This window comes from Variovorax multivorans (assembly GCF_051216835.1).
GTDB lineage: Bacteria > Pseudomonadota > Gammaproteobacteria > Burkholderiales > Burkholderiaceae_C > Variovorax.
Genome location: NZ_JBPJZL010000013.1, coordinates 54,864 through 163,682 on the forward strand (window position 1 = coordinate 54,864; position 108,819 = coordinate 163,682).

At 67.4% G+C, this 108,819-nt stretch carries 111 protein-coding genes and 1 tRNA gene (1 of these 112 cut by a window edge); 55 read left to right on the plus strand and 57 right to left on the minus strand.

The genetic code is table 11. The features are described from left to right. The first annotated feature begins 76 nt into the window (after positions 1–76). The 9 genes from ACSFCA_RS28190 (at position 77) to ACSFCA_RS28230 (ending at position 8,185) form a co-directional block, all read left to right on the plus strand. Positions 77–262 (plus strand): DUF1328 family protein, encoded by a 186-nt coding sequence (locus ACSFCA_RS28190; RefSeq protein WP_013538518.1) that lies wholly within the window; start codon positions 77–79, stop codon positions 260–262. Further along, the gene (locus ACSFCA_RS28195; protein WP_258352038.1) at positions 262–1,149 is read left to right on the plus strand and encodes a transglutaminase-like domain-containing protein; all 888 of its coding nucleotides are present in this window, start codon (positions 262–264) and stop codon (positions 1,147–1,149) included. Before ACSFCA_RS28190 ends, ACSFCA_RS28195 begins: the two co-directional genes overlap by 1 nt. 175 nt (positions 1,150–1,324) lie before the next feature. Then, the gene (mnmG, locus tag ACSFCA_RS28200; RefSeq protein ID WP_435461871.1) at positions 1,325–3,286 is read left to right on the plus strand and encodes a tRNA uridine-5-carboxymethylaminomethyl(34) synthesis enzyme MnmG; all 1,962 of its coding nucleotides are present in this window, start codon (positions 1,325–1,327) and stop codon (positions 3,284–3,286) included. Next, positions 3,283–3,936: a 16S rRNA (guanine(527)-N(7))-methyltransferase RsmG gene (gene rsmG / locus ACSFCA_RS28205; RefSeq protein WP_258352036.1), complete on the plus strand. Its 654-nt coding sequence runs from the start codon at positions 3,283–3,285 to the stop codon at positions 3,934–3,936. The genes mnmG and rsmG overlap by 4 nt, the downstream gene beginning before the upstream one ends. Positions 3,937–4,062: 126 nt before the next feature. Continuing rightward, positions 4,063–4,677, plus strand: coding sequence for a LysE family transporter (locus ACSFCA_RS28210; RefSeq protein WP_435461870.1), 615 nt, complete (start codon positions 4,063–4,065; stop codon positions 4,675–4,677). 19 nt (positions 4,678–4,696) lie between these two features. Then, positions 4,697–5,611: a ParA family protein gene (locus ACSFCA_RS28215; RefSeq protein ID WP_093057108.1), complete on the plus strand. Its 915-nt coding sequence runs from the start codon at positions 4,697–4,699 to the stop codon at positions 5,609–5,611. A 42-nt stretch (positions 5,612–5,653) separates the two neighbouring features. Next, on the plus strand, positions 5,654–6,199 hold the full coding sequence (locus tag ACSFCA_RS28220) for an RBBP9/YdeN family alpha/beta hydrolase (protein ID WP_435461869.1): 546 nt from the start codon (positions 5,654–5,656) through the stop codon (positions 6,197–6,199). Next, entirely contained in the window at positions 6,199–7,164 is a 966-nt protein-coding gene (locus ACSFCA_RS28225) for a ParB/RepB/Spo0J family partition protein (protein WP_258352033.1), read from the plus strand. The genes ACSFCA_RS28220 and ACSFCA_RS28225 overlap by 1 nt, the downstream gene beginning before the upstream one ends. A gap of 115 nt (positions 7,165–7,279) precedes the next feature. Next, the gene (locus tag ACSFCA_RS28230) at positions 7,280–8,185 is read left to right on the plus strand and encodes a CsgG/HfaB family protein (RefSeq protein WP_258352032.1); all 906 of its coding nucleotides are present in this window, start codon (positions 7,280–7,282) and stop codon (positions 8,183–8,185) included. 93 nt (positions 8,186–8,278) lie between these two features. On the opposite strand, the gene ACSFCA_RS28235 is transcribed toward ACSFCA_RS28230, so the two are convergent. Next, complete coding sequence (locus ACSFCA_RS28235; RefSeq protein ID WP_435461868.1) at positions 8,279–9,703, minus strand: FAD-binding oxidoreductase; 1,425 nt, start codon at positions 9,701–9,703, stop codon at positions 8,279–8,281. Between the two features lie 73 nt (positions 9,704–9,776). On the opposite strand from ACSFCA_RS28235, the gene ACSFCA_RS28240 reads away from it, so the two are divergent. The 4 genes from ACSFCA_RS28240 to ACSFCA_RS28255 all read left to right on the plus strand — a co-directional run bounded on the left by ACSFCA_RS28240 (position 9,777) and on the right by ACSFCA_RS28255 (position 12,073). After that, on the plus strand, positions 9,777–10,277 hold the full coding sequence (locus ACSFCA_RS28240; protein ID WP_435461867.1) for a DinB family protein: 501 nt from the start codon (positions 9,777–9,779) through the stop codon (positions 10,275–10,277). Between the two features lie 16 nt (positions 10,278–10,293). Then, positions 10,294–10,899, plus strand: coding sequence for a cob(I)yrinic acid a,c-diamide adenosyltransferase (locus ACSFCA_RS28245; RefSeq protein WP_307614838.1), 606 nt, complete (start codon positions 10,294–10,296; stop codon positions 10,897–10,899). Beyond that, on the plus strand, positions 10,896–11,258 hold the full coding sequence (locus ACSFCA_RS28250; RefSeq protein WP_435461866.1) for a hypothetical protein: 363 nt from the start codon (positions 10,896–10,898) through the stop codon (positions 11,256–11,258). The genes ACSFCA_RS28245 and ACSFCA_RS28250 overlap by 4 nt, the downstream gene beginning before the upstream one ends. 287 nt (positions 11,259–11,545) lie before the next feature. Next, positions 11,546–12,073 (plus strand): class IV adenylate cyclase, encoded by a 528-nt coding sequence (locus ACSFCA_RS28255; RefSeq protein WP_435461865.1) that lies wholly within the window; start codon positions 11,546–11,548, stop codon positions 12,071–12,073. Here the strand turns inward: ACSFCA_RS28255 and ACSFCA_RS28260 are convergent. Further along, positions 12,051–12,689: a GDSL-type esterase/lipase family protein gene (locus ACSFCA_RS28260; RefSeq protein WP_435461864.1), complete on the minus strand. Its 639-nt coding sequence runs from the start codon at positions 12,687–12,689 to the stop codon at positions 12,051–12,053. The genes ACSFCA_RS28255 and ACSFCA_RS28260 overlap by 23 nt on opposite strands. 156 nt (positions 12,690–12,845) lie before the next feature. Here ACSFCA_RS28260 and ACSFCA_RS28265 point away from each other — a divergent pair, with 156 nt between their 5' ends. From ACSFCA_RS28265 to ACSFCA_RS28300, 8 genes are all read left to right on the plus strand, one after another. Continuing rightward, on the plus strand, positions 12,846–14,027 hold the full coding sequence (locus ACSFCA_RS28265; RefSeq protein ID WP_435461863.1) for an ABC transporter substrate-binding protein: 1,182 nt from the start codon (positions 12,846–12,848) through the stop codon (positions 14,025–14,027). Between the two features lie 145 nt (positions 14,028–14,172). Further along, positions 14,173–16,002 carry an ABC transporter permease gene (locus ACSFCA_RS28270; RefSeq protein ID WP_435461862.1) on the plus strand — a complete coding sequence of 610 codons (1,830 nt, stop codon included), beginning with the start codon at positions 14,173–14,175 and terminating at the stop codon, positions 16,000–16,002. Between the two features lie 14 nt (positions 16,003–16,016). Beyond that, a complete protein-coding gene (locus tag ACSFCA_RS28275) occupies positions 16,017–16,586 on the plus strand; it encodes an OsmC family protein (RefSeq protein WP_435461861.1) in 570 nt (189 codons plus the stop codon). Continuing rightward, positions 16,570–17,406 carry an ABC transporter ATP-binding protein gene (locus ACSFCA_RS28280; RefSeq protein WP_435461860.1) on the plus strand — a complete coding sequence of 279 codons (837 nt, stop codon included), beginning with the start codon at positions 16,570–16,572 and terminating at the stop codon, positions 17,404–17,406. Before ACSFCA_RS28275 ends, ACSFCA_RS28280 begins: the two co-directional genes overlap by 17 nt. Further along, on the plus strand, positions 17,403–18,251 hold the full coding sequence (locus ACSFCA_RS28285) for an ABC transporter ATP-binding protein (RefSeq protein ID WP_258352021.1): 849 nt from the start codon (positions 17,403–17,405) through the stop codon (positions 18,249–18,251). The genes ACSFCA_RS28280 and ACSFCA_RS28285 overlap by 4 nt, the downstream gene beginning before the upstream one ends. Positions 18,252–18,276: 25 nt before the next feature. Beyond that, the gene (locus tag ACSFCA_RS28290; protein WP_435461859.1) at positions 18,277–19,179 is read left to right on the plus strand and encodes a VOC family protein; all 903 of its coding nucleotides are present in this window, start codon (positions 18,277–18,279) and stop codon (positions 19,177–19,179) included. 151 nt (positions 19,180–19,330) lie between these two features. Beyond that, complete coding sequence (locus ACSFCA_RS28295) at positions 19,331–19,930, plus strand: dihydrofolate reductase family protein (RefSeq protein ID WP_435461858.1); 600 nt, start codon at positions 19,331–19,333, stop codon at positions 19,928–19,930. 124 nt (positions 19,931–20,054) lie between these two features. Continuing rightward, positions 20,055–20,489 (plus strand): RcnB family protein, encoded by a 435-nt coding sequence (locus ACSFCA_RS28300; RefSeq protein ID WP_435461857.1) that lies wholly within the window; start codon positions 20,055–20,057, stop codon positions 20,487–20,489. Between the two features lie 85 nt (positions 20,490–20,574). Here ACSFCA_RS28300 and ACSFCA_RS28305 read toward each other — a convergent pair whose 3' ends face one another. Further along, positions 20,575–20,838: a hypothetical protein gene (locus tag ACSFCA_RS28305; protein WP_093057093.1), complete on the minus strand. Its 264-nt coding sequence runs from the start codon at positions 20,836–20,838 to the stop codon at positions 20,575–20,577. A 127-nt stretch (positions 20,839–20,965) separates the two neighbouring features. Then, positions 20,966–21,910 carry a CysB family HTH-type transcriptional regulator gene (locus ACSFCA_RS28310; RefSeq protein WP_093076511.1) on the minus strand — a complete coding sequence of 315 codons (945 nt, stop codon included), beginning with the start codon at positions 21,908–21,910 and terminating at the stop codon, positions 20,966–20,968. A 169-nt stretch (positions 21,911–22,079) separates the two neighbouring features. Here ACSFCA_RS28310 and ACSFCA_RS28315 point away from each other — a divergent pair, with 169 nt between their 5' ends. Next, a complete protein-coding gene (locus ACSFCA_RS28315; protein ID WP_093076513.1) occupies positions 22,080–22,682 on the plus strand; it encodes a TetR/AcrR family transcriptional regulator in 603 nt (200 codons plus the stop codon). Between the two features lie 218 nt (positions 22,683–22,900). Next, positions 22,901–23,818 (plus strand): alpha/beta fold hydrolase, encoded by a 918-nt coding sequence (locus tag ACSFCA_RS28320; protein WP_435461856.1) that lies wholly within the window; start codon positions 22,901–22,903, stop codon positions 23,816–23,818. Positions 23,819–23,825: 7 nt separating this feature from the next. Here ACSFCA_RS28320 and ACSFCA_RS28325 read toward each other — a convergent pair whose 3' ends face one another. Beyond that, positions 23,826–24,761 (minus strand): fatty acid desaturase, encoded by a 936-nt coding sequence (locus tag ACSFCA_RS28325; protein WP_435461855.1) that lies wholly within the window; start codon positions 24,759–24,761, stop codon positions 23,826–23,828. A gap of 214 nt (positions 24,762–24,975) precedes the next feature. Between ACSFCA_RS28325 and ACSFCA_RS28330 the strand changes: the two genes are divergently transcribed. After that, a complete protein-coding gene (locus ACSFCA_RS28330) occupies positions 24,976–26,646 on the plus strand; it encodes a rhodanese-like domain-containing protein (protein ID WP_435461854.1) in 1,671 nt (556 codons plus the stop codon). On the opposite strand, the gene minE is transcribed toward ACSFCA_RS28330, so the two are convergent. The 5 genes from minE to ACSFCA_RS28355 all read right to left on the minus strand — a co-directional run bounded on the left by minE (position 26,603) and on the right by ACSFCA_RS28355 (position 30,477). Beyond that, entirely contained in the window at positions 26,603–26,881 is a 279-nt protein-coding gene (gene minE / locus ACSFCA_RS28335; RefSeq protein ID WP_093057088.1) for a cell division topological specificity factor MinE, read from the minus strand. The two genes, ACSFCA_RS28330 and minE, sit on opposite strands and share 44 nt — an antisense overlap. 3 nt (positions 26,882–26,884) lie before the next feature. Then, the gene (gene minD, locus ACSFCA_RS28340; RefSeq protein WP_435461853.1) at positions 26,885–27,700 is read right to left on the minus strand and encodes a septum site-determining protein MinD; all 816 of its coding nucleotides are present in this window, start codon (positions 27,698–27,700) and stop codon (positions 26,885–26,887) included. Between the two features lie 72 nt (positions 27,701–27,772). Continuing rightward, positions 27,773–28,546, minus strand: a complete 774-nt coding sequence (minC, locus tag ACSFCA_RS28345; protein WP_258352014.1) for a septum site-determining protein MinC — start codon at positions 28,544–28,546, stop codon at positions 27,773–27,775. A 129-nt stretch (positions 28,547–28,675) separates the two neighbouring features. Beyond that, positions 28,676–29,959, minus strand: a complete 1,284-nt coding sequence (locus ACSFCA_RS28350; RefSeq protein ID WP_093057086.1) for a solute carrier family 23 protein — start codon at positions 29,957–29,959, stop codon at positions 28,676–28,678. 95 nt (positions 29,960–30,054) lie between these two features. Continuing rightward, a complete protein-coding gene (locus ACSFCA_RS28355; RefSeq protein WP_093057085.1) occupies positions 30,055–30,477 on the minus strand; it encodes a hotdog fold thioesterase in 423 nt (140 codons plus the stop codon). A gap of 93 nt (positions 30,478–30,570) precedes the next feature. Between ACSFCA_RS28355 and ACSFCA_RS28360 the strand changes: the two genes are divergently transcribed. Then, positions 30,571–31,935, plus strand: coding sequence for an AsmA family protein (locus ACSFCA_RS28360; protein ID WP_435461852.1), 1,365 nt, complete (start codon positions 30,571–30,573; stop codon positions 31,933–31,935). Here the strand turns inward: ACSFCA_RS28360 and ACSFCA_RS28365 are convergent. From ACSFCA_RS28365 to ACSFCA_RS28375, 3 genes are all read right to left on the minus strand, one after another. Then, positions 31,919–33,307, minus strand: coding sequence for a tripartite tricarboxylate transporter permease (locus tag ACSFCA_RS28365; RefSeq protein WP_258352011.1), 1,389 nt, complete (start codon positions 33,305–33,307; stop codon positions 31,919–31,921). The two genes, ACSFCA_RS28360 and ACSFCA_RS28365, sit on opposite strands and share 17 nt — an antisense overlap. Continuing rightward, positions 33,304–33,765: a hypothetical protein gene (locus ACSFCA_RS28370; protein WP_435461851.1), complete on the minus strand. Its 462-nt coding sequence runs from the start codon at positions 33,763–33,765 to the stop codon at positions 33,304–33,306. Before ACSFCA_RS28370 ends, ACSFCA_RS28365 begins: the two co-directional genes overlap by 4 nt. Positions 33,766–33,830: 65 nt before the next feature. Next, entirely contained in the window at positions 33,831–35,117 is a 1,287-nt protein-coding gene (locus tag ACSFCA_RS28375) for a hydroxymethylglutaryl-CoA reductase, degradative (protein WP_435461850.1), read from the minus strand. A 137-nt stretch (positions 35,118–35,254) separates the two neighbouring features. Here ACSFCA_RS28375 and ACSFCA_RS28380 point away from each other — a divergent pair, with 137 nt between their 5' ends. Then, entirely contained in the window at positions 35,255–36,640 is a 1,386-nt protein-coding gene (locus ACSFCA_RS28380; RefSeq protein WP_435461849.1) for an aminotransferase-like domain-containing protein, read from the plus strand. Here the strand turns inward: ACSFCA_RS28380 and ACSFCA_RS28385 are convergent. Beyond that, positions 36,630–37,412: a crotonase/enoyl-CoA hydratase family protein gene (locus tag ACSFCA_RS28385; RefSeq protein WP_435461848.1), complete on the minus strand. Its 783-nt coding sequence runs from the start codon at positions 37,410–37,412 to the stop codon at positions 36,630–36,632. The two genes, ACSFCA_RS28380 and ACSFCA_RS28385, sit on opposite strands and share 11 nt — an antisense overlap. Before the next feature lie 95 nt (positions 37,413–37,507). On the opposite strand from ACSFCA_RS28385, the gene ACSFCA_RS28390 reads away from it, so the two are divergent. Continuing rightward, complete coding sequence (locus tag ACSFCA_RS28390; protein ID WP_258352006.1) at positions 37,508–38,296, plus strand: PaaX family transcriptional regulator; 789 nt, start codon at positions 37,508–37,510, stop codon at positions 38,294–38,296. Positions 38,297–38,300: 4 nt separating this feature from the next. Here the strand turns inward: ACSFCA_RS28390 and ACSFCA_RS28395 are convergent, their stop codons facing one another. The 3 genes from ACSFCA_RS28395 to ACSFCA_RS28405 are packed head-to-tail and all read right to left on the minus strand — an operon-like array spanning position 38,301 to position 41,446. Beyond that, the gene (locus ACSFCA_RS28395; protein ID WP_435461847.1) at positions 38,301–39,560 is read right to left on the minus strand and encodes a metal-dependent hydrolase family protein; all 1,260 of its coding nucleotides are present in this window, start codon (positions 39,558–39,560) and stop codon (positions 38,301–38,303) included. Continuing rightward, positions 39,557–40,066, minus strand: coding sequence for a GAF domain-containing protein (locus ACSFCA_RS28400; protein WP_435461846.1), 510 nt, complete (start codon positions 40,064–40,066; stop codon positions 39,557–39,559). The genes ACSFCA_RS28395 and ACSFCA_RS28400 overlap by 4 nt, the downstream gene beginning before the upstream one ends. 12 nt (positions 40,067–40,078) lie before the next feature. Continuing rightward, on the minus strand, positions 40,079–41,446 hold the full coding sequence (locus ACSFCA_RS28405; protein WP_258352003.1) for an MFS transporter: 1,368 nt from the start codon (positions 41,444–41,446) through the stop codon (positions 40,079–40,081). A gap of 118 nt (positions 41,447–41,564) precedes the next feature. On the opposite strand from ACSFCA_RS28405, the gene ACSFCA_RS28410 reads away from it, so the two are divergent. After that, positions 41,565–42,482: a LysR family transcriptional regulator gene (locus ACSFCA_RS28410; protein WP_258352002.1), complete on the plus strand. Its 918-nt coding sequence runs from the start codon at positions 41,565–41,567 to the stop codon at positions 42,480–42,482. A 3-nt stretch (positions 42,483–42,485) separates the two neighbouring features. On the opposite strand, the gene ACSFCA_RS28415 is transcribed toward ACSFCA_RS28410, so the two are convergent. The 4 genes from ACSFCA_RS28415 to ACSFCA_RS28430 form a co-directional block, all read right to left on the minus strand. Continuing rightward, entirely contained in the window at positions 42,486–44,297 is a 1,812-nt protein-coding gene (locus ACSFCA_RS28415) for a feruloyl-CoA synthase (protein WP_435461845.1), read from the minus strand. A 308-nt stretch (positions 44,298–44,605) separates the two neighbouring features. Beyond that, complete coding sequence (locus ACSFCA_RS28420) at positions 44,606–45,556, minus strand: 3-hydroxyacyl-CoA dehydrogenase NAD-binding domain-containing protein (protein ID WP_435461844.1); 951 nt, start codon at positions 45,554–45,556, stop codon at positions 44,606–44,608. A 2-nt stretch (positions 45,557–45,558) separates the two neighbouring features. Continuing rightward, entirely contained in the window at positions 45,559–46,767 is a 1,209-nt protein-coding gene (locus ACSFCA_RS28425) for an ABC transporter substrate-binding protein (protein ID WP_435461843.1), read from the minus strand. Positions 46,768–46,800: 33 nt separating this feature from the next. Further along, entirely contained in the window at positions 46,801–47,721 is a 921-nt protein-coding gene (locus ACSFCA_RS28430) for a beta-keto acid cleavage family enzyme (protein WP_435461842.1), read from the minus strand. 153 nt (positions 47,722–47,874) lie between these two features. Between ACSFCA_RS28430 and ACSFCA_RS28435 the strand changes: the two genes are divergently transcribed. The 3 genes from ACSFCA_RS28435 to ACSFCA_RS28445 are packed head-to-tail and all read left to right on the plus strand — an operon-like array spanning position 47,875 to position 49,456. Beyond that, positions 47,875–48,258, plus strand: a complete 384-nt coding sequence (locus ACSFCA_RS28435; RefSeq protein ID WP_435461841.1) for a DUF1090 domain-containing protein — start codon at positions 47,875–47,877, stop codon at positions 48,256–48,258. A 7-nt stretch (positions 48,259–48,265) separates the two neighbouring features. Then, a complete protein-coding gene (locus tag ACSFCA_RS28440) occupies positions 48,266–48,973 on the plus strand; it encodes a Crp/Fnr family transcriptional regulator (protein WP_258351996.1) in 708 nt (235 codons plus the stop codon). A gap of 24 nt (positions 48,974–48,997) precedes the next feature. Beyond that, positions 48,998–49,456, plus strand: a complete 459-nt coding sequence (locus tag ACSFCA_RS28445; protein ID WP_435461840.1) for a hypothetical protein — start codon at positions 48,998–49,000, stop codon at positions 49,454–49,456. Positions 49,457–49,498: 42 nt separating this feature from the next. Here the strand turns inward: ACSFCA_RS28445 and ACSFCA_RS28450 are convergent, their stop codons facing one another. The 9 genes from ACSFCA_RS28450 to ACSFCA_RS28490 form a co-directional block, all read right to left on the minus strand. Next, on the minus strand, positions 49,499–50,200 hold the full coding sequence (locus ACSFCA_RS28450) for an ABC transporter ATP-binding protein (protein ID WP_258351994.1): 702 nt from the start codon (positions 50,198–50,200) through the stop codon (positions 49,499–49,501). 1 nt (position 50,201) lies between these two features. Continuing rightward, positions 50,202–50,951: an ABC transporter ATP-binding protein gene (locus ACSFCA_RS28455; protein WP_258351993.1), complete on the minus strand. Its 750-nt coding sequence runs from the start codon at positions 50,949–50,951 to the stop codon at positions 50,202–50,204. Further along, positions 50,948–51,907 carry a branched-chain amino acid ABC transporter permease gene (locus tag ACSFCA_RS28460; protein WP_435461839.1) on the minus strand — a complete coding sequence of 320 codons (960 nt, stop codon included), beginning with the start codon at positions 51,905–51,907 and terminating at the stop codon, positions 50,948–50,950. The genes ACSFCA_RS28455 and ACSFCA_RS28460 overlap by 4 nt, the downstream gene beginning before the upstream one ends. Next, positions 51,904–52,776 (minus strand): branched-chain amino acid ABC transporter permease, encoded by an 873-nt coding sequence (locus ACSFCA_RS28465; RefSeq protein ID WP_093057064.1) that lies wholly within the window; start codon positions 52,774–52,776, stop codon positions 51,904–51,906. Before ACSFCA_RS28465 ends, ACSFCA_RS28460 begins: the two co-directional genes overlap by 4 nt. A 105-nt stretch (positions 52,777–52,881) precedes the next feature. Continuing rightward, positions 52,882–54,054, minus strand: coding sequence for an ABC transporter substrate-binding protein (locus ACSFCA_RS28470; protein WP_258351991.1), 1,173 nt, complete (start codon positions 54,052–54,054; stop codon positions 52,882–52,884). Continuing rightward, positions 54,051–54,857, minus strand: coding sequence for an alpha/beta fold hydrolase (locus tag ACSFCA_RS28475; RefSeq protein ID WP_435461838.1), 807 nt, complete (start codon positions 54,855–54,857; stop codon positions 54,051–54,053). The genes ACSFCA_RS28470 and ACSFCA_RS28475 overlap by 4 nt, the downstream gene beginning before the upstream one ends. After that, a complete protein-coding gene (locus tag ACSFCA_RS28480) occupies positions 54,854–56,401 on the minus strand; it encodes a benzoate-CoA ligase family protein (protein ID WP_435461837.1) in 1,548 nt (515 codons plus the stop codon). The genes ACSFCA_RS28475 and ACSFCA_RS28480 overlap by 4 nt, the downstream gene beginning before the upstream one ends. Positions 56,402–56,431: 30 nt before the next feature. Then, positions 56,432–57,982: a 3,4-dehydroadipyl-CoA semialdehyde dehydrogenase gene (locus ACSFCA_RS28485; RefSeq protein WP_435461836.1), complete on the minus strand. Its 1,551-nt coding sequence runs from the start codon at positions 57,980–57,982 to the stop codon at positions 56,432–56,434. Beyond that, positions 57,979–58,470: a DUF4863 family protein gene (locus tag ACSFCA_RS28490; RefSeq protein WP_435461835.1), complete on the minus strand. Its 492-nt coding sequence runs from the start codon at positions 58,468–58,470 to the stop codon at positions 57,979–57,981. The genes ACSFCA_RS28485 and ACSFCA_RS28490 overlap by 4 nt, the downstream gene beginning before the upstream one ends. A gap of 163 nt (positions 58,471–58,633) precedes the next feature. Here ACSFCA_RS28490 and ACSFCA_RS28495 point away from each other — a divergent pair, with 163 nt between their 5' ends. The 5 genes from ACSFCA_RS28495 (at position 58,634) to ACSFCA_RS28515 (ending at position 64,729) form a co-directional block, all read left to right on the plus strand. Continuing rightward, entirely contained in the window at positions 58,634–59,590 is a 957-nt protein-coding gene (locus ACSFCA_RS28495; protein ID WP_258351986.1) for a helix-turn-helix transcriptional regulator, read from the plus strand. A gap of 138 nt (positions 59,591–59,728) precedes the next feature. Continuing rightward, entirely contained in the window at positions 59,729–61,405 is a 1,677-nt protein-coding gene (gene boxC / locus ACSFCA_RS28500) for a 2,3-epoxybenzoyl-CoA dihydrolase (protein ID WP_435461834.1), read from the plus strand. A 31-nt stretch (positions 61,406–61,436) separates the two neighbouring features. After that, a complete protein-coding gene (gene boxB / locus ACSFCA_RS28505) occupies positions 61,437–62,864 on the plus strand; it encodes a benzoyl-CoA 2,3-epoxidase subunit BoxB (RefSeq protein WP_093174765.1) in 1,428 nt (475 codons plus the stop codon). Positions 62,865–62,988: 124 nt separating this feature from the next. Next, positions 62,989–64,275: a benzoyl-CoA 2,3-epoxidase subunit BoxA gene (boxA, locus tag ACSFCA_RS28510; RefSeq protein WP_258351984.1), complete on the plus strand. Its 1,287-nt coding sequence runs from the start codon at positions 62,989–62,991 to the stop codon at positions 64,273–64,275. 10 nt (positions 64,276–64,285) lie between these two features. Next, on the plus strand, positions 64,286–64,729 hold the full coding sequence (locus ACSFCA_RS28515) for a MaoC family dehydratase (protein WP_435461833.1): 444 nt from the start codon (positions 64,286–64,288) through the stop codon (positions 64,727–64,729). A 65-nt stretch (positions 64,730–64,794) separates the two neighbouring features. On the opposite strand, the gene ACSFCA_RS28520 is transcribed toward ACSFCA_RS28515, so the two are convergent. The 3 genes from ACSFCA_RS28520 to ACSFCA_RS28530 all read right to left on the minus strand — a co-directional run bounded on the left by ACSFCA_RS28520 (position 64,795) and on the right by ACSFCA_RS28530 (position 67,682). Next, positions 64,795–65,274 carry an adhesin gene (locus ACSFCA_RS28520; protein ID WP_435461832.1) on the minus strand — a complete coding sequence of 160 codons (480 nt, stop codon included), beginning with the start codon at positions 65,272–65,274 and terminating at the stop codon, positions 64,795–64,797. Between the two features lie 177 nt (positions 65,275–65,451). After that, a complete protein-coding gene (locus ACSFCA_RS28525; protein WP_435461831.1) occupies positions 65,452–66,480 on the minus strand; it encodes an alpha/beta hydrolase family protein in 1,029 nt (342 codons plus the stop codon). Between the two features lie 107 nt (positions 66,481–66,587). Continuing rightward, positions 66,588–67,682 carry an AraC family transcriptional regulator gene (locus tag ACSFCA_RS28530; RefSeq protein ID WP_435461830.1) on the minus strand — a complete coding sequence of 365 codons (1,095 nt, stop codon included), beginning with the start codon at positions 67,680–67,682 and terminating at the stop codon, positions 66,588–66,590. A gap of 118 nt (positions 67,683–67,800) precedes the next feature. Between ACSFCA_RS28530 and ACSFCA_RS28535 the strand changes: the two genes are divergently transcribed. The 3 genes from ACSFCA_RS28535 to ACSFCA_RS28545 all read left to right on the plus strand — a co-directional run bounded on the left by ACSFCA_RS28535 (position 67,801) and on the right by ACSFCA_RS28545 (position 69,293). Beyond that, the gene (locus ACSFCA_RS28535; RefSeq protein WP_258351981.1) at positions 67,801–68,262 is read left to right on the plus strand and encodes an RrF2 family transcriptional regulator; all 462 of its coding nucleotides are present in this window, start codon (positions 67,801–67,803) and stop codon (positions 68,260–68,262) included. Further along, positions 68,252–69,154 (plus strand): NAD(P)/FAD-dependent oxidoreductase, encoded by a 903-nt coding sequence (locus ACSFCA_RS28540; RefSeq protein ID WP_435461829.1) that lies wholly within the window; start codon positions 68,252–68,254, stop codon positions 69,152–69,154. The genes ACSFCA_RS28535 and ACSFCA_RS28540 overlap by 11 nt, the downstream gene beginning before the upstream one ends. 63 nt (positions 69,155–69,217) lie before the next feature. Continuing rightward, positions 69,218–69,293, plus strand: a tRNA-Gly gene (locus ACSFCA_RS28545). Positions 69,294–69,355: 62 nt separating this feature from the next. Here the strand turns inward: ACSFCA_RS28545 and ACSFCA_RS28550 are convergent. From ACSFCA_RS28550 to ACSFCA_RS28590, 9 genes are all read right to left on the minus strand, one after another. Then, a complete protein-coding gene (locus ACSFCA_RS28550) occupies positions 69,356–70,390 on the minus strand; it encodes an RNA ligase (ATP) (RefSeq protein ID WP_435461828.1) in 1,035 nt (344 codons plus the stop codon). Positions 70,391–70,490: 100 nt separating this feature from the next. Then, a complete protein-coding gene (locus tag ACSFCA_RS28555; protein ID WP_176928840.1) occupies positions 70,491–70,631 on the minus strand; it encodes a hypothetical protein in 141 nt (46 codons plus the stop codon). 100 nt (positions 70,632–70,731) lie between these two features. Then, entirely contained in the window at positions 70,732–72,054 is a 1,323-nt protein-coding gene (gene fahA, locus ACSFCA_RS28560; RefSeq protein ID WP_435461827.1) for a fumarylacetoacetase, read from the minus strand. 13 nt (positions 72,055–72,067) lie between these two features. Beyond that, positions 72,068–72,874: a cyclase family protein gene (locus ACSFCA_RS28565; protein WP_258351976.1), complete on the minus strand. Its 807-nt coding sequence runs from the start codon at positions 72,872–72,874 to the stop codon at positions 72,068–72,070. A gap of 42 nt (positions 72,875–72,916) precedes the next feature. Next, complete coding sequence (locus tag ACSFCA_RS28570; RefSeq protein WP_435461826.1) at positions 72,917–73,702, minus strand: ABC transporter permease; 786 nt, start codon at positions 73,700–73,702, stop codon at positions 72,917–72,919. Continuing rightward, on the minus strand, positions 73,699–74,469 hold the full coding sequence (locus ACSFCA_RS28575) for an ABC transporter permease (RefSeq protein WP_435461825.1): 771 nt from the start codon (positions 74,467–74,469) through the stop codon (positions 73,699–73,701). The genes ACSFCA_RS28570 and ACSFCA_RS28575 overlap by 4 nt, the downstream gene beginning before the upstream one ends. Then, positions 74,462–75,319 carry an ABC transporter ATP-binding protein gene (locus tag ACSFCA_RS28580; RefSeq protein ID WP_435461824.1) on the minus strand — a complete coding sequence of 286 codons (858 nt, stop codon included), beginning with the start codon at positions 75,317–75,319 and terminating at the stop codon, positions 74,462–74,464. The genes ACSFCA_RS28575 and ACSFCA_RS28580 overlap by 8 nt, the downstream gene beginning before the upstream one ends. Further along, the gene (locus ACSFCA_RS28585) at positions 75,316–76,260 is read right to left on the minus strand and encodes an ABC transporter substrate-binding protein (protein ID WP_435461823.1); all 945 of its coding nucleotides are present in this window, start codon (positions 76,258–76,260) and stop codon (positions 75,316–75,318) included. Before ACSFCA_RS28585 ends, ACSFCA_RS28580 begins: the two co-directional genes overlap by 4 nt. Next, entirely contained in the window at positions 76,257–76,985 is a 729-nt protein-coding gene (locus ACSFCA_RS28590) for a TetR/AcrR family transcriptional regulator (RefSeq protein ID WP_258351971.1), read from the minus strand. The genes ACSFCA_RS28585 and ACSFCA_RS28590 overlap by 4 nt, the downstream gene beginning before the upstream one ends. 100 nt (positions 76,986–77,085) lie before the next feature. On the opposite strand from ACSFCA_RS28590, the gene ACSFCA_RS28595 reads away from it, so the two are divergent. Then, complete coding sequence (locus ACSFCA_RS28595) at positions 77,086–79,092, plus strand: acetoacetate--CoA ligase (RefSeq protein ID WP_435461822.1); 2,007 nt, start codon at positions 77,086–77,088, stop codon at positions 79,090–79,092. Positions 79,093–79,099: 7 nt separating this feature from the next. Continuing rightward, complete coding sequence (locus tag ACSFCA_RS28600) at positions 79,100–79,543, plus strand: YbaY family lipoprotein (RefSeq protein WP_258351969.1); 444 nt, start codon at positions 79,100–79,102, stop codon at positions 79,541–79,543. Here the strand turns inward: ACSFCA_RS28600 and ACSFCA_RS28605 are convergent. From ACSFCA_RS28605 to ACSFCA_RS28615, 3 genes are all read right to left on the minus strand, one after another. Then, the gene (locus ACSFCA_RS28605) at positions 79,540–81,477 is read right to left on the minus strand and encodes an adenylate/guanylate cyclase domain-containing protein (RefSeq protein WP_258351968.1); all 1,938 of its coding nucleotides are present in this window, start codon (positions 81,475–81,477) and stop codon (positions 79,540–79,542) included. The two genes, ACSFCA_RS28600 and ACSFCA_RS28605, sit on opposite strands and share 4 nt — an antisense overlap. Before the next feature lie 218 nt (positions 81,478–81,695). After that, positions 81,696–82,406: a 2OG-Fe(II) oxygenase gene (locus ACSFCA_RS28610; protein WP_435461821.1), complete on the minus strand. Its 711-nt coding sequence runs from the start codon at positions 82,404–82,406 to the stop codon at positions 81,696–81,698. A gap of 91 nt (positions 82,407–82,497) precedes the next feature. Then, positions 82,498–83,400, minus strand: a complete 903-nt coding sequence (locus ACSFCA_RS28615; protein ID WP_435461820.1) for a LysR substrate-binding domain-containing protein — start codon at positions 83,398–83,400, stop codon at positions 82,498–82,500. A gap of 187 nt (positions 83,401–83,587) precedes the next feature. Between ACSFCA_RS28615 and ACSFCA_RS28620 the strand changes: the two genes are divergently transcribed. From ACSFCA_RS28620 to ACSFCA_RS28640, 5 genes are all read left to right on the plus strand, one after another. Beyond that, positions 83,588–84,787, plus strand: a complete 1,200-nt coding sequence (locus ACSFCA_RS28620) for an acyl-CoA dehydrogenase (RefSeq protein ID WP_093057036.1) — start codon at positions 83,588–83,590, stop codon at positions 84,785–84,787. Positions 84,788–84,795: 8 nt separating this feature from the next. Then, the gene (locus ACSFCA_RS28625; protein ID WP_435461819.1) at positions 84,796–86,034 is read left to right on the plus strand and encodes a CaiB/BaiF CoA transferase family protein; all 1,239 of its coding nucleotides are present in this window, start codon (positions 84,796–84,798) and stop codon (positions 86,032–86,034) included. Between the two features lie 13 nt (positions 86,035–86,047). Beyond that, entirely contained in the window at positions 86,048–86,479 is a 432-nt protein-coding gene (locus ACSFCA_RS28630) for a VOC family protein (RefSeq protein ID WP_435461818.1), read from the plus strand. A gap of 158 nt (positions 86,480–86,637) precedes the next feature. Beyond that, the gene (locus tag ACSFCA_RS28635) at positions 86,638–87,057 is read left to right on the plus strand and encodes an organic hydroperoxide resistance protein (RefSeq protein WP_093057033.1); all 420 of its coding nucleotides are present in this window, start codon (positions 86,638–86,640) and stop codon (positions 87,055–87,057) included. 85 nt (positions 87,058–87,142) lie between these two features. Beyond that, positions 87,143–87,778, plus strand: coding sequence for a dihydrofolate reductase family protein (locus ACSFCA_RS28640; RefSeq protein ID WP_435461817.1), 636 nt, complete (start codon positions 87,143–87,145; stop codon positions 87,776–87,778). Positions 87,779–87,789: 11 nt separating this feature from the next. On the opposite strand, the gene ACSFCA_RS28645 is transcribed toward ACSFCA_RS28640, so the two are convergent. Beyond that, complete coding sequence (locus tag ACSFCA_RS28645; protein WP_435461816.1) at positions 87,790–88,248, minus strand: CopD family protein; 459 nt, start codon at positions 88,246–88,248, stop codon at positions 87,790–87,792. Between the two features lie 47 nt (positions 88,249–88,295). Further along, the gene (locus tag ACSFCA_RS28650) at positions 88,296–89,282 is read right to left on the minus strand and encodes a LysR family transcriptional regulator (RefSeq protein WP_435461815.1); all 987 of its coding nucleotides are present in this window, start codon (positions 89,280–89,282) and stop codon (positions 88,296–88,298) included. A 141-nt stretch (positions 89,283–89,423) separates the two neighbouring features. Here ACSFCA_RS28650 and ACSFCA_RS28655 point away from each other — a divergent pair, with 141 nt between their 5' ends. From ACSFCA_RS28655 to ACSFCA_RS28675, 5 genes are all read left to right on the plus strand, one after another. Then, positions 89,424–90,764 carry a DUF3100 domain-containing protein gene (locus tag ACSFCA_RS28655; RefSeq protein ID WP_435461814.1) on the plus strand — a complete coding sequence of 447 codons (1,341 nt, stop codon included), beginning with the start codon at positions 89,424–89,426 and terminating at the stop codon, positions 90,762–90,764. 20 nt (positions 90,765–90,784) lie between these two features. After that, positions 90,785–91,975, plus strand: coding sequence for a M20 aminoacylase family protein (locus ACSFCA_RS28660; RefSeq protein WP_258351957.1), 1,191 nt, complete (start codon positions 90,785–90,787; stop codon positions 91,973–91,975). Then, on the plus strand, positions 91,972–93,357 hold the full coding sequence (locus ACSFCA_RS28665) for an L-serine ammonia-lyase (protein WP_435461908.1): 1,386 nt from the start codon (positions 91,972–91,974) through the stop codon (positions 93,355–93,357). The genes ACSFCA_RS28660 and ACSFCA_RS28665 overlap by 4 nt, the downstream gene beginning before the upstream one ends. 70 nt (positions 93,358–93,427) lie before the next feature. After that, entirely contained in the window at positions 93,428–94,267 is an 840-nt protein-coding gene (locus ACSFCA_RS28670) for an isocitrate lyase/PEP mutase family protein (RefSeq protein ID WP_435461813.1), read from the plus strand. Between the two features lie 6 nt (positions 94,268–94,273). Then, complete coding sequence (locus tag ACSFCA_RS28675; protein ID WP_435461812.1) at positions 94,274–94,885, plus strand: uracil-DNA glycosylase family protein; 612 nt, start codon at positions 94,274–94,276, stop codon at positions 94,883–94,885. Here the strand turns inward: ACSFCA_RS28675 and ACSFCA_RS28680 are convergent. Both ACSFCA_RS28680 and ACSFCA_RS28685 read right to left on the minus strand, forming a co-directional pair. Further along, the gene (locus ACSFCA_RS28680; protein ID WP_435461811.1) at positions 94,869–96,518 is read right to left on the minus strand and encodes a hypothetical protein; all 1,650 of its coding nucleotides are present in this window, start codon (positions 96,516–96,518) and stop codon (positions 94,869–94,871) included. The two genes, ACSFCA_RS28675 and ACSFCA_RS28680, sit on opposite strands and share 17 nt — an antisense overlap. A 37-nt stretch (positions 96,519–96,555) precedes the next feature. Then, positions 96,556–96,750, minus strand: coding sequence for a YjiS-like domain-containing protein (locus ACSFCA_RS28685; RefSeq protein WP_435461810.1), 195 nt, complete (start codon positions 96,748–96,750; stop codon positions 96,556–96,558). A gap of 106 nt (positions 96,751–96,856) precedes the next feature. Between ACSFCA_RS28685 and ACSFCA_RS28690 the strand changes: the two genes are divergently transcribed. Continuing rightward, entirely contained in the window at positions 96,857–97,747 is an 891-nt protein-coding gene (locus ACSFCA_RS28690) for a LysR family transcriptional regulator (RefSeq protein ID WP_435461809.1), read from the plus strand. Here ACSFCA_RS28690 and ACSFCA_RS28695 read toward each other — a convergent pair. From ACSFCA_RS28695 to ACSFCA_RS28715, 5 genes are all read right to left on the minus strand, one after another. Beyond that, positions 97,734–99,338 (minus strand): nitric oxide reductase activation protein NorD, encoded by a 1,605-nt coding sequence (locus ACSFCA_RS28695; protein WP_435461808.1) that lies wholly within the window; start codon positions 99,336–99,338, stop codon positions 97,734–97,736. The genes ACSFCA_RS28690 and ACSFCA_RS28695 overlap by 14 nt on opposite strands. Beyond that, complete coding sequence (locus ACSFCA_RS28700; protein WP_435461807.1) at positions 99,335–100,153, minus strand: CbbQ/NirQ/NorQ/GpvN family protein; 819 nt, start codon at positions 100,151–100,153, stop codon at positions 99,335–99,337. The genes ACSFCA_RS28695 and ACSFCA_RS28700 overlap by 4 nt, the downstream gene beginning before the upstream one ends. Beyond that, positions 100,150–101,187 (minus strand): aliphatic amidase, encoded by a 1,038-nt coding sequence (locus ACSFCA_RS28705; RefSeq protein ID WP_435461806.1) that lies wholly within the window; start codon positions 101,185–101,187, stop codon positions 100,150–100,152. The genes ACSFCA_RS28700 and ACSFCA_RS28705 overlap by 4 nt, the downstream gene beginning before the upstream one ends. A gap of 178 nt (positions 101,188–101,365) precedes the next feature. Continuing rightward, a complete protein-coding gene (locus ACSFCA_RS28710) occupies positions 101,366–101,857 on the minus strand; it encodes a hypothetical protein (protein ID WP_435461805.1) in 492 nt (163 codons plus the stop codon). After that, the gene (locus ACSFCA_RS28715) at positions 101,854–102,792 is read right to left on the minus strand and encodes a LysR family transcriptional regulator (protein WP_435461804.1); all 939 of its coding nucleotides are present in this window, start codon (positions 102,790–102,792) and stop codon (positions 101,854–101,856) included. Before ACSFCA_RS28715 ends, ACSFCA_RS28710 begins: the two co-directional genes overlap by 4 nt. Positions 102,793–102,887: 95 nt before the next feature. On the opposite strand from ACSFCA_RS28715, the gene ACSFCA_RS28720 reads away from it, so the two are divergent. Then, complete coding sequence (locus ACSFCA_RS28720) at positions 102,888–103,874, plus strand: NAD-dependent epimerase/dehydratase family protein (protein WP_435461803.1); 987 nt, start codon at positions 102,888–102,890, stop codon at positions 103,872–103,874. A gap of 4 nt (positions 103,875–103,878) precedes the next feature. Here the strand turns inward: ACSFCA_RS28720 and ACSFCA_RS28725 are convergent, their stop codons facing one another. From ACSFCA_RS28725 to ACSFCA_RS28735, 3 genes are all read right to left on the minus strand, one after another. Then, on the minus strand, positions 103,879–104,823 hold the full coding sequence (locus tag ACSFCA_RS28725) for a glutaminase (protein ID WP_258351942.1): 945 nt from the start codon (positions 104,821–104,823) through the stop codon (positions 103,879–103,881). Continuing rightward, positions 104,820–105,728: a DMT family transporter gene (locus tag ACSFCA_RS28730; protein WP_258351941.1), complete on the minus strand. Its 909-nt coding sequence runs from the start codon at positions 105,726–105,728 to the stop codon at positions 104,820–104,822. Before ACSFCA_RS28730 ends, ACSFCA_RS28725 begins: the two co-directional genes overlap by 4 nt. A 66-nt stretch (positions 105,729–105,794) precedes the next feature. Then, complete coding sequence (locus ACSFCA_RS28735; protein WP_093076604.1) at positions 105,795–106,748, minus strand: LysR family transcriptional regulator; 954 nt, start codon at positions 106,746–106,748, stop codon at positions 105,795–105,797. 114 nt (positions 106,749–106,862) lie between these two features. On the opposite strand from ACSFCA_RS28735, the gene ACSFCA_RS28740 reads away from it, so the two are divergent. Continuing rightward, the gene (locus tag ACSFCA_RS28740; RefSeq protein ID WP_435461802.1) at positions 106,863–107,990 is read left to right on the plus strand and encodes an aryl-sulfate sulfotransferase; all 1,128 of its coding nucleotides are present in this window, start codon (positions 106,863–106,865) and stop codon (positions 107,988–107,990) included. Continuing rightward, on the plus strand, positions 107,987–108,819 hold the 5' portion of the coding sequence (locus tag ACSFCA_RS28745; RefSeq protein ID WP_093076607.1) for an ABC transporter substrate-binding protein. 133 nt of this gene lie beyond the right edge of the window; only the first 833 of its 966 coding nucleotides appear in the window; it begins with the start codon at positions 107,987–107,989; its stop codon lies beyond the right edge, outside the window. Before ACSFCA_RS28740 ends, ACSFCA_RS28745 begins: the two co-directional genes overlap by 4 nt.

Sequence of the window (108,819 nt, forward strand, 5' to 3'; positions counted from 1 at the left end):
GCGACTATCGGGCGCGGGGCGGTCGCTTCCTAAGCTGCGTCGCACGGTGGGCAGGGCCTGCTGCAAGGAGTATCCGATGTTGAAGTACGCGATCATTTTTGCGGTCATTTCTCTCGTGGCCGGCCTGCTCGGCTTTGGCGGCGTGGCGGCCGGTGCTGCCGGTATTGCCAAGCTGCTGTTCGGCCTTTTCCTGGTGCTGGCTGTGCTGTTCGTGGTGCTGGCCGCGCTCGGTGTTGGCGCGGTGAAGAAGGCGCTCGACTGATGCACATCTCCCACGTCGATGCGCAGCTCGACTACGAGGTCGTCGCGCCGGCCCACATGCTGCTCAACATCGAGGCGGCGCGCTCGGGTGCGCAGGCCGTCGTCAGCGAGGAGCTGACGATCGAGCCGCCGACCGAGATGCAGGTGTTCTGCGACGAGGGGAGTGGCAACCGCTTCATCCGTTTCGACGCGAAGCCCGGGCCGCTGAAGATTCGCTACAAGGCCAGCGTGCAGCGCGCGCATGTGGTGGTGCCGACCGACCTGCGAGAGGTGCCGGTCAGCGAAGTGCCCGACGAGGTGCTGCACTACATGATGCCGACGCGCTACTGCGAGTCGGACCTGATGTCGCGCTGCGCGCAGCAGCTCTTCGGCGACTTGCCGCCGGGCATCGGCCGCGTGCAGGCCATCGTCGACTGGATCCACGACAGCATCGCCTACGAGCCAGGCAGCAGCAACTCGACCACGACGGCCCGCGAAGTCTTCGTGGAACGTGCGGGCGTGTGCCGCGACTTCGCGCATCTGGGCATCACCTTCTGCCGCGCGCTCAACATTCCGGCGCGGCTGGTGGTGGGCTATGTGTGGTTCGACGAACCGCCGCAGGATTTCCACGCCGTGTTCGAAGCCTGGCTCGGCGGGCAGTGGGTGCTGTTCGATCCGACGCGCATGGCGCCGGTCGACCGGGTGGTGCGCGTGGGCACGGGGCGCGACGCGAAGGACGTGGCCTTCTGCACAATCTTCGGCAACGTGCGCATGACGGACAAGAAGCTCGTTGTTCGCGAAGTGCAGGATGAAAGCCTGACACCGTCGAAGGCGCCGCCACCGACTGGCGCGCTGGTCGGCATCGAGAAGCCCGTGCCGGTGGTGCAAGTGGCCGAAGCGACGGGCTGATGCGAATAGTTCGCTATGAAATATATAGCAAACTATCGAGATTCCGCGGGCTTTGGCGGGTAATTTGGCATGACCCTCTAGCTTGTCCACAAAAAGGGCGCAGATCGGCCTGGACGATTAAAATCGGTGCCCCTTTTGCGCCGCGCACGCGTCAGTTGTGCGCTCCCCATTTCAAATGCTGTACCCCGAAGAATTCGACGTGATCGTCGTCGGCGGTGGCCATGCCGGCACCGAAGCCGCGCTCGCCTCTGCGCGCATGGGCGCCAAGACGCTGCTGCTCTCCCACAACATCGAGACGCTGGGGCAGATGAGCTGCAACCCGTCGATCGGCGGTATCGGCAAGGGCCACCTGGTGAAGGAGGTCGATGCGCTCGGCGGTGCGATGGCGATTGCCACGGACGAGGCCGGCATCCAGTTCCGCATTCTCAATTCGAGCAAGGGCCCGGCCGTGCGCGCCACTCGCGCGCAGGCCGATCGGGTTCTGTACAAGGCGGCCATCCGCCATCGGCTGGAGAACCAGCCGAATCTGAGCCTGTTCCAGCAAGCCGTCGACGACCTGATGGTGGAGGGCGACCGCGTGGTCGGCGCCGTCACTCAAGTGGGCATTGCATTCCGTGCGCGCACCGTGGTGCTGACGGCGGGTACTTTTCTCGATGGCCGTATCCACGTCGGCCTCGACAACTACCAGGCTGGACGCGCGGGTGATCCGCCGGCAATCAGCCTGTCGGCGCGGCTCAAGGAACTGAAGCTGCCGCAAGGCCGGCTCAAGACCGGCACGCCGCCACGGCTCGACGGCCGCAGCATCGATTTTTCGAAGTGCACCGAACAACCCGGCGACGGCATGCCCGGTGGGGCAGGGCCGATGCCGGTGTTCAGCTTCATGGGCCGTGCGGACATGCATCCGCAGCAGATGCCTTGCTGGATCACCCACACCAATGCGCGCACGCACGAGATCATCCGCTCGGGTTTCGACCGCAGCCCGATGTTCACCGGCAAGATCGACGGCGTGGGTCCGCGCTACTGCCCGAGCGTGGAAGACAAGATCAACCGCTTTGCCGACAAGGAGAGCCACCAGATCTTTCTCGAGCCTGAAGGTCTGACGACCAACGAGTACTACCCGAACGGGATCTCGACCAGCCTGCCGTTCGACATCCAGTACCAGCTGGTGCGCTCGATGCCGGGGCTGGAGAACGCGCACATCCTGCGGCCGGGCTACGCCATCGAGTACGACTACTTCGATCCGCGCGAGCTCAAGAGCAGCTTCGAGACCCGCTCGGTCAAGGGCCTGTTCTTTGCCGGGCAGATCAACGGCACGACCGGCTATGAAGAAGCCGCGGCCCAAGGTTTGTTCGCCGGCATCAACGCTGCACTGCAATGCCGTGGTGAGGATGCCTGGCTGCCGCGCCGCGACGAGGCGTACCTCGGCGTGCTGGTCGACGACCTGATCACAAAGGGCGTGACCGAGCCGTACCGCATGTTCACCAGCCGCGCGGAGTTCCGCCTGCAGCTGCGCGAGGACAACGCCGACATGCGCCTGACCGAAGCAGGGCGGAAGCTGGGCTTGGTAGACGATGCGCGCTGGGATGCTTTCAGCCGCAAGCGCGACGCTGTTTCACGTGAAACAGAGCGGCTCAAGTCGATCTGGGTGAACCCCCGCAACCTGCCGGCTGCCGAGTCAGAGCGGGTGCTGGGCAAGGCCATCGACCATGAATACAACCTGGCCGACCTGCTGCGCCGGCCCGACGTGAACTACGAAACGCTGATGTCGCTGGACGGCGGCAAGTACGGCGCCCAGACGGCGCTGAGCGAAACCGAGATCGAGCAGATCGAGATTTCGGCCAAGTACTCCGGCTACATCGAGCGCCAGCACGACGAGGTGGAGCGGGCCGCACACTTCGAGAACCTGAAGCTGCCGGCTGATTTCGACTACGGCCAGGTCAAGGCGCTGAGCTTCGAGGTGCGGCAGAAGCTGGACAAGCATCGGCCGGAAACGCTGGGCCTGGCCTCGCGCATCTCCGGTGTGACGCCTGCCGCCATCTCCCTACTGATGATCCATCTGCGCAAGGGCGGCCATAAGGCCTTCGCCCGCGATGCCGCCACCACGGAAGCAGCCACCGAGCCGCAGTCTGCGGAATGACGGCGCCGATCGATACGCTGCGTGTGGGCGCAGCCGCCATGGGCGTGGCGCTGTCCGATCTTCAAGGTGAACAGCTGCTGGCCTACGGCACGTTGATGCTCAAGTGGAACAAGGTCTACAACCTCACGGCGTTGCGCGATCCGGCCAGCGTGCTGACGCACCACTTGCTCGACAGTCTGGCGGCCGTCGCGCCGCTACAGCGCGAGTGGGCAGGGAAGGGCAAGCTGCTGGACGTGGGTTCCGGCGGCGGCTTGCCCGGTGTGGTGATCGCCATCATGCGGCCGGATCTCGATGTGAGCTGCCTCGACGCGGTCGCCAAGAAGGCGGCTTTCGTCCAGCAAGTGGCAGCCGAACTGGAGCTGCCCAACCTTCGCGGGCTGCACGCCCGTGTCGAATCGCTGGTCGGCAGCTACGAAGTCATCAGTTCACGCGCCTTCGCATCGCTGCCGGATTTCTTCAACGGCTCGATGAATCTGCTCGCACCCGGTGGCGTTTGGCTCGCCATGAAGGGCAAAGTGCCGGCCGACGAACTCGCCGCCTTGCCGAAGGCCGTGGCAGTGTTTCACGTGGAACAACTTACGGTTCCCGGCCTGGACGCCGAGCGTTGCATCGTCTGGGCACGCAAAGAAGCCGCCGAAATCGGCGCCTGAATCTGCAAAAGAAGCGGAGACACCGGTAAAAGCCGGTGTCTGAACGATCTTCGCGGCGGTGTGCTCGCTTAGACTCGATGCCTCCCTCTGGTCCTTTTCCCGGCTCGCTTTTTCGAGGCAAATCCCATGTTCGGCATCGCTGACTACGGCGCATTCGTCGCCGCCATCGTCCTGTTCCTTCTGATTCCCGGTCCGGGCAATCTGGCGCTGATTACCTCGACGAGCAAAGGTGGCATTCGTGGCGGACTGGCCGCGACGACCGGCGTGATCATTGGCGACCAGTGCCTGATGTGGGCGGCGGTGGCTGGCGTGTCGGCCGTGCTGGCCGCATACCCGGCTGCTTTCAAGGCGGTGCAATGGCTGGGCGCCGCCTACCTGGCGTGGCTGGGCCTCAAGATGCTGCTGGCCAAGCCCGGCTCGGCGCCCATCCTCAACATCAAGTCCAGCCATTTCCTGCGCCAGGCATTCACCATCACCCTGCTGAACCCGAAGGCGATCGTGTTCTACATGGCCTTCTTCCCGCTGTTCGTCGACCCGGCCCGCCACCAAGGCCTGGTCACTTTCGGCGCGATGGCTGTGACGATTGCCGCGCTGACCTTCCTGTACGGCCTGACCTCGACGCTGCTCACGCACTTCCTGGCCGAGCGCATCCGCGCCAATCCTCGTATTTCCGCCACGCTCGAGAAGCTTGCCGGCACCTTTTTGATCGCCTTCGGCGTCAAGCTCGCAATCTCGCGCTGATCGATCCTCCGGTACTGACATGGCCAAGATTTTCTGCATTGCGAACCAAAAGGGCGGCGTCGGCAAGACCACCACCACCGTCAACCTCGCGGCCGGCCTGGCCAAGGTCGGCCAGCGCGTGCTGATGATCGACCTCGACCCTCAGGGCAATGCCACCATGGGCTCGGGCATCGACAAGCGCCAGCTGGAGCTGACGGTGTACGACGTGCTGCTCGAATCGGCCTCGGTGGCCGAAGCCCGGGTCAAGGCCGACAAGCTGGTGGAGGGCGGTTGCGGCTACGACGTGCTGGGCGCCAACCGCGAACTGGCGGGTGCTGAAGTCGAAATGGTCGCGCTCGACCGCCGAGAAAAGCGCCTGCGCACCGCGCTGGCCGCGGTCGGCGCCGAGTACGACTTCGTGCTGATCGACTGCCCGCCGAGCCTGAGCCTGCTGACCCTCAACGGCCTGTGCGCTGCCCACGGCGTGATCGTGCCGATGCAGTGCGAGTACTTCGCGCTCGAAGGGCTGACCGATTTGGTCAACACCATCAAGCAGGTGCACGCCAACCTCAACAAGAACCTGCAGATCATCGGCCTGCTGCGCGTGATGTTCGATCCGCGCATCACGCTGCAGCAGCAGGTGAGCGAGCAGCTCAAGTCCCACTTCGGCGACAAGGTGTTCGACACGGTGATCCCGCGCAATGTGCGGCTGGCCGAGGCGCCGAGCTACGGACTGCCGGGCGTGGTGTTCGACCCGGCCGCCCGCGGCAGCCAGGCTTTCATTGCCTTCGCACAGGAGCTGGTCGACAAGATGCCGCCCGCGAGCGCCTTTGCTTCGGGCGCGGTGGCGCCGCCGATTGCGCCGGTCACGCGCATCGCGCCGGACCTGCCCATTCCCGATGACGTGATGGCGCCCGCACCCGCATCCGACTCCACCAGTGAAAACAATGCCTGACGCTTGCCGCTGCTCGGCAAGGTGCTATCAAGTTCGTAGCAAATGACGACTCCGCGCATCCTGCTGCTGCCAGGTTGGCAGAACAGCGGCCCCGGCCATTGGCAAACCCGCTGGGAGTCGGTGTACGGCGATCACCGCGTCGAGCAGCACGAGTGGATGCGCCCACTGCGCGGTGACTGGTCCGCCCGGCTCGAAGACGAAGTGCTGGCCTCGCCCGGCCCGGTGGCTTTTGCGGCGCACAGTCTCGGCTGCATCCTCGTCGCCGCGTGGGCCGCGCATTCGCGCAACACGCACAAGGTGCGCGGCGCGTTGCTGGTCGCGCCCGGCGACGTCGAGAGCGACAACCTGCGCCAGCTGATTCCCGGCTGGGCGCCGATCGTGCGCAAGCCGCTGCCGTTCCCGGCGGTGCTGATCGCCGCCAACGACGACCCGTACTGCGAAGCCTCGCGCTCGCAGCAGCTCGCCAATGACTGGGGCGCACGCTTCATCGATGCCGGCCCGGGCGGCCACCTGAATGCCGAATCTGGCCTGGGCGACTGGCCCGAGGGCCGGAAACTCCTGAACGAAATCTCGAAAGAAAAGAACTGATGGCGACCAAGAAACCCAAGGGCCTGGGCCGCGGCCTCGAAGCGCTGCTCGGCCCGACGGCCGCGCCTTCCGCCGACAACAACGGCAGTGGCGGCAATTCGGGCTCGGAAGAGGGCGGCGCACAGAGGAATCCGACGACGCTGATGCTCGACCAGATGGTCGCCGGCGTCTACCAGCCGCGCACGCGCATGGACGAAGGCGCGCTCTACGAGCTGGCCGAGAGCATCAAGGCGCAGGGCATCATGCAGCCGATCCTGGTGCGCCGGCTCGACGCCGAATCGGCAGCCGCCAAGAACGCCGAATACGAAATCATCGCGGGCGAACGCCGCTTTCGCGCCGCCAGGCTCGCAGGCCTCGACAGCGTGCCGGTGCTGGTGCGCGACGTGCCCAACGAGGCCGCCGCGGCGATGTCGCTCATCGAGAACATCCAGCGCGAAGACCTCAACCCGCTGGAAGAGGCCCAAGGCCTGCAACGCCTGGTGAACGAGTTTGGGCTCACTCACGAACAAGCGGCCCAGGCCGTGGGCCGTTCGCGCAGCGCGGCAAGCAACCTGCTGCGCCTGCTGAACCTGGCCGAGCCCGCACAGCAGATGCTGATGGCCGGCGACATCGACATGGGTCACGCCCGCGCGCTGCTGTCGCTCGACCGTGGCACGCAGATCACGGCGGCCAACCAGATCGCGGCCAAGAAGATGTCGGTGCGCGAAGCCGAGGCACTGGTGAAGAAGCTTGCGGCCGAGTTCACGCTCACGCCCTCGCGCCGCGGCAACGACGGAGAGAAGTCGCGCGATCTGCAGCGCGTGGAAGAAGAACTCGCCGACCTGCTCACCGCCGAGGTCGAGGTGCGCATCAAGAAGCGCAGCAAGCGCGGCGGCCGCATCGAGGAAAGCGGCGAGCTCGCCATCCACTTCGGCTCCATCGAAGCACTCAACGGATTGATCGAGCGCATCCGCCGAACGGCCTAGTGTTGTGAACTCGGGGGCTGGCGTTCGTTTGATTGATTCCTGCAATCCTTTGCGCGTATCCTCGACCGCTGGTTTTTTCAATCCCAGATCTCTGAACAAACGGAGGGAGTCCACCATGCAGCTCACCAAGTTCCCGCTCGCGGCCATTGCCGTCGGCGCAGTTCTCCTCACCGGTTGCGCCACGACCGACATGCAAATGGGCAGCCAGTCGGCCAAGACCATGGCCACCGGCAGCGCCGCAGGCGGCGCCACCGACAACGCGAGCAGCCAGCTCGAGCGCTGCGAATCGCCGCTCGGTACGGTCTCGCTGATCGAGAACCAGAGCGCTGGCTGGTACACCATCCTCACCGGCGAATACCGCCTGCCGCCCACGGCCAACCTGCTGCGCCTGCTGGTGCAGCAATCGAACTGCTTCATCGTGGTCGAGCGCGGCGCGGCCGGCATGAACGCCATGACGCGCGAACGCGCGCTGCAGCAGTCGGGTGAAATGCGCGGTGGCAGCAACTTCGGCCGCGGCCAGATGGTGGCTTCGGACTACGGCCTGTCGCCCGAAATCGTCTTCAGCAACAGCGACGCCGGCGGCGTCGGTGGCGCGCTCGGCGGCCTGGTGGGCGGTGGCCGCGGCCGTGCTCTCGCAGCCCTCGGCGGCAGCATGCAGACCAAGGAAGCCAGCGCGCTGCTGACCCTGATCGACAACCGCTCCGGCGTGCAGGTTGCGGCCGCCGAAGGCAGCGCCTCCAAGACCGACTTCGGCGCCTTCGGTGCGCTGGCCGGTCGCAGCGGTGGCGGTGGCGTGGGTGGCTACACCAACACGGCGCAGGGCAAGGTGATTGCCGCGGCCTTCATGGATGCCTTCAACCAGATGGTCCGTTCGCTGCGCAACTACAAGGCGCAGACGGTGCGCGGCCAGGGCCTTGGTGGTGGCGGTCGTCTGGGTGTGGATGGCGGCGCTGCACCGTCGCAGACCTATGTGCCTGCGGAGAAGGCACCGGCACGCCGCCGCAGCAACACCACCAACTGATTGCACGGCACGGCAGCCGCCGCAAGCAAATCGAAAAAGCCCGGGGCTCTCGCGAGCCGCCGGGCTTTTTCATTGAACGCCTGAACGAACGGGTCAGAGGCTGAAGATCTTGCCCGGGTTCATGATGTTCTTCGGGTCGAGCGCGCGCTTGATCGTGCGCATCATGTCGATCGCGCCCACACCTGCCTCGGTGAGCAGGAAGTCCATCTTGTGCAGCCCCACGCCGTGCTCGCCGGTGCAGGTGCCTTCGAGCGCCAGCGCGCGGCTCACCAGCGCATGGTTCAGCTCTTCGGCCTTCACGCGCTCTTCGGGAACGTTCGGGTCGAGCAGATAGCCGAAGTGGAAATTGCCGTCGCCCACGTGGCCGACGAGAAAGTACGGAATGCCGCTCGCGTCGGCTTCGGCCACCGAGTCGAGCAGGCAATCGGCCAGGCGCGAGATCGGCACGCAGGTGTCGGTAGAGATCACGCGGCAGCCCGGGCGCGACTGCACCGCCGCGAAGTAGCTGTTGTGCCGCGCGGTCCACAGGCGCGTGCGCTCTTCGGGTGTGCTGGCCCATTCGAATGCGTTGCCGCCATGGCCGCTCGCGAGCTCCTGCACCGTCTCGGCCTGTTCCTTCACGCCGGCGGGCGAGCCGTGGAATTCCATCAGCAACATCGGTTCTTCGCGCAGGTTGAGCTTGGCGTACGCGTTCACCATGCGCACCGTGTTCACGTCGATCAGCTCCACGCGCGCGATCGGTACGCCGAGCTGGATGGTCTCGATGGTCGTGCGCACCGCGGCCTCGATGCTCGGGAACGAGCAGATCGCCGCCGACACCGCTTCTGGCAGCGGATAGATGCGCAGCGTGACCTCGGTGACCACGCCCAGCGTGCCTTCGCTGCCCACCATGAGGCGCGTGAGGTCATAGCCGGCCGAAGACTTCTTCGCACGTGTGCCGGTGCGGATGACTTCGCCGGCAGCTGTGACCACCTCGAGCGCCAGAACGTTCTCGCGCATCGTGCCGTAGCGCACCGCGTTCGTGCCGCTGGCGCGCGTGGCCGTCATGCCGCCGATGGAGGCGTCGGCACCCGGGTCGATGGGGAAGAACAGGCCCGTGCTCTTGATCTCTTCGTTGAGCTGCTTGCGCGTGACGCCGGGCTGCACCGTCACCGTGAGGTCGTCTGCATTGATCGACAGCACCTTGTTCATGCGCGACACATCGATGCTGATGCCGCCCTGCACCGCCAGCAGGTGGCCTTCGAGCGATGAGCCCACGCCGAAGGGAATGACCGGCACGCTGTGCTCGCTCGCGAGCTTCACCGCATCGGCCACGTCCTGCGTGCTCTCGGCGAACACCACGGCGGAGGGGGGGGGCGCGTCGAAGGAAGACTCGTCGCGCCCGTGCTGCGTGCGCACCGCCATGGCGGTGGAGCAGTTGGCGCCGAAGCGGGCCTTCAGCCCATCGATCAGGCTGGCCGGGACGTCGCGCAGATGAAGCTCCGGCATCAGGTGCGAGGTTTGGGTCGGGGCGTTCATCGGGAGTCTCCTGGCGGGTGAGGGTGGTCGTCCATTTTACGGAGCGAGCACCATAATGCGCTTCGGAAAAAACATGAACCCCACGACCCTCAGCGCTCTCGCGGCCTTTCCGTCGCAACTGGAGGCCCACTACGCGGCCATTCCCACGGCTTTCAGGCATTGGGCGCCGCCCTCGTGGGAGGGCGTGCCCAGCGAGGCCTTTACCGCCATCGAGCAGCTTTGCCATGTGCGCGACATCGAGATCGAGGGCTACCACGTGCGCTTTCGCCGCACGCTGCAGGAGACGCACCCGACGCTCGCCTCCATCGACAGCGAACCGCTGGCCATCGAGCGCGACTACGGCACAGCCGATGCGGCAAAAGTGCTGGCCGAATTCCGAATGGCGCGTGTGCAGACCATGGAGATCATCTCCAGCCTGAGCGATGCGCAGCTCGCGCGCACGGCAGTGTTCGAAGGCTACGGCCCGCTCACGATGCGCAGTCTCATCCACTACCTCTGCAGCCACGACCAGCAGCATCTTGCAGGCCTGCAATGGCTCGCGGGCAAGATCGACGCATCGACCGTCGATCAGTAAGAGAACAGGAGCCTCCATGGGCAACCGACTTTCCCAGATCGCCACCCGCACCGGCGACGACGGCACCACCGGCCTTGGCGACAACACGCGCGTGCCCAAAGACCACCTGCGCGTGCACGCGATGGGCGATGTGGACGAACTCAACTCGCAGATCGGCGTGCTGCTGTGCGAGCCCATGCCAGAGCCCGTTCGCGAGCTGCTGGTCGATGTGCAGCATCAGCTCTTCAACCTTGGCGGCGAGTTGTCGATGCCCGGTTTCACGTTGCTGAAGGCCGATGCGCTGCTGCAGCTCGACAACGCGCTGGCCGAGCACAACGCCGCGCTGCCGCGCCTGGCCGAATTCATCCTGCCTGCCGGCACACGCGCAGCCTCGCTCGCGCATGTGTGCCGCACGGTGGCGCGGCGCGCGGAACGTGCGGTGGTTGCGCTCGGCGCCACCGCCGAACTCAACGACGCTTTGCGCCAGTACCTCAACCGGCTCAGCGACCTGCTCTTCGTGCTTGCACGCGTGCTCAACCGAATGAACGGCGGCGACGACGTCTACTGGAAGAGCGAGCGCATGGCACGCGCAGCTGCTGCAGAAGCCGAAGCAGACGACACCAACACCAAGGAGGCCCCATGAAATTCCCGATCAACACCTTTCGCATGTCGCTCGCAGTGACGATGGCTGCGGCGCTGTGGCTGCCAGCCGGTGCACAAGCCCAGAGCGCCGACAACCCGCCCCAGGCACAACGCGCCCACACCATCAAGTCGCCCTCCCGCAGCGGCAAGGTCGTGGGCAGCGTGCAACGCGGCACCAACGCTGCGGGCCGCGGAGTCAACCGTGCAGACGCCGCCACGCGACGCGGCGTGAACAACGTGTCGGAGAAGGCCAGCCGACCGGTGCGCAACGTGGGCGAGGCCTTTGGACGCAAGTTGTCTCCCGGCTCCAGCGGTCGCGCTGCGCCGCCGCCTGTCGGTCCGCAAGGCAACGCGCCCTGATCCTCACGGGTTGGTTCGGGGCGCGATCACGCCGACGGGGTGCTCTGTTTCGCGAATGTCCCCCGGCCTGCGGCCTCCTCCTTTATTTCGCGAAACAGAGCACCCCATCGACGTGACCGTTCAGAGCAGTCGTTGATCGGCCAGCACAACGGCAGCGCCCATGTGCGAATGGCATCGGGTGCTCCCCGCAGCGAAATAAAGGAGGAGGCCGCAGGCCGGGGGACATTCGCGGAGGGGAGTACCCGGTGTCATTCGCACGCACCCCGAACAAAACCTCCAAGGCACAAATGGCAAGAAACATCGAGATCAAGGCCCGCATCGACAGCGTAGACCGAGTCGCAAGCATCGCCGCAACGCTGGCCGACCAGGGCCCCATCGAGATCGCTCAGGACGACACCTTCTTCCGCTGCACCGACAGCGCCGACCGCCTCAAGCTGCGCACCTTCGCGCCCGATCACGCGGAGCTGATCTTCTACCGCCGCGCCAACAGCAGCGGTCCGAAGGAATCGTTCTACCTGATCACGCCCTGCAGCACGCCAGACGTGCTGCGCGAATCTCTCACGCTAGCCTGGGGCCAGGCAGGCCGCGTGCGCAAGCAGCGCCGGCTGTTCCTCGTGGGCCGCACGCGCGTGCACCTGGACCGGGTCGAAGGCCTCGGCGAATTCCTCGAACTCGAAGTGGTGCTGGAAGAAGGCGAGTCCGCCGAAGCCGGCATCGCCGAGGCGCATGCGCTCATGGCCCAACTGGGCGTGAGTACCGAACAGCTGGTGCAGAGCGCTTACGTCGATCTGATCAACGCCAGCCCGCAGCCTTGAGCTGGTCGGCCAGCAACTGCGCGACCTTTTCATAGCCTCGTGCATTGGCATGGATGCGGTCGGAGCGCAGCGACGAATCCGACAGCACGCTCGAATACACATTGGCGACCAGCAGCGCCTGCTGCGACTTCGCTACCTCTTCATAGAACGGCGCATCGCTGAGCGAGCCGACGGCCGCGCGCATGGCGTCGGGCGCTGGCGTGGCCAGCACGGCGACGTAGGGCGTGTGCGCACGGGCCTGCGTGATCAGCGCCGCGAGGTTGTCGCGCGTGGCCGTGGCTGACACGCCGCGCAGCATGTCGTTGCCGCCGATGCCGATCAGGATCGCGTCGTAGCTCGCGCCATTCAGCAGCCCCGGCAAACGCTGCAGCGCGCCTTCGGAGGTGTCGCCGTTGACGCCCGCGTTCTCGACCTGCCAGCCCGTGAGCTCGCCCAGTTTCACGGGCCACGCTGCGTCGGGCGGCGCGCCATAGCCATGGGTCAGGCTGTCGCCGAGGGCCAGCACGTGGGCATTCGATTTCAGCGCGGTGGCCGAGGCCTTGCGCTTGCCGCAGGCCGACAGAAGGGTGATGGCAGGCACGCCGGCCAGCAGGTGGAGGAGGTGTCGTCGCTTCATGTGGCGCGCAGCTTAAACGCAGCCTGAGGGCGCACGGGCGCTTGTCCCTTTGCTCGGAAAGCGCATAAGCCTCCCCGTTTTTGTTCGTTCCCGGGCGGTGGGCGCAGGCGAAGAATCGTTGCCCTGCACCTTCATTCATCTCCGGGGTTCGACACCATGCCGCTGCTCACTCGCCACCGCTTCCTGCGCCATGTGGCCGCTCTCTCCATGGCCTTGCTGGCCGCGCCCATCGCGGCCTGGGCCGCGCCCGCCACCGGCGAGCCCGTGTGGTTCGGCGTGAGCGGGCCGCTCACCGGGCAGAACGCGCAGTACGGCGCGCAGTGGAAGGCGGGCTTCGATCTCGCCCTCGAACACATCAACGCGCAGGGCGGCATCCATGGCCGGCCGCTGGCCTACAACTTCGAGGACAGCCAGAGCGATCCGCGCCAGTCGGTGGCCATCGCGCAGAAGCTGGTGAACGACAAGCGCGTGCTCATCGAGCTCGGCGACTTCTCGAGCCCGGCCTCGATGGCCGCATCGCCCATCTACCAGCGCGCGGGCCTGGTGCAGCTGGGCTTCACCAACTCGCACCCCGACTTCACCAAGGGCGGCGACTTCATCTGGAGCCCCTCCATTAGCCAGGCCGATGCGCAGCCGCTGCTGGCCGAGCTCGCGGTGAAGACGCTGGGCTTCAAGCGCATCGCCGTTCTGTATCTCAACACCGACTGGGGCCGCACCAGCAAGGATGTGCTCGTGAAGGCCGCGCAGGAACGCGGCGCGCAGCTCGCGATTGCCGAGGGCTACCAGCCCGACGAGAAAGACTTCCGCTCGACGCTGGTGCGCGTGCGCGACGCCAACCCCGACGGACTGGTGCTCATCTCGTACTACCCCGACGGCGCGCTCATCGCGGGCCAGGTGCGCAGCGTGGGCCTAAAGCAGCCGATTGCGGCGGTGGGCTCGGTGTATTCGCCGAAGTTCATCGAGCTCGGCGGCGCTGCGGTGAACGGCATCTACACCAACACCGCTTTCTATCCCGAGGAGCCGCGCACCGAGGTGCAGGACTTCGTGAAGAGCTTCCGCGCGAAGTACGGCAAGGAGCCCGACGCCTTCAACGCCTATGCCTACGACGCGGTGGTGTACGCGGCGGCAGCGCTGCGCCAGGCGGGCCCGAAGGCCGACCGAAAGGCTGTGCGCGACGCGTTCTACAAGATCAAGGACGTGCCCAGCGTGATCTTCGGCAAGGCGAGCTTCGATGCGCAGACGCGCCGGATCATTGGCGTGAAGAGCGTCAACCTTGTCGTGAAGGATGGCAAGTGGGCGCAGGTCGACGAGAAGGCGGCCATCGCTTCGACGAAATGAGCGGTTTTTCGCGTTGTTCCCTCTCCCGCTTGCGGGAGAGGGCTAGGGTGAGGGCGGGGGCCTTCGATAGACAGCAGCCCTTTGCATCGGCCGCTGCACCCTCACCCCAACCCTCTCCCGCAAGCGGGAGAGGGAGCAAGACATCATGAGCTTCACCTCCTTCTTCGACTACACCGTCAATGGCCTGATCATCGGCAACATCTATGCGTTGCTGGCGGTCGGCCTCGCATTGATCTTCGGCGTCTCGCACCTCATCAACTTCGCGCACGGCTCGGTGTACACCGTGGGCGCGTACATCGGCTGGGCGTCGATCACCTTCCTGCACACGCCGCTGCCCGTGACCATCCTGCTGGTCGTGCTCGGCTCGGGCGCGCTCGGCATGCTGATCGAACGCGTGGGCCTGCGCCCGCTGCAGGGTGCGGCACGCATCGCGCCGCTGCTGGCCACCATCGGCATCAGCTTCGTGCTCGACATCCTCGTGCAGCTGGTGTTCAGCCCCGACCCGCGCTCGCTGCCCACGCAACTGCCCGACTGGCGCCTGCAGATCGGCACCGGCACCATCGGTGCGCTCGACATCCTGATCGCGGGCATCGGCATCGCGAGCGCGGCCGTGCTGTTCGGCTTCCTGCGTTTCACGAAACTCGGCTGGGCCGTGCGCGCCACCGCGCAAGACCGCGACGCGGCGCAACAGATGGGCGTGGACGTCGACCGCGTGAACCAGACCGTGTTCGCCATCGCCGCAGCACTGGGCGGCCTTTCGGGCCTGCTGGTGGGTATGTACTACAACAACATCAGCCCGGCGATGAGCTTCCAGGCCACGCTCAAGGGCGTGGTGGCCACCGTGGTTGGCGGCGTGGGCAACGTGCCGGGCGCCATCGTCGGCAGCCTGCTGCTGGGGCTGATCGAGAGCTACGGCGTGGCGATCCTCGGCACGCCGTACCGCAACCTCTTCGCCTTCGCACTGCTGCTGGTCATCCTGGTGTGGAAGCCCAACGGGCTGTTCGGGCGCAAGCGCGCATTGCCGCCGGAGCCTCTGACGGGTACCTTCATTGCACCGAGCAAGCCGTGGCATGTGCCACGATCTTTGCTGCTTGCGCTGTTCGCAGCGGCGGTGGTGTTGCCGCTCTTCGACCCATCGCCGTACCTGCTGCAGACGCTGACCAACGCATGGCTCTACGGTGCGCTCGCACTTAGCCTCACGCTGGTGGCCGGCACCATCGGACAGATCTCGCTGGGCCATGCGGGTCTGCTGGCCATCGGTGCGTATGCGTCGTCGCTGCTGGTGCTCGACCTGCACCTGCCGGTGGGCACGGGCATCGTGCTCGCGGGCATCCTCACTTCGCTGATCGGCACCGCGCTGATCTTCCCGGCCTTCAGGCTGCGCGGCCACTATGTGTCGATTGCCACGCTCGGCATCGGCGAGATCGTGGCGCTCACCATCCTCAACTGGGAAAGCCTCACGCACGGGCCCATCGGTGTGTCGGGCATTCCGCCGCTCTCGCTGTTCGGGCGCGATGCATCGTCGAACGAGGCCGTCTACTGGGCATCGTTCGGCGCGATGGTGCTGCTGGCCCTGCTGCAATGGCGCCTGTTGCGTTCGCACCTGGGCCGCACCTTCCGCGCGGTGCGCGAAGACGAAGTGGCCGCGCGTGCCTACGGCGTGAGCCCCGACCGCTACAAGGCGCTGGCCTTCGGCTTCGGCGGCTTCGCGGCAGGCGTGAGCGGCGCCTTCACCGCGCACATGTACTCGTACATCAACCACGAGACCTTCGGCTCGCAGATCTCGATCCTCGCGCTGACGATGGTGATCCTCGGCGGACTCGGGAACATCAGCGGCGCACTGCTCGGCGCTGTCGCGCTTGTGAGCCTGCCAGAGCTGTTTCGCGTGACGGCCGAGTACCGGATGCTGATCTACGGCGTCGCGCTGCTTCTCTTGATTCGCTTCCGCCCGCAAGGCTTGCTGGGCACCGTCTGAAAGAACACCACACCATGAGCCACCTCAACGACTACCTCGCCGAGAAACGCGCCGCCGTGCTGGCACGCAATGCCGCCGTTGAGGCCGGCACCGCGCAGCCCTTGCAACTGAAGGCCAGCGTGAAGGCAGAGGGCCGCAGCGGCGTGCGCCGCCTGCGCATTCGCGAGCACCAGATCATCAGCGACAGTCCGCCGGACTTCGCGGGCTACAACCTCGGCCCCAGTTCGCCCGAGCTGCAGCTGGGCGTGCTCGGCACCTGCGTCACGCACATCTTCCTGATCCAGGCGGCCGAACGGCAGGTGCCGCTCGAAAGCCTCGAAGTGGAAGTGACCGGCGTCATCGATCCGCGCGGCGGCAAGCCGGGTCACGAGAAGACACCGATCTGGCCGCATGAGATCGGCTACACGGTGCACATCGATTCGCCCGCGAGCCGCGAAGACATCGACGCGCTGTTCGAAGCGGTGGAGCGCAACTGCCCGATCCTCAACCTCCTGCGCAATCCGCAGACCATCCGCGCCGAGGTGAAGCTGGTCAACTCGAAAGCGCAAGCGGCGAAGAAAGCAGCCGATGCCATCGCTGCTTGAGATACGCGGCCTCGTGCGCCGCTTCGGCGGGCTCACAGCCGTCAATGCCGTCGACCTGCATGTGGGCGAGGGCGAACTGCTGAGCGTGATCGGGCCGAACGGCGCTGGCAAGACCACGCTGTTCAATCTGGTTACCGGCCTCGACAGGCCCGATGTGGGGCAGGTGCTGTTCGACGGACAGGACATCACCGGCCTGCCGGCGCAGCAGCTCGCGCAGCGCGGGCTGGCGCGCACCTTCCAGCATGGGCGTGTGTTCGCGAACCTCTCGGTGCTCGACAACGTGCTGGTCGGTGCGCACACGCGGCTGCGCGCCGTGAAACCGCGCGTTGGTGGTGTGCCGGGCCTGGGCGCATTGGCTGAACTTGCACTCGCGCTGGTGCAGCCCGGTGCCGTGCGCCGCGAAGAGCAGGCGCTGCGCGAAGAGGCGCGCGAAATCATCGCGCTCTTCGGCGAACGCCTTGCGCCGCGCATCGACCATCCCGCATACAGCCTCTCGTATGCCAACCGCCGCCGCGTGGAGATTGCGCGCGCGCTGGCGCTCAAGCCGCGCCTGCTGCTGCTCGACGAGCCCACCGCCGGCATGAACGAGAGCGAGACGGCGGAGATGCTGGAGATCATCCGCAGCCTGAAGGCGCGCGGCCAGACCATTCTGCTGATCGAGCACAAGCTCGATCTCGTGATGCAGCTGTCCGACCGCGTGGCCGTGCTCGACGACGGCCGCAAGATCGCCGAAGGCCTGCCCGATGAGGTGCGCAACGACCCGGCGGTGATCGAGGCGTACCTGGGCCACCGCCATGTCGGCGAGGCGGTGCCCGCATGATCGCTACCGTCGCGCGCACCGGTCTTTCTCCTTCGCCCCTCTGGGGAGAGGGCGGGGATGAAGGGCTGCCCGAACGCGCTGCTGCAGCGCCTGCTTCCAGCGGATCGCTGCAACCGCTGCTTCAGCTCAGGAAGATCAACAGCTTCTACGGCCCCGTCCAGGCGCACTTCGACCTCGACATCGAAGTGCGCAAGGGCCAGATCGTCAGCCTGCTCGGCGGCAACGCGAGCGGCAAGTCGACCACGATGAAGATCGTGCTCGGCCTGCTCAAGCCGCGCTCGGGTGAAGTCAATTTCAACGGCGAATCGACGCTCGGCCTGAGCACGCCGCAGATCATCCGCCGCGGCATAGGCTCGGTGCCCGAAGCGCGCCGCCTGTTTCCCGCAATGACCGTGCGCGAGAACCTGCTGATGGGCGCCTACGCACGCAGCGACCGCAAGGCCGTGGCCGAAGACCTGGAGCGCATGCTGGAGCTGTTCCCGCGCGTGGCCGAGCGCATCGAGTTCCAGGCCGGCACGCTCTCGGGTGGCGAGCAGCAGATGGTGGCAATGGCGCGCGCGCTCATGGGCCGCCCGCAGCTCATCTGCATGGACGAGCCGACCATGGGCCTGTCGCCGCTGTACGTCGACAAGGTGCTGGAGCTCATCGCGCGCATCAACAGCCAGGGCGTGTCGGTGTTCATGGTCGAGCAGAACGCGAGCCTCGCACTGCAGATTGCGCACCACGGCTATGTGCTGCAGACGGGGCGCATCGTGCTCTCGGGCCCGGCGCGCGAGCTGCTGGCCGATGCGCGCATCCGCGATGCCTACCTTGGCGGTGACGGCGCGGCGCGCACTGCTTCCTGACTCAGTCATCCACGGGAGAAAACATATGCCATTGAAACTCGACCACATCGTCATCGCAGTGCACGACCTCGAACGCACCATCGCCGACTACGGGGCGCTGGGCTTCCATGTGCTGCGTGGCGGCGACCATCCGGGTCGCGCCACGCACAACGCGCTGGTGGTGTTTGGCGACGGCAGCTACTTCGAGCTGATCGCATGGCGCGAACCGTCGCCCACCGAGCGCTGGTGGCAGCTGCTGCAACGCCACGGCGAAGGCATTGTCGACTTCGCGCTGCTGCCGCGCGACACCGCTGCCACCGTGGCCGACGCGAAGGCGCGGGGGCTCGCACTCGACGGCCCACTCGACGGCGGCCGCGTGCGCCCCGATGGCGAGCGCCTGCGCTGGCAGACGGCGCGCGCGTCTTCGGCCGACTTGCCCTTCCTGTGCGGCGACCTCACGCCGCGCGCATTGCGCGTGCCCGAAGGCGATGTGCGCGTGCATGCCAACGGCGCGCTTGGGGTGGCGAGCCTGGCCATTGCGGTGCGCGACCTCGACGCCACGCTGGCGCGTTATCGCGCCTTGCTCGGCACCGTGCCCGACGATGCCGACACGCACATCGGCGAGCCCGTGGCGGTGCCTGGCAGCAACGTGCGCGTGGCGATCATCGCGTTGGGAAGCAGCGTGCTCGTGCTTTCATCGCCGCGCGAGAACAACAATGTGCCGGATGCGGAGGAGGGCAGCGGCATCCTCGCGCAACGCATCGCGGCGCGCGGCGAGGGCCCGTATGCGCTCGTGTTGCATACCGACAGGCCGCAATCGACCGGCACCTTCGACCTTGCTCGCGCGCATGGCGCACTGATCGAACTCGACCTGCCGCCGCTGGATCGTCACGTGAAGCACGACAGCAGCTCGCGCAGCTACCAGGTCAACAGCCTGGTCGGCGGATGAGCTGGCCGTTGCCGCACCCTTGAGCGTCTTGTATCGACGTTAGTGCCCGCCGAGATGTACCTTGCGCAGCTCGGCCTGCATCTTCTTCTGCATACTGGCACTGCTTGCATTCAACAAGCGGTTGTTTCAGTCCTCATGAAGGAGAACCGGTATGAGAAAGCTCATCCTCCAGATGCAGATGTCGGTCGACGGCTATGTCTCACCGGCCAATGGCAACCTCGACTGGCAACTGTGGGGCTGGGGCGAGCGCTGGGCCTGGGACGACAGACTGAAGCAAGACTTCAACGCCGTCTTCGAAGGCATCGACACCATCCTGCTGAGCCGGCTGATCGCGGAAGAGGGCTACCTCGATCACTGGGGTCGCGCGGCGAAGAACTTTCCTGCGAACCCGCACTACGCCTTCGCACAGAAGATCGTCGATGCACGCAAGGTGGTGCTCACCGACAAGCTCGCGGTCTCGCGCTGGGAGCGCACCGTCATCGCGCGCGGCGACATGGCCGAGGAGGTGAATGCGCTGAAGCGTGAACCGGGCAAGGACATCATCACCATCGGCGGTGTCGGCTTCGCATCCGCGCTGGTTGCGGCGAGGCTGGTCGACGAGTTCCAGTTCTTCGTGAACCCCACTGCCGTGGGCGCGGGGCGTTCGGTGTTTCACGACCAGCGCAAGGGCCACAAGCTGCGGCTGCTGCGTTCGACGGCATACGAATGCGGCATGGTGGTCAACCGCTACACGTCCGGTCGCGCGGTTTGAAGGACAAGGCGCCGCACGGATACCAGCACTTACCTGATTTCACCTGACCGCGACCTGAAGTGCCCGAAGCGGACACAAGTGCGGCCCACAATGGACTCGTCATCAACGCATGAAGGAGTTCCAGATGATCAGCAATTCAAAGAGCATGGCAGTCGCCGCAGCAGCGCTCGCGATGTGCATGGCCGCAGGGGGCGCCTTTGCGCAAGACCGTCATGGCGATGGCCGCCCGGGCGATGGCCGTCCAGGCGACGGACGCTATGAACAGCGCGACCGCAATTTCGACCGCCGCGGTCCGCAAGCCGGCAACTACCGCGGCAACCAGGACTTCCGCGACGGCCGCCAGTTCGATCGCCGAGGCTTCCCGCAGCCGCATGCCGAATGGCGCCGTGGCGGACGTGTGCCGGCCGAGTACCGTGGCCGCAACTATGTGGTGCAGGACTGGCGTGCCTACCGCCTGCAGCAGCCGCCCCGTGGCTATCAATGGGTTGGCGTGGGCGGAGACTTCGTGCTCGCGGCAATCGCCACCGGTGTGATCGCAAACATCATCGCTGGCCAGTAAACAGACGGCCAGCCGGGCAGACAACGCAAAACCGCCACAGGCAACTGTGGCGGTTTTTCTTTTGATGGAACGCCGGAGCCGGTCTTCAGACCAGCGCGGTGGGCGCCGATTGGGCGCACACATTGCGCCCGGTGATGGTCAACCGCAGGCCGCCACCATGCCACTCGAGCCAGTTGAGGCTCACATATGCGTCGATGTCGGCGTCGTCGATGCGGTCGGCCTGGCGGCTTTGCAGCAGCTCTACCGTTGCGGGCAAGGCTCGTCTCAATCTCTCACGCCGCTCGGCTGCATTGGCCGCCTTGAGGGCGGCCCTTGTTTGCTGTTGCTGCTGCTGCGGGGTCGATGCCATTGCTGATCCGTTTCCAGGAAGCCAGGGAATTAACCCGAATGTACGCCCCTTGTGTGAAGCTGCATTCTTCTTTTTTAACCATTCTGTCGTCCGCAGTACACACCACGCCGCAGCCTCTGGACAGGCTCTAGATTTCGTAGTGAGAGGCCCTGGCCTCGTCGCCCAGAGCCTTCTCGACGACTGCGCGCGTCAGCGTCGGCGCGAACGACTCGATGAAGGCATAGACGTACTTGCGCAGGTAAGTGCCGCGCCGCACCGCGAGCTTGGTGAGATTGATGCCGAACAGCCGCCCCGCATCGAGCGCGCGCAGCTGCGTGTCGCGCTCGGCCTCGTAGGCCACGCCAGCGACGATGCCAATGCCCAGGCCCAACTGCACGTAGGTCTTGATCACGTCGGCGTCCATCGCGGCCAGCACGATGTTGGGCTGCAGCCCGCGCTGCTCGAAGGCCTCGTCGATGCGCGAACGGCCCGTGAAGCCCGTGTCGTAGGTGATCAGCGGATAGCGCGTGAGCGCTTCTAGCGTCAGCGGCGCGTCGAGCAATGGATGCTCCGGCGGCACGATCACCGAATGCGTCCAGCGATAGCAGGGCAGGGCGACCAGCTGCGGATAGTCGCCCAGAGCCTCTGTGGCGATGCCCACGTCGGCTTCGCCGTCGAGCAGCATCTGCGCGATCTGCTTGGGCGAGCCCTGGTGCAGGTGCAGCTTCACGTTCGGAAACTGCGCGCGGAATTCCTGCACCGCCACCGGCATCGCATAGCGCGCCTGCGAGTGCGTGGCCGCCACCGAGAGCAGGCCGCTTTGCTGCGCGACGAACTCCTGGCCCGCATGGCGCAGGTTGCTGCTCTCCATCAGCATGCGCTCGATGATCGGCAGCACGTGCCCGCCGGGCTCGGTGAGCCCCGTGAGCCGCTTGCCGGCGCGCACGAAGAGCTCGATGCCGAGCTCCTCTTCGAGCTCGCGGATCTGCCGGCTCACGCCGGGCTGGGAGGTGTGAAGGGTGTGGGCGACTTCGGTCAGGTTGAAGCCGCAACGAACGGCCTCGCGTACCGAGCGCAGTTGTTGAAAGTTCATCTGGCGCGGAAGAGTCATCAGGGCCCCGGTTGGGGCCGACCGGCGATTCTCGGCAGAAGTGCTTATTCGGGGAACGATGCGTTTGTTGGTTTCACATGAGTAAAACATCTTTAAGGCGCTCCGGGAGCGGTTGCTTGAAATTTCGCACGACTGTGCTAAAGTTTGTCGCATGGACGCCAAGACCCAGAAAAGCGAACTCACCCGCGCCGCCATCGTCGGCGCTGCGATGAACCTTGCGCTGGCCGAAGGCCTGGAAGCGATCACGCTGCAGGCCGTGGCCAGCCGGCTGGGCCTGTCCAAGAGCGGCGTGTTCTCGCGCGTGGGTTCGCGCGAGGCGCTGCAGAAGGCCGTCATCGAAGAGTACGGCCGCGGCTTCCTGGCCGAGGTGTTTGTGCCCGCCATGCAAAAACCCAAGGGCCTGCCCCGGCTCAACGAGATCGTCGCGCGCTGGATCGCCCGCACGCGCGACGTCGAAATGCACACCGGTTGCCTCTACACAGCAGGCGCCTTCGAGTTCGACGACCGCGAAGGCGAGCTGCGCGACATGCTGCTGGGCGAGATCACCCGCTGGCGCGCTGCGCTGCGCCGCACCGTGCTGCAAGCCATCGAGACCGGCGAGCTGAAGGCCGACACCGACCCCGCACAGCTCGTGAGCGAGATCAACGGCCTGACCATGACCCAACTGCACGACGCGCGTTTCCTGCGCGATCCGCAGGCCGCCGACCGCGCCATGCAGACCTGGCAGCGGCTTCTTTCCAGCTACCTCGCCTGATCCGTTCACGAAGCAGGCGGATCTCTCACGTTTCCATTTGCCAGAATTTCGCACAGTCGTGCGATAAACAGGAGAAGCACCATGCTGATCATTGCCCTCTTTCTTGCCGCCTACGCGCTCGTCGTCGGTGCCAAGGGCCTTCGCGACACCTTGCGCAGCCTGCCCCGAAGCAATCAGGACTGGGTCTGGTACTGAACGCCCGAAAGGAACGCCACGCCATGACGAGCACTTCCACCCCGACTGCCGGCCATGCCGCGCAGTCGAACTACTACAAGCCCAGCCGCACGATGCGCGCGCTGCGCTTCGGCCTGACCACGTCGCAGCGCCTCTGGCCCGCACTGGGTGTGCGCGCCGCCTACCGCCTGTTCGGCACGCCGCTGCCGCCCAAGTGGCTCTACCGCGGCCAGGGCCCCGGCGCGGAATGGCGGCGCGAGGGCTGGGCCTTCGAAGACGCGAGTGTCGGCATCTACCACCTGGCCGCGCAGGACTCGGGTGCGGAGTCGGCGCCGGTGGTGCTGCTGGTGCATGGCTGGGGCGGGCACGCGGGGCAGATGCTGCCGCTCGCGCAGGCCGTGGCGGCTGCAGGCCTGCGGCCCGTGCTGCTCGAACTGCCGGCGCACGGCCGCAGCGCGGGCACGATGAGCAACTCGCCGCAGTTTGCGCGCGCCATTGCCTACGTCACGGCCCGGCTCGCGGCTGATGGCCACGCGTTGCGTGCCGCCGTCGCACACTCGCTGGGCGCCAACGGCCTGGCACTTGCCGCGGCGCGCGGCCTCTCGGCAGAACGCCTCGTGCTGCTCGCGCCGCCTGCCTCGCCGCGCGAATACACGCGCTACTTCGCGCACACCTTCGGCCTCAACGAAGCCACGCGCCTGTCGATGCAGCGGCTGTTCGAGTCGCGCGAAGGCGTGCTGATGCCGCAACTGGAGCCAGCGGCAGTGGGCCCGCGCATCGCGCAGCCCACGCTCATCGTGCATGACCGCGACGACCGCGTGAACCGCTTCGCCGACGCCGAGGCGTACCGCGATGCGATCGCCGACGCACGGCTCGTGGCCACGCAGGGTTGGGGGCATCGCCGCATCCTCAAGGAGGCCGAGGTGCTGGCCCAGGTCACGCGCTTCGTCGCGGCGGATTGAGCCCGCGCTACCAGGTGGGGTGGACAGGGGTGAACACCGGCCTGAACAGGTGCCGCCGCACGATCTCCCCATACCCCCGGTAGTAGAAATTGCCGTTCGCCGCCAGCACCGCCGCGCGATGCTTGCGGAAATACACCGGTATCTCGTACCAGGGCATGGTGGGTGCGCGATGGTGCACGTGGTGCAGGTTGTTGAAGAGGTACAGCAGCCCGAACACGAGATTCGATTCGACGATGGCCACGCGCTCGTGCGGTGTGTTGGCCCAGCGATGCTCGGTGAAGGTGCGCAGAGAGCCCAGCATCATCCCCGGGTACACGAAGTACAGCAGGTACTCGCCGAAGCCCATGCCGCAGACGGCGGTCACGTAGTACAGCACCGGCGCCACGCTCAGCGCATGCCAGAGCCACGTCGGCAGGCGCGAGAAATTGCCCGACAGCACCTGGACGGTTTCGAAGCGCACCAGCTTCCACAGCCGCAGGAACGGCCCCAGCACCACGCGGAACGCGATCGTCTGGTTGGCCATGTAGATCCATCGCCACACCGGGCCGTAGCCCGCCCACGCGGGCGCCGAGTGGTAGGCGCTTTCGTTGTCGCGCTCCGGGTGCGTGAGGTGGAAGTTGACGTGATGCGAGCTGTGGCCGCGGTTGTAGAACGGATACGGCAGCCACAGGTTCAGCGGCGGCCACACCACCGCATGGCGCAGCCACTTCGGCAGATGGCGCATCGCATGGATGCTCTCGTGCTGCAAAGAGAAGTGCAGCTGCGCGAGAAAGCCGCCGGCAAGGAACAGCGCCCAGCCCGGCAGCGCCGCGTGCCACCACAGCAGTGCGGCCCATGCGGCGTAGAGCACGGCGGCCAGCAGCAGCGTGGGCACTTCGTAGTGCCACCACCAGTGCCGGCGTGTGCGTGCCAGGGCGATGGACGGATCAGCAGTCGTTGTCATGGTGCGAAGGACTGCGATGCTAGACATGAAGAACCTGTCTGCATGCGCGCATTTCGCATATGCATCGGCGTGAAACTTCCTTCCCGCATTGGCGTGATGCGGTCTACGCTTGCTGTCTTTGCCGTTGTTCAGGGGGCGCTCACGCCGACGGCGGGGGACATTCGCGGAGGGGAGTACCCGGTGTCATTCGCACTCACCCCGAAAGCAAGTACACATGAATCCGACCAGGGCAAAAACCGTCACCCCGGCAGACCTGCAAGCTCTGCTGCTGCAAGAGCCCGTGGCCGAGCTAGCGCTGCTTGACGTGCGCGAAACCCGGTGGTTCGTCCAGCGCCACCCCAACCTCGCGCGCAACGCGCCCTTCAGCGGGCTCGAACTGCAGGTCGGCACGCTGGTGCCGCGTCGCTCCACGCCCGTCGTGCTCTACGACGACTACAACGCGCCCGACGGCGTTGCACAAGCCGCCGTGGCCGTGCTCGCGCGCCTGGGCTACACCGATGTGCGCACGCTCGATGGCGGCCTGCAGCGCTGGGTGACCGAAGGCCTGCCCGCCATCGACGGCTACGGCACGCTGGTCAAGGCCTTCGGCGATCGTGCGCGGCTGCACTACGGCACGCCGGCATTGCCCGTCGAGGCGCTGCGCGCGCGCCAACGCGATGGCCGGCCGACCACGCTGGTCGATGCCCGGCCGCGTGCCGAGTTCGAATTTCTCTCGCTGCCCGGCGCGCGCAACCACGCGGGTACAGAGCTGGCGCTGCGCCGCTTCGAGCAGCACGGAGCCGACGATGCGGACCATCTCTGGGCCATCAACTGCTTCAGCCGCACGCGCGGCATCGTCGGCGCGACCACGCTGCGGCTGCTGGGCCGCGCGCCCGACGCGGTGTTCGTCGAAGACGGTGTCATGGCCTGGGGCCTGCAGGGTGCCCCGACCGTGCAGAACGCAGCCCCCAGCGACGAGCTGCCGCCCGAATCCCCCGAGGTGTTGCGTCGCATCGCCGACGACCTGCTCGAACGCTTCGCCTTGCCCGTGGCCGACGCCGCACAGTTCGCCCGATGGCGTGACGGCGACAACGAACGCACCCTCTACGTCTTCGACGTGCGGCCCACCGCCGACCCGGCCTTCGCGGGCACGGGCGTGCAACAGGTGCCGGGCGGCCTGCTGCTGATGCATTTCGAGAACCTGGTCGGCACGCGTGGCGCGCGCATCGTGCTGCTCGACGACCCGGCGCATCGGCTGCGTGCCGCCATCACGAGCTTCTGGCTCACGCAGCTCAACCAGGCCGAGATCTACGTCTACGAGGGCGAACTGGCGCCGGACCAGGCACCGCCTGCCACCGCAGCGACGGTGAACAACGCCCCTTCGCCTCTCGCCCCCGACGCGCTGGCCCAACTGCGCAGGAACGGTGCCGTCACGGTGATCGACGTCGGCCCCAGCCTCGACTACGAGCGCGGCCATCTGCCGGGCGCGCTCTACATGCTGCCTGCCTCGCTGGCGCCGCTGGCCTTGCACGCCGTGGCCGGCCGCACGCTGGTCTTCACCTCGCCCGACGGCACGGCCGCCGCCCGCGTGGCGCGCGATGCGCACCAGCGCTGGCCGGGTTCGGGGGCGGTGTTCACCTGGCTCCAGGGCGGAACGCAGGGCTGGAAGGCTTCTGGCAGGCCGCTGACGACTGCTTTCGTTCCGGCCCAGCTGCTGACCCCCTTCGACGACGACTGGGGCTCGGTGATGCGCGTGTTCGGTCCGCGCCGCGATGCGGCCTGGGCCGACTACCTCGCGTGGGAGCGCGCATTGGCAGAACGGGTCCTGCAGGACCCGTCCGTGCGCTTTCGCTTCTTTCCGCTCAGCGCGCCGGCGCAGGAGTCGGGTCGGGCAGCTCGATCTTGATGTCGAGCACTTCGAGGTTGTCCTGGGTCTCCAGGTGCACCTTGATGTCTTCCGCGTTGATGGACACGTACTTGGAAATCACCGCCACCAGCTCGCGCTGGAGTTCGGGCAGATAGTCGGGCCGCTTCTTGCCGCTGAGGCTGGACCGCTCGTGCGCGAGGATGATCTGCAGCCGCTCCTTCGCGACGCTGGCAGTCTTCTTCTTTTCGCCCAGCAGGAACGAGAGAAAGGACATGGACTACTTGCCTCCGAAAATCCGCTTGAAGAAGCCCGGCTTCTCGGCGTCGACGAAGCGCATCGGCTTGTCTTCGCCGAGAAAGCGCGCCACCACGTCGCTGTAGGCCTGCGCCACGTCGGTTTCCTTGTCGTGGATCGCGGGCACGCCCTGGTTGGAGGCATGCAGCACGCTTTCCGACTCGGGGATCACGCCGATCAGCTTGATGCGCAGGATGTCCTGGATGTCTTCCAGCGACAGCATCTGCCCGCCCGCCACCCGGTTCGGGTTGTAGCGGGTGATGAGCAGGTGCTCCTTGATGGGCTCGCCGCCGTCCTTGGCGCGCTTGGTCTTGCTGCTGAGCATGCCCAGGATGCGGTCCGAGTCGCGCACGGAAGAGACTTCAGGGTTGGTCACCACCAGCGCCTCGTCGGCGAAGTGCATGGCCATCATGGCGCCGGTCTCGATGCCCGCGGGCGAGTCGCAGACGATGTATTCGAAGTCCATCGCGGCGAGGTCGGTCAGCACCTTCTCCACGCCTTCCTGCGTGAGCGCTTCCTTGTCGCGCGTCTGCGAGGCGGCAAGCACGAACAGGTTGTCGCACTGCTTGTCCTTGATGAGTGCCTGGCTCAGGTTGGCTTCGCCCTGGATGACGTTGATCAGGTCGTACACCACGCGGCGTTCGCAGCCCATGATCAGGTCGAGGTTGCGCAGGCCCACGTCGAAGTCGATCACCGCCGTCTTCTTGCCCGCGAGCGCGAGGCCCGACGCGAAGCTGGCGCTCGTCGTCGTCTTGCCGACGCCGCCCTTGCCCGAAGTCACCACCACAATTTTGGCCATGGCCATTCCTTCTTGTTTCGATTCAGTTGTTGCTTGTCAGGGTCGCCGCGTTCCGTGAGCCGGTGATCCGGGTCATGGAATGGCGTCGATCGCAATTTTCTTGCCGTCCAGCCGCACCTGGGCCGACTTGCCCAGCACCGTGTCGGGCAGCGGCACCTCGTTGGTCCGGTAGATGCCTGCAATGGCCACCAGCTGTGCTTCCATGCAGGTCGAGAAGATCCGGGCCTCGGTGTTGCCCCGCGCGCCGGCAATGGCCTTGCCGCGCAGCGGTGCGTACACATGCACGTTGCCGTCTGCGATGACCTCGGCGCCGAAGCTCACCACCGCCGTCACCACCACGTCGCCGCCGCGGGCGTACACCTGCTGGCCCGAGCGCAGCGGTTTGTCGATCAAGAGCGTGCCGTTGGCCGGCACCGGCACCTCGCGCACGATCTGCGGGGCTTCCGAGGCGGGGGCCTCGGGCGGCGGCGCCGGGGCGCGGGGTGCGGGGGCTGCGGGCATGGCCGCCACCGAAAGGCCGGCAGCCCGGGCCGCGGCGTTCTGTTCGGCATTGCCGCCGCGCACCGCGATGGGCTGGGTCTGGTGGCGCGCCAGCAGGCTGCGCAGGGCGGCAAAGTCGATGTCGCCGGCGGCTTCGTCACCCTCGCCCTGTGCTTCCTGCAGCAGCGAGAGGTCGATCACCACCGGCTCCTGCTCGAAGAAGTCGGGCGAATCGGCCAGCTGGGCGTCGAGTGCCTCGGCCAGCACGTCCAGGTCGGACGTCTTGAGGATCACTGCGATCAGCGGCAGCGTGGCGCTCTTGAATTCGAAAACCGCCTTGGTGCGCGCGGCGGAGACATCGGCCATTGGAAAACGTCGGTGCGAAAAGCGTTGGAGTCTAACGGGCGCGGGCCAAACCCCGGTGAACCGCCCCCGCTTCAGGCCCCTCGGAGAACACTTCTTTCATGAGGTTGCACTTTTCCGGGGTGCCTTGCGTCAGTTCTTCGAGCGGCCCAGCAGCGCGTAAAGAATGATCGCGCCGAAGGTCGCGGTACCGATGCCGCCGAGAGCGAAGTCGCCGAACTTCAGCGTGAAGTCGCCCGTGCCGATGATCAGCGTGATCGCCGCCACGATCAGGTTCTTGTTCTGCGAGAAGTCGACCTTGTTGTCGACCCAGATCTTGGCGCCGGCAATGGCGATCAGGCCGAACACCACGATGCTCACGCCGCCCATCACCGGCAGCGGAATCGCCTGGATCAGCGCGCCGAACTTGGGGCTGAAGCCCAACACCAGCGCGATGACGGCCGCCACCACGAACACCGCCGTCGAGTAGATGCGCGTGGCCGCCATCACGCCGATGTTCTCGGCGTAGGTGGTCACGCCGGTGCCGCCCGCGGCGCCGCTCACGACCGTGGCGATGCCGTCGCCGATGAAGGCGCGGCCCATGTACGGGTCGAGGTTGCGGCCCGTCATGGCCGTCACAGCCTTCAGGTGGCCGAGGTTTTCCGCCACAAGGATGATTGCCACGGGCGCGATCAGCAGCATCGCGTTGGCCGTGAACACCGGCGTCGTGAAGGTCGGCAGGCCGAACCACGCCGCGTTGGCAATGCCGCTCAGGTCGACCGGCTTGCCCATGCCCATGACGTTGGTCAGTACCGCATAGACCACAGTGGCCAGGATCAGCCCCACCAGGATCAGCAGGCGCTGCAGCATGCCGCGCGCGAACACCGCCACCAGGCCCACGCAGAGAAAGGTCACGGCCTGCATCCACGAGTCGAAGTTGCTGGCGGCCATGTTCTTGATCGGCACGCTCGCCAGGTTGAGCCCGATCACCGCCACCACCGCGCCCGTGACCACCGGCGGCATGAAGCGCTCGATCCACCCCGTGCCGACGGCCTGCACGATGGCCCCGATCAGGATGTACACCACCCCGCAGGCCACGATGCCCCCAAGCGCCACCGCGATGTTGGCGTTGGGCCCCTTGCCCGCATAGCCGCTGGCCGCGATCACCACGCCGATGAAGGCGAAGCTCGAGCCCAGGTAGCTGGGCACCTTGCCGCCGGTGACGAAATAGAAGATCAGCGTGCCGATGCCGCTCATCAGGATCGCGATGTTGGGGCTGAAGCCCATCAGGATCGGCGCCAGCACCGTGGCGCCGAACATCGCGATCACGTGCTGCACGCCCATGGCGCCGGTCTGCAGCCAGGGCAGCCGCTCGTCGGGCGCGATGACCGCGCCGTTGGCCAGCGAGGACGCGGGCCGTTCTGTCCAGTTGAACATTTCTTGTCTCCTCTTGTTGGTTGTTGGTGGGGCGTGATTGTGGTCGATGAACCCTACGCTGAACACACCCGTCACCCCTGGGCCCGCCGCCTCGGTCAGCGCGGCTGCAGCACCGCCATCGTGATGCGCGACACGCAGGTCAGCTCACCCGCCTCGTTCGTCAGGTCGATCTGCCAGACCTGCGTGGTGCGTCCGCGGTGCACCGGCCGCGCCGTGCCGATCACCCAGCCGCTGGTGACAGAGCGGATGTGGTTGGCGTTGATGTCCAGTCCCACGGCGCGGTCGCCTTCGGGGGCCGAGTAGTGGGCGCCGCAGGAGCCCAGCGTCTCGGCCAGCACCACCGACACGCCGCCGTGCAGGATGCCGTAGGGCTGGCGGGTGCGTTCGTCCACCGGACAGCGGGCGCGGATGAAGTCGTCGCCCACCTCCAGGAATTCCATGCCCAGTGCCGATACGACGGTGCCCACGTGGTTGCGCGTCAGCGCCTCGACGGAGATCTCTTTTTTCCAGATACGCATGGCGTGCTTCTTTCCTTGTGCCTGTAACAGTGGCCAAAACTATAGCGATGGAGACTGACAAACCGAGTCGCCTTTGCGTGTTACCTTGGATCGATGAAGCACCCCGTCCGCCGCTGGCTCATTGGCATTGCCGTCGCACTGCTGCTGGGCGTGGGCGCGCTGGTGTGGGTGGTGAGCGCGCGCCTGCCCACCGACGACGAGGTGGCCGCGAAGATCGCCGAAGGCTTCGAGAAGCGCTTTGGCGTTGCCCTGAAGGTCGGCGGTGCCCACTGGTCGCTGCTGCCGGTGCCCGTGCTGGTGCTGTCCGACATCGCCACCGACCAGCCGCGCCCCATCACCCTGCGCCGCGCCACCCTGCGGCTGCAGCTCGCGCCGCTGCTGCAGCGCGTCATTGCCGTGGACGATGTCGAAATCGAAAGCCTGGTGCTGCCGCGCGCCTCGGTGCGGGCGTTTCGCGGCAAGGGGCCCAAGCCGCAGGAAGGCAGCGGCAACGTCGTCGCGCTGCCCGCGCCATGGACGCTCGCACCCGTGCCCGTGGAACTGCTGCGCTGGCGCGACGTGGTCTGGATCGACCGGCGCGACATCTCGCTGGCCTACGACGGCGACGTCCGCTTCGACCCCGGCTGGCGCCCGCGCCAGGCCCGGCTCGAGCGCGCCGGTCTGGCCCCGCCCTTGCCACCCGTGCGCCTGCGCCTGGACCGCCAGGCCGGGCAGGACCGTTGGCGCACCCGCATCGACGCGGGCGGCGGTACCTGGAACGGTGTCTCCCGCTTGGAGACACTGCCCGACGGCAAGCTGCAGTTTTCCGCCGAACTGGAGCCGCGCCAGATCGACATCGAGAGCCTGGTGCAGGCCTTCGACCGCCGCACTTCGGTGGCCGGCAAGTTCTCGGGCAACACCACGCTCGTGGCTGAAGCCGGGAGTGCCGAGGAACTGGGCGCGCTGATCCGCAGCCTGCACACCCGCACCACCTTCTCGGTGCAGCCCGCCACGCTCACCAAGCTGGACGTGGCCAAGGCCGTAGCCACCGCAGGCGTGAGCCGGGGGGGCACGACGCAACTGAACGAGCTTACCGGCACGCTCGACACCCAGGGCACCGAAGACGGCGTGGTGATCCAGTACACCAACCTCAAGGCCCGTTCGGGCGTGCTCACGGCAAGCGGCAACCTGAAGCTGTTCAACCGCAAGCTCGACGGCGAGATCGCGGTGGACCTTGTCGACGGCGTGATCGGCGTGCCGCTGAAGATCGGCGGAACCGCAAGCGACCCCGAGCTGTCGCTGACCGGCGCCGCGCTCACCGGCGCGGCCATCGGCAGCGCAGTGCTGCCGGGCGTGGGCACGGCCATCGGGGCGCGCGTGGGGCAGCAGGTGGAAAAGATGTTCGGCGGGAGCAAGCCGACGAAGCCCAAGCCCAGGCCGGCACCCAGGCCGCGCACCGGCCCTAGGCAAACGCCTTGATCGCCGCCGGCACTGTCAGCACCGCTGTGTAGTACCCCATGAACTGCACGCCGGTGTTGAACCCGATCGCGCGGGACAGCAGCCCGCCCAGCAGCCCCATCGTCAGGATCACCAGCAGCCCGAGCAGCTGGCCTTCCCATACGCTGATGACCACGATCAGCCCGACGAAGGTCGCGATGATCGCCTCGTGGCTCACCTTGCGCGACACGAACAGCGCCGCGCGGCGCGCGAAGTTCATCGTGAACGGATAGGCCACCAGGGCTGCGAGCACCACCGCCAGCATGCCGTAGCCCAGGAACTCCCAGTGGTTCAGCAGGTTGTGCAGGTTGTGCGTCTGGCCGGTGGCCGCATCGATGGTGAACACCGGCGGCGCGTTGAACAGCGGTGCGGCCGGCCCGGCCGCCACAGGGCTCAGCGGCAGGCCGATGGCGATCAGCGGGATCAGTGCCTCGGCGATGTAGGTGGCCTCGGTCACGCCGTTGCGCGCGGCCAGCGTGGTGGTGAGCCGGTGGTACGCATGCTTGATGCGCGAGCCCACCAGTTCGCCCAGCACCACGGTCATCGCGACCGGGCTGAACACGAAGGTGGCGCTGGAGATCGCGGCCGTCGCGAAGGTCCACTTCACCTGCGTGCGGTCCAGCACCTTGAACGGATTCGGGAAGTAGCCCGACCAGCCCTTCACGTCGGGGGCGAGCGAGAAGGTGCGGACCTTGTCGCGCTTCATGCGTGCGCGCGCAGCCGGCGAGATCACCGAGAACAGGTCGGCCACCAGCGGCCCGATGGCAATGCCCAGGAAGTAGCTGATGCCGAGCTTCACGCCGTACTTGCCGGTGAGCGCCTGCAGCGCCACGATCACCATCACGAACGGCACCAGCGTGGCCACCGAGGCCCAGCGTCCGCTGGAGAAGTACGCGATGGCCACGGCCGCCACCACGAAGATCCACGGCGCCGCCTTGGTGATGACCGCGCCGTAGGGCGCCAGCAGCACCGCGAACAGCACGGCCAGCGGCACCGCGATGAAGGCCGCGATGATCGCGCCCGACACCATCTTGCGCAGCGCGATGTGCGGCACGCCGAGGTTGCGCAGCACGTTCGCATCCTGCAGCAGCGGCGTGGCCATGGTGTCGCCCGGAATGCCCAGCAGCGCGGTGGGCACCGCATGCGTCATGTGCTTGGCCACGGCCGCCGCCAGGAAGAAGGTGAACACGCCTTCGGGCGGCACGCCGAGCAGCACCACCAGCAGGGTGAGCGGTGCGAGCGTGGTGGTCTCGTCGGTGCCCGAGACGAGGCCGATGGCCGCGAACACGACGGCGCCCACGAGGCCCATGCCCGTGGCGACGAGGATCTGGTTCAGGAGTGCGGCGTCGATCACGGCGCGGCTCCTTCCGTGCTGCCCGAGGCATGTGCGCGGGGCTTGTACGACGCGAACAGGTCGTAGATCTCCAGCTCCTTCATCTCGCGCACCACCGACGGCGGCAGGTCGTCCACCGAGCCGAGGTCGCCGTGCTCGCCGGCCAGTTCTGCCAGCACCTCTTCGCGCCAGCGCGGATCGGCCGCTGCTCCTTCGACGACTTCGCGCTTCGGCGTGAAGAGCTTCGCGCAGATCAGGCCCGACACCACGCAGCCGCCCAGGCCGGCGAGCATGGCGTAGGCCCGTGCCAGCTCGGGCGTGCCGACAGTGCTCATGAGCACGCGACTGGCCACGAGGTAGCCCGTGAGGCTCACCGCAATGCCGATGGCGATCGACCACGCGAGGTGGCCCAGGTCGGCCGTGTCGCCCCATATCTCCACCAGCCGCCAGCGGGCGGGCGTTGCACTGTCTGCACTCATTTTTCGATGTCTCCGTCTGTGGTTATCTGACGGCCTCTTGCGTGGCCGCCGCGGTGCTCGTCTGTTTACTTCTTGCGCAGCGCCTCGAGCAGCGCGACCGCGCGGTCAGTGCGCACGTCGTGCTCGGCCGCCATCTGTTTCGCGATGCTGTCGACCTCGTCCCCGGTGGCGCCCGCGACCAGAGCGATGTTGCGGGCATGCAGCGCCATGTGGCCGCGCTGGATGCCTTCGGTGGCGAGCGCGCGCAGCGCGCCGAGGTTCTGCGCGAGGCCCACGGCCACCGCGACTTCGCCCAGCTCCTGTGCCGACTTCACGTCGAGAATCTTCAGCGCGAGCCGTGCGAGCGGGTGTGTCTTGGTCGCACCGCCGACCAGGCCCACCGGCATCGGCATCTCGATGGTGCCGACCAGCGCGCCCGCTGTGTCCTTCTCCCAGGTGGTCAGCGATGTGTAGCGCCCGCTGCGGCAGGCATAGGCATGCGCGCCGGCTTCCACTGCGCGCCAGTCGTTGCCGGTTGCGACGATCACCGGATCGACGCCATTCATGATTCCCTTGTTGTGCGTCGCCGCGCGGTAGGGATCGATGGCTGCGAAGGTGTACGCGTCGATCACGCCCTCGACCACCTCTTCGCCGCTGCGCTCGCGCGTGGCCAGCACCGCGGGGGTCAGCCGTACGCGTGCACGCGCCAGCCGCAGGTCGGCCAGGTTCGACAGGATGCGCAGCCGCACCGTGCCGCCCGTGAGCTTCTCGACCAGCGGCGACACCGCCTCGGCCATGGTGTTGACGGTGTTCGCGCCCATCGCGTCGCGCACGTCGACGATCAGGTGCATCACCACCATCGCGCCGCGCGGCGTGTCACCGAACACATGCACCTCGATGTCGCGGCAGCCGCCGCCCAGGCCGATCAGCACCTTGTCGCGGCTGTTCGCCACGGCAAGGATTTCGTCGCGCGCCTGCAGCAGCGCCAGCCGCGCGCCGTACGGATCGGTGATGCCTATTACCTGCACCTGCGCACGCATCAGCGGGCCGGTGCTCGAAGCCTCGAAACCGCCGCCCTCGCGCGCCAGCTTGGCCATGAAGGAAGCGGCGGCCACCACCGAGGGCTCTTCCACCGCCATGGGCACGAGGTAGTCGCGCCCGTTGACGGTGAAGTTGCCGGCCACGCCCAGCGGCAGCTCGAAGGTGCCGATCACGTTCTCGACCATGCCGTTGGCGCGGTCCACGCCCAGTGCGCCAGGGTGGGCGAGCAGCGCCACCTCTTCGTCACCCAGGGATGCGGCCTGCGCTATGTGGGCCAGGCGCTGCGTGGGCGTGAGTGCGCGGAAGTTGGGGATGCGGGAGTCGGCGACCATCGTTGCTTGTCTCTTCGGAAGATGAATTCGGGAGCAGGCAATTTAGGTCGGCTGTACCGCCGGTGGAAGGCACAGTTTGGCGGGACAGTGCGGACAGTGGTGCGCGAAAGCGGGCCGCTGTGTCACAGTCGGCGCCCATGACGACCATTGCCGATTCGCTCGCCAACGCCATCGAACGCCAGATCGCGAGTGGTGCCTACAAGGCAGGCGACAAGCTTCCGTCACTGCGGGAACTGGCGCAGCTGCACAACTACGCGAAGAACACCGTCGTGGCCGCCTTCGAGCTGCTGGTGTCGCGCGGACTGGTCGAGCCGAAGCGCGGCTCGGGCTACTTCGTGCGTGCGCAGCAGACCGCCAAGCCGGTGGAAGAAGACGCCGGCAGTCTCGGCCGCGCGATGGACATCGTGTGGCTCATGCGCGAGCAGCTCAAGACGCAGCCCGACGCCATCGCGGTGGGCGATGGCTTTCCACCGGTCGAATGGCTGGCCGACGTTCGGCTCGACAAGTACCACCCCAAGGTGGTCCGCACGGGGCTCGGCGCGCTGTTCCGCTACGGCAGCCGCTTCGGCTATGCGCCGCTGCGCGACCACCTCGTGCGCAAGCTGGCCGACTTCGGCATCGGCGCGGAGCCGCGGCAGATCGTGCTGACGCACGGCGCCAACGAGGCGATGGACATCGTCATCCGCTACTTCGTGCCGCCCGGCGGTAAGGTATTGGTGGACGACCCTGGCTACTACCCTCTCTTCGGCAAGCTCAAGCTTGCGGGTGCGCAGGTGCTGGGCGTGCCGCGCCTGGCCGACGGGCCCGACCTCGAAGCACTGGAGCGCCTGCTCGTTGCCGAGCGGCCGCGCCTGTTCTTCACGCAGTCGATCGCGCACAACCCCACGGGCTCCGACATCTCGCCCGCCAAGGCCTTCCGCGTGCTGCAGCTCGCGCAGAAGCACGACCTGCTGATCGTCGAGAACGATCCGCTGGCCGACTTCAAGCCCACCTCGCTGCCGCGCCTGGCCGCGCTCGACCAGCTGGAGCGCACGATCTACATCGGCAGCTTCTCCAAGTCGTTCTCGGCAGCGCTGCGCGTGGGCTTCATCGCCTGCGGCGCCGACCTGGCGAGCGACCTCGCGGACCTGAAGGCGCTGATCCACGTGAGCAGTTCGGAGTATTGCGAGCGCACGGTCGACGTCATCCTGAGCGAGGGTCACTACCAGCGGCATCTCAATCGCCTGCAGGCGCGGCTCGGCGAAGCCACGCGCAACGCGATCAAGCTGTTCGACTCGGTCGACGCAGAGGTGTTCGCGCGCACCCCGCAGTCGCTCTACGTGTGGGCCGCGCTGCCCGGCGTGGCCGACTCGCTGGCCTTTGCGAAGGAGCTGCTGCCACGCAAGATCGTGATGGCGCCGGGGCGCATCTTCAGCGTCGACTCGACGCAGGTGTCGCGTTGGTCGCGCTTCAACGTGGGCGCCATGGCCGACCCGCGCTTTGCCAAGGCGCTGCGCACCACGCTGCGCTTCTTCAGCGCTTGAACTCCCCGTGGCGACCTGCGCCACCGGCGAAGCGCGCCGCGCCGGCTTCGCCTTCGGCGAAAACCATCGGTACGCCCTGGGCACCCTCGCGGCGCAGCGCCTCTGCCAGCGACATGTCCCACTGTGCGTAGGCGGAGCGGCGGTCGGCCAGCATGCATTGCTGCGGGAACGCTGCGAGCTGGTAGGCCAGTTCTTGCGCAGCGGCCAGCGCACCGCCGGGCGGCGTCACGCGGTTGACCAGGCCCATCGCCAGCGCCTCAGGCGCGCCCACCGGACGGCCCGAAAGAATCATGTCGAGCGCGCGCCCCATGCCCACGATGCGCGGCAGCCGCACCGTGCCGCCGTCGATCAGCGGCACGCCCCAGCGGCGGCAGAACACGCCGAACACCGCGTCGTCGTCGGCCACGCGCAGGTCGGCCAGCAAAGCCAGTTCGAGGCCGCCAGCCACCGCATAGCCGTTCACCGCTGCGATCAACGGCTTCGACAGCGCCATGCGTGTGGGCCCCATCGGGCCGCTGCCGCCGCCTTCGGGGTCGAGCTCGTTGCGGCGGCCCGGGTCGGCCACGGCCGAGAGGTCGGCGCCCGCGCAGAAGTTGCCGCCCGCGCCGGTCAGCACCGCGACGCGCAGCGCGTCGTCGGCCTCGAAGCGCTCGAAAGCCTCACGCAGTTCGGCGGCCACCACGCCATCGACCGCATTGCGCTTCTCCGGGCGGTTCAGCGTGATGGTGCAGACCGTGCGGTCCACGTCGTACGCCACGTACTGCATGGCCATGCGTGCATCCTTTCGGGCTAAATTACATTAGCGTTCGCTCGGTTGCATCGTAGGAAATATTTCTCTGTTTCGCAATTATGGACAAAGTATGTAATGTGCCGGTCGCCATCCCCAGCGCGCCGGAGCTGATCCTCGACCTGCTTGTGGCCGACGGCGGCACGCTGAGCTCGCAGGCGCTGTGCCGCGCGGGCGAGCTCATGGGCATCGGCGAATCGACGCTGCGCGTGGGCCTGACGAGGCTCGCCGCCGAGGGCAAGATCGCGCGCGGTGAGCGCGGCAGCTACGCGCTCAACCGCAAGGGCCCGGCGCTGTCGCGCGCGGTCGACGACTGGCGGCACAAGCAGGCGCAGGCTGTCGCGTGGCACGGCGACTGGCTCGCCGTGCACGACGCTGGCGTGCCGCGTGCCGACAAGACGGCGTGGCGCCACCATGCTCTTGCACTGTCGCTGCGCGGCTTTGCGGCGTTGCGGCCGGGGCTGAACATCCGGCCCGACAACCTCGCGGGCGGGCTGGAGGGCGAGCGCGTGCAGCTGGCGGCCCTGGGCCTGTCGCGCACCGCCCTGGTGTTCCGGCTGGCCGATCTGGACGATGCCGCGCAGGCCGCCGCACGCAAGCTCTGGAATGTGCGTGCCCTGACGGCCGATTGCAGCCGCCTGCAGGCGGGCCTGGAACGCAGCGAGAAGCGGCTGCGCACCCAGCGGCTCGAAGTGGCCACGCGCGAGTCGCTGCTGCTGGGGCGCGCCGTGATCGCGCACCTCATCCGCGATCCGCTGTTGCCGGCCGAACTCATGTCGCCCGAACCGCGCGCCGCGCTGCTCGCCGCCACCCGTCGCTACCAGGACAAGGCACTGGTCCTGTGGCGCAAGTGGCTGGCGCTGCCGTAGCCCTTCAGTGGACGGTGCCCAGTTCGTCGAACTGCACCACGCCTTCCTTCATGACCAGCGGAATGCGCTCGCCCTGGCCCAGCAGGCAGCCGACGTCGCGCAGCGGATTGCCGTCCACCACCAGAATGTCAGCCAGTGCGCCGGGCACCAGCCGGCCCAGGCGTTCGCTCATGCCCAGCACCTCGGCCGCGACCGTCGTTGCGCTGGCGATGGCCTCGGCCGGCGACAGCACTTCGGCGCGCAGGCGAAATTCGTCGCTCTGCAGGCGCTGCGATTCGCCCAGCAGGTCGGAGCCGTAGCCCATCTTCACGCCCGCTGCCTTGTAGATTTCCAGCGAGCGCAGGCCGGCCTCGCGCACGCTGGCCACCTTGGTCACGCTTTCCTTCGGCAGCCCGAAGCTCTCGCCCTCGTTGGCCAGCGCGTCGTAGGTGACCAGGGTCGGAACCACGTACGCACCGAGCTGCGCCATGAGTTCGGCCGTGGGCGCATCGACAAGGTTGCCGTGCTCGATGGTGCGCACGCCGCAGCGCACGGCCCGCGCGATGGCCTCGGCGGTGTAGGCATGCGCCATCACATACGTGCCGCGCCCGCGGGCCTCTTCGACGATGGCGCGGATCTCGTCCTCGCTGTAGCCGAAGGCGCCCACCGGGTCGGTCGGCGAGGCCACGCCGCCGGAGGCCATGATCTTGATCTGGTCAGCGCCCATCTGCAGCTCTTCGCGGACGGCGCGGCGCACCGCATCCACGCCGTCGACCACGCGCGCCAGCGCACCGACGCGTACGCAGGTGGCGCACGCCCCGTCGTTGTTCATCAGGTAGTCGGAGCGTGCGCGCATGTCGCCATGGCCGCCGGTCTGACTCAGCGCGCGGCCGGAGACGAACAGGCGAGGGCCCTGCGCCAGCCCCGATTCCACCGCCTGCTTGAACGCAAAGCCCGCGCCGCCCGCGTCGCGCACCGTGGTGAAGCCACGGCGCAGCATGCCGCGCAGCATGGGCACGCTGCGCAGCGTGATGAGCACGTTGGGCATGTGCACCTGCCGCGAGAGATTGAGCTCCACCGCGATCACGTGCACGTGCAGGTCGATGAGGCCGGGCATCACGGTCTTGCCCTTCACGTCGATCGCGCGCGCCGAGGGGCTGTGGATAGGCTTGTCCGAAACCTCGCGGACCATGCCGCCCTCGACCAGGATGTGGTGGTCTTCCAGCAACTCGGGGCGCTGCGGGTCGAGCAGATTGGCATTCTTGAAAAGCACCATGTTCGTCATGCGAGGGACTCCTTGCTCTGTTGTGCCATCACGGCCGGCAGCGCCAGTTGCGCGAACACGCGCGCGAGCTCGACGTGCCCGGTGTCGTACCAGTTTTCCTCGTGCAGCATGTTCAGCGTGCCCAGCGTCTCGCCGCGCCAGCGCAGCGGAATGTTCAGCACGCTGCGGCAGCCCAGCGACACGATGAGCTCGTGGTCGTAGAAAACGTCGCGCAGGTCGTCGGCGTTGCGGCCGATGTAGGGCAGGCCGCGCTGCATCACCTGCTGCATCCACGGCGAATCGGTGATCGGCTTGCGCCCGCCCACCGGGTAGGCCTCGCGCATGTTGGTGTAGATGCGTTCCGACTCGCGCGCCTCGCGATGGTGCACCAGGATGGTGAAGAGCCGGTGGCCGATGGTCGCGGCCATCGCCTTCTCGAGTGCGTCGAAGGTGGCCTGGGGTTGTTGCGTGTCGGCGTGCGCGCGCGCGACGGCCGACAGCGATTCATCGAGAAGCTTGGGTTGCATGGATGCTCTGTATCAGGAAAGTTCGGCCGCTGCGATGTCTTCCAGCGAACGGCCACGCGTCGGAATGCCCATGAAGGTGACGGCCGCCGCGCCCAGCAGCAGCACCGCCGTCGTCATGCCGAACACGCCCGCGAAGCCCAGCGCCGGATAGATGAAGCCCACCAGGATCGGTGCCGTGATGCCGCCGATGCGCCCGATGGCCGACGCCAGGCCTGAGCCGGTCGCGCGCACCTGCGTCGGAAAAACCTCCGGCGTGTAGGCATAGACGCCCGCATAAGTGCCGTTCATGAAGAAGGACAGCAGCACGCCCGCCGCCATGATCTGGCCGTCGCTGTGCGTGAAGGCCAGGCCCAGCGCAGAGAGTCCGCCCAGCAGCATGTAGCTCACGATGGTGGCTTGCCGGCCGATCTTCTCGTTGAGCCAGGCGGCCGAGAAGTAGCCCGGAATCTGCGCGAGGTAGATCACCAGCGAGTAGCCGAAGCTCTTGGTGATCGTCATGCCGTTCTGGATCAGCAGGCTGGGAATCCAGGTGAAGAACGAGTAGTAGCTGAAGGTGATCGCCAGCCACATCAGCCAGGTCATGGTGCTGATGCGGATGAGCTTGCTGGAGACCAGCGTGGCGTAGTTCTTCAGCAGGCTGCCGCGGCTGTTGCTGGGCGGCGGCGCGGCCACGTCCTCGGCGTTGAGTGCTGGCAGCGCAAGGCCGCGTTGCACGGTGTCGGATTCCATCGCGTCCACGATCGTCCCGGCCTCGGCCTGCCGCCCCTGGCTTTCCAGCCAGCGCGGCGATTCGGGCAGCGCGCGGCGCCACCACAGCAGCAGCACCACCGGCATCGCCGTGATGAAGATGACGATGCGCCAGCCCTGCGGATGCGCCGGCACGATGAAGTAGCCCAGCAGCGCCGCCGCCACGAAGCCGAACGAGAAGAAGCCCGCCAGCGCCCCGGTGAAGGTGCCCCGGTAGCGCCGCGCCACGAACTCCGACAGGTAGGGCGCGATGATCGCGCTTTCGGCGCCGGCGCCGAAGCCGGCCACGATGCGCAGCCCGAGGAACACCGTCCAGCTGTCGACCATGCCGCTGAAGAGCGACGCCACGCAGTAGATCGCCAGCGCCGACATCATCACCACGCGCCGCCCAAACAGGTCGCCGCAGGTGCCGGACGCAAGCGCGCCGAAGAAGAAACCGATGAAGTTCGCACTGGCCAGCACGCCGATCTGCACGCTGCTGAGCCCCCATTCGGTACGCAATACCGGCAGCACGAAGGCGATCACCGCGGCGTCCATCGCGTCGAAGGTGTAGCCCAGTCCTCCCATGAGGAGCAGGCGCCGATGGAAACCGGAGAACGGCAGGCGCTCGATGCGGGCCGACAGCATGGTCATGTGAATCCCTCGACTTCGGTGGTGCGATGAAGCGGCAGATCGTAGGATCGCAGGGATATCACGACAAATTTATACGTGTGATTGTGTTTATAGATTCAGTGAATGGTCAGGCCGCACGATGAACTACCGCTCCGCCGATCTCAACCTGCTGAAGGTGTTCGAAGCCCTCATGACCGAGGGCAACGTCACGCGCGCCGCCAGCAAGCTGTCGCTGACCCAGCCCGCGGTCAGCAACGCGCTGCGCCGGCTGCGCGAGACCTTCGACGACGCGCTGTTCGTGCGCAGCGGCGCCGGCGTCAACCCGACGCGGCGGGCCATCGACCTGTGGGAGCCGCTGTCGCAGTCGTTGCATGCGATTCGCGGCACGCTCGACCTGGAGCGCTTCGATGCGCTGCGCAGCACCGCCAGCCTGAGCATCGCGATGTCCGACTACGTCTCGGGCATCGTGGTGCCGAGGCTCGCCGGCAAGCTCAGCAAGGCTGCGCCGTCGATGCTCATCCACGCCATTCCCAACACGCTGGTGGATTTCGACAAGGTGCTGGCCGACAACAAGGCCGACTTCGCAATCAGCGTCTATAACGAGGAAGTGCAACGGCCAGCGTTTCTCAAGTCGAGGGCGCTGTGGTCACCCGACTTCGTGTGCGTCATGCGCACCGGACATCCGCTGGCGCGCGCCGACAGGATTCCGCTGAAGAAATTCCTCGCGGCCCGCCATGTGGACGTGAGCCTGGTCGGCAAGACCACGCCGACTTACGACCTGTTCCTGCACAGCCGAGGGCTGCAGCGCAACCTGGTCGCGACGGTGAACCACTACGGCGCGGCGTACGAAGTGGTGCGCCGCTCCGACCTGATCGCGGTGCTGCCGTGGTCCGAGAAGTTCGAGCCCGCGCGCCTGGCCGGCCTGCGCCGGATGCCCGTGCCGCTGGAGGCGCCGGCACGCGTCATCGAGCTGTTCTGGCACCAGCGGCACGAGACCTCCGCGCTGCATCAGTGGCTGAAGAACACGCTGCTGGCGCTGTTCGAGCAGCCTTCATGATGATCAGGCGCGCAGCCGCACCACCTGCAGGTCGTCATCGGCAAGGGCGTGCAGGCGCGCCACGTCCGCCGCGCGGCGCGTGAGCACGGCGCGCTGGTTGATGTAGCCCTTGTCGGTGATCTCGCCCGCGTCGAGGCTCGGCGGCTCGGCCAGCACCAGTGCGCAGGCCGGGCATTGCGAGGAGCCCGCGCCTTCGTCGCGCAGCGAACGCAGCACGCCGGCGATGCGCTCGCCCAGGGCCTCCGGCGGCAGCGCCGCGCCTTGCGGGCTTGCAAACACCAGCATGCCGATCTCGTCGCGGTCGTGGCCGGTGAGCACCACGTCTTGTGCGTGCGGCGCGAGCATCGACACCAGCTTCACGCGCAGCGTGCCCACCGACACCCAGGTGCCGGTCGAGAGCTTGAAGTCTTCCGCCACGCGGCCGTTGAAGATCACGCCGTGCGCGGGCTGCGCCGGGTTCGCGAGAAAGCCGGCATCGCCGATGCGGTAGTAGCCTTCTTCATCGAAAGCCTGCGCCGTTTCGTGCGGCGCATCGCGGTAGCCTGGGAACACCGAGACGCCCTTGACGCGCATCTCCAGCTTCTCGCCGTTGGGCACGAACTTCAGCTCCAGCCCCGGCAGCGGCGCGCCGATGCAGCCGGCGCCGTCGAGTTTCCAGTGCGCGGAGGTGATGGCGGGCGAGGTCTCTGTCGCGCCCCATGAGGTGGTGAGCCACAGCGGTCGCGTGGGCCGCACCCGTTTGGCCACCGCTTCGAGCCGCTGCCATGTGGAAGGCGCGAGCGCCGCCGCCGCGTAGAAGGCCAGCCGCAACCGCGAGAACACCTCGGTGGCCAGCGCGTCGTCGGCTTCGAGAAAGGGCAGCAGCATGTCGAAGCCGCGCGGCACGTTGAACAGCAGCGTGGGCTTCACCTCGCGCAGGTTGCGCACCGTCTTCTCGATCAGGCCCGGCGCGGGCCGGCCCTCGTCGATGTAGAGCGCGCCGCCATGGCACAGCACCATGTGCAGGTTGTGGTTCGCGCCAAAGGTGTGGCTCCAGGGCAGCCAGTCGACCAGCACCGGCTTTTCCTGCGCGAGGAAGCGCCAAGTCTGCGCCATCATCTGCTGGTTGGCGCACAGCATGCGATGCGTGTTGATGACCACCTTGGGCTTGCCGGTGGAGCCGGAGGTCAGCAGGTACTTGGCGTGCGTGTCGGGCAGCACGTTGGCGAAGGCCTGCATCACGGCGGGCGTTTCCTTCGCTGCGAGCAATTGTTCGAACGACATCGCACCGGGATGCGCATCGGCGTTGCGGCTGAACACTGTGACCGCTTCCACGCCGCAGCCCGCGAGCGATGCGCCGTACACCTTCGCGTCGGATGCGTAGATCAGCCCCGGCTTCAGCGCTTGCAGCATGCCGTGCAGCCGCGACGGGTCCTTGGCCATGCGCGAGTAGGCGCTTGAGAGCGAACACGCGGTGCGGCCGATGTGCATGGTCGCGAGCATCAGCACTGCGTGGTCTATGGCGTTGTCCGAGAGGATCACGACCGGCTGACCTGCGGGCAGGTTCAGGTCGAGCAGGCCTTGCGCCACCGCGCCTACCGTTTGCCGCAGCGTGCGGTAGTCGAGCTTGCGCCAGCCTTCGCCTGTTTCGTCGCGCTCGGCGAAGGCCAGTGCGTCGGGCGTTTCCGTGGCCCACCGCTCCAGCCATTCACCGATGCAGCGCGCGTAAGACTTCAGCGCCATCGGCGAGCGCAGCGCGAAGGAGCCGTCGTCGAAGTCGATGCGAACCGTGCGGGGTGGAGCGATCAGGCTTTCGTCATTGAGGAAGTCGGTCATTTCAGTGTTCCGGGGTTTGTTCAGGGCGTGTGCGAATGACACCGGGTACTCCCCTCCGCGAATGTCCCCCGGCCTTCGGCCTCCTCCTTTATTTCGCTGCGGGGAGCACCCGGTGCCATTCGCACATGGGCGCAGTCGTTGTGCGGCTGGTTCAACCGCTGCGTCCATCGATCACGTCGATGGGGTGCCTTGCGCAGCGAAATAAAGGAGGAGGCCGCAGGCCGGGGGACATTCGCGGAGCAAGGTACCCCGTCGGCGTGATCGCACCCTGAACGAACAACGCGACAAATCGAAAAGCAAGCTTTCATCTAGTCGAGCTTGCCGGTGTCTGCCTTCGCGCGAATCAGGTTTAACAGCAGGGTGTCGCGCGCGGCTTCGAGGTCGCTGGTGCGGCGCGAGCCCAGTTCTTGTGCCACGCCTTCCGTCACCTTCTGCTTGAGTTCGGCTGTCATCGACGGCGCACCCAAGTCCTTCCACCAGTCCTCGATAGGCCCGCCCAGATGCGCGAGCACGTGCTCGATGCCGCCCGCGCCACCCGAGAGATGCAGGTTCATGAACGGCCCCATCACCGCCCAGCGCAGACCGGGTCCGTGCGCGATGGCCGTGTCGATATCGGCCACGCTCGCCACGCCTTCGTTGACGAGATGGAAGGCTTCGCGCCACAACGCGGCCTGCAACCGGTTCGCGATGTGGCCTTTCACCTCGCGCTTCACGTGGATCGGCCGCTTGCCGATGGCGGCGTAGAACGCCATCGTGCGCTCGATGGCCTCGGCCGAGGTCTGCTCGCCGCCGATCACCTCCACCAGCGGAATCAGGTGCGGCGGGTTGAACGGATGGCCCAGCACCACGCGCTGTGGATGCACGCACCCCGACTGCACGCCGCTGATCGTCAGGCCTGACGAGCTCGACGCAAGAATCGTCTCCGGTGGCGCGGCGGCATCCATGCGGCGGAACAGGTCGATCTTGAAATCCATGCGCTCGGGGCCGTTTTCCTGCACGAAGTCGGCCACGGACACCGCGTCTTCCAGGCTGTCGTGGAAGCGCAGGCGGTCCACTGAAGCACCTTCGGCCAGGCCGAAGCGCTCCAGCGTCGGCCAGTGCTGCGCCACCGCGGCGCGCAGCCGGTCTTCGGCGCCGGGCGACGGATCGGTCGCGTTCACATCGAGCCCGTGCGCGAGAAAGTACGCGACCCAGCTCGCACCGATCACGCCGGTGCCGACCACCGCCACGCGCTTCACGTTCGAAGAAGAAGTGCTCATGCTCATGCTGATTTCCACCGCGCGCAGCGGCTCTCTGCCTTCGTCGTCCATGCGGCCTCGCCGCGGATCGGCTCGACCACCTTGTAGTAGTCCCATGGTTCCTTCGACTCGGCCGGCGTCTTCACCTGCATCAGGTGCATGTCGTGCACCATCAGCCCGTCGTCGCGCAGCCATCCGCCCTTGACGAACATGTCATTGAACTTCGTCTTGCGCAATTGCGCCATCACCTTGTCGGCATCGTCGCTGCCCGCGGCCTTCACGGCCTGCAGGTACTGCAGCGCGGCCGAGTAGTCGCCGGCATGGAAGGAGGAGGGCATGCGCTTGTGCTTGTCGAAGAAGCGGCGCGCCCATTCGCGCGCCTCGGGGCTCTGGTTCCAGTACCAGCTGTCGGTGAGGTACATGCCCTGCGAGCTCTTCAGGCCCAGCGCATGCACGTCGTTGATGGTGATGATCATGCCGGCCAGCTTCATGTTCTTGCTGATGCCGAACTCTGCCGCCGACTTGATGGCGTTGACCGTGTCGCCGCCCGCATTGGCCAGCGCCAGCACCTGTGCCTTCGAACCCTGCGCCTGCAGCATGAACGACGAGAAATCGCTCGCGCCCAGCGGATGCTTCACCGAGCCCGCCACCGTGCCGCCGCTGGCCTGCACGATCTTGGCCGCGTCGTTCTGCAGCGCCGCGCCGAAGGCGTAGTCGGCCGTCACGAAGTACCAGCTCTTGCCGCCGGCCTTGACCACCGCGCTTGCAGTGCCGCGCGCCATGGCCACCGTGTCGTAGGCGTAGTGCACCGTGTAGGGCGAGCAGTATTCGTTTGTGAGGCTCGATGCGCCCGAGCCCACCACGAAGTACGGCTTCTTCTTGTCGGCCGCCACGCCGGCCATCGCAATGGCCGCACCCGAGTTGACGCCGGCGATCAGCATGTCGACCTTTTGCACGTCGAACCACTCGCGTGCTTTCGCGGCGGCGATGTCGGGCTTGTTCTGGTGGTCGGCCGTGACCAGCTCGATCTTCTTGCCGCCGATGGCGCCGCCCATGTCGGCAATGGCCATGCGGATCGCCTCGGCGCCCGCCGGGCCGTCGTAGTCGCGGTAGATGCCCGACATGTCGCTGATGAAGCCGATGCGTATCGTGTCGTCGGACACCTGGGCCGAGGCGCTTGCTGCGAAAGCCGCGCCCAGGGCGAGGGCCAGGGCGGTGCGGGAAATGTTCATGTGCTTGTCTCCGTTCGTTGTTCTTTGGTGTTGTCAGCCCAGCGCGAACTCGGGCCGCGGCGTGCCCGTGCGCGGCAGGCCCATCATCTGCCGCGCCTCGGCCGGCGTGGCCACCTCCATGTCGAGTTCGCGTATCACCCGCACGATGCGCTCGGTGAGCTGCACGTTGGTGGCCAGCTCGGCCTGGCGGAAGTAGAGGTTGTCTTCCAGGCCCACGCGCGCATGGCCGCCCAGCAGCAGTGCTGCCACGTTGGCTTCGAGCTGCGACGGGCCGATGCCGCTCACGCAGAAGATGCTGCCCTTGGGCAGGGTGTCGACCATCATCTGCAGGAAGCGCGGCGAGTAGGGCATCGCGTTCTGGAAGTTGCGGTGCACGTTCATCACCAGGTTGATGAAGTAGGGCTCGTCGTCGTGGCCTTCATCGATCAGCGTGGTCGTGTCCTGCAGGATGTGCGTGGGGCTGAACACCTCCCACTCGGGCTTGATGCCCCGCGCCTTCATGCCGGCGGCCAGTTCGCGGCCACGGGTGATGGGCGTGTCCATCAGGATCTGCTTGCCTTCGAAGCTCAGGTTGAGCGTGGTCGCATCGAGCGTGCACATCTCGGCACCGGCGTCCATGCCCTTGATGCGCTCTTCCCACGCGATTTCCCAGCGCTCGCCGGCCAGCGGCTTCACCATGTCGCCGTGCACGCCACCACCGGTGGAGTTGTTGATGACGATGTCGCTGCCGCCCGCGCGGATGCGGCTGTTGATGTCGCGGTACACGTTGGCGTTGCAGGTGGCGCCGTCGTCCGGGCGGCGCGCATGAATGGCGACCACGCTGGCGCCGGCGTTCCAGCAGCGCAGCACGTCGGCCGCGATTTCTGCGGGCTGGGTGGGGAGGTTGGGGTTCTGCGACTTGTGCGCCATGCCGCCGGTGGGGGCGATGGTCACGATCACTTTGCGCTTCGACATGGTCGGGGGCTCCTGGTGTCTTTCATGGGGGCGCGCAATTATTTTTTTGAACGCGTTTGTACTCAGTCATCGGGACGACATTTGGGGGCAGGGTTTACGCTGCGCCAAACGCTAAAGTCGCCCGTGCGCCATTGCGCACATCAAGGAGCACCAATGAAAAAACTACTGCCCATCCTCCTGGCCGCCGCGGCCGCGCTGACCTCCACCTGGACGCTCGCGCAGCCGGCAGGCCCCGCCACTTGCGAAGCCAAGCGCGAGGCCATCGGCCGCGACATCGAGGCGGCCAAGGCCAAGGGCCAGAAGCAGCGCGTGCGCGGGCTCGAAAAGGCGCTGGGCGAAGTGCGCCGCACCTGCAGCGACGCGAAGCTGGCGGCAGAGCACCAGCGGCGCATTCGCAGCCAGGAACGCAAAGTGGCAGAACGCGAGCGTGACCTGCGCGAGGCCCAGCACAAGGGCCGCGCCGACAAGATCGCAGACCGCGAAGAAAAATTGCGCGAAGCGCAGGCCGAGCTGCAACAGCTCAAGGGCGCGCAGTAAGAAGAAGATGCCCACGACCAGGCCCGCCATCCAGGCGGCATCGCTCACGATTCCCCAGTTGCTCCAGGGCTCGGCCTGGTTCCCGCTGCTCGACGTGGCGGCGGGCGAGCGCGTGCTCGACGAGATACGCGAGGTCGAAGTGGCCGCGGGTGCCGCGCTGTGCCGGCGCGGCGACACGCCGCTGCACTGGTACGGCACGCTCGAAGGGCTGCTCAAGTGGTCGATCACCTCGAGCGACGGACGCTCCGTGACCTTCGGCGGGCTCTCGGTCGGCAGCTGGTTCGGCGAGGGCACGCTGCTGCGCGCGCTGCCGCGCTCGGCCGACATCATCGCGCTGCGCCCGAGCCGCGTGGCGCAACTGCCGCTGGAGACCTTCGAGTGGCTGCACCGCACGCAGCGCGGCTTCGACCACTTCCTGCTGCAGCAGATCAACGAGCGGCTGCACTGGTTCATGGGCAACTACGCGGCGCACCGGCTGCTCGATGCCGACAGCCAGGTGGCGCGCGCGCTGGCGGGGCTGTTCCATCCGTGGCTGCATCCGGGCAGCGAGCCGCACCTGCAGACCTCGCAGGAGGAGATTGCAAATCTCTCGGGCGTGTCGCGTCAGCGGTGCAATGCGGCGCTGAACCGGCTGAAGGAAGCGGGGTTCCTGCGGATCGAGTACGGTGGCATCACCGTGATCGATCTCGAAGGGCTGCGGCGCTTCATCGAATAGCAAAAGGGAATCGGAGTACGCCCCATGCATGAATTCAGCATCTTTGCCGACTACTTCCAGTTCTACATCCAGGACGAGGCCGCGGATGGCGACCTCTCCGATGCGTGGACAGACGAAGCCGTGGAACGCATGCTTGCGACCGAAGCGGGCGTCGTCGGCATCGGCACCGTTCGCAACATGGACGTGCCCGTCACTGTCGAGATCCTCGAAGCGGAAAGCCCGCTCGATCTTGACCAGTGGGAGCATGTCGTCGAATGCACGCTGGTGACGCAGAGCGCTGATTTGGTCATCGCCGGCTGCACCGACTACTTTCCCGATGCAGCGCGCATCCCCGTTGCGCCCGGAACCTACAGGCTGCGCGCCTGCTATGCAGGCCTGGACACGCTTTCCGAAGACGGGCTGGAGGGCAGCGATCGCTACCACCTGCAGCTCTGGCCGGCGCCGGCCATCGAACTGACTGTTCTCAAGCAGCGCGTGGCCTGATTTCTCACAGCGTCAGCTGCAACCACGTGCGGGCGCACCCTACTACACGCCCAGCAATTCCTCCAGCACATGCGGCTCGGCCAGCAGATCCGCCGAAGCCCCGTGCCGCACGATCTGCCCCTTCTCCATCACCACCGCAAGATCGGTGTGGGCCAACACCTTGCGGTAGTCGCGGTCCACGATCAGCGTGGCAATGCCAGTCGCACGGATCTCGCCGATCACGCGCCAGATCTCGGCCACGATCAGCGGCGCCAAACCCTCGGTGGCCTCGTCCAGGATCAGCAGGCGCGGGTTGGTCATCAGCGCGCGGCCGATGGACAGCATCTGCTGCTCGCCGCCCGACAGCTGCTGGCCGCCGTGCGACAGCCGCTCGGCCAGGCGCGGAAAGGTGGTCATCACGCGGTCGAAGGTCCACTCGCGCCGTCCGTCGATGCCGGCGCGTTCGCTCATCACGAGGTTCTCGCGCACCGAGAGGTTCGGGAAGATGCCGCGCCCCTCGGGCACGTAGCCGATGCCCAGTCGCGCCATCTTCTCGGGCGGCAGGCCGGTGACGGTGCGGCCGTCGACCTGCACTTCGCCCGAAGCGGGGCGCACGTAGCCCATCATCGTGCGGATCAGCGTGGTCTTGCCCATGCCGTTGCGCCCGAGCAGGCCGACCGAGGTGGCCGCCGGAATGCCGGCGTGCACGCCGCGCAGGATGTGGCTGTTGCCGTAGTAGGTGTTGAGGTCGCGGACGATGAGCATGTCAGTGGTCTTCTCCGAGGTAAGCCGTGCGCACTTCGGGGTTCTCGCGAATCTCTTTGGGGTTGCCTGTGGCGATGACCGTGCCGTTCACCATCACCGTGATGCGGTCGGCAATGCGGAACACTGCGTCCATGTCGTGTTCCACCAGCAAGATGGCATGCGTGGCCTTCAGCCGCGCGAGCAGCGTGAGCATGCGGTCGGTTTCCTCCGCGCCCATGCCGGCGAGCGGCTCGTCGAGCAGCAGCACGCGTGGGTTGGTGGCCAGGCACATCGCCACTTCGAGCTGGCGTTGCGCGCCGTGGCTCATGGTGCCGGCGATGCGGCCTGCTTCATGCGCGAGGCCGGCGGCTTCGAGCGCCGCGTCGGCCGATGCGTTGCTGGTGGCGCAGCCTTGCGACGATTGCCAGAACGCCCAGGGCTTGGGTGTTGCGGCTTGCGCGGCGAGCCGGCAGTTCTCGTGCACGCTGAACTCCGGGAAGATGGTCGTGCGCTGGTAGCTGCGGCCCACGCCGTCGCGCGCGCGCTTCGACTGGGCACGGCCGGTGATGTCCACGCCGTCGAGCGCGATGCGACCTTCGGAGGCTTCGATCTCGCCGGAGAGCATGTTGATCAACGTCGACTTGCCCGCGCCATTGGTGCCGATCACCGCATGGACTTCGCCGACGTGCAGGTCGAGCGTGACGGCGTTGACGGCCGTGAGGCCGCCGAAGCGGCGCGTGAGGCCTTCGACGGAAAGCAGTGCGGTCGTCATGCGGCCCCCTTCGGCGACAGGCGCTGTACCAGGCCGATCAGCCCCTTGGGCAGCAGCGCCACGAACACGATGATCGTCAGCCCCAGCGTCAGCTGCCAGTGGTCGGCCAGCGGGCCCATCACCGCATGCGTCGAGAAGATTTCCTTCAGCAGCGTGAACGCGATGGCGCCGATCACCGCGCCGCGCAGATGGCCGAGGCCACCAAGGATCACCATCAGCAGCACCTCGCCCGAGGTGTGCCATGCCATCAGCTCCGGGTTGACCACGCCGTCGCGCGAGGCCAGCAGGAAGCCCGCGAGCCCGGCCAGTGCACCGGCCAGCACGAAGGCCGCGAGCTTGTAGCCATACACCGCGAACCCGGCCGCGCGCATGCGCTGCTCGTTCACGCGGATGCCCGCCAGCGCCGCGCCGAAGCGCGAGCGGCGAATGAGCGCCAGCAGCCCGTAGGTGAATACCAGCGAGGCCAGCACCACGTAGAACAGCACCGTGCGGTTCTCCATGTCGAGCGCGCCGATGGCGGGTCGCACATACATGTAGATGCCGTCGCTGCCGCCGCCGATCTTGGTGTCGTGGAACACGAAGAAGGCCATCTGCGCGAAGGCCAGCGTCACCATGATGAAGTACACGCCGCGCGTGCGCAGGCTCAGTGCGCCGACGAAGAGGGCGTAGAGCGCGGCCGCGCCCATGGCCAGCGGCAGCAGCAGCGCGAAGTTGCCGCCTTCGCTGCCCGATGCGAGCACAGTGACGTACGCGCCGATGCCGTAGAACGCCGCATGGCCCAGGCTCACGAGGCCCGTCATGCCCACCAGCAGCTCCAGGCTCAGCGCGAAGATCGACAGGATCATCACCTTCACGATGAAGTCCGACGCATAGTTGCCCAGCAACGGGCCAGCAATGCCGATGGCCACTGCGCAGGCTACGGGCAGGAGGAAGGCGCCTTTTTTCATGGCTGTCATGGCCGCCTCCCCATCAGCCCCTCGGGCTTCCATATGAGCACGATGGCCATCAGAAGATAGATGCCGATGCCGCTCAGGTCCGCGAAGAACACCTTGCCGAAGGTGTCGACGAAGCCCACCAGCAGCGACGCCACCAGCGCCCCCGTGATCGAGCCGATGCCGCCGATCACCACCAGCACGAAGCAGATGATCAGCACGCTCGCACCCATGTTCGGGTACACCGAGGACATCGGCGCGGCGATCATGCCGGCCAGTGCCGCAAGCGCCACGCCAGCCGCGAACACGATGCGGTAGAGCCGCTTCACGTCGATGCCAAGGCCGCGCACCATGTCGCGGTTGCTCGCGCCGGCGCGGATCATCATGCCCAGCCGCGTGCGGTTGACCACCCAGTACAGCCCCACGGCCAGCACGATGCAGGCGGCCGATGCGAAGAGGCGATACCACGGGTAGCTCATGACGTTGCCCAGCGCGAAGCTGCCGTCGAGCCACGCGGGCACCTTCACGCCGTGCACGTCGTTGCCCACGAGGATGGAGCGCAGCTCCTCGAACACCAGGATCAGGCCGTAGGTCATCAGCACCTGCTGCAGATGATCGCGCTGGTAGAGGTAGCTGAAGAAGGCCCATTCGAGCAGGTAGCCGAACACCGCGGCAAGCACCACGCCGGCCACCAGCATCAGCAGGAACTGGTCGCCGAAGAGCGGCGCGAGCGCGAACGCCATGTACGCGCCGATCATGTAGAAGCTGCCGTGGGCGAGGTTGATGACGCCCATGATCCCGAAGATCAGCGTCAGCCCCGAGGCCACGAGGAAGAGCAGGAGTCCGTACTGAACCGAGTTCAGGCACTGGACGAGGAAGGTTCCGAAATCCACCGTGTGAGATCCCAGTTGGTTGTGGTTGCCGCAAGGCGGCTCGCGGCCCGTGAACTCAGTCGAGGGCCGCGAGGGAACGAGACAAACGAAGGGCTTGTGGCCCGCTTACATCCTGCAGCCGCGGGCTGGATCGGCCAGTCCCTTGATGGCCGTGCTCACCAGCTTGTTTTCCTTGCCCTCGACCTTGCGCAGGTAGATGTCCTGCACCGGGTTGTGCGACTTGCTCATCGTGAACGTGCCGCGCGGGCTGTCGATCTTGGCTTTCTCGATGGCGGCCGTGAACTCGGCCTTCTTGCCGATGTCGCCCTTGGTGGCGGCAAGGCCCACGCCCAGCATCTGCGCCGCGTCGTAGCCCTGCACGGCATACACGTCGGGCTGCAGCTTGAAGGCCTTGGCATAGCCGACGCGGAAGGCGTTGTCGCGTGCCGTGTTCAGGCCGTCGGCGTAGTGCAGCGTGGTCAGCATGCCCTGCGCGGAATCGCCTTGCGCATCGAGCGTTCCATCGGTCAGGAAGCCGGGGCCGTACAGCGGAATGGTCTTGTTCAGGCCGGCGGCCTGGTAGTCCTTCACGAACTTCACCGCGCCGCCGCCCGCGAAGAAGGCGTACACCGCATCGGGCTTGGCCGCCGCGATCTCGGTCAGCAGCGCCTGGAATTCCACGTTGGGGAAGGGCAGCGTGAGCTGCTTGTCGACCTTGCCGCCGTTCTTCTCGAAGCCTTCCTTGAAGCCGTTGACCGACTCGTCGCCGGCAGCGTATTTCCAGGTGATGGTCATCGCCTTCTTCTTGCCCTGCTGCTTGGCCGCCACCTCGCCCATGGCGAAGGCCGGCTGCCAGTTGCTGAACGAGCTGCGGAAGATGTTGGGCGCGCACATCGGGCCGGTCACTGCGTCGGCGCCGGCGTTCGGCACGATCAGCACGGTGCCGCTTTCCTTCGCGGCCTTGGCCATGGCCATCGCGACGCCCGAGTGCACGGTGCCGACGATCACGTCGACGTTGTCGCGCTTGATGAGCTTGTTGACGTTGTCGGTGGCCTTGGCGGGGTCGGACTCGTCGTCGACCTTGAAGTATTCGATCTCGCGGCCGGCGAGCTTGCCGCCTTGCTCGTCCACGTAGAGCTTGAAGCCGTTCTCGATGGCCACGCCCAGGGCGGTGTAGGTGCCGCTGTAGGGCAGCATCAGGCCGACCTTGAGCTTACCGGTGCCCTGGGCGCCGGCGGCCGAGGCCAGCGCGGCAAAGGCAATGGCCGTGAGGGCCAGTCGGGCGGTGCGGATTGTCATGATGTCTGTCTCCTGTTTTTGGTGATGAAAGAAGTGGCCGCGACGATGACACGATCCGGCTGATCGCGATGCGGGGAATGCCCGCATTCAGGGATTTCGAGCAGCTCGCAACCACTGACGCGCGCGGCGATGTCGCGGATCTGCGCAAGCGTGCCGTACTCGTCGTCGATGCCCTGCACGGCGAGCACGGGGCAGCGGATGGTGTCGAGCTCCGCCTCGATGTTCCAGTCGCGAAAGGGCGGGTGCAGCCAGATGCGGTTCCAGCCCCAGAAGGCGGAGTCGGCACTGTCGTGGTAGCGGCCCAGCTTCTTCGGCAGGTCGGTGCCCAGGTACGCGGTGCGGGCGATCTCGATGTTCGCGACGGTCTTGTCTTCCACGAAGATGTGCGGGGCGAGCACGACCAGGCCTTCGACCTTTTCGGGGAAGCGAGAGGCGTACAGCAGCGCGATCGAGCCGCCGTCGCTGTGGCCGAAGAGCCAGGGCTTCTGGCCATCGAGCCCCAGCGCGGTGAAGAGGGCGGGCAGCACTTCGTGCGCCTGGCGGTGCATGAAGTCGACGTCCCAGATCTCGTCGTCGGCGCGCGGGGTGGAGCGGCCGTAGCCGGGGCGCGAGAAGACCAGGCCTCGCGCATTGGCGGCGTCGCAGACTTGCGCGGGGAAATCCTTCCACATGGCGACGGAGCCCAGGCCTTCGTGCAGGAACACGATGAGCGGTGCATCGGTGCGTTCGGGGGAAATCCACTGGCACTCGATCTGCACGCTGCTGCCGCGCCAGTCGATGGTGGCGAACTCGGGCGTGCTCATGCCTGCTTCTCGCGCTCGCGCAGCCGGAAGCGCTGGATCTTGCCGGTCGCCGTCTTCGGCAGCTCGCTCACGAACTCCAGGAAGCGCGGGTATTTATATGGCGCAAGGCGTTCCTTGACGAAGGCCTTCAGCTCTTCCTCGGTTGCCGCGCTGCCGTCCTTCAGCACCACGAAAGCCTTGGTCTTGGTGAGCCCTTCGGCGTCTTCCTTGCCGATGACTGCCGCTTCGAGCACGGCCGGGTGCTGCATCAGCGTGGCCTCGACCTCGAAGGGCGACACGTAGATGCCGCTGACCTTCAGCATGTCGTCGCTGCGCCCGGCGTAGGTGAAGTAGCCGTCGGCGTCGCGCGTGTACTTGTCGCCGCTCTTGGTCCAGCCGCCCTGGAAGGTCTCGCGCGACTTCTCGCGGTTGGCCCAGTACATCAGGGCCGAGCTGGGGCCGCGGATGTAGAGGTCACCCACTTCGCCGTCGGGCACTGGGCGGCCGTCTTCGCCGCGCAGTTCGACCTCGTAGCCGTCCACCGGCTTGCCGGTGGTGCCGTAGCGGATGTCGCCGGGACGGTTGGAGATGAAGATGTGCAGCATCTCGGTCGAGCCGATGCCGTCGATGATTTCGCAGCCGAAGTGCGCCTTGAAGCGCTGAGCGATCTCGCCCGGCAAGGCTTCACCGGCTGAAGAGCACATGCGCAGCGCCACTGCTTCGCGCGCAGGCAGCTTGGGCGATGCGAGCATGCCCGCGAAGCCGGTGGGCGCGCCGAAGAACACGGTGGGCTTGTGCTCCACCCAGCGACGGAAGGTGGCGTCGGGAGTTGGCCGCTCGGCCATCAGCACGACGGTGGCGCCCACGGAGAGCGGGAAGGTCAGCGCATTGCCAAGGCCGTATGCAAAGTACATCTTCGCGGCCGAGAAGCACACGTCGTTCTCAGTGAGGTCGAGCACGGGCTTGCCGTAGAGCTCGGCCGTCCACCACAGGTTGGCGTGCGTGTGGACCGTGCCCTTGGGCTTGCCGGTGGAGCCGGAGGAATACAGCCAGAAACCCGGGTCGTCGGAAGCGGTTGTCACGGGCGACGGCAGGGGCTCGACTGCGGCGAGCGCTGCATCGAATTCCTTCGCGCCATCGGGCAGGGCGCCCGTGGGCTGCGACACGAACAGCGTGTGCACTTCATGGCCACCGCGTGCCATCGCCTCCTGCAGCGTGGGCAGCAGCGCGCCCGACACCAGCACCGCCTGCGCGCGGCTGTGATCGAGCATGTAGGCGTAGTCGTCGGGCGTTAGCAGCGTGTTGACTGCCACCGGCACGACGCCGGCATAGAGGCTACCGAGAAAGCTCACGGGCCAGTCGTTGCCATCGAGCATCAGCAGCAGAACGCGCTCTTCGCGGCGGATGCCGGCTGCCTTCAATGCGGCAGCCAGCCGGCGCGCGCGGTCTTCGAGCTGGCCGTAGCTCAGCGTGCCTCGGTCGTCGATGTAGGCGGTGCGCTCGGCGCGGCCGCGGTTGAGGGCGAACAGATGCTCGGCGAAGTTGAATCTTGTGGGCAGGGTCATGGTCTTGTCTCCTTCGGCCGTGTTCTTGTTCTAGAGGCCGAGCGCGGCGATGACGCCGGGGCTCGCCTGCACCGCGCTGCGGCGGTGATAGAAATCGAGCGCGCGCAGCCCGCCGAGCTCGGCGCCACCGCCCGCGCGGCCGGGGCCGCCGTGCAGCGACATCGGCATCACGTTGCCGTGGCCGGTGTGGGCCTGCGCCACTTCGGGGGTGATGACGTGCACGCGGCCGTGGCTTGGCGCGACCGACAGCGCGGCTTGCGCCAGAGCTGCGTCATCGCTGCCATATAGAGAGGTGACGAGCGAGCCCTGGCCGCGATGCGCCAGCGCGATGCCGTGCGCGAGGTCGCGGTACGGCAGCAGCGTGGCGACGGGGCCGAACACTTCCACGTCGTGCACGCGCTGCGCCGCATCGGCATCGCGCGCGCCGAGCAGCACGGGGCCGATGCAGGCGGCCACGGCCGGGTCGGCGTCGATCAGCGGCTTGTTGCGGCTGTCATGCAGCACGGTCGTTTGCGCGGCCAGTGCGTCGAGCCCGTCGCGCACCGCGTTCAGCTGCGCGCGGCTCACGAGCGAACCCATGCGCACGTTCTCGTTGCGCGGGTTGCCGACGGTGATGCCCGCGAGCTTGGCGCCGATGGCTTCGGCTGCCGCGTCGTACACCTCCGCCGGCACCAGGATGCGCCGGATGGCCGTGCATTTCTGGCCCGACTTGACCGTCATCTCGCGCACCACTTCGCGCACGAGCAGGTTGAAAGCCTCGCTGCCGGGCGCGGCGCCGGGCAGCAGCAGGGCGCTGTTGAGGCTGTCGGCCTCGATGTTCACGCGCACCGAGCGTTCGGCCACGGCGGGGTGCGAGCGGATCACCGCGGCCGTCTCGGCCGAACCGGTGAACGAGGCCACATCGAAGGGCTGCAGCGCGTCCATCAAACCGGCTGAGCTACCGCACACGATGGAGAGCGCCCCGGCGGGCAGCACGCCCGCATCGACAACGTCCTTCACCATGCGCTGCGTGAGCCAGGCGGTGGCCGTGGCGGGCTTCACGATCACGGGCACGCCCGACAGCAGCGCGGGTGCGGCCTTCTCCCACAAGCCCCACGAGGGGAAGTTGAAGGCGTTGATGAACAGCGCCACGCCCTGCGTCGGCACCTGCAGGTGCTGCGACTGGAATACCGGCTCCTTGCCGAGCTTCACGGCTTCGCCGTCGCGAAGCGCACGCACGTCGCCGAGCGTGTCGCCCCATTTCGCGTACTGGCCGAGCGTGAAGATCGCACCGTCGATGTCGACGGCCGAATCGTTTTTCACCGTGCCTGAATTGGCGGTGGCGATCTCGTAATAAGCATCGCGGTTGGCCTGCAGCACTTTCACGATGGCTGCGAGCAAGGCGGCGCGCTGGCGGTAGGTGAGGGCGCGCAGCGCCTCGCCACCCTGTTCGCGCGCAAAGGCAAAGGCCGCGGGCAGGTCGAGGCCGGTGGCATCGACGCGCGCAAGCTCGGTGCCCAGCACCGGGTCGAACAGGGGCGTGCCGGCGCCCGATCCGCTTTGCCAGCGGCCGGCGACGTAGTTGGAAAGGAGTTCGGTCATTGGGTGAACTTGATCTGCCCCTCGGGCAGCAGATAGAGGACGAGCGCGCGGCCTTGGGCCACGGTCGGGCGGTGCGCGGTGCCGGGCCCGTAGACGCACCAGCCCGCGGGCCGTCCGTCGAAGGTGGCGGCGCTGTCGTCGAGCGGCATGATCAGGTCGATCTCGCCGTTCGGATGCGTGTGGTGCGGGCCGGCGATGTCCTTCATGTCGACCACGTCGACCGAGAAGCGATGCAGCGCGTCTTCGGCCTTGAAGACGCGGCCGTACCTGATGCCGCCGCCCTCGCGCTCGCAAAGCCAGCCTTCGGCCACGCCGCCGATGCAGGCCTGGCGCAGTTGTTCGAAGCTGGCGCTGCCCGCGCCGTGGGTGGCGTTGAGCCACTGGTCGAGGGCGCCGTCGAGCGGCCTGCCGGCAATCTCGGCGGTCAGGCCGGCGATCAGCTGGTGAAATGCTTCCTTGCCGGTGGCGGGAGTGCTGCTGTCGGACATCGTGGGGCCTCGAACTTTGGAACTACCTTGCAGGATCACTGCGCGTGCAGTATCTTGCGTGTGGCCGAACAATAAGCATCGAGACAATGAGTGTCAAGCAATATAGTGCATCTATGGTGTTTACCCTGAGCGCGCACAATCCCGGCGAAGAACGAGGAATTGCATGAATGAGCATGTAGACGCGGGGCTGGCTGCCGCGCTGGAAAGCGGCAATGGCGGCAGCAACGGTGCCCCGGGCCACGCCGTCGCCGGGGAGGCGAAGAATCCGCTGCTGGTGGCGTTGGGCGACCGCGTGCGCAACCTGCGCGCGCAGCGTGGCCTCACGCGCAAAGCTGTGGCTATTGCGGCCGACGTGTCGGAGCGCCACCTGGCCAACCTCGAATACGGCATCGGCAACGCGTCGATCCTGGTGCTGCAGCAGGTGGCCGGTGCGCTGCACTGCTCGCTGGCCGAACTGGTGGGCGACGTCACGACCAGCTCGCCCGAGTGGCTGCTGATCCGCGAACTGCTCGAGAACCGCAGCGAATCCGACCTGCGCCGCGTGCGCGTGGCGCTTGGCGAGCTGCTGGGCACCGCCTCGGTCGACCCGGCGCGGCACCGGCGCATCGCCCTCGTGGGCCTGCGCGGTGCGGGCAAATCGACGCTGGGACAGATGCTGGCCGAAGACCTGGAGTTGCCCTTCATCGAGCTGAGCCGCGAGATCGAGAAGCTTGCGGGCTGCAGCGTGCGCGAGATTCACGACCTGTACGGCACCAACGCCTACCGCCGCTACGAGCGCCGCGCGCTCGAGGAGGCCGTGCAGATCTACAGCGAGGTGGTCATCGCCACACCCGGCGGCATCGTCTCCGACCCGGCCACCTTCAACGAACTGCTCGCGCACTGCACCACCGTATGGCTGCAGGCCGCGCCCGAGGAGCACATGGGCCGTGTGGCCGCGCAGGGCGACACCCGCCCGATGGCGGCCAGCAAGGAAGCGATGGAAGACCTGCGCCGCATCCTGAACGGCCGCGCCGCCTTTTATTCGAAGGCCGACCTGTCGGTGGACACCAGCGGCAAGACGCTGTCGCAGAGCTTCCAGGCCCTGCGCTCCGTTGCCCGCCAGTCCATGGGCCTGGTCTAGGCACCTGAAATCTGAAAAAAGCGCTACAGGCATTGACTTGCCTTGTCGTATGCATCATGATGCATGTCATCGGAGCAAGAAAGTGCACTATCTTTCCTGTTCACGGTTTCCGAACACTGCCCCACAGGAGACTTCCGCATGACCGACACCACCACGCTCCAGGCGCCCCCGCGCGTCGACTACCGCACCGAACCCGGCCAGTACCGCCACTGGTCGCTGAGCTTCGACGGCGCCATCGCGCGCCTCGTGCTCGACATTGCGGAAGACGGCGGCATCCGCCCCGGCTACAAGCTCAAGCTCAACAGCTACGACCTGGGCGTGGACATCGAGCTGAATGACGCGCTCAACCGCGTGCGCTTCGAGCACCCCGAAGTGCGCAGCGTGATCGTCACCAGCGGCAAGGACCGCATCTTCTGCTCGGGCGCCAACATCTTCATGCTCGGCGTCTCGGGCCATGCCTGGAAGGTCAACTTCTGCAAGTTCACCAACGAGACGCGCAACGGCATCGAAGACTCCTCGAAGCACTCGGGCCTGAAGTTCCTCGCAGCCGTGAACGGCGCCTGCGCCGGCGGCGGCTACGAACTGGCACTGGCCTGCGACGAAATTCTGCTGGTGGACGACCGCTCCTCCGCCGTCTCGCTGCCCGAAGTGCCGCTGCTCGGCGTGCTGCCCGGCACCGGCGGCCTGACCCGCGTGACCGACAAGCGCCACGTGCGCCATGACCTCGCCGACATCTTCTGCACCAGCGTCGAAGGCGTGCGCGGCCAGCGCGCAGTCGACTGGCGCCTGGTCGATGCGGTGGCCAAGCCCGCGCAGTTCGCCGCTGCCGTGCAGGACCGCGCTTCGCAGCTCGCCGCAGGCAGCGACCGCCCGGCCGGTGGAAAGGGCGTGGCCCTGACTCGCCTCGAGCGCACCGACAGCGCAGACGGCATCGCCTACTCGCACGTCAACGTGCAGATCGACCGCAGCAAGCGCACCGCCACGATCACCGTCAAGGCCCCGACCGGCACGCAGCCGGCCGACGTGGCCGCCATCGAAGCCGCGGGCGCCGCCTGGTGGCCGCTCGCTGTGTGCCGCGAAATCGACGACGCGATCCTCAACCTGCGCACCAACGAACTCGACATCGGCACCTGGCTGCTCAAGACCGAAGGCGATGCAGCCGCCGTGCTCGCATCCGACGCCGTGATGCTCGCCAATAAAGACCACTGGCTGGTGCGCGAAACCATCGGCGCGCTGCGCCGCACGCTGGCACGCCTCGATGTTTCTTCGCGCAGCCTGTTCGCGCTGATCGAAGCGGGCTCGTGCTTCGCCGGCACGCTGGCCGAACTGGCCTTCGCGGCCGACCGCACCTACATGCTCGCGCTGCCCGACGACGCAGGCCGTGCGCCCAAGCTCACGCTGAACGAGTTCAACTTCGGCTTCTTCCCGATGGTGAACGACCAGAGCCGCCTGCAGCGCCGCTTCTATGAAGAGGCCGCGCCGCTCGAAGCCGCGCGCGCCGCCGCCGGCAAGCCGCTCGATGCCGACGAAGCACTGAAGCTCGGCCTCGTCACCGCCGCGCCCGACGACATCGACTGGGACGACGAGATCCGCATCGTCATCGAGGAGCGCGCCGCCATGTCGCCCGACGCGCTCACCGGCCTCGAAGCCAACCTGCGCTTTGCGAGCAAGGAAAACATGGCCACCCGCATCTTCGGCCGGCTCACCGCCTGGCAGAACTGGATCTTCAACCGCCCCAACGCCGTTGGCGAGAAGGGTGCGCTCAAGGTCTACGGCACCGGCGAAAAGGCCGGCTTCGACATGAACCGCGTTTGAGCTGACAGTCCGTACAACCCAAGGAACAACGATGAGCACGATCAACTACAGCGAGAAGATCCCCAACAACGTCAACCTCGGCGAAGACCGCACGCTGCAGCGCGCGCTCGAAGGCTGGCAGCCCAACTTCATCAACTGGTGGGACGACGTGGGCCCCGAAGGCTCGACCAACCACGAGGTGTACCTGCGCACGGCCGTGAGCGTCGACCCGCAGGGCTGGGCCCAGTTCGGCCACGTGAAGATGCGCGACTACCGCTGGGGCATCTTCCTGAACCCGGGCGACGCCAACCGCGAAGTTCACTTCGGCGACCACAAGGGCGAGAAGGCCTGGCAGGACGTGCCCGGCGAACACCGCGCCAACCTGCGCCGCATCATCGTGACGCAGGGCGACACCGAGCCCGCTTCGGTCGAGCAGCAGCGCCACCTGGGCCTCACGGCGCCCAGCATGTACGACCTGCGCAACCTGTTCCAGATCAACGTGGAAGAAGGCCGCCACCTGTGGGCGATGGTCTACCTGCTGCACAAGCACTTCGGCCGCGACGGGCGCGAGGAAGCCGAAGCGCTGCTGCAGCGCACTTCTGGCGACGAGAACAACCCGCGCATCCTGGGCGCCTTCAACGAGCGCACGCCTGACTGGCTCGCGTTCTTCATGTTCACGTACTTCACCGACCGCGACGGCAAGTTCCAGCTTTCGGCGCTGGCCGAAAGCGCGTTCGATCCGCTCGCGCGCACCACGAAGTTCATGCTGACCGAAGAAGCGCACCACATGTTCGTGGGCGAAAGCGGCGTGTCGCGCGTCATCGCACGCACCGCGCAGGTCATGAACGAGCTGAAGACCGACGATGCGCAGAAGGTGCGCGCCGCGGGCTGCATCGACCTGGGCACCATCCAGCGCTACCTGAACTTCCACTACAGCGTGACCATCGATCTGTTCGGCGCCGACCAGTCGAGCAACGCCGCCATCTTCTACAGCTCGGGCCTGAAAGGCCGCTACGAAGAAGGCAAGCGCACGGACGACCACATCCTCAAGGGCCAGACCTACAAGGTGCTGGAAGTGAAGGAAGGCCAGCTCGTGGAGAAAGACGTGCCGATGCTCAACGCGTTGAATGAAGTGCTGCGCGACGACTTCATCAAGGACTCGGTGGCCGGCGTCGGCCGCTGGAACAAGGTGCTGGAAAAGGCCGGCATTCCGACCCGCCTGGTGGTGCCGCACAAGGCATTCAACCGCCAGATCGGCGCGCTCGCCGGCATCAAGATGTCGCCGGAAGGCCGCGTGGTGAATGAGGTCGAATGGGCCGCCAAGCGCGACGAATGGCTGCCGAGCGCCGAAGACTTCGCTTTCGTGGCATCGTTGATGGGCCGTGTGGTGGAGCCGGGCAAGTTCGCAGGCTGGATTTCGCCGCCGGTGATGGGCATCAATCGCCAGCCGGTGGACTTCGAATACGTGCGTTTCGGCTGATTGGTATTACTCCCTCTCCCCTCGGGGAGAGGGCAGGGGTGAGGGTAGGCGGCGTCCCCACGACAAGCCGCTGCCCCCTCACCCTGACCCTCTCCCCAAGGGGCGAGGGAAAGGAGAAAAAGACATGGACATGGCCGTTGAAGCCGGAGTCATCAAGCAGCACCTGATCGACCCCGAGATCTGCATCCGCTGCAACACTTGCGAGGCCACCTGCCCCGTCAACGCGATCACGCACGACGACAACAACTACGTGGTGCGTGCCGACGTCTGCAACGGCTGCATGGCCTGCATCTCGCCGTGCCCGACGGGCTCGATCGACAACTGGCGCACCATGCCGCTGGTGCGTGCGTACACGATCGAGGAACAGCTCACCTGGGAATCGCTGCCTGCCGAGCTCTCGCCTGAAGAGCTGGAAGCGGCCGGCGTGTCTGCCGAAGCCGCTGGCGATGCCGCCGCGCCTGAGCAAACCCAGGCGCAAGCCCAGGCCGCGGTCGAATCCGTCGAGCCGGCCTTCAACTCTGCGCAGTACGGCGCAACCGTGCCGCCCTGGTCGGCCGCGCACGCCTATACCAACCTCTTTCCGCCGAAGACGCCGACCACCGCCACCGTGGTCGGCAACTTCAACTGCACCGAGGCCGGCTTCGACAGCGAGACGCACCACATCGTGCTGGACTTCGGCGTGTTGCCGTTTCCGGTGCTCGAAGGCCAGTCGATCGGCATCGTGCCGCCGGGCGTTGACGCCATCGGCAAGCGCCACCATGCGCGCCAGTATTCTGTGGCCAGCCCGCGCAACGGCGAGCGGCCCGGCTACAACAACGTGTCGCTCACCGTGAAGCGCGTGACCGAAGACCACGAAGGCGAGCCGGTGCGCGGCGTGTGCTCCAACTACGTGTGCGACCTGAAGGTGGGCGACACGGTGCAGGTGGTGGGGCCCTTCGGCGCGTCGTTCCTGATGCCGAACCACCCCAGGTCGCACATCGTGATGATCTGCACCGGCACCGGCAGCGCGCCGATGCGCGCCATGACTGAATGGCGCCGCCGGCTGCGCAAGAGCGGCAAGTTCGAGGGCGGCAAGCTGATGCTGTTCTTCGGCGCTCGCACGCAGCAGGAGCTGCCGTACTTCGGCCCGCTGCAGTCGCTGCCCAAGGACTTCATCGACATCAACCTCGCGTTCTCGCGCACGCCGGGGCAACCCAAGCGCTACGTGCAGGACCTGATGCGCGAACGTGCCGCCGACCTGGCCGCACTGCTGAAAGACGGCAGCAGCCATTTCTACGTGTGCGGCCTCAAGAGCATGGAAGAGGGCGTGGTGCTCGCACTGCGCGACGTGGCGAAGGAAGCGGGGCTCGACTGGGACACCGTGGGCGCTGCCCTGAAACGCGAAGGCCGCCTGCACCTCGAAACGTACTAAGCTGCGGCGGATGAAGTTCGCCGACTTCCATGCGGGCCAGGTCATCGAGGCCGGGCCCTACGTGCTTGCCGAAGCCGAGCTCCTGCAGTTCGCGCGGGCCTACGACCCCCAGTGGTTTCACACCGATGCCGACGCGGCTGCCGACAGCCCCTTCGGCGGGCTGATAGCGAGCGGCTGGCACACGTGCTCCATCGCGATGCGGTTGGTGGTCGGTGCAGCGCTCGCCGGCTCCGAGTCTTTTGCATCGCCGGGGCTCGAGCATGTGCGCTGGCCCAACCCCGTGCGGCCCGGTGATGCACTGCGGCTGGTGGCAGATGTGATCGAGGTGCGCCGCTCCGAGAAGCGCCCCGCGCTCGGCATCCTGCGCTGGCGCTGGCGGCTCTTCAACCAGCGCGAGTTGGTGGTGCTCGACGCGGAAGTCACCAGCCTGTTCAAGCTCAAGCTGGCCGACTGAGGCTTCATCAATAAAAAAGCCCGCAACGCGGGCGCTGCGGGCTTTCTTCGGCTTGGCCGCCGGGGTTACTGCTGCTTGATGTCGACAGCGCCCGAGCCTTGGGCCTTGGCGCGAGCCTTCGCGCCGGCGTTTGCCGGTTTCACGGTACCGGCGGTCGAGCCCACGGCGCCGGTCGCGCCATTCAGCGTGCTGCCAGCGGTGTTCGCCACGCCGCCCACCGCATTCGTGGCGCCGCCGACAGCGCCCGTGGCACCACCCAGCACGCCACCGACGGCATTGCCAACGCCGCCTGTCGAGTTGCCGGCCGCGTCGGTGGCGGCAGTGCCGGCATTCGTGCGGGCACCTGCAGCCGCACCGGTGCGTGCACCGGCGCCTGCTGCAGCGCCGCCCTGTGAGGAGCCGGTGCCGGCGGCGCCCGAAGTGTTCACGTCTGCATTGACTCCCACGCCGACCCCGACGCCTTGCGCCTGGGCTGCGCCGCCGACGGCCAGGAGGCCTGCGAGCAGGGCGCCGAGGAAGATGCGGTTGTGTTGCTGTTGCTTCATGGGTGACTGTTCCTTTCGTAGCATGGTCACGATTTCAAGAACCGACCGAGGTTCGATCGATTCGGGTGCAACCATGGCCGGGCCGCTATCTGTCGCCATGTGCGCGACAGTCGCCCACACGTGTGGGAATCGGCTGTCGGCGAAATCAGAGGCTCGTACGTTAGGCCTCGGCCCGCATCAAGGCAGCAGATGCGTGCTGAAGAATGCTGTTGTCTTGCGGTTCACGTCCGGTAACACGCCAGTGCGGTCGAAGCCGGGCGGGTCGTTGAGCATGTCGCCGATCAGCCCGGTGAGGCCCGGCGGCAGTGGCGACAGCAGCGAACCGTGCCCGGCGGTGGGCATGTCGGCGATCAGTTCGCAGCGCGGCAGGCAGGCCGCGAGCACCCGGTCGCTGTGAAAGCGCGGAACCAGCCAGCGGTCTTGCCGGGCGGTGATCAGCCCCAGCGGCACGCGCGGGTTGGCCAGCGAGGCCATGTCGAAATCGGCTGATGAAGGCACGGCCGCCGCGATGGCGGCGATGCGCGGGTCGGTGTGCTCGCGCGGGGTGGCGTCGTCGAAGCGATGGCGGATGACCCACAGCGCGGTCCATTTCTTGATGCCATCGAAAGGCCCGCCCGTCAGCCGCACGATCAGGCCGACACAGGACTGGAAGTCGTCCACCAGGTTTGCCTCGCAATGCTGCTTGAACCCGGCCGGCGACCAGCGCCCGCCCGCGAGGCTCAGCGCCGTGTGCCCGCCCGCAGACATGCCGTACATGCCGACCTTGTCGAACTGCAGCAGCGGCGCGAAGCGCGGGTCGCGCGCCACCGCGTCGATGGCGCGCGACACCTCGACCGGGCGCATCGCCCAGCTGTCGGGGCCGGGGTTGCTGTCGTCCTTGTAGTTGTCGGCCTTGTGCTCGGGCATGGCGACGATGAAGCCGGCCTCGACTAGGCTGCGCGCCAAGTCCACGTGCACCCACGGCGCGCCGCCGGAACCGTGCGAGACGACGACCAGCCGGCCATTGCCGCGCACCGGCGCGCCCTGCGCCGCCACGTCGAGCGTGAAGCGGGCGCGCCGGATCGGCTGGGCAGCATCGGCGGACGGGTAGAACACCGTGACCGGGCCGTCATCGGCCGTGGCGGCAAGCTCCGCCATGCCCATCGAGGCTTGCGCCCATCCGGACCACAGGACCAGCAGGAAGATGAAATGGAAACGTCGTCGCATCGAACTCCTTGTCATCGGAGGCCCATGCCCCCGGCGACCCGGACGATGCCGCTGCGCGCCGGCCGCGTCTTGCCGAAAGCCGCAAACGCGGTTTTCGGCAAGAGATTTCAGGATTCGGCCAGCTTCTGCTTGCGGAATTCGGTGGGCGTGAGGCCGGTGGCGGCCTTGAACGCGCGGTTGAATGGGCCGATGGACTGGAAGCCCGCGGTCAAGGCGATGGTCAGCACCGGCAGCTCGCGCTTCGAGGAGTCGGCCAGCGCCGCCGTCGCCTCGGCCAGCCGGAAGCCGTTGACGAAGGCGTTGAAATTGCGGTGGCCCAGCCGCTGGTTGATGAGGCGGCGCAGTCTGTACTCGGGTACGAACAGCCGTGCGGCGAGGGCAGCGATGCTCAGGTCTTCGCTGCGATAGGCGTGATCGACGGCCATGGCGTGTTGCAAGGACTCGGCGAGGCGGTCTTCGGCGGGGTCGGGGGCCGGAGGTTCGACAGAGGTCGGTTCGACCGTGGGGATCGGCGCATCCGGAACCACCGCGACCGGAAAGAGCTCCGATCCGGCCAGCCGCACCATCCGCCAAGCCACCACCGCCACGATCAGCAGCAGCATCGCCACATCAGCCGTCGCCGACAGGCTCGACAGCTGCCCGTGCGGCGAGGCCAGCCGGACGACCAGCATCCCGACGCTGTAGCCGACGCCCGTCACCACGATGAACACGCGCAGCCGGCGCCGCCCCTCCACCAGGTCCGCCCGCCACTGCGAAGCCGCCGCCATCGCGGCCAGCACCGCGAACACCAGCGGCACGGCGCGCTGAACGCCCATCGTCATCGGCGCGAGCACCGAGGCGCTGCCCGCCACCACCGCGCAGTTGAGCGCGGCCACCGCGGCCACCACGAGCCACGCGGCGACGTGCATGGGCCGCGGCCTGAAGTCATCGTTGAACAGTGCCTGCACGAACACCCAGAACAGCACTGCATTGCCAACCGCCACGGCGACGAATGGCGACTGCCACACGCGCGGCACCAGTGCCTCGAAAGCCGGCGCGGAGCCGATGACCTGGATACACAGGCCCAGCGTCAGCAGCACGCCCGCGCGCGCGACCGGCAGGCGAGGGCGGTCGCGGCCGAGGACCAGCGCGAGCACGAGCAGCAAGGCCAGCAGCACGCCGCGCAGAGCGGCGTCGAGCAGGGTTGTCGGGGTGGGCGTCATGGTGGGGTTGGTGCGGCCGGCCCGATTCTCACCTCAGTGTCGTGACGACCGACGGGCGTTCCGGCCCCGCAAGACCCTTCGGCGCGCCACGACAAACATATGCAACTAATAATGTTGCATGAAACGAGACAGCAAGCTTTCAGCCGTTCTCCACGTGCTCCTGCATATGGCCGAGATGAACGACCCCGTCACTTCCGAGTCGCTCGCGGCCGCGATGCATACCAACCCGGTCGTCGTGCGCCGCCTCATGGCCGGCCTGCGGCAGGCGGGGTTCGTCAGTTCGGCCAAGGGCCATGGCGGCGGCTGGGTGCTGTCGTGCTCGCTGGCGGCGGTGACCCTGGGCGACATCCACAACGCCGTCGGCGCGCCCGCGCTGCTGGCTATGGGCAACCGCACCGAGAGCCCGGGCTGCATCGTCGAGCAGGCCGTGAACGCGGCGCTCGACGGCGCGTGCGACGAGGCCGAGGCGCTGCTGCTCAAGCGTTTCAACAGCATCACGCTGGCCGATCTTTCCAGGGACTTCCACCGCCGCATGACGGGCGGCGGCTTCACATCGAAGGACATTGAGCATGCGCTATGACGCTCTGATCGTGGGCGGCAGCTTTGCCGGCCTTTCCGCTGCCATGCAGCTGGCTCGCGCGCGAAGGAACGTGTGCGTCGTCGATGCGGGCGCGCCGCGCAACCGCTTTGCCGCGGCGTCGCACGGCTTCTTCGGGCAGGACGGTGTGCCGCCCCTGAAGATGATTGCCGATGCACGCGAGAAGCTGCTTGCGTATCCGTCCGTCAAGTTCGTCAATGCCAGTGCGGTGGCCGCGAACGCCGAGGGCGCGCAGGGGTTCACGATGTCCCTGGACAACGGCGAGCAAGTCTCGACCCGCAAGCTGCTCCTGGCCTACGGCATTCAGGACGGCCTGCCTGACATCGCCGGCATCAGCGAGCGCTGGGGCAAGAGCGTGTTGCACTGCCCCTATTGCCACGGCTACGAGTTCAGCGGGCGCCCGCTGGGCGTGCTCTTCCACAGCGGACACCCACCGGACCATTCGCTGCTGATCAACGAGTGGGGCCCGACCACGGTCTTTCTGAATGGCGGCGAGGGGCCCGATGCCGAGACGCGCGCGAGGCTGCAGTCGCGCGGCGTGGTGATCGAACCGGGGCGCATCGTGGGCCTGGAAGGCGCGGCGCCTCAGCTTGCCGGCGTGCGCATCGACGATGGCAGGCTCGTGCCGATCGAGGCGCTGTACGTGGTGCCGCACACGCGTCCGTCCAGCCCGCTGGCCGAACAACTCGGCTGCGCCTTCGACGACGGCCCCTTCGGCCCGGTGCTGCGCGTCGACGGCATGAAGATGACGACGGTGCCAGACGTCTACGCGGCGGGCGACCTCTCTATGAAATTCACCAATGCCACGCTGGCCTCGGCGGACGGCCTGATGGCCGGCGTGTCGCTGCATCGGTCGCTGGTGTTCGACGCTTGAACGAACTTTTTTCCCAGATCCGGGAAAAGTGGCCCCAGATCACCCTATAATCTGAGGCTTCACGCGGGAATAGCTCAGTTGGTAGAGCGCAACCTTGCCAAGGTTGAGGTCGAGAGTTCGAGACTCTTTTCCCGCTCCACATTGCAGAAAAAGGCCACCTCATCGGGTGGCCTTTTTTCGTTGGGCGGCTGCCCTGCCTGCTCAGCGGTCCGAGTGCTTCAGCAGGTAGCTGTTCGAGATCGCCTTGAACGACAGCCCGCCGTCCAGCCGCTTGAACACCACCCCCTCGCGCGAGGTGCCCGGGTTCAGCGACGGCCCTTCGGCATACGCCAGCACCTCGGCCATCGATCCGCCAAAGCGGTCGAGCGTGCTCACTTCGAGCAGCGGCACGGTGCGCACCCCTGCGCCCAGCACGCGCAGCGCGTCGACGATGGCGTTGCGCTCATCCATCCCGCAGTGGCTGCTGCGGTCGATGTCGAACACATCGAAAACGTGGAACTGCTGACCGCGCAGCTTCTCCGGGTTGCCCTGGATGCCCTCACCGATGATCTCGCCCTGCAGCGCTACATTGCGGCCCAGCGTCGCGAGCGCTTCCAGCAGGCGGTTTTCCCGCGCCACGCGCCACAGGCTGTTGCCCGGGGTTTCACGCAGTTGCCAGTTGCGCCCGCACACGCCGAGTGCTCCCGCGTTGTGGAACGCGGTCATGCTCGATCCGTCGAGCTTGACCGTGACCTCGAACGCAAGCCCGTCGTTTGCCGCAAGCACCTCCGGCAGGTTCTGGATGCGCTCCTGGTCGGTCTTGGCGATGAACGACGGAAACGCGCCCTCTACCTCGCCCGACAGGCAGGCCGGGATCACCGGCTCCCATTTGCCGATGCCGAACAGCTCGGCCCAATCGCGCTGGCGCAGTGCCGGATCGGCCAGCGCGTCGATTTCCGCGAACTGCGACAGCGGCAGGATCAGCCCCTGCGAGATCTGGCCGCGCAGCTTCATCGTGCGAAGCCGCACGCCGCGCTGTTCGTTCCAGGTGATCGCGGCCTTCTCCAGGAAGGCGAAGCGTGGATCGTCGAGCGGCAGGAACGCGTCGATCTCGAAGAAGACGCAGCGGTCGCCGACGGCGAACTCCCCCTTCTTGATGACGACGGTCCAGCCTTCGACGATGGCGCATTCGATGGCATCGGCCCCGGGGATGGGGCGGATGGCGTCGACGGTGCGGACGGTGACGAGTTTGCGCATGGTTGTTTTCTCCCTGTGGTTGATGGTGACGCAAAAGAAAAGAGGCCCGGAACCATTCGGTGTCCGGGCCTCCTTGAAAAGAGTGCTGAAGAGATGCGCGCTATGCGCCGACTCCTCCCGGTGATGCGTGATGGCCCGTTTGCTGCAGGCCGATCGCATGGCCCATGCCGCACGCGAACGCAAGGCCCGATGTCGGGCTCGCGTTGTCGATGTCGTTGGCAATGACCAGTGCTGCGTTCACGAAGAGGCTTCCGGGCGGTGGTTGTGGGTGTGTTTCGTTGTCGGATCGACGCGAGCAAATTCGCGAAGGAGGCGGAATGTAAATAATGTTTACGGCGGCGTCAACCCCTGGCCGCCAACACCGTCCCCCGGCTCTCCCCAAACCCGATGCGCGCATGCCCCGGCTTCTCGCACCAGCCGCGCAGCAGCACCGCGTCGCCGTCTTCCAGAAAACCGCGCTGCTCGCCATTGGCCAGCGCTACCGGGCTTTGCGCCGCGCGTGTCAGCTCGATGATCGCGCCGGCTTCGCCCGCGCCGGGCCCCGAGATCGTGCCGCTGCCGAACAGGTCGCCCGGGTTCAGGCTGCAGCCGCCCATCGTGTGGTGCGTCACCATCTGCGCGACGCTCCAGTACTGGTGCCTGAAGCTCGTGGACGACAGGCGCGACGGGCCCGTCTTCTCCTTGCGCGCCTTCTCGCTTTCGAGCCAGACCTCCAGGCGGATGTCGAGCGCGCCGCTCTCGCGGTTCTTCGCGTTCTCCAGATACGCGAGCGGTTGGGGCTCGTTCGTTGGCCGCGTCCAGGCCTGCCGGTAGGGCGCGAGCGCTTCCATCGTCACGATCCACGGCGATATCGTGGTCGCGAAGTTCTTTGCCAGGAAGGGGCCGAGCGGCGCCATCTCCCAGAACTGAATGTCGCGCGCGGACCAGTCGTTCAGCAGACAGATGCCGAAGATGTGTTCTTCCGCGTGCTCGAGCGCAATGGGCTCGCCCTGCGCGTTGCCCGTGCCGATCCACACGCCTAGCTCCAGCTCGTAATCGAGCCGCGCGCAGGCCTGGTAGGTCGGCGCCTTCGCGCCCGGCGCCATCGCCTGCCCCATCGGCCGGTGAAAGCGCTGGCCGCTCACGCCGATGGTCGACACGCGCCCGTGGTACGCGGTCGGAATCCAGCGGAAGTTGGGCGTCACGTCGCCCTCGGGGTTGAACAGGCGCGTGATGTTCAGCGCATGGTCGATCGAGGTGTAGAAGTCGGTGTAGTCGCCGATGCGTGCGGGCACCGTGTATTCGACTTCGGCCCGCGGCACGAGGCATTCGCGCACTGCTTGCACCGTGGCGACGGGTGCGTCGTTCTTCAGCAGATCGAAGAGCGCGTGGCGCAGCGCCTTCCACGCGCCGCCGCCGAGCGCGAAGAAGTCGTTCAGCGCGGGCAGCGCGGCCGTTCGCGCCGCATCGAGCGCAAGACCGTCGAGCTGCTGCTGTGCGACCAGCGCCGCAAGGTCCAGCACTTGGTCGCCGATGGCGACGCCGCCGCGAAACGCCTCGCCGCTTCCCGCGCGGCGAAACACCGCATGCGGCAGGTTCTGGATCGGAAAGTCGCTGCCCGCCCCGTTGGCCGATTCGACCCAGCTGCGTGCATTGACGTCGTGTGTGTGATTGAGTGCGCTCATGATGAAAGGGCCCTCAAGCTGAAGCCATCAGCGCGTCGTCGAAGATCGCGACCGCGCGCGTCCACCCTGCCGACGCGCCGCGAATCTTGTGCGGAAAGCAGCTGATGAAGAAGCCCGTGGGCGGCAGCACTTCGAGGTTGTGCAGCTTCTCGATGTGGCAGTAGCCGATGTCGCGGCCGGCCTTGTGGCCTTCCCAGATCAGCGAGGCGTCTTGCGTCTCGCCGTACTTCTTCGCGGTGTGCACGAAGGGCGCATCCCAGCTCCATGCGTCGGTGCCCGTGAGGCGCACGCCGCGCTCCAGCAGGTACATCGTCGCCTCGTAGCCCATGCCCGCGCCGGCCGAGACGTAGTCGTTGCTGCCATAGCGCGAGCCGGCGCGCGTGTTGACCACCACGATCTCCAGCGGACTCAACGTGTGGCCGATGCGCTTGAGCTCAGCCTCGACGTCGTCGGCCGTTACCACGTAGCCGTCGGCGAAGTGCCGAAAGTCGAGCTTCACGCCCGGCTGGAAGCACCATTCGAGTGGCACGTCATGAATGGCGATGGCGGGCTTCTTCTCGCCCAGTGCCTTGTCCATGGTCGAGTGAAAGTGATAGGGCGCATCGAGATGCGTGCCGTTGTGCGTCGACAGCTGCACCAGCTCCACCGCCCAGCCTTCGCCGTCGGGCAGGTCTTCCTTCTTCAAGCCGGGAAAGAAGGGCTCGATCTGCTCGTAGGTCTGCTCGTGCGTGAAGTACTGGATCTTCGGCGCGAAGGCCGGCGGGTCGGAGAGCACGTCGTTCTCCAGGAAGATCGACAGGTCGACGAATTTGCGTGGCATGGGAACTCCTTGTGGGGGTGTTGGTGTTGGAAGAAGAAGGAATCAGGGTTGCTGCCAGCGCAGCAGGCGCTTTTCGGCAAAGGCCAGCAGCGCGTTGCTCACGAAGCCGATGAGCCCAAGCAGCACGATGCCGGCGAACAGGTCGCTCGCGCGAAAGGCGCGCGCTGCCAGCAGAATGGCCTGGCCCAGGCCGCTTTGCGAGGCGATCATTTCGCCCACTACCGCGACGATCAGCGCGATGGTCAGCGCGAGTCGCATGCCGGCCAGGATGTCGGGCATCGCATTGGGTAGGCCCATCTTCCAGATGTACGCCGCGCGCGACATCTGCAGGCAGCGCGCCACTTCCGACAGGCGCGGCTCCACCGCCGCGAAGCCGTGCACCGTGGCCAGCAGCACCGGCCACATCGCGCCGAAGGCGACCACGAAGAGCACCATGCCGGGGTTCAGCCCGAAGATCGAAATCGCCAGCGGCAGCAGCGCCGATGCGGGCAGGGGGCGAATGAATTCGAGCGTCGGCTGCACCCACGCGCGCACCGATGGCGACACGCCAATGGCCGCTCCCAGCAGCACGCCGAAGAGCGAAGCAAGCAGCCAGCCTTCGATCATGCGGCCCACCGTGGCCTGCGTGAAGCCGAGCAGTTCGCCGTTGCCGCCTTCGCCGGAGAGATTCAGCCCTTCGAGCAGGCTGGAGAAGGTAGCCTGCGGCGTCGGCAGGAACACGCGGCTGACCCAGCCCGCGTTGCTCGCGACCCACCACAGCGCGATGAGCGCCAGCAGCACGCCCAGCGAGCCGAGCAAATTCAGGCTGGTGCGATCGTTGCCGTTCATGAAGGCACCCCCATGCGCCGCGACACCACGCGCTGCAACATCAGCATGCCCGCGTTGACCGCGAAGCCCACCACACCGATCCAGCCCAGCCAGGCGAGCATCAGCGCGGGGTCGAAGCTCTGCTGCGCGATCATCATCGCGTAGCCCATGCCGTTCGGGTTGGCGGCGATCTCCACCGTCACGGCCACCACCAGCGCCACCGCCACGCCCAGCCGCAGCGCGACGAAGAGGCGCGGAACGATGGCAGGCAGCACGATCTTGAAGGCCCGCTCGCGCGCCGACAGGCCCAGCACGCGGCTGACTTCGAGCAGCCGTGGCTCGATCTGCTGCACCGCGGATTGCACCAGCACCAGCAGCGGCCAGAAGGTGGCAAACGCCACGATGGCCAGCTCCATGCGCACGCCGAAGCCGAAGGTCAGCATGGCGAGCGGGATCAGCGCGACCGAAGGCACCGGGCGCAGCACTTCGATGGAGACGGAGCCCAGTTGCGCCGCGCGGCGCGAGAGGCCGAGCACCAGGCCCAATGCGATGCCGAGCACAGCGCCCATCAGCAAACCAAGTGCCGCGGTGCCGAGCGTGAAGCCGGTGGCCTGCCAGAGCGAGCCGTCCATGGCCGCGCCGACGAAAGCCTTGGCCGCCGCACTCGGCGGCGCGAGCGCATCGCTGCCCAAGGCCGCTGCACGTCGTGCGTACCACTCGAACGCACCGACGAGCACCACTGGAAACACCCACGGCCGCAGCCAGCGGAGGACGCGGTTCTCAGTCATGGCCCTGCTCGATGAAGGCGAACAGCTCACGCCGCAACTGCAGGTATTCCGGATGCTCCTTCGTCGTAAGCTGGTCGCGCGGCCGCGGGATCTTCACGTCGATCATCCGCGCGAGGCTCGGCCGCCCCGGCCCCGGGTTGGCCTGCAGCGCGATCACGCGGTCGCCGAGATAGATGGCCTCTTCCAGGTCGTGCGTGACGAACAGCACCGTGAGCCCGTCGTCGCGCACCAGCCGCGCGAGCTCGTCCTGCAGGCTCTGCCGCGTGAGTGCGTCGAGCGCGCCGAAGGGCTCGTCCATCATCATCAGCTCGGGCTTCTGCGCGAGGCAGCGTGCAATCTGCGCGCGCTGCTGCATGCCGCCCGACAGCTGCACCGGAAACTTCTGCGCATGTTTCGCGAGGCCGACCTTGCCGAGCACGTCGGCGATGCGCGGCGCGCGTTCGGCTGCCGGCACGCCGGCTGCTTCGAGTGCAAGGCTCACATTGCCTTCCACCGTGCGCCAGGGCAGCAGCGCGCGGCCGTAGTCCTGGAACACGAAGGCGACCTCGCGCGAAGGCTCGGTCATCTTCACGCCGTTGCGCCGCACCTCGCCTGCGCTCGCCGTGACGAGCCCGCTGGCCGCGCGCAGCAGCGTGGTCTTGCCGCAGCCGCTCGGGCCGACGATGCAGACGAACTCGCCGCGCGCAACGTCGAACGAGGTGGGCGACAGAATCTCGCGCCCGCCGAGGCGGATGGTCACGCCATCGAAGCGCAGGAAAGGGGTGGCTTGCATCGTGGGGCTGGCCGGCGAATGAAAGGCGCTCGCCGACAGCGCGGCGCGTGCGGTGAGGGGGGCGGGCGCTGCAATCACTTCGCCACCAGCTTCGCTACGTCGATGCTCGTCTTGAGCATGTCCTGCTCCTTCATCAGCCCGGTCCAGTAGGCGAGCTGCTTTTCCGTCACCACGGGGCCGGGCGGCGAGATCTGCACCTTGGCCAGCACCTCGGGCGGCAGCTTGATGTACTTGCCGATGGCCGCGCGCACCTTCGAGTCGTTCTTCGGCTGCTGCATGAACGCACCCGACTCGACCAGCGCTTCGCGAAAGGCGCGTGCCGCCACCGGATTCTTCGCCACCCACTCGCGCTTGGCCGCGTGCACGATGGTCTGGTTGTTCTCGGGCAGGAAGGTCGAGTAGTACGAAGCGACGTAGCCAGCGCCGCTCTCGGTGATGCGACTCATGAACGGGTCGGCCGATACCACCGCATCGACCGAGCCGCCGCGCAGCAGGTCGGCATGCTGCGGGAAGGCTGCCTCGACGAAGTTGACCTTGCGGTAGTCCACGCCGCTGTCCTTCAGCCATGCGCGGAAGGTCACGTGCAGGAAGGCGCCCAGGCCCGGCACGCCGATCTTCTTGCCAATGCAGTCTTGCGGACCCTTGATGCCCGAGCCCGCGCGCGCCACCAGGCCGAAGCCGGTGATGGTCTTCGAGGTGAGGCCTCCGCCGGCCACCAGCACCAGGTCGAGTCCGCCGTCCACCGCCTGCAGGAATACCGAGGGCGTGGGCCCGCCGATCTGCAGCGAGTCGGACTGCAGCGCCGCCGGGATCGTCGAGTTCAGCGGAATGAACTTGAGTTCGACATCGAGGCTGCGCTTCTTGAAGTAGCCCTCTTCGGCCGCCACGAACACCGAGGCGAAGTCGGTCACGGCCGTGTAGCCGAACACGACCTTCGTGCTCGACTGGGCACGCGAAGGCAGCGCGGCAGTGGCCGACACCGCGGCAAGCGCCGACAGCAGGGTGCGTCGTTTCATCATGTCTTTTGTCTCCTGGGGGTGGTTCTTGGGCGTGGCAGCGCGGCGCGCAGGCCGCCGACGATGAAGCTCACCAGCATCGGCGCCACGGCCGGGTCGGCGCGCGTGTTCTCGCCGCGCGAGAGCCGTTCGATGCGGCTGTCGTTCAGGTGGTGCAGCAGCGAGCCCAGTGCGAACTGATAGCCCCAGGCCGCCTGGCTGCGTGTGGCATGCGGCAGCGCGACATGCAACGCATCGATGTACGCCTCGGCCAATGGGTCGAAGTAGGCGCGCAGCACGCGGTCGGCTTCCTCGGTGGCGTGGTACAGCTCGCGCGCCACCAGCAGTGCGTAGTACTCGCCCTCTGAACTTGCGCGCAGCGCCAGCACGGGCGCAGTGAAGGCTTCGATGATGCGCGGCAGCGTGCGCGTGTCGTCGGGGTCGATGTTCACCGCGGCCAGCCCCGCGAGCCGCGCCTCGATGGAGTGGCCCCAGTGCTCGAAGATCGCGTGGAACAGCTCGTGCTTCTGGCCGTAGTAGTAGCCCACCAGCGCCAGCGGCACGCCCGCCTCCTCGGCAATCTGGCGGATCGTCACCACGTGGTAGCCGTGCTGCGCAAAAAGCTTCTCGGCCGCCAGCAGGATCGCCTGCTTGCGGTCGGGCCGCGCAGTCGCGATGGCGACTGCGGCGGGAGGCGGCGTCGCAGCGCGCGAGGTGCTGCGCCTTGCGGCAGGTGTGCGGGTGCTCATGGGAGCATATTGAACGCTTGTACAAAAACATTGAACACGCGTACAAACCCTGAGGTCAACCCCGATTGAGCACGGTCGTTCGCAGCGCTACGCTCGTGCCATGCCCGCTCCCAACATCCCCCAGATCCGCCTCTATCAAGACTGGCTGCGCGATACGCGCGGCCTCGTGTTCGACAGCTACGACGCCCTGTGGCGCTGGTCCGTCACCGAGCTCGACGCCTTCTGGCAGAGCATCTGGGACTACGCCCGCATCGAGTCGCCCACGCCGCACACAGCCGTGCTCGCCGAATCGCGCATGCCCGGCGCGCGCTGGTTCCCCGGCGCCCAGGTCAACTACGCTCGCGAGGTGCTGCGCCATGCCGACGTGGCCCACGCCGCAGGCATGCCCGCCATCGTGAGCGACAACGAACGCGGCGAAGTGCGCGAGATGTCGTGGCCCGAAATGCGCCGCCAGGTCGCGTCAGTCGCGCTCACGCTCAAGTCTCTTGGCGTGCAGCGCGGCGACCGCGTTGCGGCCTACATGCCCAACGTGCCCGAGACCATGGTGGCCTTTCTCGCGTGCTCCAGCATCGGCGCGATCTGGAGCGTGTGCGCGCCCGACATGGGCACCGCCGCCGTGGCCGACCGCTTCCGCCAGATCGAGCCCAAGGTGCTGATCGCCGTCGACGGCGTGCACTACGGCGGCAAGCCGCTCGACCGCAGCGCCGTGCTGCAGGAACTGCGCGGCCAGTTGCCGAGCGTGCAGAAGCTGCTGCTCGTGAAGTCACCGTACGCCACCAACGCCGTGCAGCACGACGTCGACTGGGCACAGGCCACCGACCGCAACGGTGCCGAGGTCGCAGCCTTCGAGCCCGAATGGCTGCCTTTCGATCACCCGATCTGGATCGTCTATTCGAGCGGCACCACCGGGCTGCCCAAGCCCATCGTGCACGGGCAGGGCGGCATCATCCTCACCATGCACGCCTGCGGCCTGCACAACGACGTGGGTGCGAGCTACGGCGCCAACAACTTCGGCGAGCGCTACCACTGGTACAGCTCCACCGGCTGGGTCATGTGGAACTCGCAGCTTTCGGGCATGGCCTTCGGCGCCACCATCTGCATCTACGACGGCAACCCGGCGGGCAGCAAGGAGAAGCCCGACTGGAGCGTGCTGTGGCGCTTCGTGGCGCGGCACAAGGTCACCTTCTTCGGCGCGGGCGCGGCCTACTTCACCAACTGCATGAAGGCCGGCCTCGTCGCGAAGGAATGCGGCGACCTGTCGCGCGTGCGCGCGCTAGGCAGCACCGGCTCGCCGCTGCCCGAAGAGGTGCAGCGCTGGGGCTCCAGGCAGATCCTCGATGCGGGTTCGAAGGAGGTGTGGTGGTGCAACATCTCTGGCGGCACTGACTTCTGCGGGGCCTTCGTCGGTGGCAACCGCGACCTGCCCGAAGTGCCGGGCCAGATGCAGTGCCGAGAACTCGGCCACGCGGTCGAGGCGTGGAACGAACAGGGCCAGCCGGTCATCGGCGAAGTTGGCGAGCTGGTGTGCACCAAGGCCATTCCGTCGATGCCGCTCTACTTCTGGGGCGACGAAGGCAATGCGCGCTACGTGTCGAGCTACTTCGACACCTATCCCGGCGTGTGGCGCCACGGTGACTGGATCAGGATCGGCGAGGACGGCGGCTGCATCATCTACGGCCGCAGCGACGCCACCATCAACCGCCAGGGCCTGCGCATGGGCACCAGCGAGATCTACAGCGCCGTCGAGGGCCTGCCCGAGGTGCTCGACTCGATGGTGGTCGACCTTGAATACCTGGGCCGCGACAGCTACATGCCGCTGTTCGTGGTGCTGCGCCCCGGCGTGTCGCTCGACGACGCCATGCGCATGCGGCTCAACAACGCCATCAAGACCTCGCTGTCACCGCGCTTCGTGCCCAACGACATCTTCCAGGTGGCCGAGATACCGCGCACGCTGTCGGGCAAGAAGCAGGAGCTGCCGATCAAGAAGCTGCTGCTGGGCCAGCCTATCGAGAAGGTGGTCAACCGCGAGGCGATGGCAAACCCGGGCAGCCTGGACTGGTACGTGGCCTTTGCCGCAGAGCGTGCCTCCGCAAGTGCCTCCGCATAATGGCCGCATGAAAAGACGCACCAGCCTCCTCATGTTCTCGGCCATCGCCGGCGCCTCTTTGCTGAGCGCCTGTGCCGTGCCTTCTTCGCCAGCTGCAGGCGGAGGCACGCAGCTTCGCGTGAGCGGCACCGTCACCTACCGCGAACGCATCGCGCTCGACCCAGCGGCCGAAGTCGTGGTGCAGCTGCTCGACGTATCGCGCATGGACGCGCCTTCGACCGTGCTCGCCGAGCAGCGCATCAAGGCCAACGGCAAGCAGGTGCCCTTCGCCTACGAGCTGAAGGTGGATGCCGCGCGCATCGACCCGCGCATGCGCTACGCCGTGTCGGCGCGTATCTCGCGAGGCGAGCAGCTGCTGTTCATCAACGACACGCAGTATTCCGTGCTCACGCAAGGCGGCGGCGCCACCGCTGACCTGGTGCTGGTGCGCGTCGCCCAGGCTCCGCGCTAGGAAGTCATCAGCTCGTAGAGCACCATGCGCGTCTGCCGGCCGCGCAGTTCCGCCTGCTCCTCGATGCGCCGCGTGTGAAGCCGGCCGCCGAGCCCGGCGAAGGTGGTTTCCGACATCAGCGTCTGCGTGCCGAGCTGCTTGTTGAAGCCCTCGATGCGGCTCGCCACGTTGATCACGTCGCCGAACGCCGTGTACGACAGCCGGTCGTTCGAGCCCAGCACCCCCGCGATCACCGTGCCTGTGTGGATGCCCACGCGCGTGCGGAACTCGGGCAGGCCCTGTGCCGCCCACTTGCGGTTGAGATCGTCCATTTCCACGTGCAGCTCCAGCGCGGCCAGGCAGGCCTTGTATTCCGCGTCCTTCAGGTCGGAGGGCGCGCCCCACAGCACCATGATGCCGTCGCCGATGAACTTGTCGACCACGCCGCCGTGCCGCGCGAACACGCCCGTCGCCAGGTTGAAGTACTCGGTCAGCATGACCACCAGCACGTCGGTGTCGAGCGACTCCGAGATCGAGGTGAAGCCCTCCACGTCGGTGAACATCACCGTCACGCGCCGCGGTGAGCCGCTGGGTGCGAGCGTATGGCCCTCAGCGATCAGCTGGTTGATCACGTCCACCGGCACGAACTTGCTGAAGGCCTTCAGGCTGCGCGCCGAGTCGTCCAGGGCCTGGTCCAGGTGTTGGATCTCGAGCACGCGGCTCGGTTCGCGCGGCAGGTTGTCCAGCTCCAGCAGGCCGATGCGGCGCGCGATGTGCGAGAGGTTCTCCACCGGCGCTGTCACCAGCTTCGACAGCTTCAGCGACATGAACAGCGCCATCGCGAGGAAGACCAGCGCCAGCGCCAGGCCCCACAGCACCGCGCGGTGCAGGTCGCCCAGCAGCATGTCTTCGGGCACCCAGCTCACCAGCTGCCAGCCGGTGCTGGGGATGCGCGAGGCCTGCACCAGATAGCGGCGGCCTTCGTGGGTGAAGGAGAACTCGGTGTCGGTGCCCCCGCCCGCCGTGCCGTCGGCCACCATGTGCGCGTGCAATGCGCCGAGCACGCCGCTGGGCGGCTGCAGCTCGTGCAGCACGCCCGGCATGTCGCTGCGCGCGAGCACGCGGAAGTCGGCGCTCAGCAGCGCGCTGTCGCCGTAGCCGTCGCTGCTGAACTGGCGCACGAACTCCGACAGCCGCCCGAGCGAGACATCGCCCGCCACCACCAGCGCCTGCGCGCTGCTGTCCGCGTAGCGGCGCTTGCTGGGCAGCGCGTAGGTCACGCCAAGCTCCTGCGCGGCGGCGAATACGTACGGCTGCGTCCAGATGGGCCCCTGTGCCTTGCATGCCTGCACGTACCAGCTGCGCTGCGTCGGGTTGTAGTTGCTGCGGAACGACTCAAGGCGCTGCGTGGCATAGCGCTGCTGCACGTCGGCTTCGGCATCCAGCGGCAGCTTGTACTGCCAGGTCTCGGTGGTGAAGCCTGCGCCACGCTCGATGTGGCGCATGGCCGGCACCGGGTAGCGCAGCGCCATCAGCATCTGGCCCTTCTCGTTGCTGACGTAGATGCTGTCGAGCTCGGGCGACTGCTGCAGCAGCGTCCAGAGCAGCTCCGCCGTTCTGTCGGAGTGCTCGCCCGCGGGCTGCAGGCTGGGGGCGGTGCCCGCCGCGTTGATGACCGACTCGGCTTTCTGAAGAAAGGCCAGCACCTTGTCTTCGGTGCGGTCATGGTTGGCCTTGTGCGCGGACACGCCGATGCGCGACACCAGCCGCTGCGAGCCCCAGTAGCCGAGCGACACCAGCAGCAGCGACTGGGCCAGCGCCACGACGCTGACGATGGTGCCCACGTCTACCCGGAAGCGGCGCGAGCGCCCGGCCGGTGCCGGTTGTGTGACAGATTTTTCGACCGACGGCTTTCCAGCCGCTTCCGGATTACCGGAAGAGTTCTTGTTGTTCATGCAGCTCCCTGACGACCAATCGAACGCACCCGCTGCAGCGAAGCCGCGGGCCGGCCTTCGGTGAGCCACGGCCCCGATCGTTGGTGTCGGGGATCCTGGTGGCGCCGGAGGCGGGCGTGATTTTCGCTCGACTTCGGCTGTCTGTGAGGTACTGAACAGCGCCGCAGTGGCTCAGGCCTGTCTAGACCGGAGTCGTTGAAGCGCGTGGAAGCGGCCTGTCAGCGCGCGTCGTGAAAGATGATGCCCAGCGTATGCCGCCGCCCCGAACGCACGCGGCTCACGCCGTGGCGCATCGTCACGCGGTAGCTGCCGCGCGTGCCGGCCACCGGCCGCTGGTTGACCGCGAAGATCACCGCCTCGCCTTGCGCGAGCGGCGCCACTTCGGCGCGCGACTGCATGCGCGGGCGCTGCTCGGTCAGCACGAATTCGCCGCCGGTGAAGTCTTCGCCCGGCTTGCTCAGCAGCACCGTGAGCTGCAGCGGGAATTGCAGGTCGCCGTACAGATCCTGGTGCAGGCAGTTGTAGTCGCCCTCGTCGTAGCGCAACAGCAGCGGGGTGGGGCGCAACTGGCCCGCCGCGTGGCAGCGCGCGAGATACGCGGCGTGGTCCGGCGGGTAGTCGGCCGGCTGGCCCATTGTCGCGGCCCATGCGTTGGCCAGCGGCGCGAGGCGTTCGTACAGCGCGCTGCGGCATGCGGCGAGCCGGGGCGGCAGCGGGTTTGCGAAGTACTGGTACTCGCCTTGCCCGAAGCCGTGGCGCTGCATCACCACGCGGCTGCGAAAGCGGTGGCCTTCGTCGTACATGGCCGTGAGCGCAGCGCATTCCTCGGGGGTGAACAGCTGACCGGTGACGGCGCAGCCGCGGGTGGCGAGGTCGGCTTCGATGCGGGGCCAGTCGAGCGAATCGATGCGGGAAGGCTTTCTTGTCATGCGCCCAGTGTCCCGTCTGCGAGCCTGCAGGGCTCGCCGTTTCCGGACGCGGGTTTCGATTCGCTCGGCATCACGCTGCGCTAGCGGCGCGTCAACCCTGCCGGGCCTGCTCCAGCAGCCAGTCGCTGAAGAACTTCAGCAGCGGCCGCTGATCGGCCCGCTCCGGCGTCACGAGGTAATAGTTGCGCTCGCCCGACAAGGGCCGCGCGCACGCCACCACCAGCTCGCCGCGCGCCAGTTCGTCGGCCACCAGCATCGTCGGCATCAGCGCCACGCCGAGCCCGTGCGACGCGGCCGCGGCCAGTATCGAGAACAGCTCGTAGCGCGGCCCGCCGCGTGCGTTGGGCGCGTCGATCTGCTGCGCGTCGAACCACTGGCGCCAGCCGTCGGGCCGCGTGCTTTGCTGCAGCAGCGGCATCTTCGCGATGGCGGCCGGCGTTACGGCCTTGCCGCGTGGGAGCAGCGACGGGCTGCACACCGGCACCACGTCTTCGTGCATCAGCAGCAGCGCGCGCGTGCCGGCCCAGTTCTCGACCTGCGCGGGCGTGCCGGCGTACAGCGCGGCGTCGAATTCCGCGTCGGCAAAGAGAAAGGGGCGGGTGCGCGTCTCGATGTGCACCACCACGTCGGGCTGCAGCGCCGCGAAGCCCTTCAGGCGCGGCATCAGCCAGCGGGTGGCGAATGTGGGCACGGCCGCCAGTGAGAGCGAGCCGCCTTCGCCCTGGTGGGCCATGGCGTCGAGCGTGTCGCGCTCCATCGCCTCCAGCCGCTTGGTGATCTGCCGCGCATAGGCCGCGCCGCTCGCTGTCAGCGCCACGCCGTGCCGCGTGCGGCGGAACAGCGCCACGCCAAGAAAGGCTTCGAGCGTGCCGATCTGGCGCGACACAGCGCTTTGCGTCAGCGCCAGTTCCTGCGCGGCGCGGGTGTAGCTCTCGTGGCGCGCGGCGGCGTCGAAGCACACGAGGGTTTGCAGGGGTGGGATCTTGCGGCGCATGTATGCCTCGGGTGTATGTATGAAACCCTGGTCTCACCAATGAAGAGGCCAATAGAACATCTTGTAAGACATTCTATAAACGCATATCTGGGTGCGGAATCATCGTTTGCGTCATGCCCCCCGCATGGCTAGCATCGGCCCCATTCCCGCTCTTTTCACCTTTCCCCTAATTTCCGGAGACAGCCACATGGCCGCCAAAGCGCAATTCCACTGGGACGACCCCCTTCTTCTCGACCAGCAACTGACCGACGAAGAACGCATGATCCGCGACGCGGCCAATGCCTACTGCCAGGAGCGCCTGGCGCCCCGCGTCATCGAAGGCTTCCGCACTGGCGAGACCGACCCCGCCATCTTTCGCGAAATGGGCGCGCTCGGACTGCTGGGCCCCACGATCCCCGAGCAGTACGGCGGCCCAGGCCTCAACTACGTGGCCTATGGCCTGATCGCCCGCGAAGTCGAGCGCGTCGACTCGGGCTACCGCTCGATGGCCAGCGTGCAGAGCTCGCTGGTGATGGTGCCGATCTTCGAATTCGGCACCGAAGCGCAAAAGCAGAAGTTCCTGCCCAAGCTCGCCACCGGCGAATGGATCGGCTGCTTCGGCCTGACCGAGCCCGACCACGGCTCCGACCCCGGCAGCATGGCCACGCGCGCCAAGAAGGTGCCGGGCGGCTACTCGCTCAGCGGCTCGAAGATGTGGATCAGCAACTCGCCCATCGCCGACGTGTTCGTGGTGTGGGCCAAGGAAGTCAGCGAAAGCGGCACGGTCGGCCCCATCCGCGGCTTCGTGCTCGAAAAGGGCATGAAGGGCCTGAGCGCTCCCGCGATCCACGGCAAGGTCGGCCTGCGCGCCAGCATCACCGGCGAGATCGTGATGGACGGTGTGTTCTGCCCCGAAGAAAACGCCTTCCCCGAAGTGCAGGGCCTCAAGGGCCCGTTCACCTGCCTGAACAGCGCCCGCTACGGCATCTCGTGGGGCGCGATCGGCGCCGCCGAAGACTGCTGGCATCGCGCCCGCCAGTACACACTGGACCGCAAGCAGTTCGGCCGCCCGCTCGCCGCCAACCAGCTCATCCAGAAGAAGCTGGCCGACATGCAGACCGAGATCACGCTGGGCCTGCAAGGCAGCCTGCGCCTGGGCCGCATGAAGGACGAAGGCATCGCCGCGGTGGAAATCACCTCGATCATGAAGCGCAACAACTGCGGCAAGTCGCTCGACATCGCCCGCATGGCGCGCGACATGATGGGCGGCAACGGCATCAGCGACGAGTTCGGCGTGGCCCGCCACCTGGTGAACCTCGAAGTGGTCAACACCTACGAAGGCACGCACGACATCCACGCGCTCATCCTGGGCCGCGCCATCACCGGCATCGCAGCGTTCGCGAACTGATCGAAGGCATGAGCAACAAGCCCGCAGCACTCGACGGCATCAAGGTCCTCGATCTGTCCCGCGTGCTCGCGGGCCCTTGGTGCACGCAGATCCTCGCGGACCTGGGCGCCGACGTCGTGAAGATCGAGCGCCCCGGCGTCGGCGACGACACGCGCACCTGGGGCCCGCCCTTCATCAAGGACGCGAACGGCAACGACACCGACCAGGCCAGCTACTTCACGTCCTGCAACCGCAACAAGCGCTCGGTCACGGTCGACATGGCCACGCCCGACGGGCAGGCGCTGCTCAGGCAGATGGCGGCGCAGGCCGACATCGTGGTGGAGAACTTCAAGACCGGTGGCCTCAAGCAATACGGCCTCGACCACGAGAGCCTGCGCGCGGCCAACCCGCGCCTCATCTACTGCAGCGTGACCGGCTTCGGCCACGACGGCCCTTATGCCGAGCGCGCGGGCTACGACCTGATGATCCAGGCCATGACCGGCATGATGAGCATCACCGGCCGCCCCGACGACGTGCCCGGCGGCGGCCCGCTGCGCGTGGGCGTGGCGCTCACCGACCTGTTCACCGGCGTCTACGCCAGCACCGCCATCCTCGCGGCGCTGCAGGTGCGTGACCGTACCGGCGAAGGCCAGCACATCGACATGGCGCTGCTCGATGTGGGCATGGCCATCCTCGCCAACCAGGCGAGCGCGTTCCTCAACACCGGCAAGGCGCCCGAGCGCCAGGGCAACACGCACCCGAGCCTCGCGCCGTATCAGGACTTTCCGACGCAAGACGGCTCGATGCTGCTGGCCATCGGCAACAACGGCCAGTTCGCGCGCTTCTGCGAAGCAGCCGGCCATCCGGAATGGGCGACCGATGCACGCTTTGCCACCAACACGCTGCGCGTGAAGCACCGCCTGGTGCTGATCCCGATGATGGAAGAGCTCACGCGCACCCGCACCACGGCCGCGTGGGTCACGCTGCTCGAAGACAAGGCCGTGCCCTGCGGCCCGATCAACGACATCGCCCAGGCCTTCGATGACGCGCAGGTCAAGGCGCGCGGCCTTGCGGTCACGTTGCCGCGCGATGCGGGCGACGGCATCGCCAGCATCACCGGCGTGGCAAGTCCGCTGCGCCTGACGGCCACGCCGCCCGTGCTGCGCCATGCACCACCGGCGCTGGGGCAGCACACGCAGGAAGTGCTGGCGGAAATGGGCATCGACGCCGCCCGCTTCGACGCCCTGCGATCGGCCGGCGTAGTCTGACAACGGAGCAGCCATGACGAGCCCGATGCGTACGACACCGTTCTCGGTGCTGCGCATCGACCACATCGTGCTGCGCGTGAAGGACATGGAACGCGCCATCACGTTCTACCGCGACGTGCTGGGCTGCGCCATCGAGAAGCGCCGCGATGACCTGGGGCTTGTGCACCTGCGCGCCGGCGCGAGCCTGATCGATCTCGTCACACCCGACGGCCCGCTGGGCAGGCAGGGCGGGGCGCTTGCCGGCGTGGAAGGCCGCAACGTCGACCACATCTGCCTGCGCATCGAGCCTTTCGACGAATCCGCCATTCGCGCGCTGATGGCTGCCCACGGCGTAGCGGTGAACGGCGAGGTGCAGAACAACTTCGGCGCCGAGGGCAACGGCCCCTCGATCTACATCGCCGACCCCGACGGCAACACCGTCGAGCTCAAGGGCGCCCCTCGCTGACCTGCGGCTCAACCGAGCGGCCGCTTTGTACGCCAGTGTGTCTGGCCGCCCGCCGCACACACGGGCATGCAAAAGTGCGCCCCGCTCGACACATCGCGGATACAGCTGGCCGATTCAATCCATGCATCGCCATTCCGGCGAGCCTGAAAGGAATCCCCATGAGCTCCACCACCGCAAAGATCCTCTACACCGGCAAGACCCACACCACCGGCGGGCGCGACGGCGCATCGCGCAGCGACGACGGGCGCCTCGACATCCGGCTTTCGTCGCCCGGCACCTCGGGCGCGGGCACCAACCCCGAGCAGCTGTTCGCCGCGGGCTGGTCGGCCTGCTTCATCGGCGCGATGGGCAAGGCGGCCGGTGCGATGAAGATCAAGCTGCCCGCCGACCTGGCCGTCGATGCCGAGGTCGACCTTGCCAACGAAGACGGCCAGTACTTCCTGCGCGCGCGCCTGAACGTGAGCCTGCCGGGCCTCGAGCGCGAAACCGCACGCGCCGTCGTCGACGCCGCGCATCAGACCTGCCCGTACTCCAAGCTCACGCGCGGCAACATCGACGTCGAACTCAACCTGGTCTGAACTGGCCTGTTTGCATCGGGCGGGCCCGCGCATAGACTCCGGCTTCTCTGCAACCCAGGCCGGCCCCCGGGCCGGAACACGACCTATGAGCAGCAGCAGCGGAAAAGTCTTCTTCGACGTGGGCATCTCGCTCGACGGCTGCATGGCCGGCCCCAACGCCGGGCCGGGCAATCCGCTCGGCGATGGCGGCCGGGCCATGCACGGCTGGGTCTTCCAGACCGCCACCTTCCGCGAGATCCTCGGCATTCCCGGCGGTGGCGGCGAGCAGGGCACGCCCGACGACGAACGGGTGAAGCGGGTGTTCGCGCGCGCCGGCGCCTACGTGATGGGCCGCCGCATGTTCGACGAGGGCGAGGTCAGCTGGCCCGAGAACCCGCCATTCCGCGCACCCGTGTACGTGCTCACGCATTCGCCGCGCGAGCCATGGGTGCGGCTGGGCGGCACCACCTTCCACTTCGTGACCGACGGCCTCGAAAGCGCGCTGGCACAGGCCAAGGCCGCGGCTGGCGGCAAGGACGTGCGCATCTCCGGCGGCGCCGACACCGTCCGTCAATACATCAAGGCCGGACTGGTCGACGAATGCACGATCCATGTCGCGCCGAGCCTGCTGGGTGCGGGCCTGCGGCTACTGGACGGCCTTGCGCCCGAGGAGTTGAAGATGACGCCAGTGGGCGCCGAAAGCTCGGCGCTGGTGACGCACCTGGACTACCGCTTCGGCTGAGTGCCGTTGTCTCAGCCCGCCCGCCCGATCGTCGCCACCCCGAACACGATCACTCCCAACACCAGGTTCACCATCACCAGCTTGCGCACGGTGTTGAGCCGCGCGGCCGCCACAGGCCAGGTGCTTTCTTCCACCGCGCGCCGCATTGCCCTGAATACCGAGGCGCGGATGTAGACATAGATGGCGGCCATCACGATCGCGATGCTCATCATCGCTTCGATGCGCCAGTGCAGGCCGCGGAAGCCGCCTGTCGAGAGGATCATCGCCACGCCGGTCACGAACAGCAGCGTGACCGACGCGTCCACCCCTACGAAGAAGCGCCGCAGTGTCGCGGCCATCATGCGCAGGCGCAACGGCGGCTCCAGCGTGGCGACGGCAGAAGGGCGCACCGCGAAGTGCATGGTCGCCATGCCGCCGACCCAGAAGGCGGCGCAGAGCAGGTGGATGAAAAGCGGAATGGCGTAGGACATGGGGGCCGATCAGAACACCGAAAGGGCGAGGCGCGCAACGCCGTGCCTCATGCCGCGGTGCTTCGTGCGCGCGAGGCCGCGCGCTTCTCCGCTTTCTCCGGCTTCTCCTTGCCGGCGGCCAGATCGGCGTACCGCCGCATGTCCGCCACCACGCACCGCAGCAATTCGGCCGCGGCCGGCGACAGCATGCGCCCGTGCCGCGACACGATGTGCGAGCGCCCCTGCGACAGCAGCGGGTTCTTCATCGGCAGCTCGATCAACTCGGGGTTGCTGGCGTTCGGCGTGAGCGAGATCCGCGTGCCCAGGGCATAGCCCAGCCCGGCCGACACGAAGTGGCCGAGCGCGCTGAACGAGGTGGTGGTCAGCAGCGATGGCAGCCGCACGCCCTCGCTGACTTCGGCTGCCTCGATGTGCTGCCGCACGCCGAAGTTGCGGTGCAGCGTGGCGCCTGGGTAGGGCAGCAGGTCGGCCAGCTTCAGCGGACGGCCCAGCTGCGCGAGCGGGTGCGTGGCCAGCACCAGCGCCTGGATCGGCTGCGAGTGCGACTGGTGGGAGGTGAGCCGGTCGTCCTTCGGCGGCTGGAACAGCATGCCGATGTGGGCGCGCTCCTCGACCACGCGCTGCACGATCTCGTCGGTGCTCGCCACGTCGAGGTCGATGGTGATCTTCGGGTGCCGGGTCATGAAGTCGCGCAGGCTGTGGCGCATGAGCCAGTCGACGTACCCTTCGCCGGCCACGACATCGATGTGGCCGCGCTCGATCTTGCGGATGCTGTCCATCTGCGCCATCAGGTGCTGCTTCTGGCTGTTCTGGCGCCGCACGTAGCCGGCCAGCATCTCGCCCGCGTCGGTGGGCACCACGCCGCGGCCGTGGCGCTCCAGCAGCGGCACGCCGCACTCCTGCTCGAGGATGCCGATGGCGCGGCTTACGGCCGAGGGGTCCATGTCGAGCACGTCGGCGGCGCCGCGCACCGAGCCGCTGTCGAGCACCTGCATGAAGTAGCGCACGCGGCGCGTGTCGAGCTTGTCGTCCATGGCCCGGTCTCCTGAAGTTTGTGACGAGTGTTGCATTCGATGCATCGAATATCCCGATTTACGGTCATTGATGCAATAGACCTGCAAGCCGAAACTCGCCGGCACCCCGCAGGTACTGCGCCACGAAAAGACGCCCCACCCATGACCTCTGCCGCCTCCGTCCTTGCCGCTGCCGCGCCTTCCAGCGCCTCCGGAAAACTCAAGCTCGCGCTCGTCACCCTGGCCATCGTGGCCGTGGCCGAGCTCATCGGCCCGGTGCAGTTCAGCATAGGCCCGGGCAAGGTGGCGCTGCTGCCGATGCTGTGGGCGCTGCTGATCGCGGCCGCGTGGGGCATCGCGCACAGCCGTGTGCCGGGCGTGGTGCGCGTGGCGACTGCCGAGCAGTCGTTTGCCGGCGGCCTGCTGAATGCGGGCCTGCTGCTGTTCGTGGTGAAGCTGGGCCTCACGGTGGGCGCGGCGCTACCGCAGGTCAAGCAGGCCGGCTGGGCGCTGCTGTTCCAGGAGTTCGGCCATGCGCTGGGCACGCTGGCGCTGGGCCTGCCGCTGGCGCTGCTGCTGGGCATCAAGCGCGAAGCCGTGGGCGCCACCTTCTCGGTGGGCCGCGAAGGCAACCTCGTGATCATCGGAGAGAAGTACGGCATGGCCTCGCCTGAAGGCCGCGGCGTGCTGGCCGAGTACATCACCGGCACGGTGCTGGGCGCGCTCTTCATCGCGGTGCTGGCGGGCTTCATTGCCAGCCTGCACATCTTCGATCCGCGCTCGTTGGCCATGGGCGCCGGCGTGGGCTCGGGCAGCCTGATGGCCGCCGCGCTGGGCGCCATCGCCGCGCAGCAGCCGGCCGAGATGCTGCCGCAGCTCACCGCCATCGCTGCCGCGTCGAACCTGTTGACCACCGTGGCGGGCTTCTACTTCACGCTGTTCCTGTCGCTGCCGCTGTGTTCGTGGCTCTACGGCAAGCTGGAGCCGGTGCTGGGCCGCTTCTCGAAGCGCGGCGCGCAGGACTCGGCAGGCACGGGCGCCATGTCGCAGGTCAGCGTGGCGCATGGCGGTGCCTTGCCACTGCGCGACACGCTCATCGCCTGGGCGGTGGTGGGCGGCGGCGTGCTCATCGGCAATTCGCTGACCTACAAGGTGCCGATGCTGGTGTCGCTCGAAGGCATGGCTGCCGTGGTGGCGATCGCGCTGGTGGTCGAGGGCATCAAGCGCCTCATGCCGCGCCTGCCGATGGTGCTGGTGCTGTCGGTGGTGGCCACGGTGGTGGGCATTCCGGGGCTGTTTCCGTTCTCCGACGCGCTCATCGCCATCACCGCCAAGCTCAACTTCCTCGCCTTCACGACGCCGGTGCTGGCGCTGGCCGGTTTCTCCGTCGCGAAGGATCTGCCGGTGTTCCGCCAGCTGGGCTGGCGCATCGTGGTGGTGTCGCTCACCGCCACGGCTGGCACCTTCCTCGGTGCGACCCTCATCGCCGAATTCTTCCACTGACAACCCACGAGAGAACTGCCATGTACCGCGACCCCGACATCGACGAAGACACCCGCGCCCGCATGCTGAGCTGGCGCCGCGACATCCACGCCAACCCCGAGACCGCCTTCGAGGAACACCGCACCGCCAACGTCGTCGCCAACGCGCTGATGCTGATGGGCCTGACGGTGCATCGCGGCCTGGCCGGCACCGGCGTGGTCGGCACGCTGAAGAACGGCGAGGGCCCGAGCATCGCGCTGCGCGCCGATCTCGACGCGCTCAACATGCAGGAGCTGGGCACGCAAGCGCATGCCTCCAAGTGCGCCGGCAAGATGCACGCCTGCGGCCATGACGGCCACACCGCCATGCTGCTCGGCGCGGCCGAGCACCTGTCGCGCCACAAGCCATTCAAGGGCACGGTGCACTTCGTGTTCCAGCCCGCCGAGGAAAACGAGGGCGGCGGCCGCGTGATGGTGGAAGAGGGCCTGTTCGAGCAGTTCCCGGCCGACGCCGTCTACGGCATGCACAACTTTCCGGCCCTGCCGCGTGGCCGGTTCGCGATCCGCAAGGGCACGATGACGGCCTTTCTCGACACCTTCGAGATCGTCATTACCGGCAAGGGCAGCCACGGCGCCATGCCCGAGACCGGCATCGATTCGGTGGTTGTCTCGGCCCAGCTGGTGAACGCACTGCAGACCATCGTGAGCCGCCGCACCGGCGCGACCGATTCGGCCGTGGTGAGCGTCACGCAGATCCACGGCGGCGACACCTGGAACGTGATCCCCGAGACCGTGGTGCTGCGTGGCACCGTGCGCACGCTCGACCCCGTCATTCAAGACCAGACTCAGGCCGCCATGCAGCAGATCTGCGACGGCGTTGCGGTCACGCACGGCGCCCGGGTGGCGCTCGACTACCGCCGCGGCTACCCCGGCGTGGTCAACACGCCTGCCGAGACCGACGCCGCCATCGCCGCCGCGGCCAGCCTGGTCGAGCGCGAGCAGGTGCACACCGACATCCCGCCCGCCATGGGCTCGGAAGACTTCGCCTTCATGCTGCAGAAGCGCCCGGGAGCCTACATCGGCATTGGCGCGGGTGAGGGCCCGAACGACCCGAACGTGCACAACCCGTACTACGACTTCAACGACGCCATCCTGCCGCTGGGTGCCGCCTACTGGGTGGCGCTGGTCAAACAGCAGCTGCCGGCATCAACGGACGAGAGCATGATGCGCTGATGCTCTCCGCCTTCGACATTTTCAAGATCGGCATCGGCCCGTCCAGTTCGCACACCGTCGGGCCCATGCGCGCGGCGCTGCTGTTCGCGCAGTCGCTCCAGCGGCGCGGCGTGCTCGCGCAAGTGGCGCGGCTGCATGTGGATCTGTTCGGCTCGCTCGGCGCCACTGGCCACGGCCACGCGACCGACCAGGGCGTGATCCTCGGGCTCTTCGGCGACGCGCCCGACACGGTGCGGCCCGAGACCGTGCAGCCGCGGCTCGAAGCGCTTCGCCGCACCGGCCAGCTGAGCCTGCTGGGCACCACGCCCATCGCATTCGACCGCGTGCGCGACATTGCCTTCCGCGGCGAAGAGTCGCTGCCCGAACACCCCAACGCCATGCGCTTCACGGCCTTCGCGGCCGATGGCGGCACGCTGGCCGAGGGCACGTACTTCTCGGTCGGCGGCGGCTTCGTCGTCGAAGGCGGGCAGGCCGTGGCCGCGACGGTGGCGGCTGCTTCCGCCGTGCCGCATCCCTTCACCACCGGCGACGAACTCATGGCGCAATGCCATGACAGCGGCCTGTCGGTGGCCGCGCTGGTCATGCGCAACGAATGCGTGTGGCGGCCCGAAGCCGAGGTGCGCAGCGGCCTGCTGCGCATCTGGGGCGTGATGCAGCAGTGCGTGCAGCGCGGCTTCGGCATTGACAACCCGTTGGCCGCGCATGCGTTGCCCGGCCCGCTGCGCATGCGCCGCCGCGCCCCCGAGCTGAACCGCGAGTTGCTGGCGCAAGCCGGTGCGGCCGACCCGCTCGCGGTGATGGACTGGGTCAATGCCTTCGCCATGGCGGTGAACGAGGAAAACGCAGCCGGCGGCCGCGTGGTCACCGCGCCCACGAACGGCGCTGCCGGCGTGGTGCCCGCCGTGATGCACTACTACCAGCGCTTCGTGCCGCAGGCGAGCGACGAAGGCATCGTCGACTTCCTGCTCACCGCGGCGGCCATCGGCATGCTCTACAAGACCAACGCATCGATCTCGGGCGCCGAGGTTGGCTGCCAGGGCGAAGTCGGCGTTGCCTGCTCGATGGCAGCCGGCGCGCTGGCCGCGGTGCTCGGCGCCACGCCGGCGCAGGTCGAGAACGCGGCCGAGATCGGCATGGAGCACAACCTCGGCCTGACCTGCGACCCGGTCGGCGGCATGGTGCAGATCCCCTGCGTCGAGCGCAACGCGATGGGCGCAGTGAAGGCCATCAATGCGGCGCGCATGGCACTGCGCGGCAACGGCAGCCACTACGTGTCGCTCGACGCCGTGATCCGCACCATGAAGCAGACCGGCGAGGACATGAAGTCGACCTACAAGGAAACCTCGCTCGGCGGCCTCGCGGTGAACGTGGTGGAGTGCTGAGCGGCGGGCCTGGCGCTGGCGCGTCAGAATGCGGGGCTCGTTGCCACGCCCGCAGAAAGATGAGGCTCCCATGACCCGCGCCATCCGAACCATTGCCCAGAAACGCGCCGACTTCCGCGCCCTTCACGAACAAGGCTGCTTCGTCATTCCGAACCCCTGGGACACGGGCAGCGCGCGCTTTCTCGAAGGCCTGGGCTTCAAGGCGCTGGCCACCACCAGCTCGGGCTTTGCGTGGTCGCAGGGCCAGGCCGATGGGGCGATGTCGCGCGAACTCATCCTGGCGCACTTGCGTGAGCTGGTGGAGGCCACTGATCTGCCGGTGAACGCTGATTTCGAGAACGGCTTTGCCGCCGATGCGCAGGGCGTGGCCGAGAGCGTGCGCCTTGCAATCGAGACAGGCGTGGCGGGTCTGTCCATCGAAGACTCGACGGGCAATGCCGCCGATCCGCTCTTTGCCATCGACGTGGCGGTCGAACGCATGCGCGCCGCGCGCAAGGCCATCGATGCATCTGGCGCCGACGTGCTGCTGGTCGGTCGTGCCGAGAACTTCTTTGCCGGGCGTCCCGACCTCGACGACGCCATCGCGCGGCTCAAGGCTTACTCGAACGCGGGCGCCGATTGCCTCTACGCGCCCGGCATCAAGACTCGTGAGCAAATCGCCGCCGTGGTCGCTGCCGCAGGAGGCAAGCCGGTCAACCTGCTGGTGGGCGCGGCCAGCGAGCTCACGATGCAGGACATCGCCGGGCTCGGCGTGCGCCGCGTGAGCGTGGGCGGCGGCATGGCGCGCGCGGCTTGGGGCGGCTTCATCCGCGCCGCGCGCACGCTGGCCGAGCAGGGGCGCTTCGACGGCTTTGCCGATGCGGCCCCGGGCGCCGAGCTCAACGCCTTCTTCCGCCCGTTCGCCGGCTGAGGCACCGTGGATGCGCTGCTCGCCGAGATCCGCGCCTGCCGCGCATGCGAGGCGCACCTGCCATTGGGCCCGCGGCCAGTGGTGCAGGCCAGCGCAAGCGCCCGGCTGCTGATCGTCGGCCAGGCGCCCAGCATGACCGTGCACCGCACGGGTGTGCCGTGGGACGACAAGAGCGGCGAGCAGCTGCGCCGATGGCTCGGCATTGGTCGCGACGTGTTCTACGACGCGACGCGCATTGCGATCGTGCCGATGGGCTACTGCTACCCGGGGCGTGGTGCCAGCGGCGACCTGCCGCCGCGCAAGGAATGCGCTGAGCTGTGGCACGAACGGCTGCTCGCGCAGATGTCGCGCATCGAACTGACGCTGCTCATCGGCCAGTACGCACAGCGCCACTTTCTCGGCAAGACCGCGCGTGGCAGCGTCACCGAGACCGTGGAGGCCTTTGCCGACTACGCGCCGCGCTTCGTTCCGCTGCCGCATCCATCGCCGCGCAACACGGGCTGGTTCAAACACCACCCGTGGTTCGAGAGCGATGTGCTGCCGGTGCTGCGCGAGCGGGTGCGGGAAGCGCTGTTTTCGCCCACGCCATCGCCGCCTGCAACTAGGGCGCCGATTTAGTGCGCCGCGCCGCGGGCCGGCGCGGCGGCTTCGCCTCCAGCACCAGCTCGGCCGGCAGCGCGTCGTTCCACGACTCGGTGAAGTACGCGCGGTCGCTCGGCACCAATTGGGGCAACGCTTCGCGCAGCAAGCCGAGCGACTGTTCCGCCGCCTTCAGGTCGCCCGCATGCGCCGCATACCAGGCGTGTTCGAACAGCAGGCTGCAGTGCTGCAGCCCTGGGTAGCGGCGGCGCCCCGCCTGGTGGTCGGCGAGCCGCGCCTGCGCCACGTCGACCCAGCGCGCTGGCCAGTTCGTCGCGTCGAAGGCATCGGCGAGCGGACCGGCCAGCTTCGAGATGGCGGCTGGGTCCAGCGGCTTCTGCGCACGGAACTGCGCGAGCGTGGGCTGCTTCTCTGGCCGGCAGTTGCCGCGCGCGATGCGCATCAGGTAGATCGCGTTCCACGCCGAGCGGCCCTGGCCGTCGGTGTGGCCGCAGAGCCATTCGCTGAAGGCAATCCACTGCACCGCGCGGCGCGTGGTGTCGGCCTTGCCGTCGTGCGCGAGCGCGGGCAGATCGGACAAGCCCACGCGATCGAACAGCCATGCGGCCATGCCCATGTTGGCGGCCACGTGCTGCGCCGCATCGAAGGAGTGCGATTCGAAGGCTGCGGCCAGCGCCTCGCCGAAGCGGCGCAATGATTCTTCGGCCAGCGCGGCGGCGGCCGGCTTGTTTTCAGCCGACAGCGCCAGCGCGCGCGAGCGGCACACCAGCGCCCACAGGTTGCACCACTCGAAGCGCACGTCGGGGTGGTGCCGCAGCACCAGCCCGCGCGCTGCGTCCTCGGCCATGCCGCTCAACAGCGATTGCGCCAGCGGCAGGTCGCGCGCGGTGTAGGCGCACCATGCGGAGACGATGCACTCCATCGCGCCGAGGTAGTCGTTGCCCGCCACATGGTGCGCGAGCCGCTGCTTCTTCAGCGCCTGCAGTCGCCGCCGCGCCTGCTCGTTGTCGCCGAGCCGGCGCCACAGCATGGCCTCGTTGAGCGTGACCAGCGCGCGCTGAAAGTCGGTGGTGGCCAGCGTGCCGGCGAGGCGGATCGATTCGAGCGCGCTTCCGTTGCCGTTACCGCCTGCCACCGGCGCCATCAGCCGGCCCTGCCGTGCGGCCTGCTGCGAGGCGACAAGCTGCTTCCAGAACGCCGCGTCCTGCAAATGCACAGCATCGGGTGGCGGCGAGCCGGCGGCCTGCGGCTTGCGCGAACGCAGGCCGAGGAACGACGCCACTTCGGCGGCCGTGGCCGCGCGGCCTTGCACCAGCACGCGCACGCGCTTCGCCTCGGCGGCGGGCAGCCAGAACGGGCCCTGGCTGCGCCGCTCGGCATTCAGGAAGCGGGGCTCGCGGTGCGTGTCTTCGCCCCAGCCGACCTCGATGTTCCAGGCCTTGAAGTCGCGGAACGCGCGGCTCACGACCATGCGCAAGGTACTGGCGTCGGACACTTCGCCGCGCAGGTCGGCCAGCCGCACGACACCGGCGCCGGTGTCGTGCGCATGCTGCATGCGCACCAGCAGCCAGAGCGATTGAAAGGCCGCGCGCCGGCCGTTGACCGACTGCGGCGAGGTGAGTTCGATGGAAAGGAGAGCAGGCTTGGGCACGCCCCGCATTGAACCTCAAATCGGGCGAAGAACCTGATCAGTACCGATGGCGGTCCAGCAGTTCGGGCACTTCGCTACGCCCGATGCCCAGGTCGCGCAGATCGTGGTCGCTCATGCTGGCCAGTTGCCGCGAGTCGGCGCGTGCGCGGCGGCTGTTCACCACGCGGCGGCGCCAGCCGCGCAGGGCATGGATCAGGCGTTGATGAAAAGACGATGGCTTGGGCGCGGTCACGATGGGCTCCTTGGTTGGGAGCGCTCATCTTCCGGCGACGCATGCTATTGTGGAAGTTGAGATTCCTGACACTTCCCATCACCTTTACTGATACTGAGGCGACCCGATGCGACAGCTCAACCTCGACCAACTGCGCACCCTCATCGCCATCGTCGACCTCGGCACCTTCTCGGCGGCAGCCAGGGCGCTGCACCTGGCGCAGCCCACGGTGAGCCTGCACATCAGCGAACTCGAATCGCGCCTCGACGCACCGCTGGTGGTGCGCGGCAACCGGCGCATCACGCCCACGGCCGCCGGAGCGGCGCTGGTCGAGCGCGGACGCAAGCTGCTGCGCGATACCGACGATGCCGTCGAGGCGGTCAAGCGCCAGGCCGAAGGGCGCGTGGGCCGCGTGCGCCTGGGCACCTCCACCGGCGTGCTGGTCGACCTGCTGCCGCAGGTGCTCGAAGCGCTGGGGGAGGAGCATTCGGGCATCGATGTCGAAGTGAGCATCCGCGGCTCCTACGAGGCCATGGAGCGGCTGGCGGCGGGCACGCTCGACATCGGCCTGGTCGCCATTCCGCAGCCGCCGCTGCGCGGCATCGTCGTCACGCCGTGGTGCGAGCAGCCCATGATGGCCTTCGTGCCGCAGCGCTGGAAGGCGCCCAAGCGCGTCACGCCGGCCTGGCTGGCGACGCAGCCGCTGATCTTCAATGAGGCGACCACGCACATGTACCAGCTCACGATGGAGTGGTTCGCCGATGCCGGCTTTGCGCCGCGCGCGCGCATCGAGCTCAACTACGACGCGGCCATGCGCAGCCTGGTGGCGGCCGGCTATGGCGCCGCGCTGCTGCCGCTGCAGCAGTCCACCGACACGGGGCGCAACGACCGCATGCAGATCCTGCCGGTGAGCCCGAAGCTCACGCGCCGCGTGGGCATTGCGCATCGCCAGCACGCGATGCTCGACGGCGCGACGCTGAGCGTGCTGAAGGTGCTGACGGCGTTCAGCCCGGCCTGAGCATCCCGAGCCGGGCACTCATGCGCGCCAGGCGCCGGGGGAGCGTGCGCACGTCGTCGGCAATGCCGTGGTTGCGCCAGCCGAAGATGCGGCGCACATAGGCATCGGCCGCGCCGTCCACCGCGATGCAGGTGGTGTGCACACCGGCTTCGCGCGCTTCGGCCACGGCCTGGCGGGCGTCTTCGATCAGGTACCTGGGGTCGTGCACGTCGATGTCGGAAGGTGCACCGTCGGTCACGAGAAGGATCGCGCGCTGGCCCGCGGGCTCGCCGCGCAAATGCGAGGTCGCATGGCGCAACGCGGCGCCCATCCGCGTTGAGTAGCGCCCCTGCACCGCACCGATGGTGGCGCGCGATGCGGCGTCGAGCGGCTGGCCGAAGTCGAGCAGGCGGTAGTAATAGACCTCGGTGCGCGTGTTCGACGAGAAGCCATGGATCGCGAGGCGGTCGATGCCTTGCGTGTTCGATGCGGCGAGCAGCAGCGCGGCCTGCTTTTCAATCTCGAGCAGCGAGACGCCGTGCGGGCCCGCATCGTTCGCCGACGCCGAGAGGTCGAGCAGCACGAGCAGGCTCGATGGGCGCGGGCCCTTGCCGGGGCGCATGAACAGGCGCGGGTCGGGTTGCAGGCGCAGGCGGCGGTCGGTCAGCACTTCGATGGCGGCGTTCAGGTCGATGTCGTCGCCTTCCCATTGGCGGCGCAGCCGGTGCGTGCGGTCGAGATGGCGTGCGCGCGGCAGGGCAAGCGGAGGAATGCGTTTGCTGTCGGCCGTGGCTTGCTCGCGCAGTGTGGAGAGGCCTTGCCATGCGGGCAGCTTCTCGATCACCGTGCACCAGTCGGGGCGCAGGCGCTCCAGCTTGCGGTCCCATTCGGGGTAGGTGTAGCGGCCCAGTTCCATCGCCTCGTCCGTGGCGTTGGATGTACCCATGGTCGGTGGTGGCCGCGCACCCGATTGCTGGAGCGCGATGGCCTCATCCGGCGGCGTATCGGCCTCGCCGAAATCCCAGAGGTAGCTGTTGTCGTCGCGGTAGGGCGCGGGCACGGTGTAGTCCCGGGGCTCGAAGCGCACGCGCATCTGGCCGAGGTCGTTGGCGAGGATGGAGGCGACGGCGCGGAAGGCGTCGTAGCTTTCCAGGCCGGCATGCGCGATGGTTTCGTCGAAAAGGCGGCGCGCCTTGTTGACCCAGTGGTTGTCGTCCTGCCACGCGGGCACCATCAGCACGCGGTCCATGCGGGCGATGAGCGCCGCGAAGCTCAGGTCCAGCGGGTCGGGCACGGGTGCCAGCGATTCAACGAACCAACCGTGCAGGCCGGGGAAGTCGCGGCACAGCAGGCGTTCGACGCGCGCGTCCTCGATGGTCGAGATCACCGCGATGCCCATGGGTTTGAGCGCACGCGCCGGGCGGGCGGGCGTGGAGTGGCGCAGGTGCGCGACCGCATGTGCGACCATGGCGCGGCGCAAGCGTTTTTCGCTCGCGCCTTCGGGCAGCAGCAGGCGCTTGCCGACAAGCACGGCGCGCGTTCCGGCCAGCGCCTGCACTTCGACATCGATGCCGGCGAGGCCACGGGCCAGCAGCGATAACGCAGCGTTCATCCGAACTGTGCTTCGACAAAGCCCTGAAGCGCGCTCGCCATGTCGGGGTCGTCCGTCAACGCGCGCGTCATCGTCATCTCGCAGCTCTCGCGCGGCGTCACGCCGTCGCGGATCAGCACGCCCGCATAGATCAACATGCGCGTCGACACGCCTTCGTCGAGCCCCCGGTGCTTCAGCTCGCGCGAGCAGCGCGCGATGGCCACCAGCTTCGCTGCGAGGTCGAGCTCGATGGCGGCCTCGTGCGACACGATCTCCGCTTCGAGCGCGCTGCCGGGGTAGTCGAATTCCAGCGCCGCGAAGCGCTGGCGCGTCGAAGGCTTCATGTCCTTCGCGCTGCTCTGGTAGCCGGGGTTGTACGACACCACGAGTTGAAAGTCGGGGTGCGCGCGCACCAGCTCGCCCTTCTTGTCGAGCGGAAGGATGCGCCGTGCATCCGTCAGCGGGTGGATCACCACGGTCGTGTCCTGCCGCGCCTCCACCACCTCGTCGAGATAGCAGATGCCGCCGTGCCGCACGGCGAGTGTCAGCGGCCCGTCGTGCCAGGCCGTGCCGTTGGTGTCGAGCAGGTAGCGCCCGACGAGGTCGGAGGCCGTCATGTCCTCGTTGCAGGCCAGCGTGACCAGCGGCCGGCCCAGCGCCCAGGCCATGTACTCCACGAAGCGCGTCTTGCCGCAGCCGGTCGGGCCTTTCAGGATCAGCGGCATGCGGTGGCGGTACGCCTGCCGGTACAGCGCCACCTCGTTGCCCGCGGGCCGGTAGAAGGGCTCGGTCTCGATGCGGTAGGCGGCCAGCGGATCGGGAACAGCCGCGTTCATCGGTGCTGGGCCGGCTCGTTCGGAATGCCCTCGATCGGGCACTCCGGCGTGCCCACCGTACTGCGCGTGAACGACTCCACCATCTCGCGCGTGCCCTCGGGGTCGTTGATCCACTTCGTGTAGAAGTTGTAGGGGCAGGCGGCTACGCCCTTGTCGCCATCGCCCGAGTTGATGGTGCCGGTGTAGCCGCGGTGCACCAGCTTGAAAAGGTGGTTCTGCGACTGGCCGTTCTTGCGCGCGTCGCGGATCAGGCCCATCGAGAGCTCGGCGTAGTTGATGCCCATCTCTTCCTCGCCGCATTCGCCGAGCGTGCGGCCGTCGAAGCCGATCAGCGCCGAATGGCCGAAGTACGAGTACACGCCGTCGAAGCCCGCCGCGTTGGCCACCGCCACGTAGGTGTTGTTCATGAAGGCCATGGCCTTCGACACCATGATCTGCTGTTCCTTGGCCGGGTACATGTAGCCCTGGCAGCGCACGATGAGCTCGGCGCCGCGCATCGCGCAGTCGCGCCAGATCTCGGGGTAGTTGCCGTCGTCGCAGATGATCAGGCTGATCTTCATGCCCTTGGGGCCATCGCTCACATAGGTGCAGTCGCCCGGATACCAGCCCTCGACGGGCACCCACGGCATGATCTTGCGGTACTTCTGGACGATCTCGCCCTGGTTGTTCATGAGGATCAGCGTGTTGTAGGGCGCCTTGTTCGGGTGCTCCTCGTGGCGCTCGCCGGTCAGCGAGAACACGCCCCACACGTTGGCGCGGCGGCAGGCGTCGGCAAAGATCGCGGTTTCGTCGCCGGGCACGGTGGCCGCTGTGTCGTACATCTCCTTGGCGTCGTACATGATCCCGTGCGTCGAATACTCCGGGAAGATCACCAGGTCCATGCCCGGCAGGCCTTTCTTCATGCCGACCAGCATCTCACCGATCTTGCGGGCGTTGTCCAGCACCTCGGCCTTGGTGTGCAGGCGGGGCATCTTGTAGTTGACGACCGCGACGCCTACGCAATCGTTGCTGCTCGAAATATCACCATGTCTCATGACGCTGCTCCTGAAGGATGGTTGAGAAAGAAAACAAACAAAAAAGGCCCGAACCGGGCTCAACCGGTTCGGGCCTGTCTGTCTGCGGTGCAACGGGTTCGTGTCGTCGAAGCCGATTGTTCTCAACTCAGCGCGGGCTGCACATACGTCATTTCGCTGATTGCGGTGGGCGCTCCGTTCAGCGGGGGCGTGCGTAGCCGGATTCGATCCAGGCGGTGGCGCTCGACGCGCTGAGCCTGAAGGCCGGCGACACGTTGACGCTGGCGAGCTCGGAGTCATCGGCGTCGTCATAGGCCGTGAGCGTGGCCGAGGGGTTGTCCTCGTCGGGCACGATGCTCAGGGCCACGCGAATGCGCTGGTCGTTGCGCGCGGTGACGGTCACGCTCTTGTTGAGCGTGGCGTGCAGCTGCTGCTCATGGCGGCGGATGACTTCGGCGGCGGTCTTCACCAGCGTGGAGAAGGCGGGGCCGTCGAGCGGCTTCGGGTTCTTCTTGTCGCGGCCCATGGTCCAGGGGCCGACCAGCGCCGGCTCGGGGTCGCCGTGGCGGGTCATCTCGACGGCCCAGCCGTCGTCTTCCTCGTTCTTGATGATGCGGGCGGTCCAGCGGTCGTCGCGCCAGAGGCGGTCTTCCTGCAGGGGGAGGGTGTCGGAGTCTGTCGGGTCGGTCATTCGGGTGTCGTTGGTCTGGCGCGGGGTATTTTCGCCTCTGCCGCAGGGCCGCCGATGTAGAGCGAGAGGCCTTCGACCAGCGCGTCGAACGCGGCGCGGCAGCTCGGGCTGTTGCGCAGGTCCTCGTGCATCGTGACCCAGGTGTCGAGCTTCAGCGAGAAAGTGCGCGGCATCAGCCGTACCAGCGCAGCGTTGCGCCTGGCCAGCGCCACCTGGCAGATGCCGATACCCGCGCCCGCGCGGATCAGCGCCAGCTGCGCAAGGTCGCTGTCGGTGCGCAGCGAAAAGGTGTCGCGCGTGAAGCCCTTGAGCGACTTGCCCGCGTTGCGCACGAAGGCCGTGGGCTGGTCGTAGCCGATCAACGCATGCGCGGCCAACTCATCCAGCTTGCGCGGTGTGCCGTGGCGGGCGAGGTAGTTTTCGTGCGCATGGAAACCCAGCTCGATGTTGCCGATGCGGCGCGCCACCAGCTGCTCTTGCCGCGGCCGCACCATGCGCACGGCGATGTCGGCCTCGCGCCGCAGCAGGTCCTGCACGCGGTTGGTCGACACCAGCTCTACCTTCAGCGCCGGGTGCGCCTCGCGCAGCCGCGCCACGATGGGCGGCAGCACTTCCGCGCCGACCACCTCGCTGGCCGATATGCGCACCACGCCGCGCACGCCTTCGCCCTGGCTGCTGGCGGCGCGCTCCAGCGAGGCGGCGGTGCTTTCCATGGCCTCGGCGTGCGCGCGCAGCGACAGCGCCACCTCGGTGGGCAGCAGCCCCGTCTGCGAGCGTGTGAAGAGCACCACGCCCAGCGCCTCTTCGAGCGCCGCCACGTGGCGCCCGGCAGTGGGCTGGGTGATGCCGAGCGCGCGAGCCGCGCCCGAGAGGGAGCCCTCGCGCAGCACGCCGAGGAAGGAGTGGTACAGCTCCCAGCCGATGTTCGAAGTCATACATAAATGTATGGCTGATAGCTCATGTTCGGCAATTCCAATTGAACCCCGCCGAACCCAGAATTCCTCCATCGACAACTGTTCTGGAGCATTTCATGGCACGCAACGACACGGTTCTGGTTCTTGGCGCAACGGGTGGCATCGGCGGCGAGGTGGCCCACCAACTGCGCGATGCGGGCTGGGAGGTGCGCGCACTGAAGCGCGGCGCAGTCGAAGGGCGCAGGGACGGCATCACCTGGCTGGCCGGCGACGCGATGGACGCGCAGGCCGTGCTGCGGGCCGCGAAGGGCTGCTCGGTCATGGTGCATGCGGTCAACCCGCCGGGCTACCGCCGCTGGTCGGAGCTGGTGCTGCCGATGCTCGACAACACCATTGCCGCCGCTAAGGCCGAAGGCGCGACCATCGTGCTGCCCGGCACGGTCTACAACTTCGGCCCCGATGCCTTCCCGCTGCTGGCCGAAGACTCGCCGCAGCATCCGGCCACGCGCAAGGGCGCGATCCGCGTCGAGATGGAAAGGCGCCTCGAAGACGCCAGCCGCCAGGGTGCCCGCGTGCTGATCGTGCGCGCCGGCGATTTCTTCGGACCGAAGGCCGGCAACAACTGGTTCTCGCAGGGGCTGGTGAAGGCGGGGCAGCCGGTCAAGGGCGTGAGCTACCCCGGCCGCGCCGGCATCGGCCACCAGTGGTCGTACCTGCCGGACGTGGCCCGCACTATGGTCGAGCTGCTGGCGCGGCGCGACCGGCTCGAAGCCTTCGCGCGCTTCCACATGGCCGGCCACTGGGACGCCGACGGCACGCGCATGAGCGATGCCATCCGCAAGGTGGTGGCCCGTCGCACCGGCGCCAAGGTGGGTGTGTCGGCCTTTCCGTGGTGGCTGCTGACGCTGGCCTCGCCCTTCGTCACAACCTTCCGCGAAATGCTCGAGATGCGCTACCTGTGGCAAACGCCCGTGGGCATGGACAACGCGAAGCTGGTGGCTTTTCTCGGCCGCGAGCCGCACACGCCGCTCGATGAGGCGGTCGAGGCCGCGCTGGAAGGCATGGGTAGCCTGGCCGTGGCACCAATGGCCGCGGTGGCCTGAAGGATCAGAACACCGACAGCCCCGTACGCGCCACGAACAGCTCGAGCGCCTTCATGCCCAGCAGCGAATTGCCGGTGGCATCGAGCGCGGGCGACCACACGCACAGCGTGAGCCGGTCGGGCACCACCGCCACGATGCCGCCGCCCACGCCGCTCTTGCAGGGCAGGCCGATGGAAAAGGCCACGTCGCCCGCCGCGTCGTAGGTGCCGCAGGTGAGCATCAGCGCGTTGATGCGGCGCGTCTGCCGCTCGCCCGTGATCTCGGGCTCGCCGTCGATCGGATGCGCCCCGTCGCGGCACAGGAAAGCGGCGGCGCGTGCCAGTTGCCGGCAGCTCATGCGCAGCGAGCACTGGTGGAAGTAGGTGTCGAGCACAGTCGCGACGTCGTTGTCGATCTTGCCGAAGCTCTTCATGAAGTTGGCCAGCGCGACGTTGCGAAAACCCGTGTCGGCCTCCGACTGCGCCACTTCGTCGTCGAAGCCGATGGGCTCGCCGCACAGGCTGCCCATGAGCGCAAGGATGTCGGCCTTGGCGCTGCCGCCGGTGGCCTTCGCCTGGCTCACCAGCCGGTCGGCCACCGCGATGGCGCCCGCATTGATGAACGGGTTGCGCGGCTTGCCCTGTTCGTTCTCCAACTGCACCAGCGAGTTGAACGGATTGCCCGATGGCTCGCGCCCGATGCGCTCCCACAGCGCGTCGCCCATGCGCTGCATGGCGAGCGTGAGCGTGAAGAGCTTCGACACGCTTTGAATGGAGAAGGGCGTTTCGAAGTCGCCCGCGCCGGCTTCTTCGCCCTGGCAGGTACGCAGCGCGATGCCGAACTGCCGCGCGTCCACGCGGGCGAGCGCCGGGATGTAGCTCGCGACGGTGCCGCCCTGGCCGAGCTGCGGACGCAGCGTGGCGACGATCTCGTCGAGAACGGGCTGGAAGTTCGTTGTGGTCTTGCTCATGCCGAGCGTTGTACCGCAGGCCGCCGGTTCACCAGCACGATGCCCAGCGCCACGCCGGCCAGCGCCACGATCAGCTGCGCCGTGAGCGGCTCCTTCAGCAGCACCACGCCGAACACCAGCGCGAACAGCGGCGTGAGAAAGGTGAAGGACGACATCTGCGTGGCCGGGTAGTGCCGCAGCAGCCACATCCATGCGAGATAGCTGGCGAAGGCGCCGACCACCGTCTGCAGGCCGATGGAGGTCCAGGCCCATGCGGAATACGAAAAGCCCCAGTGCTCGCCGAGCGCCAGCGACAGCACCGGGCACACCGCCGCCGTGACCGCCACTTGATAGAACAGCGTCTTCTCCGCGCTGGCCGTGGCCAGCCGCGTGGTGCGCAGCGTGAGCGTGGTCAGGCCCCAGAGCATGCCGGCCGCGAGAGCCATTCCGTCGCCGATGAGCTGCGACGAACTCATGTGGCCGAAGCCCTCGCTGAAAGCCAGCACCACGCCCGAGAACGCAATGAACAGCCCCAGCCACTGGAAGCCCCGCAGCCGCTCGGCCGGTACCCAGCGCGGCAGCAGCAGCGACACCCAGAAAGGCGCGGTGTAGAGAAACACCGTGAGCCGCGAGGCGCTGGTGTGCTGCAGCCCCAGGTAGATGCCGGCGAACTCGCCCGAGAACAGCAGGCCGGCCAGCAAACCGGGCCACAGCGTGCCGTCGCGCTCGAACAGCGACACGCCTCGCGATACACACCACAGCCACAGCAGCACCGTGGCGCCGACCATGCGGATCGAGGCCTGCCACATCGGCGGCACCTCGGCCACGGTGGTCTTGATGAGGATCTGTTGGAGGCCCCAGAAGGCGCAGCAGGCAATGAGCAGGCCGATGGCGAGGGAGTCGAGGTGGGTCTTGCGCTGGATCATTCGGGGCCGGTCAGTCGCGGCGGATTGCCGCGTAATTCATCCGATGATCGTATCGTGCCAGCGTGTTTATTGTGCGAACGCGGTCAGCGAAGGCAGCGGCGCGCGCTGCTCGAAGCGCTTTTCGATGGCCAGCAGCGCAGCCTCCAGGAACTGCAGGAACATGCCCATGGCCACCGCCGTGGTCTGACCCGCGCGCTGGTAGAGGCAGCTGAACGAGCGTGCCCCCGCGTCGGCCAGGCCGGTCCACACCAGCGTGCCGCGTTCCACGTCTTCGGCCACGTTCTCGGGAATGAGAAAGCCGATGCCCGTGCCGCCGGCCACCAGCCGCCGCACCATCGCGACCGAGCTTGTCTCCACCAGCGGGCGCACCTTGCGGTGCTCGCGGTGGTCGATCTGGTCGACCATGGCGCGCAGCTCGGTGTCGGGCGTCATGAGGATCAGCGGGTGGTCCAGGCAGTCGCGCAGCCGCGGCAGCTTGCCCAGCGCCGCCAGCGGATGGCCGGGCGGCGTGACAAGGCCCAGGTGCTGCGGAAACGCGCGGATTTCCTCCACGCCGGGCGGTGGCTTGCGGCGCAGGCAGAAGCCGATGTCCGATTCGCCATTCGCCACCCACTTCAGGATGTTCTCGCCGCTGCCCGAGCGCACGCTGTAGGTCACGCCCGGGTAGTTCTTCATGGCCGCCTCGATGACCTCGGGCACCAGCTGCTCGGCCGACGAATGCGACACCGCCAGGTTGATGTGCCCGCGCCGCAGCGAGCGCAGGTCTTCCACCTGCGCCATCGCGTTGTCGAAGTCGCGCTGCCCGCGCCGCACGGCGGCCACCATGATCTCGCCCGCCGTGGTCAGCTGCATGCCGCGCGGCAGCCGGTCGAACAGCGGCGTGCCCACCTGCTCCTCGAGGTTGAGCACCTGCTGGTGCACGGCTGCAGCCGTGAGGTGCAGCGCCTCGGCGGCCTTGCGCACCGAGCCGCGGCGGGCCACTTCGTCGAAACAGCGGAAGGTCTGGGAGATGGCGCGCATGGTGGCGGGGAGTGTATGGATTTTCTATACGCACCGTACGAAACAAACAGATTTTCCTGACGGGTGATGCGGCCTACATTCGCGCCATTCTTCAATCTCCCGAGGTTCGCTTCCGTGACCACCACCACCGTCGACCAGATCACCCAGCGCCGCCGCGGCACCGGCCTGATCGCCCACGACCCGGCGCTGAGCGTCGGCGGCTACACCCTGATCGCGCCGCAGACCGATGACGGCAACGTCTACCTGATCGACATCGAGGGCCGCGTTGCGCACCAGTGGAAGATGCCCGTACGCCCGGGCCGCGCGGCGGTGATCCTGAAGAACGGCAACCTCGGCTACAACGGCAACCACGCGAACTCGCCCGAGATCTACGGCGCCTGGTCGCTGTGGCACGGCGGCGATTTCTACGAGGCCACGCCAGAGGGCGAGATCGTCTGGCGCTTCGAAGACCCGACCCACCACCACGACGCCCGCTGGCTCGACAACGGCCACCTGCTGTACGCCGGCTGCGCGCCGGTGCCGGCCGGCTTCGCCGAACGCGTGCCGGGTGGCACCGCCCACGGCTCCGACGAAGCGATGTACGGCGACGTGATCCGCGAGGTCGACCGCGACGGCAAGCTGGTGTGGGAATGGAAGGCCTGGGAGCACCTGGCGCCGGAAGACTTTCCCATCCACCCCGGCTTCGGCCGCACCCACTGGCCGCTGGTGAATGGCCTCGACGTAACGCGCGAGGGGCTGGTGCTGATGAGCCTGCGCACCACCTCGGGCATCGTCGGCGTCGACAAGGCCACGGGCGGCGTGAAGCTGCATATTCCACCATCGGTGCTGTCGCACCAGCACGCGCCCGTCGCGCTGGCCAACGGCCACATTCTTGCTTTCGACAACGGCAACTTCCGCACCGGCAAGCATGTGGCGTTCTCGCGCGTTCTCGAAATCGACCCGTCCTCCAACGAGGTCGTGTGGCAGTACGCGGACGAGCTGGTCAACGCGTTCTACACCGCCTACATGGGCAGCGCGCAGCGCCTGCCCAACGGCAACACGCACGTCACCGAGTCGGCCACGGGGCGCCTGTTCGAGGTCACGCCGGCCGGCGAGGTGGTGTGGGAGTACGTGATTCCCTGGTTCGCCGAATACCCCGACGAGGCCGCGCGCAAGTACGTGCCCGGCCGGCAGAACAGCGTGTTCCAGACCTTCCGCTACACCGCGGCGCAACTTCCATGGCTCAAGGTTTCCGCATCATGATTTCTTCCGCCCTTCGCATTGCATTCCCGTTGGCGCTGGCGGCGGTGCTGCCACTTTCCGCGCAGGCGGCAGACGCACCCAAGCCCGTGCGCATCCTCAGCAACTGGTTCGCCCAGCCCGACCAGGCCGGCTACTGGCAGGCCCAGCAGGACAAGCTCGGCAAGGAAGCCGGCATCGAGATCAGCGTGCTGCAGGGCGGCCCGAAGATCCAGACCATTCCGCAGGTGGCCTCGGGCCAGGCCGAGTTCGGCATCGGCAATGCCGACGACGTGCTGCTGGCCCGCCTGCGCGGCGCGCCGGTGCGCGCGGTGTTCGCGCACCTCGACTACGTGCCCTACACGCTGGTCTACCACGCCGACCCGGCCGTGAAGTCCATCGCCGACCTGCAGGGCCGCACCTTCGCGGTGAACATCGGCAACGCCTACTGGGAGTGGACGAAGAAGCAATACAAGCTCACTGGCACGCGCGAGATCCCGGTGAGCGGCGACCTGAGCCTGTTCCGCAACGACCCGAAGATGGTGCAGCAGGGCTACTCGCTGTTCCTGCCCGCGCGCATGGCCGCGGCCGGCGTGCAGGTGCAGCAGGTCACGCTGGCTTCGCTGGGCTACCGGCCCTACGACGTGCTCTTCACCACCGACGACATGATCCGCAAGAACCCCGCGCTGGTGAAGGCCACCATCGCGGCGGTGCAGAAGGGCTGGGCCAACTACGTGCGCAACCCCTCGGGGCTGAAGCCGCTGATCACCGGCATGAACAAGCAGATGACGCCCGAGATCTACGACGCGGCCAACAAGGAAATGATCGAGACGCTGATCTCGCACGACCTCGG

Excerpts from the sequence above, each read along its gene's own strand:
- ACSFCA_RS28210 (WP_435461870.1), top strand. The coding sequence starts at position 4,063 with ATGTTCGGCATCGCTGACTACGGCGCATTCGTCGCCGCCATCGTCCTG.
- ACSFCA_RS28620 (WP_093057036.1), top strand. The coding sequence starts at position 83,588 with ATGGCCGCCAAAGCGCAATTCCACTGGGACGACCCCCTTCTTCTCGAC.
- ACSFCA_RS28220 (WP_435461869.1), top strand. The coding sequence starts at position 5,654 with ATGACGACTCCGCGCATCCTGCTGCTGCCAGGTTGGCAGAACAGCGGC.
- ACSFCA_RS28330 (WP_435461854.1), top strand. The coding sequence starts at position 24,976 with ATGAATCCGACCAGGGCAAAAACCGTCACCCCGGCAGACCTGCAAGCT.
- boxA (WP_258351984.1), top strand. The coding sequence starts at position 62,989 with ATGGACATGGCCGTTGAAGCCGGAGTCATCAAGCAGCACCTGATCGAC.
- ACSFCA_RS28520 (WP_435461832.1), bottom strand. The coding sequence starts at position 65,274 with ATGAAGCAACAGCAACACAACCGCATCTTCCTCGGCGCCCTGCTCGCA.
- ACSFCA_RS28295 (WP_435461858.1), top strand. The coding sequence starts at position 19,331 with ATGAGAAAGCTCATCCTCCAGATGCAGATGTCGGTCGACGGCTATGTC.
- ACSFCA_RS28460 (WP_435461839.1), bottom strand. The coding sequence starts at position 51,907 with ATGACAGCCATGAAAAAAGGCGCCTTCCTCCTGCCCGTAGCCTGCGCA.
- ACSFCA_RS28490 (WP_435461835.1), bottom strand. The coding sequence starts at position 58,470 with ATGTCCGACAGCAGCACTCCCGCCACCGGCAAGGAAGCATTTCACCAG.
- ACSFCA_RS28565 (WP_258351976.1), bottom strand. The coding sequence starts at position 72,874 with ATGCCACGCAAATTCGTCGACCTGTCGATCTTCCTGGAGAACGACGTG.
- ACSFCA_RS28455 (WP_258351993.1), bottom strand. The coding sequence starts at position 50,951 with ATGACGACCGCACTGCTTTCCGTCGAAGGCCTCACGCGCCGCTTCGGC.
- ACSFCA_RS28425 (WP_435461843.1), bottom strand. The coding sequence starts at position 46,767 with ATGAACATTTCCCGCACCGCCCTGGCCCTCGCCCTGGGCGCGGCTTTC.
- ACSFCA_RS28725 (WP_258351942.1), bottom strand. The coding sequence starts at position 104,823 with ATGAGCAAGACCACAACGAACTTCCAGCCCGTTCTCGACGAGATCGTC.
- ACSFCA_RS28575 (WP_435461825.1), bottom strand. The coding sequence starts at position 74,469 with ATGACTGAGAACCGCGTCCTCCGCTGGCTGCGGCCGTGGGTGTTTCCA.
- ACSFCA_RS28625 (WP_435461819.1), top strand. The coding sequence starts at position 84,796 with ATGAGCAACAAGCCCGCAGCACTCGACGGCATCAAGGTCCTCGATCTG.
- ACSFCA_RS28720 (WP_435461803.1), top strand. The coding sequence starts at position 102,888 with ATGGCACGCAACGACACGGTTCTGGTTCTTGGCGCAACGGGTGGCATC.
- minE (WP_093057088.1), bottom strand. The coding sequence starts at position 26,881 with ATGTCCTTTCTCTCGTTCCTGCTGGGCGAAAAGAAGAAGACTGCCAGC.
- ACSFCA_RS28440 (WP_258351996.1), top strand. The coding sequence starts at position 48,266 with ATGCCCACGACCAGGCCCGCCATCCAGGCGGCATCGCTCACGATTCCC.
- ACSFCA_RS28450 (WP_258351994.1), bottom strand. The coding sequence starts at position 50,200 with ATGCTCATCGTCCGCGACCTCAACACCTACTACGGCAACAGCCACATC.
- ACSFCA_RS28585 (WP_435461823.1), bottom strand. The coding sequence starts at position 76,260 with ATGATGAAACGACGCACCCTGCTGTCGGCGCTTGCCGCGGTGTCGGCC.
- ACSFCA_RS28600 (WP_258351969.1), top strand. The coding sequence starts at position 79,100 with ATGAAAAGACGCACCAGCCTCCTCATGTTCTCGGCCATCGCCGGCGCC.
- ACSFCA_RS28400 (WP_435461846.1), bottom strand. The coding sequence starts at position 40,066 with ATGCAACCCAAGCTTCTCGATGAATCGCTGTCGGCCGTCGCGCGCGCG.
- ACSFCA_RS28650 (WP_435461815.1), bottom strand. The coding sequence starts at position 89,282 with ATGGACGACAAGCTCGACACGCGCCGCGTGCGCTACTTCATGCAGGTG.
- ACSFCA_RS28470 (WP_258351991.1), bottom strand. The coding sequence starts at position 54,054 with ATGACAATCCGCACCGCCCGACTGGCCCTCACGGCCATTGCCTTTGCC.
- ACSFCA_RS28640 (WP_435461817.1), top strand. The coding sequence starts at position 87,143 with ATGAGCAGCAGCAGCGGAAAAGTCTTCTTCGACGTGGGCATCTCGCTC.
- ACSFCA_RS28280 (WP_435461860.1), top strand. The coding sequence starts at position 16,570 with ATGCCATCGCTGCTTGAGATACGCGGCCTCGTGCGCCGCTTCGGCGGG.
- ACSFCA_RS28615 (WP_435461820.1), bottom strand. The coding sequence starts at position 83,400 with ATGCGCCGCAAGATCCCACCCCTGCAAACCCTCGTGTGCTTCGACGCC.
- ACSFCA_RS28260 (WP_435461864.1), bottom strand. The coding sequence starts at position 12,689 with ATGAAGCGACGACACCTCCTCCACCTGCTGGCCGGCGTGCCTGCCATC.
- ACSFCA_RS28515 (WP_435461833.1), top strand. The coding sequence starts at position 64,286 with ATGAAGTTCGCCGACTTCCATGCGGGCCAGGTCATCGAGGCCGGGCCC.
- ACSFCA_RS28190 (WP_013538518.1), top strand. The coding sequence starts at position 77 with ATGTTGAAGTACGCGATCATTTTTGCGGTCATTTCTCTCGTGGCCGGC.
- ACSFCA_RS28635 (WP_093057033.1), top strand. The coding sequence starts at position 86,638 with ATGAGCTCCACCACCGCAAAGATCCTCTACACCGGCAAGACCCACACC.
- minD (WP_435461853.1), bottom strand. The coding sequence starts at position 27,700 with ATGGCCAAAATTGTGGTGGTGACTTCGGGCAAGGGCGGCGTCGGCAAG.
- ACSFCA_RS28285 (WP_258352021.1), top strand. The coding sequence starts at position 17,403 with ATGATCGCTACCGTCGCGCGCACCGGTCTTTCTCCTTCGCCCCTCTGG.
- ACSFCA_RS28370 (WP_435461851.1), bottom strand. The coding sequence starts at position 33,765 with ATGAGTGCAGACAGTGCAACGCCCGCCCGCTGGCGGCTGGTGGAGATA.
- ACSFCA_RS28485 (WP_435461836.1), bottom strand. The coding sequence starts at position 57,982 with ATGACCGAACTCCTTTCCAACTACGTCGCCGGCCGCTGGCAAAGCGGA.
- ACSFCA_RS28495 (WP_258351986.1), top strand. The coding sequence starts at position 58,634 with ATGAATGAGCATGTAGACGCGGGGCTGGCTGCCGCGCTGGAAAGCGGC.
- ACSFCA_RS28275 (WP_435461861.1), top strand. The coding sequence starts at position 16,017 with ATGAGCCACCTCAACGACTACCTCGCCGAGAAACGCGCCGCCGTGCTG.
- ACSFCA_RS28670 (WP_435461813.1), top strand. The coding sequence starts at position 93,428 with ATGACCCGCGCCATCCGAACCATTGCCCAGAAACGCGCCGACTTCCGC.
- ACSFCA_RS28420 (WP_435461844.1), bottom strand. The coding sequence starts at position 45,556 with ATGAGCACTTCTTCTTCGAACGTGAAGCGCGTGGCGGTGGTCGGCACC.
- ACSFCA_RS28405 (WP_258352003.1), bottom strand. The coding sequence starts at position 41,446 with ATGACCATGCTGTCGGCCCGCATCGAGCGCCTGCCGTTCTCCGGTTTC.
- ACSFCA_RS28695 (WP_435461808.1), bottom strand. The coding sequence starts at position 99,338 with ATGAACGCTGCGTTATCGCTGCTGGCCCGTGGCCTCGCCGGCATCGAT.
- ACSFCA_RS28480 (WP_435461837.1), bottom strand. The coding sequence starts at position 56,401 with ATGACCCTGCCCACAAGATTCAACTTCGCCGAGCATCTGTTCGCCCTC.
- ACSFCA_RS28525 (WP_435461831.1), bottom strand. The coding sequence starts at position 66,480 with ATGCGACGACGTTTCCATTTCATCTTCCTGCTGGTCCTGTGGTCCGGA.
- ACSFCA_RS28590 (WP_258351971.1), bottom strand. The coding sequence starts at position 76,985 with ATGAGCACCCGCACACCTGCCGCAAGGCGCAGCACCTCGCGCGCTGCG.
- ACSFCA_RS28595 (WP_435461822.1), top strand. The coding sequence starts at position 77,086 with ATGCCCGCTCCCAACATCCCCCAGATCCGCCTCTATCAAGACTGGCTG.
- ACSFCA_RS28645 (WP_435461816.1), bottom strand. The coding sequence starts at position 88,248 with ATGTCCTACGCCATTCCGCTTTTCATCCACCTGCTCTGCGCCGCCTTC.
- ACSFCA_RS28380 (WP_435461849.1), top strand. The coding sequence starts at position 35,255 with ATGACGACCATTGCCGATTCGCTCGCCAACGCCATCGAACGCCAGATC.
- ACSFCA_RS28735 (WP_093076604.1), bottom strand. The coding sequence starts at position 106,748 with ATGCGCGCCATCTCCCAGACCTTCCGCTGTTTCGACGAAGTGGCCCGC.
- minC (WP_258352014.1), bottom strand. The coding sequence starts at position 28,546 with ATGGCCGATGTCTCCGCCGCGCGCACCAAGGCGGTTTTCGAATTCAAG.
- ACSFCA_RS28570 (WP_435461826.1), bottom strand. The coding sequence starts at position 73,702 with ATGAACGGCAACGATCGCACCAGCCTGAATTTGCTCGGCTCGCTGGGC.
- ACSFCA_RS28255 (WP_435461865.1), top strand. The coding sequence starts at position 11,546 with ATGGCAAGAAACATCGAGATCAAGGCCCGCATCGACAGCGTAGACCGA.
- ACSFCA_RS28315 (WP_093076513.1), top strand. The coding sequence starts at position 22,080 with ATGGACGCCAAGACCCAGAAAAGCGAACTCACCCGCGCCGCCATCGTC.
- rsmG (WP_258352036.1), top strand. The coding sequence starts at position 3,283 with ATGACGGCGCCGATCGATACGCTGCGTGTGGGCGCAGCCGCCATGGGC.
- ACSFCA_RS28710 (WP_435461805.1), bottom strand. The coding sequence starts at position 101,857 with ATGACCGACCCGACAGACTCCGACACCCTCCCCCTGCAGGAAGACCGC.
- ACSFCA_RS28540 (WP_435461829.1), top strand. The coding sequence starts at position 68,252 with ATGCGCTATGACGCTCTGATCGTGGGCGGCAGCTTTGCCGGCCTTTCC.
- ACSFCA_RS28430 (WP_435461842.1), bottom strand. The coding sequence starts at position 47,721 with ATGTCGAAGCGCAAAGTGATCGTGACCATCGCCCCCACCGGCGGCATG.
- ACSFCA_RS28715 (WP_435461804.1), bottom strand. The coding sequence starts at position 102,792 with ATGACTTCGAACATCGGCTGGGAGCTGTACCACTCCTTCCTCGGCGTG.
- ACSFCA_RS28475 (WP_435461838.1), bottom strand. The coding sequence starts at position 54,857 with ATGAGCACGCCCGAGTTCGCCACCATCGACTGGCGCGGCAGCAGCGTG.
- ACSFCA_RS28550 (WP_435461828.1), bottom strand. The coding sequence starts at position 70,390 with ATGCGCAAACTCGTCACCGTCCGCACCGTCGACGCCATCCGCCCCATC.
- ACSFCA_RS28350 (WP_093057086.1), bottom strand. The coding sequence starts at position 29,959 with ATGTTCAACTGGACAGAACGGCCCGCGTCCTCGCTGGCCAACGGCGCG.
- ACSFCA_RS28610 (WP_435461821.1), bottom strand. The coding sequence starts at position 82,406 with ATGACAAGAAAGCCTTCCCGCATCGATTCGCTCGACTGGCCCCGCATC.
- ACSFCA_RS28415 (WP_435461845.1), bottom strand. The coding sequence starts at position 44,297 with ATGACCGACTTCCTCAATGACGAAAGCCTGATCGCTCCACCCCGCACG.
- ACSFCA_RS28395 (WP_435461847.1), bottom strand. The coding sequence starts at position 39,560 with ATGACGAACATGGTGCTTTTCAAGAATGCCAATCTGCTCGACCCGCAG.
- ACSFCA_RS28530 (WP_435461830.1), bottom strand. The coding sequence starts at position 67,682 with ATGACGCCCACCCCGACAACCCTGCTCGACGCCGCTCTGCGCGGCGTG.
- ACSFCA_RS28305 (WP_093057093.1), bottom strand. The coding sequence starts at position 20,838 with ATGGCATCGACCCCGCAGCAGCAGCAACAGCAAACAAGGGCCGCCCTC.
- ACSFCA_RS28250 (WP_435461866.1), top strand. The coding sequence starts at position 10,896 with ATGAAATTCCCGATCAACACCTTTCGCATGTCGCTCGCAGTGACGATG.
- ACSFCA_RS28655 (WP_435461814.1), top strand. The coding sequence starts at position 89,424 with ATGACCTCTGCCGCCTCCGTCCTTGCCGCTGCCGCGCCTTCCAGCGCC.
- ACSFCA_RS28360 (WP_435461852.1), top strand. The coding sequence starts at position 30,571 with ATGAAGCACCCCGTCCGCCGCTGGCTCATTGGCATTGCCGTCGCACTG.
- ACSFCA_RS28660 (WP_258351957.1), top strand. The coding sequence starts at position 90,785 with ATGTACCGCGACCCCGACATCGACGAAGACACCCGCGCCCGCATGCTG.
- ACSFCA_RS28605 (WP_258351968.1), bottom strand. The coding sequence starts at position 81,477 with ATGAACAACAAGAACTCTTCCGGTAATCCGGAAGCGGCTGGAAAGCCG.
- ACSFCA_RS28435 (WP_435461841.1), top strand. The coding sequence starts at position 47,875 with ATGAAAAAACTACTGCCCATCCTCCTGGCCGCCGCGGCCGCGCTGACC.
- ACSFCA_RS28235 (WP_435461868.1), bottom strand. The coding sequence starts at position 9,703 with ATGAACGCCCCGACCCAAACCTCGCACCTGATGCCGGAGCTTCATCTG.
- ACSFCA_RS28730 (WP_258351941.1), bottom strand. The coding sequence starts at position 105,728 with ATGATCCAGCGCAAGACCCACCTCGACTCCCTCGCCATCGGCCTGCTC.
- boxB (WP_093174765.1), top strand. The coding sequence starts at position 61,437 with ATGAGCACGATCAACTACAGCGAGAAGATCCCCAACAACGTCAACCTC.
- ACSFCA_RS28225 (WP_258352033.1), top strand. The coding sequence starts at position 6,199 with ATGGCGACCAAGAAACCCAAGGGCCTGGGCCGCGGCCTCGAAGCGCTG.
- ACSFCA_RS28290 (WP_435461859.1), top strand. The coding sequence starts at position 18,277 with ATGCCATTGAAACTCGACCACATCGTCATCGCAGTGCACGACCTCGAA.
- ACSFCA_RS28355 (WP_093057085.1), bottom strand. The coding sequence starts at position 30,477 with ATGCGTATCTGGAAAAAAGAGATCTCCGTCGAGGCGCTGACGCGCAAC.
- ACSFCA_RS28375 (WP_435461850.1), bottom strand. The coding sequence starts at position 35,117 with ATGGTCGCCGACTCCCGCATCCCCAACTTCCGCGCACTCACGCCCACG.
- ACSFCA_RS28195 (WP_258352038.1), top strand. The coding sequence starts at position 262 with ATGCACATCTCCCACGTCGATGCGCAGCTCGACTACGAGGTCGTCGCG.
- mnmG (WP_435461871.1), top strand. The coding sequence starts at position 1,325 with ATGCTGTACCCCGAAGAATTCGACGTGATCGTCGTCGGCGGTGGCCAT.
- ACSFCA_RS28320 (WP_435461856.1), top strand. The coding sequence starts at position 22,901 with ATGACGAGCACTTCCACCCCGACTGCCGGCCATGCCGCGCAGTCGAAC.
- boxC (WP_435461834.1), top strand. The coding sequence starts at position 59,729 with ATGACCGACACCACCACGCTCCAGGCGCCCCCGCGCGTCGACTACCGC.
- ACSFCA_RS28325 (WP_435461855.1), bottom strand. The coding sequence starts at position 24,761 with ATGACAACGACTGCTGATCCGTCCATCGCCCTGGCACGCACACGCCGG.
- ACSFCA_RS28705 (WP_435461806.1), bottom strand. The coding sequence starts at position 101,187 with ATGAGACATGGTGATATTTCGAGCAGCAACGATTGCGTAGGCGTCGCG.
- ACSFCA_RS28265 (WP_435461863.1), top strand. The coding sequence starts at position 12,846 with ATGCCGCTGCTCACTCGCCACCGCTTCCTGCGCCATGTGGCCGCTCTC.
- ACSFCA_RS28300 (WP_435461857.1), top strand. The coding sequence starts at position 20,055 with ATGATCAGCAATTCAAAGAGCATGGCAGTCGCCGCAGCAGCGCTCGCG.
- ACSFCA_RS28410 (WP_258352002.1), top strand. The coding sequence starts at position 41,565 with ATGAACTACCGCTCCGCCGATCTCAACCTGCTGAAGGTGTTCGAAGCC.
- ACSFCA_RS28385 (WP_435461848.1), bottom strand. The coding sequence starts at position 37,412 with ATGGCCATGCAGTACGTGGCGTACGACGTGGACCGCACGGTCTGCACC.
- ACSFCA_RS28245 (WP_307614838.1), top strand. The coding sequence starts at position 10,294 with ATGGGCAACCGACTTTCCCAGATCGCCACCCGCACCGGCGACGACGGC.
- ACSFCA_RS28230 (WP_258352032.1), top strand. The coding sequence starts at position 7,280 with ATGCAGCTCACCAAGTTCCCGCTCGCGGCCATTGCCGTCGGCGCAGTT.
- ACSFCA_RS28690 (WP_435461809.1), top strand. The coding sequence starts at position 96,857 with ATGCGACAGCTCAACCTCGACCAACTGCGCACCCTCATCGCCATCGTC.
- ACSFCA_RS28215 (WP_093057108.1), top strand. The coding sequence starts at position 4,697 with ATGGCCAAGATTTTCTGCATTGCGAACCAAAAGGGCGGCGTCGGCAAG.
- ACSFCA_RS28310 (WP_093076511.1), bottom strand. The coding sequence starts at position 21,910 with ATGAACTTTCAACAACTGCGCTCGGTACGCGAGGCCGTTCGTTGCGGC.
- fahA (WP_435461827.1), bottom strand. The coding sequence starts at position 72,054 with ATGAGCGCACTCAATCACACACACGACGTCAATGCACGCAGCTGGGTC.
- ACSFCA_RS28445 (WP_435461840.1), top strand. The coding sequence starts at position 48,998 with ATGCATGAATTCAGCATCTTTGCCGACTACTTCCAGTTCTACATCCAG.
- ACSFCA_RS28240 (WP_435461867.1), top strand. The coding sequence starts at position 9,777 with ATGAACCCCACGACCCTCAGCGCTCTCGCGGCCTTTCCGTCGCAACTG.
- ACSFCA_RS28270 (WP_435461862.1), top strand. The coding sequence starts at position 14,173 with ATGAGCTTCACCTCCTTCTTCGACTACACCGTCAATGGCCTGATCATC.
- ACSFCA_RS28535 (WP_258351981.1), top strand. The coding sequence starts at position 67,801 with ATGAAACGAGACAGCAAGCTTTCAGCCGTTCTCCACGTGCTCCTGCAT.
- ACSFCA_RS28630 (WP_435461818.1), top strand. The coding sequence starts at position 86,048 with ATGACGAGCCCGATGCGTACGACACCGTTCTCGGTGCTGCGCATCGAC.
- ACSFCA_RS28700 (WP_435461807.1), bottom strand. The coding sequence starts at position 100,153 with ATGAACGCGGCTGTTCCCGATCCGCTGGCCGCCTACCGCATCGAGACC.